The sequence below is a fragment of the Thalassospira sp. MCCC 1A01428 genome (assembly GCF_002115825.1).
In the GTDB taxonomy this organism is placed as follows: domain Bacteria; phylum Pseudomonadota; class Alphaproteobacteria; order Rhodospirillales; family Thalassospiraceae; genus Thalassospira.
In genome coordinates this window covers 1-115,343 of sequence record NZ_JFJZ01000009.1, presented here as the reverse complement: position 1 = coordinate 115,343, position 115,343 = coordinate 1, and the positions used below count along the sequence as shown (strand labels likewise).

97 protein-coding genes (1 of these 97 running past the window's edge) are annotated in these 115,343 nt (G+C 52.3%); 54 read left to right on the top strand and 43 right to left on the bottom strand.

The window, feature by feature from the left end:
* The 6 genes from THS27_RS09910 to THS27_RS09885 all read left to right on the top strand — a co-directional run.
* A protein-coding gene (locus tag THS27_RS09910; RefSeq protein WP_085590336.1) for a FecR domain-containing protein crosses the window boundary here: on the top strand, positions 1–47 show its end. 913 nt of this gene lie to the left of the window's left edge; the window shows 47 of its 960 coding nt (coding positions 914–960); its start codon lies beyond the left edge, outside the window; it ends in the stop codon at positions 45–47.
* A 117-nt stretch (positions 48–164) separates the two neighbouring features.
* A complete protein-coding gene (locus THS27_RS09905) occupies positions 165–2,591 on the top strand; it encodes a TonB-dependent receptor (RefSeq protein WP_246832916.1) in 2,427 nt (808 codons plus the stop codon).
* 15 nt (positions 2,592–2,606) lie between these two features.
* Complete coding sequence (locus THS27_RS09900; RefSeq protein WP_085590334.1) at positions 2,607–3,872, top strand: MFS transporter; 1,266 nt, start codon at positions 2,607–2,609, stop codon at positions 3,870–3,872.
* On the top strand, positions 3,862–4,998 hold the full coding sequence (locus THS27_RS09895; protein ID WP_085590332.1) for an ABC transporter substrate-binding protein: 1,137 nt from the start codon (positions 3,862–3,864) through the stop codon (positions 4,996–4,998). The genes THS27_RS09900 and THS27_RS09895 overlap by 11 nt, the downstream gene beginning before the upstream one ends.
* Positions 4,995–6,062: a FecCD family ABC transporter permease gene (locus tag THS27_RS09890; RefSeq protein ID WP_371455404.1), complete on the top strand. Its 1,068-nt coding sequence runs from the start codon at positions 4,995–4,997 to the stop codon at positions 6,060–6,062. Before THS27_RS09895 ends, THS27_RS09890 begins: the two co-directional genes overlap by 4 nt.
* Positions 6,056–6,856, top strand: a complete 801-nt coding sequence (locus THS27_RS09885; protein WP_085590330.1) for an ABC transporter ATP-binding protein — start codon at positions 6,056–6,058, stop codon at positions 6,854–6,856. Before THS27_RS09890 ends, THS27_RS09885 begins: the two co-directional genes overlap by 7 nt.
* A 69-nt stretch (positions 6,857–6,925) precedes the next feature.
* On the opposite strand, the gene THS27_RS09880 is transcribed toward THS27_RS09885, so the two are convergent.
* The 5 genes from THS27_RS09880 to THS27_RS09860 form a co-directional block, all read right to left on the bottom strand.
* On the bottom strand, positions 6,926–12,826 hold the full coding sequence (locus THS27_RS09880; RefSeq protein ID WP_168184865.1) for a type I polyketide synthase: 5,901 nt from the start codon (positions 12,824–12,826) through the stop codon (positions 6,926–6,928).
* A gap of 148 nt (positions 12,827–12,974) precedes the next feature.
* Positions 12,975–13,520: a hypothetical protein gene (locus THS27_RS09875; RefSeq protein WP_085590326.1), complete on the bottom strand. Its 546-nt coding sequence runs from the start codon at positions 13,518–13,520 to the stop codon at positions 12,975–12,977.
* A 65-nt stretch (positions 13,521–13,585) separates the two neighbouring features.
* A complete protein-coding gene (locus THS27_RS09870; protein ID WP_085590324.1) occupies positions 13,586–14,476 on the bottom strand; it encodes a hypothetical protein in 891 nt (296 codons plus the stop codon).
* 653 nt (positions 14,477–15,129) lie between these two features.
* On the bottom strand, positions 15,130–15,915 hold the full coding sequence (locus THS27_RS09865; protein WP_085590322.1) for a FadR/GntR family transcriptional regulator: 786 nt from the start codon (positions 15,913–15,915) through the stop codon (positions 15,130–15,132).
* Positions 15,916–16,222: 307 nt separating this feature from the next.
* Complete coding sequence (locus THS27_RS09860) at positions 16,223–17,503, bottom strand: D-tagatose-bisphosphate aldolase, class II, non-catalytic subunit (protein ID WP_085590320.1); 1,281 nt, start codon at positions 17,501–17,503, stop codon at positions 16,223–16,225.
* A gap of 143 nt (positions 17,504–17,646) precedes the next feature.
* Here THS27_RS09860 and THS27_RS09855 point away from each other — a divergent pair, with 143 nt between their 5' ends.
* The 7 genes from THS27_RS09855 to THS27_RS09825 are packed head-to-tail and all read left to right on the top strand — an operon-like array spanning position 17,647 to position 24,591.
* Positions 17,647–18,426 carry a DeoR/GlpR family DNA-binding transcription regulator gene (locus THS27_RS09855; RefSeq protein WP_085590318.1) on the top strand — a complete coding sequence of 260 codons (780 nt, stop codon included), beginning with the start codon at positions 17,647–17,649 and terminating at the stop codon, positions 18,424–18,426.
* 1 nt (position 18,427) lies between these two features.
* Entirely contained in the window at positions 18,428–19,375 is a 948-nt protein-coding gene (locus THS27_RS09850; protein ID WP_139835537.1) for an N-acetylglucosamine kinase, read from the top strand.
* 16 nt (positions 19,376–19,391) lie between these two features.
* On the top strand, positions 19,392–20,666 hold the full coding sequence (locus THS27_RS09845) for a sugar ABC transporter substrate-binding protein (protein WP_085590314.1): 1,275 nt from the start codon (positions 19,392–19,394) through the stop codon (positions 20,664–20,666).
* A 23-nt stretch (positions 20,667–20,689) separates the two neighbouring features.
* A complete protein-coding gene (locus THS27_RS09840) occupies positions 20,690–21,595 on the top strand; it encodes a carbohydrate ABC transporter permease (protein ID WP_085590312.1) in 906 nt (301 codons plus the stop codon).
* Positions 21,595–22,473: a carbohydrate ABC transporter permease gene (locus tag THS27_RS09835; protein WP_085590310.1), complete on the top strand. Its 879-nt coding sequence runs from the start codon at positions 21,595–21,597 to the stop codon at positions 22,471–22,473. The genes THS27_RS09840 and THS27_RS09835 overlap by 1 nt, the downstream gene beginning before the upstream one ends.
* Positions 22,474–22,505: 32 nt before the next feature.
* Positions 22,506–23,459 carry an SIS domain-containing protein gene (locus THS27_RS09830; RefSeq protein ID WP_085590308.1) on the top strand — a complete coding sequence of 318 codons (954 nt, stop codon included), beginning with the start codon at positions 22,506–22,508 and terminating at the stop codon, positions 23,457–23,459.
* Positions 23,460–23,514: 55 nt separating this feature from the next.
* Positions 23,515–24,591 (top strand): ABC transporter ATP-binding protein, encoded by a 1,077-nt coding sequence (locus tag THS27_RS09825; RefSeq protein WP_085590306.1) that lies wholly within the window; start codon positions 23,515–23,517, stop codon positions 24,589–24,591.
* Positions 24,592–24,635: 44 nt separating this feature from the next.
* Here THS27_RS09825 and THS27_RS09820 read toward each other — a convergent pair whose 3' ends face one another.
* The 3 genes from THS27_RS09820 to THS27_RS09810 form a co-directional block, all read right to left on the bottom strand.
* The gene (locus THS27_RS09820) at positions 24,636–25,565 is read right to left on the bottom strand and encodes a helix-turn-helix domain-containing protein (protein ID WP_246832914.1); all 930 of its coding nucleotides are present in this window, start codon (positions 25,563–25,565) and stop codon (positions 24,636–24,638) included.
* A gap of 25 nt (positions 25,566–25,590) precedes the next feature.
* On the bottom strand, positions 25,591–25,974 hold the full coding sequence (locus tag THS27_RS09815) for a hypothetical protein (RefSeq protein WP_085590305.1): 384 nt from the start codon (positions 25,972–25,974) through the stop codon (positions 25,591–25,593).
* Positions 25,975–26,167: 193 nt separating this feature from the next.
* Positions 26,168–27,067: an AraC family transcriptional regulator gene (locus THS27_RS09810; RefSeq protein ID WP_085590303.1), complete on the bottom strand. Its 900-nt coding sequence runs from the start codon at positions 27,065–27,067 to the stop codon at positions 26,168–26,170.
* Positions 27,068–27,522: 455 nt separating this feature from the next.
* Here THS27_RS09810 and THS27_RS09805 point away from each other — a divergent pair, with 455 nt between their 5' ends.
* The 4 genes from THS27_RS09805 to THS27_RS09790 all read left to right on the top strand — a co-directional run bounded on the left by THS27_RS09805 (position 27,523) and on the right by THS27_RS09790 (position 31,821).
* A complete protein-coding gene (locus tag THS27_RS09805; protein ID WP_085590442.1) occupies positions 27,523–27,984 on the top strand; it encodes a (2Fe-2S)-binding protein in 462 nt (153 codons plus the stop codon).
* A 3-nt stretch (positions 27,985–27,987) separates the two neighbouring features.
* Positions 27,988–30,159, top strand: a complete 2,172-nt coding sequence (locus THS27_RS09800) for a xanthine dehydrogenase family protein molybdopterin-binding subunit (protein ID WP_085590301.1) — start codon at positions 27,988–27,990, stop codon at positions 30,157–30,159.
* 73 nt (positions 30,160–30,232) lie between these two features.
* The gene (locus tag THS27_RS09795) at positions 30,233–31,234 is read left to right on the top strand and encodes an XdhC family protein (RefSeq protein ID WP_085590299.1); all 1,002 of its coding nucleotides are present in this window, start codon (positions 30,233–30,235) and stop codon (positions 31,232–31,234) included.
* The gene (locus tag THS27_RS09790; RefSeq protein ID WP_085590297.1) at positions 31,234–31,821 is read left to right on the top strand and encodes an NTP transferase domain-containing protein; all 588 of its coding nucleotides are present in this window, start codon (positions 31,234–31,236) and stop codon (positions 31,819–31,821) included. The genes THS27_RS09795 and THS27_RS09790 overlap by 1 nt, the downstream gene beginning before the upstream one ends.
* 58 nt (positions 31,822–31,879) lie before the next feature.
* Here the strand turns inward: THS27_RS09790 and THS27_RS09785 are convergent, their stop codons facing one another.
* Complete coding sequence (locus THS27_RS09785; RefSeq protein WP_085590295.1) at positions 31,880–33,262, bottom strand: PLP-dependent aminotransferase family protein; 1,383 nt, start codon at positions 33,260–33,262, stop codon at positions 31,880–31,882.
* A 360-nt stretch (positions 33,263–33,622) separates the two neighbouring features.
* On the opposite strand from THS27_RS09785, the gene THS27_RS09780 reads away from it, so the two are divergent.
* The gene (locus THS27_RS09780; protein WP_256376776.1) at positions 33,623–33,937 is read left to right on the top strand and encodes a DUF983 domain-containing protein; all 315 of its coding nucleotides are present in this window, start codon (positions 33,623–33,625) and stop codon (positions 33,935–33,937) included.
* A gap of 101 nt (positions 33,938–34,038) precedes the next feature.
* On the opposite strand, the gene THS27_RS09775 is transcribed toward THS27_RS09780, so the two are convergent.
* The 4 genes from THS27_RS09775 to xylF form a co-directional block, all read right to left on the bottom strand.
* On the bottom strand, positions 34,039–35,301 hold the full coding sequence (locus THS27_RS09775; protein WP_085590291.1) for an ROK family transcriptional regulator: 1,263 nt from the start codon (positions 35,299–35,301) through the stop codon (positions 34,039–34,041).
* Between the two features lie 317 nt (positions 35,302–35,618).
* The gene (locus THS27_RS09770; RefSeq protein WP_085590290.1) at positions 35,619–36,431 is read right to left on the bottom strand and encodes an ATP-binding cassette domain-containing protein; all 813 of its coding nucleotides are present in this window, start codon (positions 36,429–36,431) and stop codon (positions 35,619–35,621) included.
* A gap of 11 nt (positions 36,432–36,442) precedes the next feature.
* Complete coding sequence (locus tag THS27_RS09765; RefSeq protein ID WP_210402872.1) at positions 36,443–37,708, bottom strand: sugar ABC transporter permease; 1,266 nt, start codon at positions 37,706–37,708, stop codon at positions 36,443–36,445.
* 97 nt (positions 37,709–37,805) lie between these two features.
* Positions 37,806–38,837: a D-xylose ABC transporter substrate-binding protein gene (xylF, locus tag THS27_RS09760; protein ID WP_085590288.1), complete on the bottom strand. Its 1,032-nt coding sequence runs from the start codon at positions 38,835–38,837 to the stop codon at positions 37,806–37,808.
* Positions 38,838–39,074: 237 nt separating this feature from the next.
* On the opposite strand from xylF, the gene THS27_RS09755 reads away from it, so the two are divergent.
* Entirely contained in the window at positions 39,075–39,836 is a 762-nt protein-coding gene (locus THS27_RS09755) for an SDR family NAD(P)-dependent oxidoreductase (protein WP_085590286.1), read from the top strand.
* Between the two features lie 96 nt (positions 39,837–39,932).
* A complete protein-coding gene (locus THS27_RS09750; RefSeq protein ID WP_085590284.1) occupies positions 39,933–42,110 on the top strand; it encodes a dihydroxy-acid dehydratase in 2,178 nt (725 codons plus the stop codon).
* A gap of 82 nt (positions 42,111–42,192) precedes the next feature.
* Here the strand turns inward: THS27_RS09750 and THS27_RS09745 are convergent, their stop codons facing one another.
* Complete coding sequence (locus tag THS27_RS09745; protein ID WP_085590283.1) at positions 42,193–43,221, bottom strand: NAD(P)-dependent alcohol dehydrogenase; 1,029 nt, start codon at positions 43,219–43,221, stop codon at positions 42,193–42,195.
* Positions 43,222–43,351: 130 nt separating this feature from the next.
* Here THS27_RS09745 and THS27_RS09740 point away from each other — a divergent pair, with 130 nt between their 5' ends.
* The gene (locus tag THS27_RS09740) at positions 43,352–44,299 is read left to right on the top strand and encodes a LysR substrate-binding domain-containing protein (RefSeq protein WP_085590281.1); all 948 of its coding nucleotides are present in this window, start codon (positions 43,352–43,354) and stop codon (positions 44,297–44,299) included.
* A gap of 56 nt (positions 44,300–44,355) precedes the next feature.
* On the opposite strand, the gene THS27_RS09735 is transcribed toward THS27_RS09740, so the two are convergent.
* From THS27_RS09735 to THS27_RS09710, 6 genes are all read right to left on the bottom strand, one after another.
* On the bottom strand, positions 44,356–45,120 hold the full coding sequence (locus tag THS27_RS09735) for an SDR family NAD(P)-dependent oxidoreductase (RefSeq protein ID WP_210402871.1): 765 nt from the start codon (positions 45,118–45,120) through the stop codon (positions 44,356–44,358).
* Positions 45,117–46,178 (bottom strand): zinc-binding alcohol dehydrogenase family protein, encoded by a 1,062-nt coding sequence (locus THS27_RS09730; protein ID WP_210402870.1) that lies wholly within the window; start codon positions 46,176–46,178, stop codon positions 45,117–45,119. The genes THS27_RS09735 and THS27_RS09730 overlap by 4 nt, the downstream gene beginning before the upstream one ends.
* 11 nt (positions 46,179–46,189) lie before the next feature.
* Complete coding sequence (locus THS27_RS09725) at positions 46,190–47,299, bottom strand: mandelate racemase/muconate lactonizing enzyme family protein (protein ID WP_085590277.1); 1,110 nt, start codon at positions 47,297–47,299, stop codon at positions 46,190–46,192.
* A gap of 30 nt (positions 47,300–47,329) precedes the next feature.
* Positions 47,330–48,607: a TRAP transporter large permease gene (locus tag THS27_RS09720; RefSeq protein WP_085590275.1), complete on the bottom strand. Its 1,278-nt coding sequence runs from the start codon at positions 48,605–48,607 to the stop codon at positions 47,330–47,332.
* Positions 48,604–49,131: a TRAP transporter small permease gene (locus tag THS27_RS09715; RefSeq protein ID WP_085590273.1), complete on the bottom strand. Its 528-nt coding sequence runs from the start codon at positions 49,129–49,131 to the stop codon at positions 48,604–48,606. The genes THS27_RS09720 and THS27_RS09715 overlap by 4 nt, the downstream gene beginning before the upstream one ends.
* A gap of 77 nt (positions 49,132–49,208) precedes the next feature.
* A complete protein-coding gene (locus THS27_RS09710) occupies positions 49,209–50,198 on the bottom strand; it encodes a sialic acid TRAP transporter substrate-binding protein SiaP (protein WP_085590271.1) in 990 nt (329 codons plus the stop codon).
* A gap of 156 nt (positions 50,199–50,354) precedes the next feature.
* Here THS27_RS09710 and THS27_RS09705 point away from each other — a divergent pair, with 156 nt between their 5' ends.
* Complete coding sequence (locus THS27_RS09705; protein ID WP_085590269.1) at positions 50,355–51,335, top strand: GntR family transcriptional regulator; 981 nt, start codon at positions 50,355–50,357, stop codon at positions 51,333–51,335.
* A 19-nt stretch (positions 51,336–51,354) separates the two neighbouring features.
* Here the strand turns inward: THS27_RS09705 and THS27_RS09700 are convergent, their stop codons facing one another.
* Positions 51,355–52,248 carry an AraC family transcriptional regulator gene (locus THS27_RS09700; protein WP_085590267.1) on the bottom strand — a complete coding sequence of 298 codons (894 nt, stop codon included), beginning with the start codon at positions 52,246–52,248 and terminating at the stop codon, positions 51,355–51,357.
* 138 nt (positions 52,249–52,386) lie between these two features.
* Here THS27_RS09700 and THS27_RS09695 point away from each other — a divergent pair, with 138 nt between their 5' ends.
* From THS27_RS09695 to glyA, 15 genes are all read left to right on the top strand, one after another.
* Positions 52,387–53,142 (top strand): SDR family oxidoreductase, encoded by a 756-nt coding sequence (locus THS27_RS09695; RefSeq protein WP_085590265.1) that lies wholly within the window; start codon positions 52,387–52,389, stop codon positions 53,140–53,142.
* 451 nt (positions 53,143–53,593) lie between these two features.
* Entirely contained in the window at positions 53,594–55,183 is a 1,590-nt protein-coding gene (locus THS27_RS09690; protein WP_085590263.1) for an AMP-binding protein, read from the top strand.
* Positions 55,184–55,262: 79 nt separating this feature from the next.
* Positions 55,263–56,453: an acetyl-CoA C-acyltransferase gene (locus THS27_RS09685; RefSeq protein ID WP_085590261.1), complete on the top strand. Its 1,191-nt coding sequence runs from the start codon at positions 55,263–55,265 to the stop codon at positions 56,451–56,453.
* Positions 56,454–56,775: 322 nt separating this feature from the next.
* The gene (locus THS27_RS09680; RefSeq protein WP_210402869.1) at positions 56,776–57,474 is read left to right on the top strand and encodes a TetR/AcrR family transcriptional regulator; all 699 of its coding nucleotides are present in this window, start codon (positions 56,776–56,778) and stop codon (positions 57,472–57,474) included.
* A gap of 185 nt (positions 57,475–57,659) precedes the next feature.
* Positions 57,660–58,553 (top strand): SDR family NAD(P)-dependent oxidoreductase, encoded by an 894-nt coding sequence (locus tag THS27_RS09675; RefSeq protein ID WP_085590257.1) that lies wholly within the window; start codon positions 57,660–57,662, stop codon positions 58,551–58,553.
* Between the two features lie 181 nt (positions 58,554–58,734).
* Positions 58,735–59,982: a branched-chain amino acid ABC transporter substrate-binding protein gene (locus tag THS27_RS09670; protein WP_085590255.1), complete on the top strand. Its 1,248-nt coding sequence runs from the start codon at positions 58,735–58,737 to the stop codon at positions 59,980–59,982.
* A 95-nt stretch (positions 59,983–60,077) separates the two neighbouring features.
* The gene (locus THS27_RS09665; RefSeq protein ID WP_085590253.1) at positions 60,078–61,028 is read left to right on the top strand and encodes a branched-chain amino acid ABC transporter permease; all 951 of its coding nucleotides are present in this window, start codon (positions 60,078–60,080) and stop codon (positions 61,026–61,028) included.
* Positions 61,025–62,320 (top strand): branched-chain amino acid ABC transporter permease, encoded by a 1,296-nt coding sequence (locus THS27_RS09660; protein WP_085590252.1) that lies wholly within the window; start codon positions 61,025–61,027, stop codon positions 62,318–62,320. Before THS27_RS09665 ends, THS27_RS09660 begins: the two co-directional genes overlap by 4 nt.
* Positions 62,317–63,084 carry an ABC transporter ATP-binding protein gene (locus THS27_RS09655; RefSeq protein WP_085590436.1) on the top strand — a complete coding sequence of 256 codons (768 nt, stop codon included), beginning with the start codon at positions 62,317–62,319 and terminating at the stop codon, positions 63,082–63,084. Before THS27_RS09660 ends, THS27_RS09655 begins: the two co-directional genes overlap by 4 nt.
* The gene (locus tag THS27_RS09650; RefSeq protein ID WP_246832913.1) at positions 63,081–63,782 is read left to right on the top strand and encodes an ABC transporter ATP-binding protein; all 702 of its coding nucleotides are present in this window, start codon (positions 63,081–63,083) and stop codon (positions 63,780–63,782) included. Before THS27_RS09655 ends, THS27_RS09650 begins: the two co-directional genes overlap by 4 nt.
* A 211-nt stretch (positions 63,783–63,993) precedes the next feature.
* On the top strand, positions 63,994–65,247 hold the full coding sequence (locus THS27_RS09645) for a sarcosine oxidase subunit beta family protein (RefSeq protein WP_085590250.1): 1,254 nt from the start codon (positions 63,994–63,996) through the stop codon (positions 65,245–65,247).
* An 11-nt stretch (positions 65,248–65,258) separates the two neighbouring features.
* Positions 65,259–65,561, top strand: a complete 303-nt coding sequence (locus THS27_RS09640; RefSeq protein ID WP_085590248.1) for a sarcosine oxidase subunit delta — start codon at positions 65,259–65,261, stop codon at positions 65,559–65,561.
* The gene (locus tag THS27_RS09635) at positions 65,558–68,551 is read left to right on the top strand and encodes a sarcosine oxidase subunit alpha (RefSeq protein ID WP_085590246.1); all 2,994 of its coding nucleotides are present in this window, start codon (positions 65,558–65,560) and stop codon (positions 68,549–68,551) included. Before THS27_RS09640 ends, THS27_RS09635 begins: the two co-directional genes overlap by 4 nt.
* A 16-nt stretch (positions 68,552–68,567) precedes the next feature.
* Positions 68,568–69,119, top strand: a complete 552-nt coding sequence (gene soxG / locus THS27_RS09630) for a sarcosine oxidase subunit gamma family protein (protein WP_085590244.1) — start codon at positions 68,568–68,570, stop codon at positions 69,117–69,119.
* Positions 69,120–69,157: 38 nt separating this feature from the next.
* A complete protein-coding gene (gene glyA / locus THS27_RS09625) occupies positions 69,158–70,426 on the top strand; it encodes a serine hydroxymethyltransferase (RefSeq protein WP_085590242.1) in 1,269 nt (422 codons plus the stop codon).
* Between the two features lie 134 nt (positions 70,427–70,560).
* On the opposite strand, the gene THS27_RS09620 is transcribed toward glyA, so the two are convergent.
* The 4 genes from THS27_RS09620 to THS27_RS09605 form a co-directional block, all read right to left on the bottom strand.
* Complete coding sequence (locus tag THS27_RS09620) at positions 70,561–73,131, bottom strand: FAD-dependent oxidoreductase (protein WP_246832912.1); 2,571 nt, start codon at positions 73,129–73,131, stop codon at positions 70,561–70,563.
* Positions 73,132–73,245: 114 nt separating this feature from the next.
* Positions 73,246–74,103, bottom strand: coding sequence for a formyltetrahydrofolate deformylase (gene purU / locus THS27_RS09615; RefSeq protein WP_085590239.1), 858 nt, complete (start codon positions 74,101–74,103; stop codon positions 73,246–73,248).
* A gap of 35 nt (positions 74,104–74,138) precedes the next feature.
* Entirely contained in the window at positions 74,139–75,074 is a 936-nt protein-coding gene (locus tag THS27_RS09610; RefSeq protein ID WP_085590237.1) for an electron transfer flavoprotein subunit alpha/FixB family protein, read from the bottom strand.
* Positions 75,075–75,098: 24 nt separating this feature from the next.
* Positions 75,099–75,848 (bottom strand): electron transfer flavoprotein subunit beta/FixA family protein, encoded by a 750-nt coding sequence (locus THS27_RS09605; RefSeq protein ID WP_085590432.1) that lies wholly within the window; start codon positions 75,846–75,848, stop codon positions 75,099–75,101.
* A gap of 354 nt (positions 75,849–76,202) precedes the next feature.
* Between THS27_RS09605 and THS27_RS09600 the strand changes: the two genes are divergently transcribed.
* On the top strand, positions 76,203–77,258 hold the full coding sequence (locus THS27_RS09600; RefSeq protein ID WP_085590235.1) for a GlxA family transcriptional regulator: 1,056 nt from the start codon (positions 76,203–76,205) through the stop codon (positions 77,256–77,258).
* 145 nt (positions 77,259–77,403) lie between these two features.
* Here the strand turns inward: THS27_RS09600 and THS27_RS09595 are convergent, their stop codons facing one another.
* From THS27_RS09595 to THS27_RS09570, 6 genes are all read right to left on the bottom strand, one after another.
* Positions 77,404–78,483 carry a glycine betaine/L-proline ABC transporter ATP-binding protein gene (locus THS27_RS09595; protein WP_085590233.1) on the bottom strand — a complete coding sequence of 360 codons (1,080 nt, stop codon included), beginning with the start codon at positions 78,481–78,483 and terminating at the stop codon, positions 77,404–77,406.
* The gene (locus tag THS27_RS09590) at positions 78,476–79,363 is read right to left on the bottom strand and encodes a proline/glycine betaine ABC transporter permease (RefSeq protein WP_085590231.1); all 888 of its coding nucleotides are present in this window, start codon (positions 79,361–79,363) and stop codon (positions 78,476–78,478) included. Before THS27_RS09590 ends, THS27_RS09595 begins: the two co-directional genes overlap by 8 nt.
* A 100-nt stretch (positions 79,364–79,463) precedes the next feature.
* A complete protein-coding gene (locus tag THS27_RS09585; protein WP_085590229.1) occupies positions 79,464–80,465 on the bottom strand; it encodes an ABC transporter substrate-binding protein in 1,002 nt (333 codons plus the stop codon).
* Between the two features lie 98 nt (positions 80,466–80,563).
* Positions 80,564–81,697: a hybrid-cluster NAD(P)-dependent oxidoreductase gene (locus tag THS27_RS09580; RefSeq protein ID WP_085590227.1), complete on the bottom strand. Its 1,134-nt coding sequence runs from the start codon at positions 81,695–81,697 to the stop codon at positions 80,564–80,566.
* Complete coding sequence (locus THS27_RS09575; protein ID WP_085590226.1) at positions 81,694–82,968, bottom strand: SRPBCC family protein; 1,275 nt, start codon at positions 82,966–82,968, stop codon at positions 81,694–81,696. Before THS27_RS09575 ends, THS27_RS09580 begins: the two co-directional genes overlap by 4 nt.
* Before the next feature lie 826 nt (positions 82,969–83,794).
* Positions 83,795–84,508: a TetR/AcrR family transcriptional regulator gene (locus tag THS27_RS09570; protein ID WP_085590430.1), complete on the bottom strand. Its 714-nt coding sequence runs from the start codon at positions 84,506–84,508 to the stop codon at positions 83,795–83,797.
* Positions 84,509–84,589: 81 nt separating this feature from the next.
* Between THS27_RS09570 and THS27_RS09565 the strand changes: the two genes are divergently transcribed.
* From THS27_RS09565 to THS27_RS09530, 8 genes are all read left to right on the top strand, one after another.
* A complete protein-coding gene (locus tag THS27_RS09565) occupies positions 84,590–85,654 on the top strand; it encodes a C4-dicarboxylate TRAP transporter substrate-binding protein (RefSeq protein WP_085590224.1) in 1,065 nt (354 codons plus the stop codon).
* A 44-nt stretch (positions 85,655–85,698) separates the two neighbouring features.
* Positions 85,699–86,214 (top strand): TRAP transporter small permease subunit, encoded by a 516-nt coding sequence (locus THS27_RS09560; protein ID WP_168184864.1) that lies wholly within the window; start codon positions 85,699–85,701, stop codon positions 86,212–86,214.
* The gene (locus THS27_RS09555; protein WP_085590220.1) at positions 86,214–87,536 is read left to right on the top strand and encodes a TRAP transporter large permease; all 1,323 of its coding nucleotides are present in this window, start codon (positions 86,214–86,216) and stop codon (positions 87,534–87,536) included. The genes THS27_RS09560 and THS27_RS09555 overlap by 1 nt, the downstream gene beginning before the upstream one ends.
* Before the next feature lie 11 nt (positions 87,537–87,547).
* A complete protein-coding gene (locus THS27_RS09550) occupies positions 87,548–88,318 on the top strand; it encodes a cyclase family protein (protein WP_085590218.1) in 771 nt (256 codons plus the stop codon).
* Between the two features lie 11 nt (positions 88,319–88,329).
* Complete coding sequence (locus tag THS27_RS09545; protein WP_085590216.1) at positions 88,330–89,274, top strand: fumarylacetoacetate hydrolase family protein; 945 nt, start codon at positions 88,330–88,332, stop codon at positions 89,272–89,274.
* Positions 89,275–89,503: 229 nt separating this feature from the next.
* Entirely contained in the window at positions 89,504–90,016 is a 513-nt protein-coding gene (locus THS27_RS09540; protein WP_246832911.1) for a sigma-70 family RNA polymerase sigma factor, read from the top strand.
* Between the two features lie 144 nt (positions 90,017–90,160).
* Positions 90,161–91,219, top strand: coding sequence for a FecR domain-containing protein (locus THS27_RS09535; RefSeq protein WP_085590214.1), 1,059 nt, complete (start codon positions 90,161–90,163; stop codon positions 91,217–91,219).
* A 149-nt stretch (positions 91,220–91,368) separates the two neighbouring features.
* Entirely contained in the window at positions 91,369–93,792 is a 2,424-nt protein-coding gene (locus THS27_RS09530; protein ID WP_085590212.1) for a TonB-dependent siderophore receptor, read from the top strand.
* A 110-nt stretch (positions 93,793–93,902) separates the two neighbouring features.
* Here the strand turns inward: THS27_RS09530 and THS27_RS09525 are convergent, their stop codons facing one another.
* Complete coding sequence (locus tag THS27_RS09525) at positions 93,903–94,832, bottom strand: iron-siderophore ABC transporter substrate-binding protein (protein ID WP_085590210.1); 930 nt, start codon at positions 94,830–94,832, stop codon at positions 93,903–93,905.
* A 753-nt stretch (positions 94,833–95,585) separates the two neighbouring features.
* Positions 95,586–96,539, bottom strand: coding sequence for a LysR family transcriptional regulator (locus THS27_RS09520; RefSeq protein ID WP_085590208.1), 954 nt, complete (start codon positions 96,537–96,539; stop codon positions 95,586–95,588).
* A 91-nt stretch (positions 96,540–96,630) separates the two neighbouring features.
* On the opposite strand from THS27_RS09520, the gene THS27_RS09515 reads away from it, so the two are divergent.
* From THS27_RS09515 to THS27_RS09505, 3 genes are read left to right on the top strand one after another with little or no spacing between them, the layout of a single operon-like run.
* On the top strand, positions 96,631–97,581 hold the full coding sequence (locus THS27_RS09515; RefSeq protein WP_085590206.1) for a S9 family peptidase: 951 nt from the start codon (positions 96,631–96,633) through the stop codon (positions 97,579–97,581).
* Entirely contained in the window at positions 97,578–98,180 is a 603-nt protein-coding gene (locus THS27_RS09510; protein ID WP_168184863.1) for an O-methyltransferase, read from the top strand. The genes THS27_RS09515 and THS27_RS09510 overlap by 4 nt, the downstream gene beginning before the upstream one ends.
* A 20-nt stretch (positions 98,181–98,200) precedes the next feature.
* Positions 98,201–98,632, top strand: a complete 432-nt coding sequence (locus THS27_RS09505; protein WP_085590202.1) for a nuclear transport factor 2 family protein — start codon at positions 98,201–98,203, stop codon at positions 98,630–98,632.
* A gap of 377 nt (positions 98,633–99,009) precedes the next feature.
* Here THS27_RS09505 and THS27_RS09500 read toward each other — a convergent pair whose 3' ends face one another.
* From THS27_RS09500 to THS27_RS09465, 8 genes are all read right to left on the bottom strand, one after another.
* Positions 99,010–99,282 carry a hypothetical protein gene (locus tag THS27_RS09500; RefSeq protein WP_085590200.1) on the bottom strand — a complete coding sequence of 91 codons (273 nt, stop codon included), beginning with the start codon at positions 99,280–99,282 and terminating at the stop codon, positions 99,010–99,012.
* A gap of 279 nt (positions 99,283–99,561) precedes the next feature.
* A complete protein-coding gene (locus tag THS27_RS09495; protein WP_085590198.1) occupies positions 99,562–101,076 on the bottom strand; it encodes a GMC oxidoreductase in 1,515 nt (504 codons plus the stop codon).
* Positions 101,077–101,087: 11 nt separating this feature from the next.
* Positions 101,088–102,185: an ABC transporter ATP-binding protein gene (locus THS27_RS09490; protein ID WP_085590196.1), complete on the bottom strand. Its 1,098-nt coding sequence runs from the start codon at positions 102,183–102,185 to the stop codon at positions 101,088–101,090.
* 7 nt (positions 102,186–102,192) lie between these two features.
* Complete coding sequence (locus THS27_RS09485; RefSeq protein WP_085590194.1) at positions 102,193–103,071, bottom strand: carbohydrate ABC transporter permease; 879 nt, start codon at positions 103,069–103,071, stop codon at positions 102,193–102,195.
* Entirely contained in the window at positions 103,061–103,957 is an 897-nt protein-coding gene (locus tag THS27_RS09480) for a carbohydrate ABC transporter permease (protein ID WP_085590192.1), read from the bottom strand. The genes THS27_RS09485 and THS27_RS09480 overlap by 11 nt, the downstream gene beginning before the upstream one ends.
* A 90-nt stretch (positions 103,958–104,047) precedes the next feature.
* On the bottom strand, positions 104,048–105,301 hold the full coding sequence (locus THS27_RS09475) for an ABC transporter substrate-binding protein (protein WP_085590190.1): 1,254 nt from the start codon (positions 105,299–105,301) through the stop codon (positions 104,048–104,050).
* 85 nt (positions 105,302–105,386) lie between these two features.
* On the bottom strand, positions 105,387–106,694 hold the full coding sequence (hisD, locus tag THS27_RS09470) for a histidinol dehydrogenase (RefSeq protein WP_085590188.1): 1,308 nt from the start codon (positions 106,692–106,694) through the stop codon (positions 105,387–105,389).
* Between the two features lie 136 nt (positions 106,695–106,830).
* Positions 106,831–108,633: a thiamine pyrophosphate-binding protein gene (locus tag THS27_RS09465; RefSeq protein WP_085590186.1), complete on the bottom strand. Its 1,803-nt coding sequence runs from the start codon at positions 108,631–108,633 to the stop codon at positions 106,831–106,833.
* Positions 108,634–108,797: 164 nt separating this feature from the next.
* Between THS27_RS09465 and THS27_RS09460 the strand changes: the two genes are divergently transcribed.
* The 5 genes from THS27_RS09460 (at position 108,798) to THS27_RS09440 (ending at position 113,295) form a co-directional block, all read left to right on the top strand.
* Complete coding sequence (locus THS27_RS09460; RefSeq protein ID WP_085590184.1) at positions 108,798–109,631, top strand: helix-turn-helix transcriptional regulator; 834 nt, start codon at positions 108,798–108,800, stop codon at positions 109,629–109,631.
* A gap of 127 nt (positions 109,632–109,758) precedes the next feature.
* Positions 109,759–110,454, top strand: a complete 696-nt coding sequence (locus THS27_RS09455; protein WP_085590182.1) for a hypothetical protein — start codon at positions 109,759–109,761, stop codon at positions 110,452–110,454.
* A 67-nt stretch (positions 110,455–110,521) separates the two neighbouring features.
* Positions 110,522–111,883, top strand: coding sequence for an aspartate ammonia-lyase (locus tag THS27_RS09450; RefSeq protein ID WP_085590180.1), 1,362 nt, complete (start codon positions 110,522–110,524; stop codon positions 111,881–111,883).
* 12 nt (positions 111,884–111,895) lie between these two features.
* A complete protein-coding gene (locus tag THS27_RS09445) occupies positions 111,896–112,915 on the top strand; it encodes a glycoside hydrolase family 3 N-terminal domain-containing protein (protein ID WP_085590178.1) in 1,020 nt (339 codons plus the stop codon).
* Positions 112,915–113,295: a VOC family protein gene (locus THS27_RS09440; RefSeq protein ID WP_210402868.1), complete on the top strand. Its 381-nt coding sequence runs from the start codon at positions 112,915–112,917 to the stop codon at positions 113,293–113,295. Before THS27_RS09445 ends, THS27_RS09440 begins: the two co-directional genes overlap by 1 nt.
* Before the next feature lie 60 nt (positions 113,296–113,355).
* Here THS27_RS09440 and THS27_RS09435 read toward each other — a convergent pair whose 3' ends face one another.
* Both THS27_RS09435 and THS27_RS27170 read right to left on the bottom strand, forming a co-directional pair.
* Complete coding sequence (locus THS27_RS09435; RefSeq protein WP_139835536.1) at positions 113,356–114,948, bottom strand: GMC family oxidoreductase; 1,593 nt, start codon at positions 114,946–114,948, stop codon at positions 113,356–113,358.
* Between the two features lie 177 nt (positions 114,949–115,125).
* Positions 115,126–115,343, bottom strand: a 218-nt coding sequence (locus THS27_RS27170) for a hypothetical protein (RefSeq protein WP_210402867.1), incomplete at its 5' end; no start/stop codon positions are given.

The following is a 115,343-nucleotide window of genomic DNA, read 5'->3' as shown; positions in this document are numbered from 1 at the left end:
GGGCAAAAGTGATAGAAACATCGCCCTGGGTCACCATTTTATATTGAGATTGCGAAAAATTCGCAAAAAGTGATTTTTCGATGTGTGGGTTTGCAAGCCCCGCTCGTTTGTCTTGTTAGAAGCAGGGGATCTGCTTGGGAAGACAGATATTGAGGAGTGGGAAATTGCGATCCGCACAAGAAATAAAAAAATCACGTTCCGTTATTGCAGCCCTGTTAATGTCAAGTGCACTGGTTATTCCTGTGCTGGTGGCACCGGCCAGTGCCGACGCCCAGCAACAGAACCAAACGGCCACCTACCATTTTGATATTACGGCACGGTCATTGGCAGGGGGAATTGCCGGGATCGGTGCGGCATCGGGCTGGCGTATCGCCTATACAATTGACCTGCCAGCGATTGAAAACGCGCGGGTCATTCGTGGTGACATGAGTGTGCCAGCCGCAATCGATACATTGTTAAATGGTACGGGCCTTGGTTATCGCATGACCGGTGAAAATGCCCTGATCCTGATTGATCCCGCCGACGGGGCAATGCCGGGCGAGGGTGCCATGCTGGACCCGATCCGGGTGGAAGCCGATGCACAAACAACCGATTTACCGGCTGTTTATGCCGGTGGGCAGGTGGCAACGGGCGGCCAGATGGGCCTGCTGGGCAATACCGATTTTATGGACGCCCCGGTGAGCATTACCAGCTATACCAGTGAAAAAATTGCGGATCAGCAGGCAACAACCATTGCGGACGTTTTAAAAAATGACCCGTCAGTCCGTACGCTTAGCAGCAGTGGCGGTATGCTGGATGCATATTCCATTCGCGGATTTGCGATCAATACCGGTAATTCAGGTGAAGTTGCGTTTAACGGATCTTACGGGGTGGCGCCGACATATCGGGCGTTATCAGGTTTTGCCGAACGGATAGAGGTACTTAAAGGCCCGGCAGCCTTGTTAAATGGCATGGCACCCAATAGCGGTGTTGGCGGTGTGATTAACATTGTGCCCAAGCGCGCGGGCGACACCGATTTAAACCGCGTAACGGCTGATTATGGCCCTGGCGAACAGGCCGGCGGACGTGTTGATTTTAGCCGCCGATATGGGGACAACAAGGAATTTGGTGTGCGATTTAATGGCGGGTACCAGGGCGGTGACACGGCACTGGATCATCAGCACCGCGAAAGCACGCTTGGGGCTTTGGCCCTTGATTACCGGGGAGATGATTTTCGCGCCACATTAGACCTGATTGATCAACGTGAAGATTTAAATGCACCGTCGCGGGAATTTCTGGTTGCCAGCGGCATTTCCATGCCAGGCGCGCCCGATGGTGCCAAAAACGTAAGCCATGCCTGGGAATGGTCCGAAGCGGTTGATCAATCGGTGGCGCTGGGGGCTGAATATGATGTGAACAACGATATCACCCTGTTTGGCCATGTTGGCGGCGGCAAAACCCAGGTTGATCGCCTGTTCGGTTACCCGAAAATTCAAAATTCGGCAGGGGATACACTTGACAGTGTATCCTATATGAAATTCCAGACCGAACGGTGGTCGGCCGATGGCGGCGTGCGCAGCAAGTTTGAAACTGGCGCAATTGACCATACGGCGACCTTCCAGGTCAGCCGCTATCAGGATATTTTCCGCCGCGGGGCGGTTTATGACAATACTAGCCTGGCATCTAACATTTATGCCCCGGTGGCAAACCCTGCTGTCAATATCAGCGGGCCATCCTCGAAACCGAAATTATCGGAATCCTCGCTAACCGGGATAGCCATTGCCGATACGATGGGCGTGTTTGACGACCGCGTGTTGCTAACCCTTGGCGCACGGCATCAACGTGTTGAATCGGACAATTATACATCCGGTGTGGTTTCGTCGTCTTATGACGAAAGCGAAATTACGCCGATGGTGGGTGTGGTGGTCAAACCATGGGAACATGTCTCGCTTTACGCCAACTATATTGAAGGGCTTAGCAAGGGCGACATTGCACCAAACACGGCATCGAATGCCGGTGAAGCGATGGCGCCTTACGTTGCCAAACAATATGAAACCGGTGTGAAGCTGGATTTCGGCACCATTGGCGGCAGTTTGTCAGCCTTTCAGATTACCAAGCCGTCGGGCCAGACCACCAACAACGTTTATAACAGTGATGCCGAACAGCGAAATCGCGGGTTGGAACTTAGCCTGTTTGGTCAGGTTACCAACGATGTTCGATTATTGGGCGGGGTTATGTTGCTTGATGCGGAACTAACCAAAAGCAGCACGGCGGCAAACAAAGGCAATCGCCCGGTGGGTGTGCCCAAAATACAGGCGAATTTAACGGCCGAATGGGATACGCCTTTTGTTGACGGCATGACGGTTAGCAGCACGGTGAACCATACATCAAGCCAGTATATCGACAGTGCGAACACACAGGAAATTCCCGACTGGACCACGCTTGACATCGGTGTGCGTTATAAAACCGTTGTTTCACAAACACCGATTACGGTACGCGCCACTGTGCAGAACGTTACCAACGAACATTACTGGTCCAGTGTGAACAGCTATAGCATGGTGTCGCTTGGTGCACCGCGCACGGCGTTATTTTCCATCACGGCGGATTTTTAACCGGTCACATACAGGATGATTTTCAAACCTGATATGTGGTTGTCAGTACGATGGCAAATACATGTGTTATTTGCCATCCAGCTGACCTCGATGGGTGCCATGGAAATGAGCGGGCCTTTTTGGCCCGTTCACTTGCGTTCACTTGCCACATCGGACAGCCAGTTTACCCTTGCCAGTATCGCGGTTTATATCGGCCCGATGCTGGGCATTATGCTGACCAGTACCTTCTGGGGGCGGCTGGGTGACTTATATGGTCATAAAGCCATGATGATGCGGGCGTTGTTTGGTCTGGCGATAACGCAATTTGCCCTGGCTTATGCCAATGATGTACCAACAATTTTGGCCCTACGGTTTTTACAAGGGGCATGTGCGGGCTACATTGCCCCCGCGCAGGCTTATAGTGTTAGCATCGAAGCCCCGGCGCGTCGGGCAAAACTGTTTGCCTATTTGCAGGTTTCAACCAATTTGGGATCGCTTGCGGGTGCCGTGATTGGCGGTGTTATCCTTGATCATGCGGCGTTTTTCTGGATCAATTTTTCCGCAGCTATAATGTGTCTGGCCTGCTTGGCGGCTGTTTGGCGAATTTTACCTGCCGTTGCGCCACAGCACACAAAAATCGGGGCAAAGGCACAAAAACCAGCCCTAACGCCCGATAAACGAACAAGAAGCGTTTTAAAATCACACCAAATTTTATCGCTTTTGGCCATTCTGGGCCTGTTATTGCTATCGCGCATGGTGACCCAATCGCCTTTTTCGATTTATGTACTGTCGATTTTCAAGGTCGAAAACTGGCTTGTCGGCTTTTGTTATGGCGTGCTGGCATTGGGGTTTGTTTTTTCGGCATCCTTATGGGCGCGCTATTTTGAAGGCAAAAACAGGCAAGCCGTTTTAACCCGGTTATGTGTCATCATTGCAGGCTGCATTGTGGTCACGGTGTTGGCGGGGTTAACCAGGTCTATCGTGGTTTTTGCCAGCCTGTATTTTGTCTGGGGGGTGTTGCTGGGTGCAACAACTCCGGTTTTAACCACCTTGATATCACGCGCAACACCCCACGACCGACAGGGGCGTATTTTAGGCTTCACACAAAGCCTGTCGCAATTTTCGTCCATTGGCGGCATTGCCATTGGGGGCTGGTTTGCCCAGGTGGCAGGATTTTCCAATTTATATTTTCTGGTGGCAGTTTTTTACGCCGTTGGTCTGGCAGTGACCATACTGGCGCGGGCTAGGGCCGGGACCGTTGCCATACCAGACCCAAGGCAGGAGGCGATACATGATCGTTAAATTAACCAAGTATCTGATCGTTACGGCAGGTTTTATGCTGATCGGCGCAGGCATGGTATGTGCCAAGCCGATAACCATCACCGATATTGCCGGGCGCACGATGACGGTTGATGCACCGGTACAACGGGTGGTTTTAGGGGAAGGTCGGCAGCTTTATATTATTGCGGCACTGGACCGTGAAAACCCGGCCAAACGCATTGTTGGCTGGCGTAATGACATGATCGAGGCAGACCCGGGAACCTATCGACAATATCGCAAGAAATTCCCCGATTTCGATAAAACACCCACTTTTTCCGGGCTTGAACAAAGCCTGATCGATATTGAAACCACCATCGCGCAAAAACCGGATGTGGTTTTTCTAAACCTTGAAACGCAAAAGGCGGTCGAAGAAGCCCGTTATGTTGAGAAGCTCGGCGCATTAGGTATTCCTGTGGTTTATGTCGATTTTCGCCATGACCCGGAAAAAAACACCAACGCGTCCATCCGCCTGTTTGGTGAATTGTTTGGTAAACAAAAGCGGGCCGAGGCATTTATTGCGTTCAGAACTGAACAGATCCGTCGCGTAACCGACAGATTAGCGACAGGCACATTCACCCGCCCCAATGTGTTTATCGACCGCGCAGGCGGTTTTTATGACGATTGCTGCCATTCATTTGGCAAGGGCAATTTCGGGGCCATGGTAGAAATGGCGGGCGGCCATAATGTTGCCAGTGATATTATTCCGGGTACATTCGGGCAGGTAAACGCCGAACAGGTGCTGGTTTCAAACCCGGACCACGTGATTGTTACCAGTGCCAACTGGGAAGCCTATGTTCCTGGCGGGCACTGGGTACCCGTCGGGCCGGGGGCCAATTGGGATGAGGTGCAAAAAAAACTGGCTTTTTATCCAACCCGCGCCGCCTATCGCGGGATTAATGCACAAAAACAGCATGGTTTTCACGCCATCTGGCATCAGTTTTACAACAGCCCCTATCAATTTGTGGCCCTTCAACAACTGGCGAAATGGTTTCACCCCGACCTGTTTGCCGACATTGATGCCAATGAAACGTTTCGTATGCTGCATGAACGATTTTTACCGATTGATTACCAACCGGGATATTTCGCCACCTTGCAGGTTTCGCCATGACCGGAATGAAAACAGAAGCAATGACGATGGTTGGTGGTGGCAATTACCGTAAATCGGTGCGTCGCCGGGTGTGGTTGCTGGCCGGTTTGGGCATGTTGCTGTTTATATCAATGTGCCTGGATTTATCACTGGGACCAGCGCGGTTTGCCCTGGCGGATGTGATCCGTGCCGTTATCACGCCGTCGGAGGTTTCTGACCAGCTTGCCGTGGTGATATGGGATATTCGGATGCCCATTGCGGCAATGGCCGTTGTGGTGGGGGCCGCATTGGCGATTGCCGGTGCCCAAATGCAAACGATATTGAACAATCCCCTTGCCAGTCCCTTTACACTGGGTATTTCAGCCGCCGCCAGCTTTGGCGCCGCACTTGTTTTGGCATTCGGGGTGTCGATATTGCCGGTTGCCAGCGCCTTTATGGTGCCGCTAAACGCATTTTTTATGGCGATGCTGGCGGCTTTGCTGATCCATATTTTAAGCATGCGCCAAGGTGTTAGTGTGCAAACCATTGTGCTGTTGGGCATCGCGCTGGTGTTCAGCTTTAACGCCTTATTGGCACTGGTGCAGTTTTTAGCATCGGCCGAAGCCCTTAGTGCTGTTGTCTTTTGGACCATGGGTAGCCTGACCAAGGCAACTTGGCCGAAGTTTTTTGTAACATCGGGTTTATTGATTGTCATTTTACCGTTTTTTGTGCGCCGTGCATGGGCCTTAACTGCCATGCGGTTAGGCGATGACAAGGCAGCCAGTTTTGGCATTAATGTTGGCCGATTGCGACTTGAAACCTTGTTATTGGTCAGTCTGTTATCGGCCATTCCGGTTGCGTTTGTCGGCACAATTGGCTTTGTCGGGCTGGTAGGGCCGCATATTGCGCGCCTGATGATTGGGGAAGACCAACGGTTTTTCCTGCCGGCATCGGCGTTATCGGGGGCGTTGTTATTATCGGTCAGCTCGGTTGCCAGCAAAATGATTATTCCAGGTGCGATATTACCGATTGGCATTGTCACATCGCTGGTGGGCATTCCGTTCTTTATTTCCCTTATTCTGTCGAATTCGAAAAAATCATGGTGACATTGCAACTACACAAAATGGGCGCCACATTTGGCAAACGCAGTATTTTGACCGATATTTCGGCGGGACCGTTTCAGAGTGGCGATGTTGTTGCCGTGATCGGACCCAATGCAGCGGGGAAATCGACCCTGTTTAAACGCATTGCCGGTTTAACCGCAGGGACCGGCACGGTGAAGCACACCATTGAGAATATAACAGACCGCCACACCGGCACCCCGCAGCCAGGCAGCATTTGTTATATGCCACAAAACCTGACAGCAAATGCGGTCTTATCGGTTTACGAAGCGGTTTTGCTTGCCCGCAAACAAGGGGCGTCGTGGCGGGTTAACGACGGCGATATTGCAATTGTTGATACAACACTGGCCGCCCTTGGGATCCTTGAGTTATCGGAACGCAATATTGGCGCATTAAGTGGCGGGCAACAGCAACTGGTCGGGATTGCACAGGCATTGGTGCGTGAACCTGATATTTTGCTGATGGATGAGCCGACATCGGCACTAGACCTGTCACGCAGCCTTGAAGTGCTGGAATTTGTACGTGATCTGGCCAAACAACGCGGCATGATCATTTTTGTCGCCATCCATGATTTGAACCATGTTTTGCGCTATGCCGATAAAACCATGATCATTGCCGATGGCAAACTGGTGGCAAGTGGTAATACCCATGATGTTATTACCGACGCGATGCTTGCGGATGTTTATGGCGTACGGGCCAGGCTTGAGGAGTGCCGATTAGGCATTCGTCATGTGATGGTTGACGGAACCTTGAAATCCCGGATCGGGTTTCGAGGTTAACTCGATGTGGAGGGGCGTGGGCGGCAGTATATGCTGCCTGGTACTGCCGCCCGCCGTAGTTACCTTTTTTCAAATCGTCGCAAGGTTACTTTTTAAAGCAAAATGGGGGCTGATCGGCCTTGCCGTTACGGGTGTTAACGCGACAGCCAGGCAGAATCGTGATGTATCGTCCCTGTTTCTTTGCGGATCGGTCGCGCAGGAAACAAGGATCGTTTCGCCGGAATGAAGCCTGATCCAGTTTGATGATGAAGACGGATCAAACACCAATGGGGCATCAGGGCGTAATCCGGCTTTTATCAGGGCTTCGCGCAGGGACCAAACACGGGTCGCGGCAACATTTAAAGGTTCGAAAAAGGTTTTCTGGATGAATTTGGCCTGTGCCATACCGGTTTCACCCAAAAGAGTATGCCAGTCGGTTTCGGTTTTTTGCAGGACGTTTTGCAAGTCGCAACCTGCCGATTGTGCGCTATCAATAACGCATTTCCAGCCATTACAATAAGACGACGACCTGAAGCGGGTATCGATGGAAACATCCGGTTTACCATCCGGGCGCTGGTCATGTGCTTTAGGGTTTTGGCGTTTGTTCCAGCGATCATGAAACGGGAATATGGAGACCCGCAGGTCGGCTTGCGGCAGTTCATCCGCAATTTTGCGTTCAATATAAGGGGCCATCAAGGGCAGGGCGGTTAGTTTCAAACTGGCCGGGGTGCCCATGGTACGAAGTTTGAGACCACGCCAATGTTCGACAATTTTGCCATCCTGGTTAAAAATAACCATATCGTAGACCAGTTCGGCACCGAGATCGGCGATTTCAGTTGCGAACACGCGATAGGTTTGGTCCGGGTCCAGGGCAGAGAGGGCAATTTCGTCGACGGACACCGGAATAACAGTTTGATGCGGAATGCAGGCCTGAATGGCATGAAGTGATGCGTCCCGTGCACCGGCATCACCCAGAACCAGATTAGTTGGTAAATTATTATCAAACCAGCCAGTTTTATCGCTCGGCGACAAAGATACAAGACAGCGGCGTGCCGCAATTAAATGATAACCCTGTATGCGTTGAAAGCGCCCCTTCTGGAATAGAATATTCTGGTAAAGGTCTAATTCCGGGTCAAATGGCTGGACCAATTTTGTCGCTGCGAGAGACTGAATTTCACGATCAATCGCGGTAAGTGCCGGTGTTTTGGTAAAGCGGCAGTAAGCAGTGATGTGGTTTACCTGAAAATCTGTGGTCGAGCAGCGAAGAGCGAGTGAAAATTCATCATTCGCCACGGCCTGTGCCACAATACGGATCGTAACCGGGGCATCTGATTGCGTTACAATCGCCTTGGAAAAAATAACATCCCTGAAGATTGGCGACAGGATTTGGGTTTTGTCGTGATGTAAGGCAAGGGCCGCCTGGCTCATGGCTTCAAGCGCCATAACAGCGGGAAAAATCTGTTCCCCGTTCAGGCAGTGATCGGCAAGATAAAGGTCAGATCCGGACGAAATTTCAACATCGCTGATCAGTTCTACTTCGGGGTAATGGACCCGGATATTTTGAAGAAAACGGTATTGATATGTGGGCAAGGCGGGGTGATCGAGCGTTTTTGCCGTACCATAGCGCCCTGAAACGACGATGCTATCTGGTAAGTTAACATCGTTTACAATATGCAAAAATTCGCGCACACCATCATCAATGGAAATGGGCGCAATACCCTGTGCCATCAGCGCATCGAGGCTGCCGACACGTTGACCCATACCAACCCCGGCCCAAACCGACCATTCGATGGTTTTGCAATGGCAGGCAGGATGACGCGCCTGAAAATCGGCAATTTTTTGGCTTAGCCATTCATTGCACAACGCATAATCAGCCTCGCCGTGCAGGCCCATACGCCCAATGATTGAGCCAAACCCGACCAGCATTTTTAACTGTTTAGGGTTTACAGCAGTTAATATATTTTCAAGACCCGTGATTTTAGGGGCAAGGGTGGCCTGAATAGCGGAAAGGGTGAGGTTCGCAACCGTTTGGGGAGTATTAACACCAGCCCCATGCAAAATCGCGGTTACCGGCCCGCCCAAATCGGCTGTGCCATGGGCAATTGCAGCTTCGATATCGGCCTTTTGGGTAATGTCGGCACACTGATAACTGGTTTTAAGACCGGCATTGGCGAAACGTTGCAGATTAGCAGCCAGTTCGACGTTGTCCGCCGCCGATGACCTACCCAACACCAGCAGGGCACAGCCGGATTTCCGGGCCAGTTGAAAGGCGCATTCGGCACTAATCCCTTTGCCACCCCCGGTTACCAGCAGAACATCATTTTGGTTAAGTATATGATGTTTTGGTGCTGGCCCCGGTTGAACCAGGTTCAAATGCGGAACAAGACGCTGGTTGCCGGTTTGTAAAAATACCTCGGCAAAACCGGGTTTGGCACAGCTGATTTCGGCAAGGATACGCGCAGGCATATTTGACGATGTGGGCGATGGCAGGTTTAGAACAAGCGTATCGATCGTGGTGTTTTCAAGAAAAAACGATTTCACGAAACCACTGGCCGACCAGCCTTTTTGCAAGACAACCAGTTGAACAGGAGAGTTGGCAGCGTTGTTTTGAATGATAGCATTTTGCGCAGCCGCAAGCAGGGCGGCGATATCGTCATCGCCGGGATGATCACTGATTACACCTAAAACACCATTGCCATAAGAACCGCTGTTGAGCTGTGCCAGGATGGTATTTTCCAATGGCCCCAAATGACCAAACCCGGTCCATTCGCCGGAAATGGCCGCAGCGCGAAGCGGGGGTATCGGGGCCGCATGATTTTGAAATTGAAAATAGCGTACCCAATTGGAAATGCCCGCCGGGGCTGCTTGATGTGACTTACGATCATTATTGGCGGAATTGGCCATTTCGGTAATAGCCGTCGCAATATCGCCAATTTTACCATCGGCAAATTCGGTTGGGTCAACAAGCAGCGATACGCCGATAGTGGAACTTAACCGCGTTACGATTTCACCAACGGTGATAGAATTTAAATGCAGATCGGAAAGCATCCGGCTGCTTTCTTCCAGCGACCAGGACGGCAAGCCGGTCCGATCGGCAATGATGGTACGCAAATGTGCAAGGATGCCGTCGCGGTCCCGCGTGGTAGATAAAACGTCGTCAACCGGGGAAGGGGTTGTCGCTGGTTCCGCTTCGTCATCAATGGGGGGCTGGGAGGCAGCGGGAACTGTTTCACAAGGATTTGCGATAAAAACAGGGTTCCAGTCCCAGTCAAATTTTTTGGTGAAGCGGTTTTGATAAAGGTTGCCAATATTAGGCGCACAACCAAGAATATAGGCCGCCGCAGCGGCACACAGATATGGTTCAAAACCGGCCCCGCCCACATCTATCGAAATTGCCGGAAGGTTACAAAAACTGCCGGTTATTTTTTCAAGCAGGGCTCCTGGGCCAACCTCGATTAAAAGGTCCAGATTGGGGGCAGCGTGTTTTACTGCATCCATAAAACGGACCGGCGATGATATTTGCTGGCACAGATAGTTGGGAATGTTTGTGTCGGCAGGCATGATTGTGCCCGAAACAGTTGACACAATTTGCCGGTTCGCCGGTACAAAGGCAAGGGTACGGAGCATTTTTGCCAACGACTTTGCCACCGGTGCCATTGCCGGTGTGTGGAAAGCCTGACGAACCCCTAAAATGGTGCAAGCCGTTCCCTGGGTGCGAAGATCTTTGACAAAATCATGAATGGCATCGTGATCGCCTGAAATAATGGTTTGGCGTGGCCCGTTAAGGTTGGCAACAAAGATATCTTTACGTGAGCCAATGGCGTTCAGGGTTGTTTTGTCGTCGGCGGCAACCGCAGCCATTGCGCCCGATGCATGAATATCGGCTGCCATTGCCTGGCCGCGTAAAGTTGCAATTTCAAGCAGTGTTTGACCATCATAATGCCCGGCCCAATGCAGGGCTGCGAGTTCGCCAAGACTGTGACCAATGGCAACATCACCAACGATGCCAACATGTTTTAGCATCTCCAACCCGGCAAGTGAGGCCGCCGCAATAGCAGGCTGGGCAAAATCGGTGTTGCTGCGATCCCTGAAACCTTCAAGTTTGGCGAGGTCAAAGGCCTGCCGGACGATGGGAAAACGACGTTCGTAAATGCCCCCATGGCAGCGGGCCGGGGCCCCCTGACCTGAAAACAGCAAACCAATTTTACCCGTTTCCCGTTTGCTGGAGACAAAAATGCCATCGGCGACGAAGAAATGAAGGCAATTATCGTCCATCGTCATCACGGTCTCGCCAAGTGTTTTTAACTTTTGCGCCAAGGCGTCTGGCGTACTGGCAACAAGGGCGGCCTTCCAGATGAATTGGGAATTAAGCGATGCACGATGGGCCAGTTCGGCCGCCAGGTCGATAAGCTCGGCGCGCGAGCATTTATCAGCAAATGCAGCAACGTGATTAATCGTCCATAACAGGTCCGACTGCCGGGCAGCAGCAAAAACAAAAACTTCGCTGTTCTGAAAAGCTGCCAGACTTGTACGTTTTGGGCCCGGTGCCCTATAGACTGACGGTCGGGCCTGATTTGGGGCCTCGGCCAGGGTAATGTGGGTGTTAATACCGCCAAACCCCATAGCACTGACCCCGGCACGGCGTTCAACGCCATCAGATTGCCAATCCATGATTTGGGTAGACGGGGAAAGATGGGCGGCATTGTTTTCAAACAGGGCGTGAGGACGGTTACAGGCCGTGGTGGGCGGCAGAATGTTTTCGCTTAAACATTTGCTGGCACGCAGCAAACCGGCGATACCTGCGGCGGCCTTGGTATGGCCGATATTGGCCTTGATCGAACTGATGATGGCGGGTTGCAACGGGGCATCATATTTTTCCCGCGCAGTCATAAGTGCCCTAAGTTCGGCCGTATCGCCCACTTTGGTGCCCGTACCGTGACCTTCAAAATAGCCGACACTGCCAATATGATACCCCGCCCGGTGATAGGCGCGGTGCAAGGTCAACATTTGTCCCGCGGCTTCGGGCCGGGTCAGCCCGCCATTGCCATCAGAAGATACCCCCCAACCCCGGATCACAGCATGGATATGTTCACATTGTTCAAGGGCATCGTCATAACGCATCAGGGCAAGGAAACCACACCCTTCGCCGGGCCAGAAACCCTGTGAACCTTCGTCATAAACCAGCATGTCGTCACGGGCCAATGCCGATGTGCGTGAAAAGCCGGTTAGTTCAAACGGATCCAGGCTGAGATCCACGCCGCCAGCAAGGACCATATCGGCATCCCCCATGGTGAGGGCGGTGCAGGCATCAATGACCGAAATAAGGGATGAAGAACAGGCACCGTCAACGGTGTAACCGCCACCTTTAAAGTCAAAATGGTTGCAAATTCGCCCGGCAATAGTATTGGCAAGGCCACCAGCGAGGGTATCTTCGTTTGGCGTTGGAAAGGGGGCTTTGTAATTGCCTTCAAGATCACGCAGAAAACGGGCGAGCGTATCGTCGGTGATGTCGGGATATTCGGAGCGCATTTGCCGTTCGATCACACCACGCACATAGGGCCAGCGCAAACGCATAAGATTGGCGCGGGAAAATTCACCCGTCAGGGTATTGCCAATGATGACGCGGATACCTTCATTCGCAACAGTGGCGCGGCCCTTGCGAAAACGGATGCTGTCGATGGTTTCGCGTGCCACACCAAGTGCCAGCCAGTGGGTCAGGTCTGTTGTTTCGTAGCTTTGATTTGAAACGCGAAACCAGTTGCGATCAAACTCGAAACCTTTAAGCACAGCGGCCTGATTGGTGTAGGCCCGGTCAAGTGCCTTGCCGGTATCATCAAAATAACCGGCTGCGAGGCGCTGGGCGGGCAGGGTGCGAAAGGATCGTCGCTGTGCAAGGGAGTTTTCAAACAACTGATCGGCATTGTCGGCATCAGGATAACGGCATGCCATACCGACAATGGCAATCGGGCAGTTCCTGGCGGTATTTTGCATGGCTTTGATCCTGTGCGCTAAGAAGATAACCGGAAAAGAAGAAAGGGTAAGTGAGATTTGAAAGCCGATTTTCAGGGGAAACATGCCCGTGGCTGACCCATCTGGCGGGGGCGTATAACCAGATGGGTCAGCACCGTTCAGGCCGATTTTATTTCATGGTTACCGGCGAGGACGGTGCATTGCCAATCGGGGTGTCGGTCGTGACAAGAACCTGGGTCAGGGCCTTGCCAGCAGCCGAGAACCATTCGTACTGGGCGGTTTTTGCATTTAGCGCCATAACGCGCGAGATCAGCGTGCCCTGATACACGAATGCCTTCTTGCCCGGCGGGCAGGAAAACGACATGGACTGGGTGCGAGTGGTGTTCCATTGTTCGCTGAATGACAGGGCAAATGTCGTTTCAACGGAAGCACTTACAACTTCGATGGAGACACCAACCGACGTTTTCACACTGAAACTTTGTTCGGTGGTGAAAGTGAAACCATTGGTTACCGACGCGCTGTAGTCGCTGGTAACTGTTGATTTGGTATTGTCGAGCGATGCAATGATTTCGAGGTTCGGGCTGTAGAGAATGATCGACAGCATTTCGTTGGTGGTGCTTTGGGCCGGAACACCTGCATTAAAGCTGGTTTCGTTGGGCACCGGCATGAAATCAAAGATTTTAAGTTCAGGTGTGGAAGGAGGGCCGAATGGCATGTGAAGTCTCCTGGGACAAATGCGCGAACGCAAAATTCAAGATGGTGAAAGGAAGGGCGGGAATATCAGATGCGACAGGTAGGAGCGGTCGCGATGTTGATGGCGAAATGCTGCAAGACAGAGCTGTATTGCTGGCACAAAACGCCCGGATCGCTGTAAAGCACCGACCACGCATCCATTTTCAGATAAGTGGCATGGGTATCCCCGCCGTCCTTGGTTTTGCGTTTGTAATCTTCGATGGTCAGGTGCCACGAAATCGTTAGCACCCCGATCCCGTCTGCCATGCCGGTTGCCGGGTCGTAATTGTCAACAAGGTCGATGACACGACTGTCGCTGACGTCATAGTTCGCAATGTTTGAATCGTTCAACGGCTGGATCACATTTGAAAGTGTTGCCAGCATGGTGGGCTGATCCAGACCTTTGACCAGGGTGGAAGATGCTGTCAGGCCAACCTGAATGAACAGTTTCTGGATGGCTTCGGCGTTCGGGTAATTGCCCTGGGTTGCCGGGGGCGAATTTTTAACCCCGGTAAAGCCATTGGTTGCCTTGTTATCAAACAGCCAGTTGAAATGATCCTTGTACTGGATGATCTCAAGGTTCGGGCCGTATCCTTCGGCATTGTTATTATCGGGAATGGACCAGTTACCCGTTGCCGCCGACGTCATTTGCGGCACATCGTTTGCCGCAGAAAACAGCATAACCGGGGCCGCCGCTGCCTTGAGATTGGCATTCAGCGGGCTCGTATGCGGGGCCTTGATCGCCATTGACTGAACAGCACCCTGGGGCAATTGTGATTTGACCGTTGTGATGTAGCTATCAAGGTTTTTGTCGTTTAACTGCGCACAGTTAAGGCCAATATTTTCAAGGCTTGTTTTCAGGGTTGCCTTGTCAAACGGGGTCGGCGTTGCGGCATCAAGTTTGCCGATATTCATTTTATTAGGGGGACCAAAAGGCATTTGAAAGCTCCTGTTGATTAAAATGGTTCTGGTATTGCGGGCATCAGAAAAAATGTTGATATGAATGCCCAAACAAAATTTATTTTGTTAAATCAATGTGATGGGATCCCCCGCACCAATGCCGTAACGGCCATCGGGCTATGGCGTGTATTTTGACGCACCTGTCCCGATCACCCGATTAAGCGGTGCTGTGGGCAGGTTTGGTCATGACGTGCGAAATCAGCCCTGAACGGGTCAGGATGTGGTTTTCAAACCTGTTGAAAGGCGGAACAAAGCATTTGATCTGAAGGATTTAGCGGCGGCAGGTGTGCCCCATCCATCAGCCCTAATCTGACGGGTTCGTTCAGGCTTTGTGACAAAGGCTGTGTCGAAAATATCGTTGGGAACGCAATATAGGCATCTGACGGGGTGTTTTTGGGCGCATTCCGGGTGAAATTTCAAATGCATTTCGCTGGAAAGACGGCCTGATAAATGGAAATAAAATTTACGATTTCAGATAGTTAGGTCTGATTTTCAATTTCGGTGCATACCCTGAAAGCTCATTTTAAAAAAATCGCTTTTAAAAGAGGTAGCCTTCGCCTTGCAGGGGCAAGGCGGATTAATTGACCGTTGAAATATCCGACCTGTGCAGGATGTGACCGATAGAAAACAATTTATTGCTGAAAGCCACTTTCGGCGTCGTTGATCGCGCAATGAATCAGATTGCGCATGGCATTTTCAGCGCCGGTCGCATCTTTTTGGATAAAGGCACGATAAACGCGTTCATGCATTTCATAACTGCCATCCATACCGATCAGGCGGTTGCTGCGACCCAACGCCTCTAACTGATGATCAAATTGAAGGTCCAGCGCCGAACTGATGACAGAAAATACCTGGTCAAGCATTTTAGAACTGACAGCTTCGACAAAGGCCTGATGGAACGCAATATCGGCTTCAATGAAGGCGGCACGCCAGTCATGCTCGTTCAAGGTTGTGTCGTTATGGATGAATTTTTTGGCGTCCCATGCTGCATCTATTTTTTCACGGGCAGCATCATCAGCCATGGCAGTGGCGCTATAGGCAATACCTGGTTCAAGAACCAGCCGCAGTTTTAACAGATCACGCAGCAACCCTTCACGGTCGCCGGCCTGAATTCGCCAATCCATAACGTCCGGATCAAGAAGGCGCCATTCAGCGCGAGGCTGAACGCGGGTGCCATCCGATGTCCGGCTGCGGATCAGACCTTTGGCCCCTAAAATACGGCAGGCTTCGCGAATGACAGAACGGCTGACATCAAGTTCGGTAACAAGATCCGCTTCTTTGGCAATAACCGAACCAATCGGCCATTCCCCGCCAACAATACGAACGCCAAGATTAGCGACAGCAGCACCCAGAATTCCCCGGACTTCGATTGTGCCTGCAATTGGTGTTAGCCGTCGAAGGTTTCCGGTTTTACCCATGTTCACTGTTATCCTGTTGCTTGGTATGATCGTCTTATAAACGATCACGGGTTAAGCACCATGACGAATGTACATGCCAATAAAGCATGATGCAGCATTGGTTGCCCGAAAGAAACAAACAGGCAGAAAATCGAAACTCCCGCGCGAAAGCAAATATCACGACAAGGAATAGTCAGTAGAAAGCAAACCACCCGCCGTATGTTTAACGCGCGGATAGTTAGCTTTCTGATTTTTATAAGCATTCGGCGGGGACAGGCTTACTGAGTGCGCTCATCTGTCCGCCCGAATTGAACTAAATTCCATATCTTCACGGTTCAATGCGTCGGCATGCAATTTCGTATGTACGAATGACAGAACGAACCATTTCGATAATCAAATCCCGGGCATCCGGTTTTTGTTTTGCCGCGGCAAACAGCGGGTAGACGGTTGGCAAATACTGACTGACAAGCGGTTCGGGCAATTCATATTTCGAAAGACGGTCAAGCAGGTTTTCGACTGCAGCGGTCGCGTCGTCTGTTGGCCAGTAATAACGAATACGGTCGCTATAGGAAAAATGACGTTGCAGGCGCTGTGCTGTTTCATCGCCGTGATAGTATTTTTCCCAATGTTTTGGCTTCGCCAGCATTAATTGTTCAAGTTTGTGCGGCAGCGATTCCGACGTTGGGAGTTGTTCGAGAAAACAGGCAATGTGATCCAGGCCATAAAATGCTTCGCGCATGGCAAATGTAACACCCGGGCCGACTTTCAGGATGGCGAAGCCGTCTTTTACCAGAGAGGACAGCGCGCTTAATGGTTGGTAATCGGTTGAATGGGCCTCAAATACAATGCCGGGAATTTGTGTGAGCGTGGCGCTAAGTTCGGTTGCAGCGGCCGGGTCATAATAGACAACATTTTCGTTCCCAAATTCGACACCGGGCTGCACCACCAGGCCAATTACACGCGAAAATGCGTCATCCAGGCCGAGTTTGGCAAAGGCCTGACGATGGGCTTCGTAAGTGGCCATCGCGGCCGCAGGCGATGTCACTTCGAGGGTGTCGATGGCCTCCATTGCGCCACCGGGGATCGGCACTTCGGTACCAATGATATATACCGGCTTTTGCCCTGAAACGGCGCTTTCGGCCACCGCTGCCAAACGGGCGGAACGCGCCGCAATTGTTGTATCGGAAAGCGGGGTTGCGTCATCTGCGCACGGCATTGATGCATCAAGATGGATTTTGACAAATCCGGCGTCAACATACCGGGAAATCAGGATCTCAGCCTTTGCCATCGCGTCGTTGGCGGGCAGATCTTTCCAGGGGTTAGGGCCAAGATGATCTCCGCCCAGAAAAAGCTGGTGCAGATCAAAACCAACCTTTGCTGCAATCTGTTCGACATATTGGCGAAAATCCTGCGGTGTCATACCGGTATAACCGCCATCCTGATTAACCTGATTGCACGTTGCTTCAATCAGGACCGGTGTTTTGTTGGCTTTGCCTTCCAGCAAGGCGGCCTCGATGACCAAGGGATGCGAAGAGCAGATTGAAGGGATCCCCGTAATTTCACCACCAGCCCGTGATCGCAGCATTTCCACAAACGGATTATACGTCATCTTGCTCTCTTTCAGTTGGTTCGATCAAAAAACGTCGTTTATCTGACGTTCAGTGATTATATTCGATCATAAAAATGCTTGACAATGATTTTATTTGATCGGAATGTAGGTGTCATAAAGTGAAAACGGGAGGCAGGATTTAGATGAAGGGCGACCGGCTATCAGCCATTCGGCAGTATCTTTACAATCACGGGTTTAGCCATATTCAGGCGATTGCCGATGAAGTTGGTGCATCACTGGCAACGGTACGGCGCGATCTTTTGGCGCTTGAGGCGCAGGGCGCAATTGTAAGAACCCACGGCGGCGCACGCATTGCAGATGCTGTCGGGATCGAGGTTGGTTTTGAGCAACGTGAACGGTCAAGCCTTGCGGAAAAACGCGCCATTGCCGACGCGGCCTATGAGCTTCTGATTCCCAAAAGCAGTGTGTTTCTGGATGCCGGAACGACGGTTTTGCAAATTGCGCGCAGGTTGCGCCTGGACCCGATGCCGATTTCGGTTTTCACCAATTGCGTAACGGTTGCACAAGTCCTGATGGATGTGAGCGATATTCGCGTCACCCTGATTGGTGGGCAACTGCGCCCTGAAAATGCATCCATGGTGGGTCCAATTGCCGAGCAGACACTGGAACGATTATGGTTTGATCAGCTGTTTTTAGGTGCCGGGGCCATTGCTGATGACGGCTGTATTTATAGCCTTGATGACCATGAAGCCCGCGTAAACGAACTTATGATTGCGCGTTCTTCGCAAAAGGCCTTGCTAGTTGATTCATCGAAATTCGGACATCGCCTGACCTATCGTGTTGCCCCGATCAGCAAGGATTTGCATGTTATTACCGACGAAGCCATTTCCGATGAATGGCAAACCCGCCTAAGCGACATTGGCGCCCCTGTTAGTGCCGTCGCGATCAAGGATGCGGAATAACATGGCGTTCGTCCTTGCCCTTGATGCTGGTGGAACCAAAACCCTTATGGCACTGGCGAACCCGCAGGGCACTGTTACGATGCTTAGATCCGGGCCAAGCCTTGACCCGACATCGGGTGTGAACTGGCAGGGGTTGCTAAAACAAATTGTCGCACCGGCCATAGGGCAGGCGGGATTATGCGAAGCCGTTATTGGCCTGCCGTTTCACGATGAGCTTAAAGCCCTGTCACGGGAACAAAACACCGCGGCCAGCCAGTGCATACCGTGCCCGGTGCTGGTTCAAAACGATGTCAGGATCGCCTTTGACGGTGCGTTTGCGGGCACCGGAGGTGTCCTTGTGCTGGCAGGAACCGGGTCTATGGCGTGGGCCAGTACAAACGGCACAAACGATCCGCATTTTCGCATCGGCGGGTGGGGAGACAGCTTTGGGGATGAAGGTAGTGCTTACTGGATTGGCCGGGAAAGCCTTGCCTTGACGGGACGCGGTATTGATGGCCGCAGCCCCACAAGCGACTTCGCCACTGCCCTGCTGTTGGAAATGGGCATTGCCCCCGATGATCTGATTGACTGGGTATATGCGCTTGAAAATAAAAGGTCTTCTATTGCGGCCATTGCCCGCATAACCGGGAAACTGGCCGATACGGGAAACAAAGATGCACAGGCCATTCTCGATCGTGCCTGCGATTGTTTGGCTGAACATGTAAACGCGGCACAAAAGTTACTAAACACCGGCTCGCAAGTGCCATGGAGCTATGCCGGTGGCGTATTTGATAATTCCTATGTTTTGAACGGTGTTCGCGACCGTATCGGGTCGGAGCCACAGCGCCCCGCCTTGCCACCAATCGGGGGTGGCTTGCTGCGTGCGGCACAGCTGGCGGGCTGGAACACCGACCATGCCTTCATCGAAGGTTTATCCGTGTCCCTGAATACAGCTTTTCAATCAATATAATAAGGAGGCAAATATCATGAAAAGACGGACATTTATGGCAGCACTCGCGGCAACAGCCATGTTGCAGGTCGGGGTTTCGGGCGCTGCGCTAGCAGATGATGCCAAACCACTGGACGGACAGCACCTGTCGGTTCTGTTGCCGCCCTGGGGAACTTTTCCCAAGGAGATGACAGACCAGTTCACTGCTGAAACCGGTGTTGCACTTGAAAGCCAGACACTTGGCTGGGACGAAATTCATACCAAAATCGTCACATCCATGATCGCCAATACGGCCCCCGCCAGTGCCACGGAAGTTGACTGGTCCTGGGTTGGCCAATTTGGTGCAGCAGGGTGGTACAGCCCCCTGAATGACGATTTTTCCGAAGACGTCGTTAAAGATGTGCCGACATCAAAAATCTTTAATTACAACGGCAAGCTGCTTGCCCTTCCTTACAACAACGATTTTCGCGTGCTGATTTACAACAAGGCACAGCTTGAAAAAGCCGGGGTGGCGCAGCCACCAAAAACGCCCGACGAACTGCTTGAAGCTGCAAAAGCGATCAAGGCCGCCAAAATAGTGGATTATCCGATTGGCCTGCCGCTGTCGGCAACCGAGGGTACATCAACCACCTGGTACCTGTTGACCAAGGCATTTGGTGGCGACCTGTTTGACAAGGATTTCAATCCTTTGTTTCTCGACCCGAATTCGGGTGGGTACAAAGCCCTGAATTTTGAAGTTCAGGCGCTGAAAGACGGATTGATTGATCCTTCTGCGACCGGGCTTAAGGATGTTGATGTTCAGGAACTGTTTAAAAGCGGCAAGGTAACCTTTGATGTTGCCGGCTGGGCCGGGAACCTGTCGGTTTATGGCGATCCTTCAAAATCCCAGGTGGCTGATGATGTTTCGGCTGCATTAATGCCCTCAACCACGGGAACAACCCGGACCATCGGCCTTCCTGAAGCCATTGGTATTCCGGTTTCGGCGGAAAATGCAGACGCGGCCAAAGCCTTTATCAAATGGATGCTGAAGCCCGAGACCCAGATTAACAGCTACAACTCACTTGGTAATCTGCCGCCGCGCCTGAGTGTCCTCAAGCAGCTTGAAGAAGAAGGCAAACTGACAAACGGCAAGGTTTTGCTGGAACAGGCAGCCAGTGTTGAACCGCTGTTTGCCGATGGCACCCCGGGTTGGTATCCCGAATTTTCGTCGGCTGTTTCTGCTGCCATTAATCAGGCTGCCAAAGGGCAGGTGAGCGTCGAGGATGCCCTTCAGCAGATTGCGGATGCCGCCCAATCAGCGTCCCAGCAATAACGGAACGCAGAGGATCACCAGGAATGGCTTCCGCACTAACACGTGAAAAAACTCGCCGCTTTGGCGGCGAGGCCTCGCTGGGCATTGCCTTTGTCATCCCCATGGTTGTGATCATGGGGGGGCTGGTGTTGCTGCCATTGCTGTCGACAATGATTGACAGCGTTTACAATGTCAGCCCCATGCGGGCAGGGACACCTTTTGTCGGTTTCAAAAACTATATCGATCTGTTTAGCAATACGACGGTCAACCAGTCCTGGCGCAATACATTTTATTATGTAGTGCTGGCCGTGGTGCTGGAAACGGCCGGGGGCCTGGCAACGGCCCTGTTGCTTAACAAGGTGAAAATCGGTCGTCGCTGGTTGCTTGCTGCTGTGGTGTTACCATGGTGCCTGCCGCCGGTTGTGAATGCCGTAGTATGGATGTGGATTTATAATCCGAGCTATGGACTGTTGACGGGGGTTTTGCATTCGACCGGTTTGATGACGGGACCGTCCCTGTTTTTCAATGACCGATACGTGATGCTGTTCCTGGTAACCCTGGTCCATGTTTGGCGGATGATGCCGCTAACTGCGATTATTCTTCTGGCTGCGTTACAAAGTATTCCCAAAGACCTGTATCAGGCCGCCCGGCTTGACGGGGCCAGTTCGTTCAAATGTTTTCGCCTGATTACTTTACCGCTGATTTCGGGCGGGTTGGCAATTGCGCTCAGCCAGTCAACCGTTTTTGCTTTTAATCTGTTTGACGAAGCCTGGATCCTTAATCGCGCCAGTCTCGATACCCGAACTGTCATTATCCAAGTCTATCTGGACGCATTCCAGAACCTCAAATTTTCGCTCGGCATGGCACTGTCGCTTCTGGCGATGCTTGCATCGTTACTGGTGTCGCTGTTTTACGTTCTAAAAGTTTACCGTGAAACGAGATTTGATTGATGACACACCGTAATTTTGCACTCGCTGGCGGTAAAATCGGAACAATCATCGCGGTTCTGGTGCTGCTTGTCTGGTCTGTTGGCCCGATTTACTGGTCACTGGCAACAAGTTTCACATCACCGACCGATCTGATTTCGGCCGAGCCGCATTTCTGGCCCGCAGACATGACGCTGGAACATTATGCCAAACTGTTTGGCAGTACCAGCATGTCGCAAGGTAACAAGGTGGCATCCGTCTGGCCGCAGTTTTCCCGCGCCATTATAAACAGCGTTATCACATCGGTCGCAGCCACCTTTATTACTGTGGCAATTGCCGCCTTTGCCGCCTATGCCTTTGCCCGAATGAAATTTCCGGGCCGCAATGTGTTATTTTTCGTTGTTGTCGGTACCCTTGCCATCCCGGCCTATACCGTGATGATCCCACTTTATCGCCTTATGATCGCATTGCATCTGGTTGATACCTATGTGGGCGTAACACTGATTTATGTGTCGGCATTTTTGCCGCTGGCCTTGTGGCTGATGCGCAGTGTTTACCAGTCCATGCCGTTATCGCTTGAAGAAGCGGCGTGGATGGACGGGGCAGGGCGTGTTTATACGCTGGTACGGATCATTATGCCGCTGGCGGCCCCCGGCCTGATTGCGGCGGCGATTATCACCTTTCTCAATGCGTGGGGGCAATTTTTAGTGCCACTGGTGTTTTCGCCGACCTTAACAACCAAGCCACTAACCGTTTTAATCCCGGAATTTGTCAGTCGCAATTATGTCGATTACGGCCTGATTAATGCCGCCGGGATCATCGCAATCATACCGCCTGTTCTGGTGGTGCTTTTCCTCAATCGCTTTCTGGTCAGCGGCCTGATGGCCGGCGCAACCAAGTAGCGACCCTTAGCCTGTACAAAAAGGATGTTAAAATGAATGTGACCGAGCGTGTCATTGTAGAACAGTTCGCCTATTGGGAGGGCGCAACAACAGCAGGTTTACCGACAATTAACGAAGCTATTACCGTCGTTGTTGGTTGTGGGACGTCCTATTATCTTGCACAGGCGATTGCATCGGCCTTTAATTTGTGTGGTCGAAATGCACTGGCAGTGCCGGGCGGCGAATGGGCGCGTCGGGCGGGTGCCTATCTGGCAAAACGGGATGATATTTGCGTTGTTGCGTTGTCACGCAGTGGCGAATCAACCGAAACAGTGCAGGCCGTTGATTATAGCAAAAAACACGGTATTCGCACCATTGCGCTGACCTGCGAAAAGGACAGTTCGATTGTTGCGGCCGCTGACGAAACGGTTTACCTGCCGACACATGGCGATGAAGGTGTTGTCATGACATCGTCGGCATCCCTGATGCTGATTGCCGGTTTGCGGCTGGCGGGTACTGAAATTTCGCCGTCCATCGCTGAAAAAGCGCAAAAACCGCTAGCGCAGCTAAGTGCGATTGACACGGGCTTTATCACCGGCCGCGAACATTTCGTTTATCTGGGTGCAGGCCCGCTTTACGGCATTGCATCCGAAGGCGCGTTAAAACTTCAGGAAATGAGCCTGAGCTATGCGCAAACCTTTCATCCGATGGAATATCGTCACGGCCCGATCAGCCTGATCGACGAAAAATCGTTGGTGGTTTTATTATACAGCGACGATACCGCAAGCGAAGAGGCCATGCTGGCGCAGGAAATTCAGGATAAGGGCGGCAAGGTTATCGGGCTTGGCGGGCCAGGGGATATTTCCATTCCATTGGATGAAACCGGGTTGGCCCGGATTGTCGAGGTGCTGCCTGCGTTGCAGATATTTGGCGAACGAATTGCCGAATTCAAAAAACTCGATACGACCGCTCCGCGTCACCTGTCCAAGGTGGTTGTTCTTTCCTAAGCCTTTCTGGTCCGGGAACCTGTATTGAGCAGGTTCCCCTGTTCGGAGTTCTTCAATGGCCAATCTAACCATTTCACAATTGAAAAAAAACTATGGCAATGTGGAGGTTCTCCACGGGCTGGATTTAACCGTTAATGACGGCGAGTTTGTCTCGCTGATTGGTGAGTCCGGATGTGGAAAATCCACCTTATTGCGCATGATTGCCGGCCTTGAGGAAATTACCGACGGTACCATTGCCGTGGATGGCCGCGTCATTAATGACGTGGCCCCCAAGGACCGTGATATGGCCATGGTATTTCAAAACTATGCCCTTTATCCGCATTTGACCGTGGCCGAAAATATGGGTTTCAGCCTTCGGTTACGAAATGTCCCCAAAGCCGAAATTCGCCCTGCTGTCGAGGATGTGGCCGAACTTCTTAACCTGAGCCCTTATCTGGATCGATTGCCAAAGGCCCTTTCGGGCGGACAGCGCCAGCGTGTCGCGATGGGGCGGGCGATTGTGCGTCGGCCGCAAGTGTTTTTGTTTGACGAACCCCTGTCAAACCTTGACGCCAAATTGCGGGTTCAAATGCGGGTGGAAATCAAGGCTTTGCAACGCCGTCTTGGCACGACATCCATCTATGTGACGCACGACCAGATGGAAGCCATGACGATGTCAGACCGCATTGTCATTATGAACCACGGAAAGATCGAACAGATTGGTGCCCCGCTGGAGGTTTATGACCGGCCAGCCAATGTCTTTGTGGCAACCTTCATCGGCTCGCCTTCCATGAATTTACTTGATGGTGTTCTTGAGCGAAATGCGGACGGCATTTTTATCAGGACAGAAACAGCTGTTATACGTGTTGCCGGAGAAATATCGGGTCAGTCGGGAAGCAACGTGATTGTTGGCGTACGGCCAGAACATTTAAAAATTGTAGCGGATGCAACAGAAGGTTCCATTCCGTTTGATCTGGACCTGATTGAACCAACCGGCGCTGAAACTCATCTTTATGGTCAAACAGGTAAGGTTTTAATGACTGTAGCCCTGAATGATCGTTTTAACGCTCCGCTTGGTTCAAGCTTATATCTTGGTATTCAGGAAAAACATGTTCATGTGTTTGACAAGGAAAACGGCCAGCGATTGAATTAGCGGTATTCTTTCAATTGTCAGAAAGCGTCCCTTGTGCGCGATGATCAGGATATTCGTTTTTTCTTGAGAGATATGACGGTTGACTTTGCTGCGTCCTGTGTTGAAGGCGCAATATGGCGATTTTCCAAATCAGAACTTCCGGTGTCATCGGCAATTGACGCAGTATCAAAATAACGTGCCGGGGTGGTGCCAAGCAAACGACGAAACATAGCAATAAACGCGCTGGTACTTTCATAGCCAAGATCCCCTGCAATGGTCGTGACCGAGGCACCTGTCGCGAGGCGCTGCAGGGCAAGACCAATATGAAGTTGCTGACGCCAGCGCATGAAAGACAGGCCTGTTTCACGTTTAAAAAGACGGCTAAGGGTGCGCGAGCTGGCACCAACCCGGACGCCCCATTCATTAACGGTAAAGCGTAACTGCGGAGTGTTGATCATTGCATCTGTCAAGCGCCGCAAACGCCGATCTGTTGGCATTGGCAGATGGATAGGTTCGAGCGGCGCAGCTGCAAGTTCATCAAGTAATACCGAGAGCAACCGTGCTTCGCGGGCTTTCTCCTGCATTTGAAAGACAGACGAACGATCAAAGCGCAAAAGAAGCTCGCGTAGCAGAGGGGCCACAAAAATGATCCCGCAATTCTTTGGCAGTTGGGTTGTTAATGTCGGGTCAATATACAAATTGCCAATATTGATATGCCCTGAAATACGACCGGCATGCAAAACCCCACCTGGTATCCATAATCCACATTGAGGTGGAATAGTCCAAATGCCCCCAACGGCCTCTACGGTCAGAACACCGCTAATCACGTATAGGAATTGTGCCTTGTTGTGGGCATGAGGTTCAATTTCGCCGATAAAAGTGGTTTCGGTAAACAGTGAAAAAACCGGGCGCGCAATATTGTCAATCTGGTCGCTGCCCGAAATTGATGAAAATACCATTGTAACGGCTTCCCGTAAAATTTCAAACTGGCTCATAACCGGCGTTTGTCGGAATACTCCTTTACATTACAGTCCCCGCAATCATCTTCTGCGCCAGAAAAATTGCATCCTGTTCTGAGTGAGCAAAAGCAATTTTAAAACCAAAGGCTTTACTTGCGGTATTTGCCGTTAAGCGGATTGCTGCGGGTATCGGCTTGTCCCCTTCAACCATAATCATGGCGATACATAACGCCCGCATCTGGTCCCTGGTGCTTTTCATAAACAATGTACGCTGCTTGCGTTCTTCGGGGGTTTCAGTGTCATGATCATTGACTGCGTGGTCCGAAATTAGAACGAACTTTTCCCCACGATCAAGGACCTGCTGAAACTGCGTTTCAAAAGTTTCGGTTGAAAATTGTTTGGTACGGGCAAAGACGAGGGGCATTTGGGACATATCAATGCGCATCACGGCCTCCGTGCTGATGTTTTCACAAAACTACCAACCTTGTTTGAACATATGATTGGATGGCATGTGATATATCACCGGGAAGAAAGGCCGGCTCGTGCGTGAAGGTCAAAAAATATAAAGATACGGCCAAATTTGACAAACAGGATACGACAGCCCTGGAACGAGTAACGTAAAAATCGGAATATCGAGATTAAGCATAATCACGCAAACGTTTGACATCTTTTTGCGGCGGTAAACCAAACAGGCGGCTATATTCACGACTGAACTGAGACGCACTTTCATACCCGACCTGAAGGGCAGCACTTCCGGCGTCCAGGCCACCAGTGATCATTAAGTGCCGGGCTTCCTGAAGGCGAAGCTGTTTTAGGTACTGAAGCGGGCTCATTCCGGAGACAGCGCGAAAGTGCTGACGAAAGGTTGACGGGCTCATATGGGCCATTGCGGCCAAATCTTCCATGCTGTGGCGTTCGCAAAAGTTCTGTTTAAGGGTAGCCATAACCCGTAAAATCTGCCGACTGGGGCTTCCAACCGATACAAGATGACGCAGCATGGGCCCATGGTTGCCACTAAACAGGCGGATGACGATTTCCTGTGTGACCAGCGGGGCGAGCCGCGTAACGAGTTCCGGTTCTTCTTTCAGGTCCATTAACCGCTTCATCGAACGCAACAGGCCGCTTTCCAGAGGAACAACATGCATTGCCCGGCGGCAGGATTCAGCAGGTTCATCGGAAAAATCAAGGTTGGTGGCAATTTCGGTCAGCATCCGCGCGTCAAGCTGAAGATATAACGCCATAAAAGGCGCATCGGTACTGGCGCAGGTAATATGGGTAACAACAGGCAGATCAACTGCCGTTACCAGTGACTGACCAGGGCCGTATTCAAATATTTCGTCGCCAAGGGCGACACGCTTGCTGCCCTGGACAGCGATGGCAAGGCCAAGGCCATACATGCAGGGTTGTGGTGCAGTTTGCCGATCACAACGAAAAATGCGCAAGCCCGGCACGGATATATCAAAGCTGCCGTTGGTTTGGGCAATGCGAGATACCAGATCTTTCAGGTCATTGTGATGTTGAAATAACGGCTCGGACATGGAGGTTTCTTCGTTTCCGGGAGTTGCACCTGTCTACGCCATACGGCGATGTCGTATGTTTTACAAATGTTTCAACGTGGTTTTCCGATAGTTCGTTGGATTAGGCAAGATCTAGCTTGAATCTGGCAATCTCAACTTTGAAATCTTTGTTAGAATTTGTGTAATCCCAGCATGGCATGCCCGAATGCGTTGCCGGTTTTCATCGAGGGGCAGGATGAAAGACATCGTAGCATTGTTTGGGCGGCACGACCTGGCAACATGGTTTTTGGCAAACAGCCGCCCGTTGCCGGGTTTGGCAGGTTTACAAACCACAATTTACCAGACAGGTGCCCCGCAAGCGCCCGCAAGAACAAAAAAACGCAACGATAATTAAGGACACCCCGCCGGATTTCCGGGTTGGGATTTGGTTTTCCGGCAACGGAACCCTGCATATTTCGGCATTGATGGAGAGAGCAGTGCAGTATCAGCTTAAAATAAACGGAGAAACCCGGACCGTTGACGCGGAACCCGGCACCCCCCTGTTATGGGTTTTGCGTGACGGCCTTGAAATGACCGGCACCAAGTTTGGTTGTGGTGTTGCCTATTGCGGTGCCTGCACCGTGCATGTCGATGGCACGCCAACCCGGTCTTGCCAGACATTTATCGAAGATTTGGCCGACAGCGAGATTACCACCATCGAAGGGGCGCAGGACAAGGTGGCACAGGCTGTGCAAGCCGCATGGCGCGAAAAGGATGTGGTGCAATGTGGCTGGTGCCAGTCCGGCCAAATTATGTCGGCCATTGGGTTGTTGAGCGAAAACCCCAAGCCGAGTGATGACGAAATAAAGGATTACATGCACGGCAATGCCTGCCGCTGTGTCACTTATGTTCGCATCAACGAAGCCGTTAAACTTGCATCGCAAAAGCTGGAGGCCTAAGCCATGAACATTAATGTTTCACGTCGCGGGTTTTTGGCCGGGTCGGCAGCAACGGCTGGTGCCTTGCTGGTCGGTCTGAATGCAAAGGGTGTTTTGGCCGCAACAGCGCAGGCATCGCAAGTCACCGATTTCAACCCGTTCGTTAAAATTGATGCCGATGGCACGTTAACTGTCGTTATCAAGCATTTTGAAATGGGGCAGGGCACAACCACCGGCCTGACCACCCTGGTCGCCGAAGAACTTGATGCCGACTGGAACCGGGTTACCACCGAATTTGCCCCCGCCAATAACAGCAAATATGCCAACCTGTTTTTCAGTATGCAGGGGACGGGCGGGTCAACATCCATTGCCAATTCCTATATGCAGTATCGCGAAGCTGGTGCTGCGGCACGTGATCTTCTGATCAGGGCTGCCGCCCGGAGCTGGGGCGTTGACCCGGCCAGTATTCGTGTTGAAAAAAGTGTTCTGACATCGGGCGACAAATCAGGCCATTTTGGTGAATTTGTTGCGATTGCCAGCACCCTGACACCGGTTGAAAAGCCCACCGTAAAAACCCCTGACCAGTTTCGTCTGATTGGCGATGCCACCTTGCACCGCAAGGATAACACCAGCAAGACCAACGGCACGGCACAATTTGCCATGGATGTGAATTTACCTGGTATGGTTTACGCTGCCATCCAGCGAAGCCCGAAATTTGGCGGAACGGTTACCAGTTTTGACGATAGTGCGGCAAAGAACGTGGCCGGTTTTGTTGCAGCACAGGTTTTACCCAACAAGGCAGGTGTGGTTGCCTTTGCCAAAAACACCTGGGCTGCTTTTCAGGCGCGTGATGCCCTGAACGTAGAGTGGGATTTTTCCAAGGCGGAAACCCGCAATACCGATACATTGATCGAAGATCACAAAGCGTTGCTCGACAAGCCGCAATTTAACGCCAACCCCGAAATCACCCTGGACGAGGTTGCGCCGGTTTTGGCCGGAGCCGCCAAAACAATTGATGCAGAATTTACGTTTCCGTTTTTGGCACATGCACCGTTGGAAGCCTTAAATTGCACGATTGAGCCAATTGAAAATGGCGTGCGTGTACATGATGGTTGCCAAATGCCGGCCCTGACCCGGCCTACCGTTGCCAAAATTCTGGGTTTGGAACCTGAACAGGTTGAAATTAAAACCCTGTATGCTGGTGGATCGTTTGGCCGCCGCGCCAACCCCGATGCCGATTATAATGCCGAGGCCGCACTGGCATTTGCCGTGTCGGGCCGTAAGGTGCCGGTTAAGCTGGTCTGGAGCCGTGAAGATGACATGCGCGGCGGTTATTATCGGCCAATGGCGGCACACCGGGCCAAAATTGCCCTTGATGCGGATGGCAAGGTGATCGGCTGGGACCATCGTGTGGCGGTTAAATCGATCATGAAGGGCAGCCTTTTTCAGGGCATGATCAAAAATGATATCGATCCGACATCGGTGGAGGGGGTTACCGAAAGCCTTTATTCGGTGCCAAATTTTGGCATTGGGTTAAGCGATTTTCAAACCCCGGTGCCGATTTTATGGTGGCGGTCGGTGGGCAACACCCACACGGCCTTTGCCATGGAAACACTGATGGACATGCTGGCCGATGAAACCGGGCAGGACCCGATTGAGATGCGCCTGGCGATGCTTGACCCGAACGGCCCCAATCAGGCCCGCATGATCAATGCCATTAAACTGGTGCGCGACATGTCGGGCTGGAAAAAAGGCGACAAGCGGGGTTTTGCCTGCCATTTTTCGTTTAATACTTGCGTCGCCGTTGTTGCCGATATCACGGTAACGGATGACACCAGCGTGCATGTGAACAAACTGTTTATGGCAGTTGAATGTGGCGTGGCGATTAACCCTGACGTGATCAAGGCACAAATGGAAGGGGGCGCCGGTTTTGCCTTAACCGCCATTATGCGTAACGAAATTACGCTGGCCGACGGGGAAGTCGAACAGCAGAATTTCCCGGATTATGAGTTATTGCGTAACGGGGAAATGCCCGCTGTTGAAGTGGCAATTGTGAAATCGAACAATGCCCCGACCGGCGTCGGTGAACCGGGTGTTCCGCCAACCGGCCCGGCACTGGCGAATGCCATTTTTGCCCAAACCGGAAAACGTATTTTTGACCTGCCAATGACCAAAGCAGGTTTCGAATTCGTATAACGAACGATCTGCCCGAAGGAAAAACCATGATAAATGGCCCCTTCGGGCGGTTCCCCCTTTGCGGGAGCATTTGATGAGCAACCAGTTATCGGCCATGCTTAAAGCATGGCATAAGGACCGCGCCAGCACGGAATGGGTTTTAGGCACGGTTTATAAAACTGAAGGATCTGCCTATCGCAAGGCCGGGGCGATGATGATGATCAATGGCCTTGGACAGCAATTCGGGTTGTTAAGTGGCGGTTGCCTGGAAGCGGATATTATCCGCAATGCGCGGCGCGCGATGGTAACCGAAAAGACCGTTAAGCTGGTTTACGACGGCAATGACGAAGATGATTTGTCGTTTCGGCTAGGTGTTGGTTGCGGCGGCACGGTTTATATTATGCTGCAACCGGTAACCGCGCAAAATGACCTTGGCCTGGCAGACCTTTATGAGGCCTTGCAACAGCGCCAAAGCGGCTTTTATATCCAGAATATCAACCGGCCAGACGGCCATTTTAGTGAAAATCGAAACGTTATTGGCCATCGCGCCCACATTAACCCTGTTGGCAATGATGACTGGTTGATAACCCCGATCCGACCTGAACCGCATATTTTGCTGGTTGGTGGCGGGCTTGATGCACGGCCCGTTATGCGGATTGCCCGGGAAATGGGATGGCAGGTTAGCCTGGCGGACCCGCGACCAGCCAATGCGCGGACCGAACATTTTTCAGATGCCCGGGCGATTTTTCGTAATCTTGACCATGACCTTGCCGATTATGTTAATCGCACGCGGGTTGATGCTGCAATTTTGATGTCGCACAGCATTTCGATTGATGGCACGGCACTGGCCGTATTGGCACATAGCGCCGTTCGTCATGTATCAGCCCTGGGCCCGGCCCACCGGTTTGATCAGGTTCTAAGCGAAGCGGGCCTTTATCGACAGGACTTGCCATTTATGGTGCAAAGCCCGGCCGGTTTGCCTTTAGGGGGTGAATTGCCCGAAAGTATTGCACTATCAATGCTGGCCGGTATTCATCAGTCCCTTCATGCTTTGGCGCAGGCCCCGGCCGCCGCAATGGTACAGGCCGCCGAATAATGAAACTGGCAGGACTGATCCTTGCAGCAGGCGAGAGCAAACGGTTTGGCGGACGTAAACAACTGGCAAAACTGAACGGCAAGCCAATGTTGCAACATACTGTTGACCATTTGGAACCCCTATTTGGCAAAGACCTGTTTGTGGTTTTAGGTGCCTTTCATGATGAAATACGCCCCCACATTAAACATCCCGTCAACATTGTGATTAATCCGGACTGGCCAGCAGGTATGGGAACATCTATTGCTGCGGGGATTGGCGAAATTTGCCGTAACGGGGCCTATGACGGCATTCTTATTGCGTTGGCCGATCAAATGAAAATTGGCACCACACAATACCTTTCGCTGATTAATCAGTTTGAAAAGAACCGGATCGTTGCAAGCCGTTATGGCAACAAAAATGCTGTACCTGCCATTTTTCCTGCGTCCCTGTTCACGCAATTAGCCAGCTTGAATACCCAAACAGGCGCGCGCGAATTGCTCGTACAACAGCAGCAAAATACAATTTCTGTTCCAATGGACGATGCAAGTTTCGATGTTGATTTTAAATCCGATCTTGCAGCATTGCAAAATGATAAGATATTAAATTGATATAAATTATATACTTACAGAACTATTGAAATGTATCACCTCAATAAAAGTTAGTTCCCTATACAACTGCACGGGGGGAATGGCGTGACGTCGAAGGCGTTAGCAGGCGTGCCAAAAGCCCCAGCCCATTTTCCAGAATTTCGCGATCCGGCGTTACACCAAGCGAAATTCTAACCGCATTAACGGTGCAAGGCCCAACCGCAAAAGACGATGCCGGAACAACAGCCACCCCCGCCCACTCAGCTTGCTGGGCAAAGCTATCGGCCTGCCAATGGGTTGGTAATTGCAACCAGACATGATGCCCGTTCGCGACGGCTGTTATTTGTGGCCCTAACCTGGATGTCGCAAGTGACTGACGCAGGCGATTTTCTGCGACGATTTTTAAGGTAAATTCAGCAAGCTGGCCTTCCGCGATCCACCGGCTGGCAAGTGCCGCCATCAAAGGGGGAGGCATCAAAATGGTGGTGCGTAATATTGCGGCCAATTGTTGCGCCTGTGTTGTATCCGGGGCAACCACATAAGCCACCCGTAATGCGGGCGTCGCACATTTCGACAGGGTGGCTATATGCCACGTGATGTCGCTGGCAAGAGCGGCAAGAGCCGTTGTTTTGGCTTCCAGTAACGACCAATAAGGATCATCTTCAATAATCAGGACGTTGTATTTACGTGCGATCTGCACAATTTTCTGACGACGATCATGCGGCAAGGTTGCCGTTGTCGGGTTATCAATATTGGGGATCAGATAAACTGCCTTTGGAGCTTGTTCAACACAGGCTTTTTCAAAGGCATCAGGAATAATGCCGTTACGATCCATTTTTATCCCCGCAAGAACCAGGCCTTGCCGGGCCGCCACCGCCTTTAACCCCGGATAGGTCATTTCCCCGGCGACCAGAACATCCCCGCGTTTTAGCAACAAATCACATATGGCATAAAGCGCACTTTGCGCACCGGCTGTTAGCAAAACCCTGTCTGAATCAACTTGGTCGATGCGGGGTTTTAGCCAGTCTGCGGCAACGTCACGGTCAAAATCGGTGCCGTGGCTATCCTGATACTGAAGGTTCAACATGCCGCCAGCATTAGACAAAACGTCGGACACACCCTGGGCAAAATGTTTGCGAAAATTCATGCTTTCCAGTTGGGGTGGGGTGTTCATGCTCAGATCGACAAATGGCTGGCGCTGACTTACCACACCGCCCACCTCGAACCCTTTGCGAATGAATGTTCCGCGCCCCGGGCTGGCATCCACCAGGTTACGCTTGCGGGCCTCGTTAAAGGCGCGGGTTACTGTGGTAAGATCAACGCCCACGGCATCGGCGATAATGCGCTGCGAGGGCAGGCGCTCCCCAAGCGTGACAAGGCCGTTTTTAATGTCGTCCTCAAGAGCATCGACAATGCCGATATATTTAAGACGGGCATTTTCCTTGATCCAGGGCTTCCACATACACATCCCCATTGTATGGCTTTAATATATGCATCACTTGTGTTATTGATGCATACAATTAGCAGATTAAGTGTTGGATGGCGTGCATTTTTTATTGTTAACACAGCAAAAATAACGTGAGAAATTATACATAACCAACTGTTATTAATAATAAAATATGTATTTTTGCGTTGATGTTTCAATCCATTTTCACCGTCAACCATCAAGGCTGTTTTTCTTAATGATGAAAACCATACATTATCCATACAATGATGGCAATATCCTGGAGAACCCAAAATGTTAAATGATGATGAATGGCCTGCTATACCGCCGACGCGGGTAGGTATTTTAGGCAAGTGTCCACGTTGCGGACAGGGACATATGTTTGACGGTTTCCTGAAAATCGCCAAGGAATGCGACCATTGCGGACTGGATTTTTCCTTTGCGGACCCGGCGGATGGTCCGGCGTTTTTCGTGATATGCTTTGCGTGTATTCCATCGCTGGTGATGGGGCTTTGGATAGAGCTTGCCTATCAGGCACCTTACTGGGTGCATCTGGTAACAACATTACCGTTTTTGCTGCTTACCTGCATTCCGCCGCTGCGCCCTATGAAGGGGTGGCTTATTGCCAGCCAATATTACTATAAGGCAACCGAAGGCAAGCGCGTGACAGAGGAAACCGGGTCGCAGCCATAACATTTGAAAACGGCGGCATTGGGCCGGGCAGGCGGGAAAAATGAGGGCATTGGCATTAATGCGGTTTCTGTGCGCCGGGCGCCATATGTTACAGCGGCATTTTATCCGTTTGTGCGGGGGGCAAACATGCTTTCATCGTGTCGCAGCAGGCTTTGGCCAATGGCCCCCTGCATAGCGATGTCCTTGTCCCACGGAAGATGAATGATTTTTGGGCCTCTGCGTAATTCTGGCACTTGTGCATTTTGCAGGCTGCGGTGAATTTCCGGCTCCATCAGGTCGTATGCCCTGGCACCAGAACCTGTAATGAAAATGCGCTCCGGCCCTAAAAGCGCTATCAGGTTTGCAATGCCATACCCTAACACTGTGCCGGCATGACGAAACAGATCAGCAAAGTCTTCCTGCCCGGTGCGCGCCTTGCTTACCAGGTCCATCATCTGGTCTTCACTGGGATGTAACCTGTTAACGGTCTGGTTATCGCTGTCTGCCGGAAGATCAATCAGGGTGCTGGCATCGCGAAGAATGGCGTAGTCACCAATATAGGCCTCGAGACACCCCCGTTTGCCGCAATTGCACAGCGGGCCATCGGGTTGATATTTCATATGGCCGAATTCAGCGGCAGCCCCAAAATGGCCGTTATAGACAACCCCATTTAAAACCAGCCCCATGCCAATGCCATATCCCAGCATAATAACGGCAAAATCACCATTGCCGCGAATGTTGGTATTTTGGGTGATGGCCGTGGCAATACAGTTAGCATCGTTTGACATGAGAACATTATCGCCATAGCGACGGCGCAGGGGTTCGGTAACAACCATTTGACGATGGCGCAATGCCGGTGACCACATGATTTCACCGCTGTTACTATCAGCAACACCCTGAACGGCAATGCCAATGCCCACCGGGCTTTGCCCGGTTACATCCCGATGTTTTTCGATAAAGGCATCAATCAGCGTGCACAAAGTTGAAATCAGCGACGTTTCGTCCAGATCGCGGGTATTAATACGATGCTGACTGCCGTGTTCGATGTCACCCTTGAAATTGCCCAGCGCAAGTTCGATCAGGTTAATAGTGATTTTAACACCGATCACGCAGGCGGCCGACGGCACCAGATCAAGCAACACCTTTGGCCGCCCGCGGGTGGAGCCATGCCCATTTGCAGCCGCACTCGATCCGTTTGAAACCCCTTGAATTTCCTTCACCAAGCCCTGCGTCATCAATTCTGCAGTCAGCGACGTGACGGTAGCAGGGCTCAGACCGGTAGCCGTGCCAATATCAATACGGGCAGCAGGGCCATGAATACGCAAATATCGCAAGATAGCAATTTGGGAGGGCTGGCGTGGAATATCGGCGGTACGACGGCTCATGCAGGGGCCTGTTGTGATGTAAAATGATATTAAAGGGCATAAATGCGTAGCGGTTTCTTTTTTGATATGGGCATTTTTCGGACTGCCTTGGCAAGGGGGATCGGGCAAAGATGTTGGTTAATGCGCTGCATTAGTATTGAGGGAGCATGCGCCTGTTGCAACAAGAACAAAGCCAATCTGACACATCAACTATAACCAGCAATGTCCTGTTATATAAAATTTTACCTTAAATTTTCATCCAAGAAAAACACAACCTGGCCAGTTGCTGACACCGGATATCAGGCAATTAATTCAGCTGGTAAATTATTGTCTGTCAATCACGATACATGCGTGGAAAGGTTGGTTGCACCGGGGCCTGCCAAATGCAAAAGGTGTTCGGGCATTTTGCCCAGAATGATCATTCCCAGAACATCATCATGGGTTACATCTTCTGTGCGCACGGTCCCCACCAGCTTTCCATTTTTCATCACATGCAAGCGATCAGACAGATCAAACACATCGTGCAAATCGTGGCTGATCAGCAAAATACCCAATCCATCCTTTTTTAGCTGGTCAATCAGTTCGCCTACCATCCGGGTTTCCTGAACACCAAGTGCTGCACAGGGTTCGTCCATGATCAGGATGCGGGCTTCGAACAACAAGGCGCGCGCAATGGCAACTGCCTGGCGTTGCCCGCCCGACAATGCCGAAACCGGGGAATTGAATTTTTTGAAATTCGGGTTCAATCGATGCAGCACTTCGCGCGCTTTATGCTCCATTGCGCCATCATCTAAAAATCCGGCTTTGGTAACAATTTCGCGGCCTAAAAACAGGTTCTGTGCGGCGTCAAGATTATCGGCGAGGGCAAGGTTCTGATAGATGGTTTCGATCTTGTTATCCCGGGCGGCGCGGGCATTTTCAATTTTGGCTTCGCGCCCATCAACAATGATCTGCCCGCTTTCGGGGGTATAGGCCCCCGACAAAACCTTGATCAGGGTAGATTTCCCGGCCCCGTTATGACCAAGTACGCCAACAACTTCGCCGGGGTAAAGATCAATTGAAACACCGTCGACGGCCTTGACCCCACCAAAGCTGATATGAATATCGCGCATTTCGACCAGCGGCTGCGTGCCTGCATTACGATCTGACATGTTTTTGCCCCTTATGCCGTCGGGTCGCTATAGCGACGGTGGAAATATTTGTCACTAAACACAGCCAGTACCAAAACCAGCCCAATGACGATGCTTTGCAGGGATGTATCAACGCCCAGCAATGCCATGCCACTTTGCAGACTTTGCATTACCAGCGCCCCGATCAGCGCGCCATAAATGGTGCCAAGCCCGCCCGCAAGCGAAGTGCCGCCAATAACAACCGCGGCAATAACGCGCAATTCGTCAAGTGTGCCCAGATCATTGCCTGCAGATTGCAAACGTGCCGATGAAATGGCAGCACTGATGGCGCACAAAACCCCCATCAAAGCAAAAACCGCAACGGTCATTCGCTTAACATTGATACCGGCCAGTTCTGCTGCTTGCGGGTTGCCGCCAATGGCAAAAACATAGCGGCCAAAGCGGGTGCGTTTTGCCGCAATAGTCAACACAATCGCGACTAGGGCCACAATTAACAGCGGAATGGCAATGCCATGCGAAATTTCAAGATTTTCAGGCGTAGCGGGAATGCCACGTTGCGCCAGAACTTTTTCCGCTGCGCGTGTCGGCAGGTAATAGGCGTTTAACGTTAGTACAGCGGCCAGAACCAGACCGGCCTTGATGATGGCGTTGGTATATTCCGCCCATATAGGTTTAACGGGAAATTCAAATGACAACCGGCGTCGCCGGTCTTTGATTGCAGCATAAATGATCGCCGCAATGGCAATTGCGGCAACAATCCAGCTCCATGTTGCGCCGATGGTGCCGTTAATACCGCCGCCGAGCAAAATGAAATTGGCGTCGAGCGGGGCAACCGTGCGCCCCTGCGTTACCCACCATGCCGCCCCGCGCCATACCAGCAAACCGCCCAGTGTAACGATAAAGGCAGGCACACCAAGATAACCAACAGCAACCCCTTGAATACCCCCAATCAACGCGCCGATGACAATGCCAACCAGCAAGGTAATGATCCAGGTCATCGGATGGTTATAGGCCAGGAATTGCGGCAGGATGTCGGTTTGCACCACCCCCATGATCATGGCGAGCACGCCAAGGATGGAGCCAACGGACAAATCAATATGGCGGGTCACAATAATTAAAACCATGCCACAGGCCATAACGGCCACAGATGCTGTTTGTACCGACAGGTTGAATATATTGCGCGGGGTAATAAAGCGCCCGCCGGAGGCCAGGTCAAAGCCGATCCATATGATCAGCAATACGGCGGCCAATCCGACCAGACGGCGGTCGACTTCCATTTTGGCAAGTATCTTGGTCATGTAATGTGCTCGTCAGGCAGCGGGGCCGGTGCTGTTGGCGTCCGGCCCCGTGGTTTCGCAAGATCGCGAGAAGGAATAAACGGGCAAAAGCTGTGCTTTAGTTGCAGGCAGCAACCGTGCCGCTTTTAACGCCTTTGCAGACGACATCCTTGCTTACCCATCCGGCATCGATCACCTCATTAAGGTTATCCCGGGTAATGGCAACCGGAGTAAGGAAATAGGATTTCATGACGGTGCCGTTCGGGCTGGTCCAGTCCTGTGTGCCTTTGACATCCCCCAGTTTGGTGCCTTTGGCGAGCTCGACGGCAATTTCAGCGGCGCGCTGCCCCAGAACACGAGCATCTTTCCAGACCGAAACAGTCTGTGTGCCCAGAGCAACCCGGTTAAGGGCGGCATGGTCGCCATCCTGCCCGGAAACGGGGATGCCCTGCATGCCCTGTGCGGCGAGGGCCGCAATTGCGCCACCCGCGGTCCCATCGTTCGAGGCAACAACCGCATCTACCTTGTTATCATTTGCGGTCAAAAACTGTTCCATGTTGCGCTGGGCAATGGCTGGCTGCCAGCTTTCGGTATAGGCTTCGCCAACGACCTTGATGTCGCCACTGTCAATGGCGCTTTGCAACACTTCCAGTTGGCCCTGATGCAGAATGTCGGCATTGGGATCAGTCGGGGCACCCTTAATAAAGACGTAATTGCCCTTGGGCTGTTTGGCATAAACCGCTTCCGCCTGAAGGTAGCCGACTTTTTTATTATCAAAGGTAATGTAATAGGCGTTCGGGTTTTCGATCAGCCGGTCATAACCAACAATCGGAATGCCTTCGTTAATGGCCTGGGTAACGGCAGCACCGATGGAGGATGAATCCTGGGCCAGAACAATAAGGGCATTGGCCCCACGCGAAATCAGGCTTTCGATATCGCTTAGCTGTTTGCTGGGCGAGCTTTGAGCATCGGCACTGATATATTCAGCACCGGCCGCATCCAGCGCCTTGACGATGGCGGCTTCGTCGGTTTTCCAGCGTTCTTCCTGAAAATTGGACCAACTGACACCAACAACAAGATCGGCGGCAAATGCGTGCATCGATAGCAATACGGCGCCGGTGAAAGCAGCCGATGATAGAAGCTTTTTCATTTGTTTCTTCCCTGAGTGAAATTGCCTTGGATCGACATTTATTTTTGTTATCGAAAAAATGTTGACGCGTCCGACGTGTCCTGTCAAATTTTTTTTGGTGATTGATCTAAAAAATGTGCGCAATGGTTTTGCAAATGCACAAATTGCGGCTCAAAAATTGAATTTTTCCACCGATTTCTTATTGCGGCGCAAAATTTAATTCACCGAATAAAAATAAACATTATGGCGGGAAACAAAATGTCAGCGACCTATCACGATATAGACGGTAAATCGGTTTTGGTGACCGGCGGTGCCTCGGGAATTGGGGCATCGATTGTGCGTGCATTTTGCAACCAGGGTGCCAAGGTCGGATTTTTCGATATTGATGATGCCGCTGGTCATGCCCTGTGTGACAGCATCGAAAACGATTTGGGCATTCGCCCGATTTTTAAATCAATTGATTTGCGCAATCAGCACCAGATACCAGAAGCCGTTACGCAAATGGCAGCACAGATTGGCCCCATTACAGTACTGGTTAACAACGCCGCCCGAGATGACCGCCATAGCCCTGGGGAAACCGGCCCCGACGAATGGCGCGACCGGCTGGATGTTAATTTATCCCATCAGTTTTTTTGCGCACGTGCCGTGGCACCGGGCATGGCGAAACAGGGGCAGGGCAGCATCATTAATTTCAGTTCTGTCAGTTATTTACTTGGTTTGCCAGATTTGGTGGCTTATGAAACGGCCAAGGCCGGTATTGTCGGCATGACCCGGGCGCTGGCACGTGACTGGGGGGGCGATGGCATTCGGGTAAACACTGTCACGCCGGGCTGCATCATAACCCAACGCCAACTTGATTTATGGATTACCCCGGCAGATGAAGTACGCATTCAGGACCAGCAATGTGTAAAACGTCGCCTGATTAGCGAGGATGTGGCCCAAATGGTGCTTTTTCTCGCATCCGATGTTTCCTCGGCATGCTCTTCGCAAAATTTTATCGTTGATGGCGGGCTGGTATAATCCGTATCTTGCGCCCAACGTGATTATCAGACCTGCACCGAACAGCATATAATGCTGTTTACCCACCTTTGCCCTCAAACGTCCGAGCCAACAGCCATGTCCCGCCCTGCTGCCGCAAATGAACCGATCATCATCAATGAAAAGGCAAATCCTTATCGTGATTGTATTCAGGGGTTGGCAAATCAGCCGATTACGGTTGTTCGCCTGCTGCGTGATGCCATAAATGAAAACCCCGCAGTTGCGAGGGACCGCACGTTTAATGTGCCGGAAATACATGATGTTGTTGGACGTCTGGTTGAAAACCGGCCCCGTGTCGCAATTATTGCCGGCGCACCGGACCATCCCGCCCATTTGCTGGATCGCCCACAGGCCCTGATGGCGGCAATCCGTATATGGGAAGCGGGCGGGGTGCCTTTTTTGTTTCATGTCCCCGTGATTTGCGACGGCACAGCACAAAACAATATCGGCCAAAGCTATTCGCTGGTATCTCGCAATAACACAGCCGCCGCGGTTAATATTACCTTTGAAGGCCACAGCTACCACGCCGCCTATGTCATTGCGGGATGCGACAAATCGCCCGCAGCCGTCGTGGCCGGACTGGCCGCCGCCGATCTGGCGCGTGCTCATCGCGGTGACCACGCACCGGTCTGGGCGGTTTTTGCCCCCTCACATGTGCTGAAAGGCGGCGAAATACCCGATGGCACCAGGCGGTTGCTTGACAAAATTGCCGCCGATGCCGACCACGCCGGGCATGATGATCTGGGGGGGGATATTCGCGAAAACATGCGTTACATCCTGCAATGCACATCTGACGAGGCCTTTGCCGGTTTGCTGGAACGTGCCCGTTTGATTGGGCTGATTGATGGTGCAATGGAACGCCGCGTGCTTGACGAACTGGCCGCTGCCACCTGTGATTCCAAGGGCGGCATTTGCGCCTTTAATGGCACGGGCAATTCATCGCGTACCATGCTGGCGGCCTTCGGGTTAACCCCGCCCGAACTTGAACTGTTAACGGATGTGCCACCCTTTGCTGCCGTTGCCGCCGGCATTGATGCGCTGTTTGCCGCCTTTAACAAGCCGGAATATGCGATTGGCAATTTGTTAAAGCGCAACTTTGCCAATTTTGTTCGTATTCATAACGCTACCGGGTCCAGCAGCAACATGTTGCTGCATTTGCCATTTATGATGCGTTATGCCGGGTTTGACATTACAATTGACGATTATCAGGATGTACGCACGAAAACGCCCGTTCCTGAAATTTTTGCCCATAGCCTGACCGAAAACCGCGACACCTTTGTTTTGGCCCAACAAATGGCCGAAGGCAAAAACCGGGGCATGGAAAGCATTTATCGGGTGCTAAGCGACCTTGGGGTGCCGATGGATCTTGATGCTCCCACCATTTTAGGAAAAACCTGGGCCGAACGGATTGCAAACCTTGATAACCCGGTGGATCTTTCACTGGGCGATAAATCGGTTATCCGGGCAACGCCGGTACGGGCGCGGTCCGGTGTTGATGTGATCACCGGCAGCTTTTTTGAAAACTGTGCCGTCAAGACATCGGGGATGAGCGACCATTTGCTCAACCACTTTAACGATCATGTTTTTATCGTGCGTTATTACGAAAATGAACATCTGTGCAACGCCGATTTTTCCGCCCCCGACATGGTTGATCGCCTGATGAAAACCGAAGGTGTGGACCATGACCTGATTGCCGCAATTGTTAAACGGAATGGCGGCGGCGAGATTGATGGCCAGGACATTGACCTTGCGACATCACGCGACTTGCTGGCACAGGGGCATTTGTCCTTTGCATTTGTAATTGGCGGGCAGGGGCCGGAAGCATATGGCATGCCCGAGATGTTTTCACCGTCGCAGAACTTGCGCCATCATCGCATTCTGGAAGCATCGAGCATGTTGATTACCGACGGACGGTATTCGGGCGTCACCAAAGGTGCCTGTATCGGGCATATGGTGCCAGAAGCCTTTGTTGGTGGCGGCATTGGTTATTTGCAAAACGGCGATGTGCTGCGCCTTGACTTGACCAGACTGACGTTGGATTGGCTGGAACGCGAAGCCTTTATCAACGGTAGCGAAATGTGCGCAAACCCGGTTGACCAGCCCGAGCGTCAACCGCTATTTGCCGCAAGACAAACCCGCATGATCAACCGCCAGCAGGATATTGCCGCCAGCAACGTTATGGACCATGTATCGAACGCCGCACGTGGTATTGTCCCCGAAACGGTTGATCGCCGTGCCATTCATTCCTGGCGATAATCGGCTATCATATGCCAACAGCACGCCGTAATGGCGGGCTGCGAGGGAGTAAGATAGGTTGGGTCACATGGCATCGCCGGGATCAGGATGCAACCTTGATAACAACCTTGCCAAATGGCCCGCTGTTAAGGTGCTGGAAGGCCGCGGGAACATCATCAAAATTATAAACACGGTCGATAACCGGTTTTATTTTGTGACGGTCAATCGCGCGGATCATATCTTCCATGGCCCGGCGGGGGCCGACGGATATTCCCTCAATCGTTACGCGCTTTCCCAAAATTGGAAGAATTGACATCGACATGTCATATGATTCCATAAAGCCGATCAGGGCAATCCGGCCTCCCTGCCGCACTGCATCCAGCGATTTGCGAATATTTTCGCCGCCAACCACTTCGACGATGTTATCTGCACCGCGACCATCGGTAAGGTCCATAACAGCTGCGGGCCAGTCTGGCGTGATGGACCGATCGATAATGTTATCTGTCCTAACGCCCAATTTGCGAAGCTGTTCGGCTTTTTGGTCGCTGCTGGTGGTTACAATAACATTTGCACCTGCCGCCAGCCCGAATTGTGCTGCAAAAAGCGATACACCACCAGTGCCCTGAATCAGTACGGTTTGATCACTGCGCGATGGCGCAAGTTCGCAAACTGCCATCCATGCGGTAAGGGCGGCAATGGGTAATGTCGATGCCTCTATTGCAGTTAAAGACTTTGGGGCCTGCACACACCAGTCCGCAGGTAAAACAACATATTGCGCCAAAATCCCCGGTATGGTGCCTCCCAGTGGTGGGGCGACGCTCCAATCCAGGGCTTCGCCATCGACCCAGTTCGTAATGCACATCGAAACGGCCTGATCCCCAACAGCAAAGCGTGTAACGCCTTCGCCTGTTTTAATGACCGTGCCTGCCAAGTCCGATGCCGGAGTAAAAGGAAATTTAGGTTCCAGATACATACGGCTTTCAAGGACTTCTGTATCACGGTAATTCAGCGATACTGCTTCCACCCGGATAAGGATTTCTCCATATCCGGGCGCAGGGCGGGACCGGGTTACTTTCTTAAGGTTGGAAACGCCAAAGCTAAGTGTTTCCCAACGTTCCATCAAATCTGACATGGGCAGTTCCTTTTTGCGTTTGCAAACTGATTTGCACTGCGTTTCAGTGCTGGTGCCCAGTCTATTGACAATTTAATGGAAAATGTTTCTCATTAAATTCGTCTTACTTGCGAACAAAGGTCGTCAATAAATGGGGATTCAGCCACATTCACACCTGACCGGGATTACGGCCTTCGTTAGTGCGGTTGATCAGGGCAGCTTTACAGCCGCAGCAGCACATATGGGACTGTCCAAATCAGCCGTTGCCAAAAGTGTTGCCCGTCTGGAAGAACGACTGGGCGTACAGCTTTTAAACCGTACCACCCGGCACCTTGGCTTAACCGATGAAGGCCGTGCCTTTTATACCACCTGCATCCGAATACTTTCAGATCTGGAAGCTGCAGAAACAACCCTTTCAGCCCGGCGAAAAGTGGCATCGGGTACATTGCGTGTCAGCCTGCCTTCCTCATTTGGTCCGCGCTGGGTTTTGCCGTTGATGGTGGACCTGCTAAAAAACTTGCCGCAGCTTACGCTGGATGCACGTTTTACCGACCAGTTTGTCGATCTGCTTGGCGAGGAAATTGACCTTGCTATCAGGATTGGCGACATGGCTGATGATGCCGGTTTGATGATGCGAAAAATTGGCGTTCAGACATCTGTGATATGTGCAGCGCCGACTTATCTGGCTGTTCATGGCGCTGTGACTGACGCCAATGATTTGGCCCGTCACGCCCTGATCGGCGAATTGCGTGAGAGGCGGGTCTTACCCTGGCGATTACGGGACAATAGCGGGGCCGTGATAAAGACACCCCTAAAACCACGGCACCTGATCAGTCATGGCGAAGGTATGTTAAGCGCAGTTCTCGCCGGGGCAGGGTTGGCGTGTTTGCCATATTGGCTGGTAAGCGAACATATCAAAGCAGGGCGGTTACAACAAACCGGCACCAACCTTAACGCGGAAGACAGACCCATCAACCTGATCTGGTTGAAATCCGCTGAAATGCTTCCGAAAATTCGCGTAACGATAGACGAACTTGTACGATGCTTTCAGCCTGTCCCGCCGTGGGAGAAGTCTGATGGAACAGGCCGGTACGGGTAATTGATCAACGCATCAAGCATCTAAGACGTAACAAGGACAATACCGACGTAAGACGCCTAAAACCCGTGCAAGGCACCGCCATCAACGACCAGAATTTCGCCGGTTACATATTTGGCGGCGGGGGAGGCAAGATAGGTCATTGCCCAGCCGATATCTTCGGGGTCGCCGAAACAATCCATCGGGATGCGGGCGCGGATTTTGGCGAAGCGGGCCGGGTCGGTTTGGGTGGCTTTTTCAAAAAGGTCGGTTCTGATCCAGCCCGGAGCCACACCGTTTACCCGGATTCCATCTGGTGCCAGTTCGGTTGCCAGGGCACGAACCAGCCCGACATAGGCTGCCTTTGCCGCCGAATAGCCAATGACATGGGGAATACCCAAAAAGGATGCCATTGATGCGGTAAACAGTATCGATCCTTTCCCGTTTGCCTGGCGAATTTGTGGCAAAAAAGCCTGACTGAGCGAGAAGGCACCGGTCACATGGGTATTCATGACATTGGTAAAATCATCCACCCCCATATCATCGACCGGTTTTTTCACGGTATTTCCAGCATTGTTGACCAACACGGATATTCTGCCAAATCGGCTTTCAACGGTTTTTGCAAAATCGCGGCTATTACTGGTATCTGTCACATCAAAACAAATGACTTGAACTTTGCCGTCCAGTTCCTTGCGAGCAGTTTCCAGTTTGGTTTCGCTTGTGCCGGTTAAAATGACCTCGGCACCGGATTGCAAAAAGCATTTGCCAATTGCCTTGCCCAAACCGCCACTGCCACCCGTAATCAGAGCGCGATGGCCCGAAAGCGAAAAAGGAGTTTCTATCATTTTTTGTCCCCGTTTTCGGCGTTTGCATTGCCAAGACGAACCAGAATTTTGGTAATACCGCCGGGATTGGCGGCCCATTCGCGCATCGCGCTATCGGCCTGTTCAATAGAAACTGTCCGCGAAATGATAATATCGGCGCAGGCAGGATTATCGTGAAGAAACCCGATGACTTTTTCAAAATCCTGTCGGGTTGCGCCGCGTGATCCCAGAATTTCGATTTCCTTGGACACAAACAGCCGGGTTTCAAACTCGACCGGGACTTTGGTATAGCCCACATATACAACCCGCGCACATTGCGAGGCGACATCTACTGCCTGCCGGAAGGTATGGGGGCTTCCGGCTGCTTCAAGAATAACCGACGGACCTTCGCCGTTTGTCAGGGATAGCAAACGGGTGATAACATCTTCGGTGCTGGCATTGATAATTTCAACGGCACCAAGCTGACGGGCAATTTCAAGCTTTTTCGCAGAAAGATCGACAGCGATAACATGAGCACCTTTGCGCAGAGCCGCCAAAAGGATACCCAAACCGATCATGCCGACGCCTAAAACAACAACTTTTTCACCTGGTTGAATACGAGCGCGTTCAACAGCATGAAAACCCACTGCCAGCGGCTCGACAAGGGCGATGTCGCGTTGACAAAGGGTGTCAACCGGGATGATGTGGCGATATGGCACACAGGTATATTCGGAAAGCGCACCTTCGCGTTGTACCCCCATTGTCTGATTATTCCGGCACGCATTGGGCCGGTTGTTCCGGCACGCAATACAGGTGCCACAATTAAAATAGGGCAGGATGGTAACCTGCTGGCCTGTCACATAATCATGCGGTACCGCCGTGCCAATGTCATCGATGACCCCCGAAAGTTCGTGGCCTGGAACACGTGGAAAATCAACCATCGGGTTACGACCCTGAAAACTGCTAAGGTCTGATCCACAATAACCAACATAACGCAAGGCCACCCGCACCTCGCCCGGACCGGGAACCGGTACGGGACGGGTGGTTAGACTGATATTATCAGGACTGGTGATGCAAATGGATTTCATATGTTCAGTCATGACAAATTTCCTTATGCCACACCGAAGCGATCCAGGGCATCGTCCCGCAAGGTGGTACCGGCGCCGGGTTGTTGCGGAACAAGAAAATAGCCATCCTCAACTGTTGCCGGATCGGTAAAGCATTCGCGCAACCACGGGATATATTCCAACATCGTATTTGACGGATGACCAATGGCGGTATGAATGTGGGTTTGCATCATGTCGCCAACATGTGACACCACCGGCAAACCATAATTCAAGGCCATATCGGCAACCTGAATCCACGGCGTTACCCCGCCCAGGCGCGCGACATCGGGTTGGGCATAATGCAGGGCACCGGCCTCGATGAAACTTGCAAAATTGTGCGGCAGGTAAAGCTGTTCGCCCAGTGCGATTGGCGTGGTAATGCTTTCAGCAAGGCGTTTATGGCTAATGACGTCATCATACCATAACGGTTCTTCAAACCACATCACATCAGTATCGGCCAGATATTTGCCAAAGCGCATTGCTGTTGGCAAATCCATCAATCCATTGGCATCAACCGCCAGGGTAACATCGGGACCAATGGCCTTGCGCACGGCTTCCAGTCGTTTGATATCAGTGCTCAGGTTGGGGCTACCAACCTTGATTTTAACACCGGTATAACCATCCTCCTGAACAAGACGGCGGCAATCATCGACCAGGGTTTCCATCGGCCAGTTCAACCAGCCACCATCAGTATTATAAGCGCGAATTTTGCGTGCCTTGCCACCCATTTCCTGCCAAAGCGGCATATTGCTGGCCTTGGATTTGATATCCCACAGCGCAACGTCAATTGCGCCCAGTGCCAAATGAGTAATGCCGCCACGGCCAACCCATTGTACCGGCGGGAACCGTTCCATTTCGCGCCACAGGGCCGTTACCTCCAGCGGGTTACGACCGATAACAAGATCGGCAAAGCAAGTTTCAATACACTGCGTGATCAAACGGTCGCTTGGCAAATGGGCATGAGTACCGGAATACCCGTAACCGGTAATTCCGGCATCGGTTTCAATAATCACACCGGGCGCGCCCCAATGGGTGAGGGAGTGGGTGCTGTCCGATACCCCGTTCCGGGTGACCGGAACATGGAGAATGAAGGTTTTAACGGCGGTGATTTTCAATTTACCAGGTCCTTTAAAGCGACAGTGGATTTAACGGTAAAGCAGGGATGGCAGGCCAAGACTGAGTTGTGGAATGAAGGCCAGCAACATCAACACAACAACAAGGGGCACCAGAAACGGCGCGGTTGCCCTGACACATTCTTCAAAGCGCACGCCCGATACCCGCGACAGCACATAAAGCACCATCCCGACGGGCGGTGTTAACAGCCCTAACATCAGGTTTAGAATAACGATGACTCCCAGATGCACCGGATCGATTCCGACCGTGTGCGCGATGGGCAACAGAACCGGCACCAGGATGGTGATGGCAGCGATGGTTTCCATAAAACAGCCCACAACCAGCACCAGAACCATCATTAAAAAAATAATCATGTATTTGTTATCGGTAAAGCCGAGAACAAAGTTTGCCAAATGCTGGGCGGACTGGTTGGCGGTCAAAATCCAGGCAAAAACGGCGGCAGCACCCACAATCAGCATAATTGCCGCTGTTGTTTCGACAGTATCCATAGTGACGCGCAATAAATGCCGCATGGTCAAAGTGCGATAAACCGCGAGCCCCAGAACCAGTGAATAGGCGACGGCGGCAACGGCGGCCTCGGTTGGGGTGAACAGACCGGTTGAAATACCGCCGATAATAATGACCGGGGTCATTAGCGGTAAAAAGGCGGCCTTGCTGGCCGTTCCCAGACCAGACAGGGAAAAGGCCCGATCGCGCGGATAATTGCGGCGATGCGAATACCACGCCACCATCGCCATCAAGGCAACTGCCATTAAAAGGCCCGGCACCACACCGGCCAAAAACAATTGCCCGATCGAAACCTGGGCAATTACGCCATACAAAACCAGCGGCAGGGATGGCGGGATAATAGGCCCGATGGTTGAGGATGCCGCCGTAATACCAACGGCAAACCCGGTTTCATAACCTGCATCGCGCATGGCCTTGATTTCGACATTACCAAGCCCGCCGGCGTCGGCCACAGCGGCCCCCGACATCCCGGCAAAAATCACGCTGGCGCCAACATTAACATGGCCCAGCCCACCTGGTAGCCAACCGACAAGCGCACGGGCAAAGTTAAAAATGCGCACCGTAATACCGCCGGTATTCATCAAATGACCGGCCATGATGAAAAACGGCACCGCAAGCAACGGAAAGCTGTTTACACCGTTAATCATGTTATGGAGCATGCTGATCGGCGGCATGCCCGCAATGATCAGATAAACCAGCGATGACCCGGCAAGGGCCACGGCAACCGGCGCACCACAAACCAGCAAAACAGCCAACAGAATAAACATGATAGCAAGGGTCATGCACCGGACCTCCGCAAGCTATGAAAACCGCGTATCAATGTGACAATGGCGGTGATTGCCAGACAAACCACGACCGTCCAGAACAGGTAGGCACGTGGCACATCAATGCTGATCATGCGCTGGTGGCCCATACGATTTGCCAACGCCACCCCGGACCAGGCCGCGCAACCAAAAAACACTGCCGTAACCATATCCATCAGGAAAAACAGGGCGCGTGATGCAGCCTTGGGAATGTAAAGATGGAAAAAGTCCAGATAGATGTGGCTTTTCTTGCGTGCACAAATAAAGGCACCCGAAAACGTAACCACGATTAACAGATACCGGGCCACTTCTTCGGTCCAGGGGATGGAACTGTTCAAGGCGTAACGCGAAAAAAATTGAAGGAAAACGACAAGAACAAGTCCCCAAAACAGCACAAAAACCGGCGCATCCCACCAGGAAATATCGCTAATGTCGCTTTGTCGGGAATCAATTTGCGAGGTGATTTCCCCGGCAATTTTCTGGTCGTCGGAAAGGTTGTTCATTATTGACCTTCACCATGCCTGGTCACAGGAGGGGGGCGAACGATTAAACAATCATCCGCCCCGAAATAACCGGATACTTACTTGCCGATGGCTTCCAGACGTTTAAATGTCTCGGGGGACCAAGGCATGTCGGCCTTTTGCAAAAGTGGCTGAACGATATCCATAAATGGCTGACGATCAACGTCATGAACGTTCACGCCCTTGTCCTTGAACCACGCAACAAGGCTGTTTTCCTGATCGCGTACATCCTGGGTGGCTTTGGTGGCGGCATCTTTCAATATTTTGAAAATGATGGTGCGGTCTTCTGGTGACAAATCACCATATGTCACACCTGACATCACCGTGGTCAGCGTAGCAGTGGTATGGCTGGTCAGGCTGATATCGCTTTGCACTTCATAGAATTGACCGGCTTTAATGGTCGGCAACGGGTTTTCCTGCGCATCAACCACCCCCTGTTGCAAACCAAGATAGACTTCCGAAAATGCCATCGGGGTGGGATTGGCCCCAACCGCTGTCGGAAACAACGTATATGCAGGGGCATTGGGCACGCGTATTTTAAGGCCCTTCATATCGGACGGCTTCAGGATCGGCTTGTTCGATGTAACCTGGCGCGTACCGTAATAGGTGTGCGTTACCAGAACATTGCCTGTCGCATCCTGATAGCCCTGTGCCATTTCATCGCGAAGGTCGCTGTTCCAGAAGGCCTGCCAATGATCAAAATCACGAAAAACAAACGGATAATCGAGAATACCGATTTCGGGATAGCTTTGCGCCATGAAGGCCGGGCCCGTGTAAATCAGGTCAATGGTGCCCAACGACAAACCTTCATTGATGGCTTCTTCATTGCCGAGCGATGAGGACGGGAAAACCTGCATTTCATAACGGTCATCCGTCTGTTTTTTAATCACCTCGGCGGCATCAAGCAGCACCTTATGATAGGGCGTTGATTGATCATAAACATGGGCGAATTTCAGGATCGTGGTGGCATGTGCCGCAGAAAACAGACCCAGCGTAAGCGTGGTAGCCACTGTGACAGCCGGGATCACTTTGCGAAGTGAAAAAGACATCGGGTTTCCTCCCTTGGAATATATCGAAGCGGTGTGTTTTTGCTTTTGTTGGATACGAGATCTAGCAAAAACGTATATTGAGCGCAATATCCATTTTTAAATGAATTGACGAAATGTAGCTCTACAGGGGATAAATCGTGGAAAAAGAGGCCCCGGATGAAAACCGAACCACCGCGCATCAACGATGCGGTTTATAAAATTTTGAAATCGAATATTGAACAAAACCGGATTCCCTGTGGTGTGCGTATTCGGGAAACCGATGTGGCACGCCTGCTTGATGTAGGGCGGGTGCCGGTGCGTGCTGCCCTTGCGCGCCTGGAAGGCGAGGCGATACTTGTGAACGCGCCGGGGCAGGGATATGTCCGCACAGGCAAGGCCCCATCGGCCGGCGTGCGATTTGCCGATCTCGAACTTGATATTGACCCGGAACTTCTTGAAATACTGGGTAATCGCAACTGGCGTATGCGCATTTTCGACGAAGCTGAACTAACCGTTGCCTCGGCACTGGTTTTTGGTGCCTACAGCATCAGCGAAGCGCGGCTTGCGGGCCATTATGGCGTAAGCCGCACCATTGCCCGTGAATTTCTAAGCCGGATTGAACGGGTAGGGCTGGTAGCACAATTGCCAAATGGGCGCTGGCAGGCAGGCCCTATGACCGACAAGGACATTCGCGACCATTACGCCATGCGGTGCGCCCTCGAACCGCTTGCGCTACGCGAAGTTGCCGCGACCCTGGAAAAAACGCTCGTTGGCAAAATGATTGATCGGCTTGAAAAAGCGCAACACGAAATTGAAACTGTCACGACAGACGATATCTTGCGGCTGGAAAAGGATTTACACGTTGATATCGTTTTAGGGGGCACTAACCGGCCAATGAATGATGCGATCCATCGTAGCCAGTTACCGCTGATTTCCACCCATATTTCCTTTGTCGCCACCCAGTCATATGACATCGTTGAAAATACGATTAACGAACATCTGGCGATAGCCTTTGAACTGAAAGCAGGCAATGGCATTGCCGCATCTCAACTGCTGGAACAGCATTTAATACGGGCCCGCGAAACCACCTTGCGCCGACTATCGGATTTGCAAGACAGCCATTTGCCAAACCGTCCTGATTTTCTGGTACCGTTATAACGACAGATCAGAATATGCTTTATTCAGCCGCCCTGACGCCAATGATTTGACGATCCCGATCCTTACCCGGGGGCAGGCCAAACATACGGCGATATTCGCGTGTAAATTGTGAAACGCTTTCATATCCAACGGCATATGCCACGCTGCTTGTGGTAATGGTTTCAGACATGAACCGGCGGCGGGCTTCGATAAGACGCAACTGTTTTTGAAATTGCAGTGGTGACAGCGACGTTACCGCACGAAAGTGATGATAAAACGACGACGGGCTCATCCCGGCAACAGCGGCAAGATCATCAACCGGAACGGTCCGATCAAATTTCGCCTGTAAAAATTCAATCGCACGGGCGATGCGCTGGCTGTGGCTGTCGGGCCATCCCAATTGGCGAATTGCCGCCCCATGGACACTGGTTAAAAGCCAGTAATGCAGTTCACGAACCAGTTGTGAATAAAGCAACTTAACTGATTGTGGATTATTGCGTAATCGTACCAGACGGAAAGCAGCATCGGCAACGTCTGCTTCGGTTCTTGCGCACCGTGCCGCGATACCGTTGGTATCTGCGGGAACATCCATCTGCACTGCAAGTTCAGCGACAATCGCAAGATCAAGATCCATCACCAGCGACATATAGGGCGCATTCGGGCTAGCCACAGTGATTTGGCTGGCCGTGGGAACATCGGCCGTAATTAACAGGGTGTCGCCCGCAGTAAGCGTTAAATTGCTGGTGCCCATTGCCACTTGTTTTTCGCCTTGCAGCACGAAACAAACCAGCGGTCGTGAAATCGCATAATCAAGGCCACCTGGCTTTGTCGCACAAATGGCGGTTAGGCCGGGAATGGGGGTTTGGGCAATTCCGGTCTTTTCAGGCAAAGACGCAAGAAAGGATCGCACGTGTTCAATAAGCTGATGTGTCATGAGCTGATATTACGTCAAACACCGGGGTGGCGTAAACAGGAATTGGAGGATTAGGCTAAGCATATAGAGGTTTCGGCAACGACGCGGGAGGCGGTTGGATTGTAAAAGACACAACCCAAAAGACAAAAGGAGTTGTCGATGACCAAAATTGCAATCGTAACCGGTGGTAGCCGTGGCCTTGGCCGCAACACAGCCATTAACATTGCCCGCAAGGGCAGTGACGTGATCATCACCTATCAAAATAACCACGCCGCCGCACTCGATGTTGTTGCCGAAATTCAGTCGATGGGCCGCAAAGCAGCAGCCTTGCAGCTTGATATTGGCGATGTCGCCGGTTTTGCCTCTTTTGCCGAAAATTTGTCAACCCGGCTAAAGGATGACTGGCAACGTGAAACTTTTGATCATTTGGTAAACAATGCCGGACATGGCGATATGGCACCGTTTGCCGAAACCACCGAAGACCAGTTTGACAAGCTGGTTGACGTTCACTTCAAAGGCGTATTCTTTTTAACCCAGACCTTGCTGCCGCTTATTACCGATGGCGGGCGCATTGTTAACCTTTCGTCCGGGTTAACGCGGGTGTCGTATCCGGGTTTTGGTGCCTATTCGGCAGTGAAAGCCGCTGTTGAGGTTTTAAGTGTTTATATGGCGAAAGAACTGGGCGCACGTGGCATTGCCGTTAATACCGTGGCACCCGGGGCAATTGAGACCGATTTTCTGGGCGGAGCAGTGCGCGACATGCCCGACCTGAACAAGGTTTTTGCCGATATGACCGCCCTTGGCCGCGTTGGCGTGCCCGACGACATTGGGCCGATGATTGCAAGCCTGCTTTTGGAAGACAACCGCTGGATTAACGGCCAACGCATCGAGGTATCTGGCGGCCAGACCATTTGATAACATAAATTAAATTCCTGAATTCCCCGAACCGTCAGGCTGCTTGTCTGGCGGTTCGGGTTAAATAACTAAATAGCACTTTACCCAATAACATCTGGGGGAGGGGGCGCCCATATGGCATTCCCGACAGCTGAAGCATTTATATATAGCACTCAATAAACATTCACACACTTGATAGTTAATGTTGACATAGAGCGATCATTAGGTCATTGATATCGACGCGACGTGGCGCAGCTGTGTTTAGAATCAAGCACCTAGAAGGGTTACGGTAAGAGTGGAAAACAGCATAAGAGCAATGCTGTATTTTACCCCAACCGCAATTTAAAGCCCATTTTGGTTCAGGGATCGTCACGACTTGGGGCCGTAACCGGGGCAACAACCGCCAGCGTTCGCAGAAATTGAATGTCGGCCAAGGCATGATTGCCGCGCCACCAGAGATATCGGAGTTCGAATGATAGACGGTGCCATGCAGCGATATGCGCTGACGCTCGATAAGTTTCTGGGTCATGCAGCCAAGTGGCACCCTGATGTTGAGGTGGTCAGCGCGCACCCTGATGGCGTACTGGCACGGGTGGGGTATGCCGATCTAAAAGACCGTGCGCAACGATTGTCGCGGATATTGGCCGACCGCGGGATCGGGCTGGGCGATCGCGTGGCGACACTGGTATGGAACAGCCAGGCCCACGTCGAAGCATGGTACGGGATTATGGGGATCGGGGCAGCGTGCCATACGTTAAATCCCCGGCTAACGGTTGAGCAAACGGCAAGCATTCTTGCACAGTCCGAAGCGCGTATTTTGATTGTCAGTGCCGATCTGGTGCCGCTTGCACGCCAGATTGTCGCCCATACCCCGGTGCAACATATGCTGGTGGTTGATGGCGAAGCCGACCTTGATGCCGCACGGGCCGAAGGTGTTTCCATCACCGCGATGGAGCCGTTAATGGCGGCGGCATCAAGCGACGTTACATGGGGCGGGTTCGATGAAACAACCGCGTCCGGCCTGTGTTTCACCTCGGGTACCACTGGCGCGCCCAAGGGTGTCAGCTATACGCATCGTTCAAGTTACCTTCATACATCGCGCTTGCTTCAGGCAGACGTAATTGGCATTACCGCAGCCGACACCGTGTTGGCAATGGTGCCGATGTTTCATGCCAATGCCTGGGGTTTGCCGTTTGCAGCCCCGGCCGTGGGCGCAAAACTGGTATTGCCGGGGCGTTTGGCCGACGGGGCCAGTCTGGCAAAACTGATCACCTCGGAAGGGGTCACGGTTGCGGCAGGGGTGCCCACAGTCTGGCTGGGGCTGGTCGAGCATCTTGAAGCCTGTGGCGGTGAAGTGCCGACCTTAAAGCGCATTTTAATGGGCGGCGCCCCCATGCCACCCGCCTTGATGGCGCGCCTTGAAGAGCGACTTGGCGTAGCGGTACAAACCAGCTGGGGCATGACCGAGCTTTCCCCGTTAGGTGCAATGTCATCGCCCTGTGATAGTGAAAGAACCGCCTCGGTTTCCGGCCGTCCATCGGTTGGAATAGATATGTTATTGACCGATGCCAGCGGTAAAGCCCTGGCAGAGCAACGTAATGTCGAGGGGCATTTACGGGTGCGCGGTTGCTCGGTGGTTGAGCGGTATCTGGGCGACGATAAAAGTGCGACCGATGCCGATGGCTGGTTTGATACTGGCGACCTTGCCCGGATTGATGATCGTGGCAACCTGATGATTACCGGGCGCGCCAAGGAACTGATCAAATCGGGCGGCGAATGGATTAACCCCGCCGAAATCGAAGCCATTGTTAGCGCCCTGCCGCAAGTATCATTGGCCGCCGTCATTGCCCGACCCGACGAAAAATGGGGTGAACGGCCCGTGCTGCTGGTTGAAATGCGCAAGAATCAAACCATCAGCGACGATGACCTTCGTGCGTCTTTGCGTGGACGCGTGGCATCGTGGTGGATACCCGATGTTGTGGTGCGCGTGCCCAGCATGCCCCGGGCATCGACCGGAAAAATAGACAAATTGCGCCTTCGCAGCGAATACGGCATCGCCTGAACCATAACAGATGGCAGCACGCAGCGTGATTATGACGTTGCGAATGTAAAGCCAGCGGATTGAAAACGGGAGAATACGCATGAGAGAAGCCGTCATCGTCAGCACTGCGCGCACCGGTATCGGGCGCGCCTATCGCGGAAGCCTGAATGCCATTAAATCGCCGACGCTGGCCGGCCATGTTTTACAACACGCTGTGGCGCGGGCCAAAATTGATGCCGCCGAGATCGAGGATTTTGTTCTGGGTACGGTTTTGACCGCCGGAACCGCGGGCATGAACCTGGCGCGCAATGCGGTCTTTGCAGCTGGCCTTCCGGTAACGGTGCCGGGCCAGACCATGGACCGGCAATGCGCATCGGGCCTGATGGCGATTGCAACCGCCGCCAAACAGATCATGGTTGATGGTATGGATATTGTTGCCGCCGGCGGGCAGGAGAATATTTCGGCTGTGCAGGACCGTTATTTTTCCTGGATACAGGAAGATGCCGACAAAAATGTTATTGCCGGTGCGCCCCATGCCTATATGCCGATGTTAAAAACGGCTGAATTTATTGCCAGCAAATACGGCATCAGCCGCGAGGCACAGGATGAATACGCCCTGCAATCGCAATTGCGCACCGCAAAGGCCCAGGCCAATGGCTTGTTTAACGACGAAATCGTGCCGATTTCAACCCGCATGAAAGTGCAGGACAAGGAAACCGGTGTGGTGTCAGAACGCGAGGTTACCCTTGATCGTGATGAAGGCAACCGCCCCTCGACCACTTTGGATGGCTTGGCCGGGCTAAAGCCGGTTATCGACGGCGGCGTGATTACGGCCGGGAATGCCAGCCAGCTTTCCGACGGCGCATCGGCCTGTATTTTGATGGATGCAAAACGGGCGGAAAAACGCGGATTGTCTCCGCTCGGAATATATCGCGGCATGGCAGTCGCTGGCTGCCCGCCCGAAGAAATGGGCATCGGCCCGATATATGCCATTCCCAAATTGTTAAAACAACACGGGCTTGGCGTTAAGGATATCGGGCTGTGGGAGCTAAACGAAGCCTTTGCCGTGCAAGCACTTTATTGCCGGGACCATTTGGGGATTGATCCCGCCATTTATAATGTAAATGGTGGCGGCATTTCGATAGGCCATCCTTATGGTATGACTGGCGCGCGTCTTGTCGGCCATGCGCTGATAGAAGGACGTCGTCGTGGTGTGAAATATGTTGTGGTGACCATGTGTGTCGGCGGCGGCATGGGGGCTGCCGGGCTGTTTGAAGTGAATAATGCCTAACGCCAGGATCCAGATTATGAATACCGGGCGGGTAGCGCAAAAGCGAAGCATACCCGGTTATCAGACTGTCAAATCGTTTGGATATCGCAAGCCTTCGCGGTTATGTTGGTAGCGGTTTTTAGTGGCCCTGTATGGTGAAGCCGGTGTGATCCTGCCCCCGGCAATGCCGCACAGGCCTTTGATCTTGCGTGAGACCTTAAATGACACGGTGCCGTTATCCGGACCGCGTCGCCCTGATCTGGCAAAGGCTGCGGGGAAGGTGCCGTGCGCAAGGTACAACGATTTGTCCGGTGGTGGATCATAATTTGGAAAGGTATCAAACTTGTCTGTAGAGAAGAAATCGCGGCCCAGAAGTTCGACCAAGGCAGAACAGCGTGCCGAGATGATTGAGAAGATACTCGATGCTGCTGAATATCTTTTTTCCAGACATGGCCTATATGGCGTGACCTTAAAGGATGTCGCCAAATATGTTGGCGTGCATCACACATTGATCAATTACTATTTCGAGGACAAGAAACAGCTGTTCGATGCCGTGTTTGAACGCCGGGCCGTTATTACAAGCGAGCGACGCCTGCGCGTCCTTAAGGAATACGAGCTTGAATGTGACGGTAAGCCAACGGTGGAAGGCGCGCTTCGGGCCTTTCTTGATACCGACCTTGATTTATATATCGAAGGCGGGGATGGCTGGAAAAACTACGCTGCCCTCGGCGCGCAAGTAGCCAATACTCCGGAATGGGGCGCGGACATGATGGACAAGCACTTTGACCCGGTTGTTTTGCGCCTGATTGACCTTCTTAAGGCTGCGTTGCCTGATAGTGCGGAGGAAGATATTTTTTGGGGATATCACTTTGTCACCGGGGCATTAATGCTGACCCTGGCGCGCACCGGACGTATCGACAAGTTGTCGGGGGGCTTGTGCAAATCGGGCGATTTCGTTGCAGTTAAGGAGCGGATGGCAACCTTCATGACAGCTGGTTTTCTTGCAGTTTGCAAGGAACGTTCTGCGCCGAAGATGCCGTAAGACAAAGCAACCACATTTGAGGCTGACAGTGCGTTTGCGGTAACGGTTTCCCTTCGTGCTGTCAGGGAATATGACACGAAATTATGGGGCCCCGAACCGGGGCCGCAGCAAAAGAAACTCTTGCGTTTTTATTATTAATTCACTAGTGAGTTAATAAGTTGCCGATGACAATAAGGGATACAAAAATGGAGCTTCGGGATCGTATTGCAATTGTGACCGGTGCGGGCGGGGGATTGGGCCGGTGCCATGCACTTTTGCTGGCCAGCCTTGGCGCACGGGTTGTTGTCAATGATATGGACGGCGACAGTGCAACACGTGTTGCTGGCGAAATTAACGCCAATGGTGGCGAGGCAATTGCCTTTGCAGCATCGGTAACCGATGAAGCCCGGATTGGCGAGATGGTTGAACACACCATAGCCGCATGGGGCCGTATTGACATTCTGGTCAATAACGCCGGTATCCTGCGCGACAAAAGCTTTGCCAAGATGGACCTGGCCGATTTCCGTCTGGTCGTTGATGTTCATCTGATGGGTGCGGCCATTTGCACCAAGGCCGTATGGGAAATCATGCGCCAGCAAGGCTATGGCCGCATTGTGATGACCACCTCGTCCTCGGGTCTTTATGGAAATTTCGGCCAAGCCAATTACGGGGCGGCGAAAATGGCATTGGTCGGCCTGATGCAAACACTGGCGCTGGAAGGCGAGAAATACAACATTCGCGTTAACTGCCTTGCCCCGACCGCTGCCACGCAAATGACCGATGGCCTGCTGGCCCCCGATGCCCTTGCCAAACTTGCCCCGGACCTTGTTAGCCCCGGCCTTTTGGCGCTGGTGGGCGAAAATGCGCCGACACGGGCAATAATGTGCGCCGGAGCGGGGCATTTTGCCTGTGCAAATGTCACCCTGACCCCTGGTGTGCAAATTGGCGACGGTGAAAATGCCCCTGCGCGTGTGGTCGCACAGTGGGACCACATCAGCGACCGCCAGGGCGAAATTGTTCCGGGATATGGCTTTACCCAGGCGGAACGCGAACTGGCCGGAGCAGGTGCAGAACCCGAGACCCTGTTTTCGAAAGCCTGATTGTTAATTTTGTTAAAGTGCGCGGCCTTATGCCGGGCCGCGCATTACGACAAAGAACACAAGAAAATACGCAGAAGATACCAAGGGCCGACGTCAATACCGACGGAACGGTCTGTGTAAAAAGGCAGTAATAACTGCAACAAAGGGGCGGATGACCCGCTTCTTAATCAGGGAGGAACCTATGAAGAAACTAGTTGCTTCGACGGTGCTTGCGCTGTCTGTGATCGGGGCATCCGTTGTGCCCGCCGCCGCCGATAATATTAAAATCGGCTATGTTGACCCACTTTCCGGTGGCGCTGCCAGCATTGGCCAGATCGGCCTTAACCAGCTTAACTTCATCGCTGACACCGCCAATAAAAATGGTGGTATTAATGGCGAACAGGTCGAGGTTATCGGTTACGACAACCAGATCAACCCGCAGACCAGCCTTGTTCAGGTGCAAAAGGCCATTGATGAAGGTGTTCGCATCATCATTCAGGGTAACGGGTCTTCGGTCGGCTCCGCCATCGAAGGGTTCGTTGCCAAATATAATCGCCGCAACCCCGACGCACATATCGTTTATCTTAATTACGGCGCGATCGACCCGGTTATGACCAATGATAATTGCAGCTATTGGCATTTTGGGTTCGATGCCAATACCAATGTCAAAATGGCCGCTTTGACCAATTTTATCAAACAGCGTGCTGAAATCAAAAAAGTCTATCTGATCAATCAGGATTATTCGTTTGGTCACGCAGTCGCCGATACCGCCGTCAGCATGCTTAAGGAAAAGCGCCCCGACATCGAAATTGTCGGTAACGAATTCCATCCGCTGGTAAAAATCACCGACTTTTCCCCTTATATCGCCAAAATCAAGGCTTCAGGTGCTGATACCGTGATCACCAGCAATTGGGGACAGGACTTTTCCCTGTTGATCAAGGCTGCCGGTCAGTCCGGGCTGGATGTGAACTGGTACACCTATTATGCCGGTGCCGCCGGTGGCCCCACCGCGATCAAACAGGCTGACATGGCGGGCCGGGTTTTCCAGATCAACGAAGGTATCAGCAATCTTGGCTATGAGCCGGCCGAAAATACGGCCCGCGAATATGGCGCACGTTACAAGGATGCGCCGGTATTGTTCCCGCGTATTTTCAATACAACTGCCATGCTGTTCAAGGCCATTGAAGCTGCCGGCTCGCAAGACCCGGCCGATTTCATCCCCAAGCTTGAAGGTATGAAATATGCCAGCTTCTCGGCCGGGGGGGACAGTTTTATGCGTAAAGACGACCATCAGCTGTTCCAGCCGCTTTATATTTCTTCGTTCGGGCCTCTTGCCAGCGACAAGGCATTTGACGAGGAACACACCGGATGGGGCTGGAACAAGGTAGGCGAAATTGCTGCCAAAGATACCGTTGTTCCGACTACTTGCAAAATGAAACGTCCTGGCTGACGAATGATCAAGCGGCGTTCGGATATAAACGAACGCCGCCATCTCTCAGCCGGTAACGGCCTCATGACGATGCTCGGAAGCGAGGAAACGCGATCGTGTTCGAAATCCTTTTTATTTCAACTATTAACGGCGTCCTTTACGGAATGCTGCTGTTTCTTATGGCCAGCGGCCTGACCGTCATTTTCAGTATGATGGGCGTTCTGAACCTGGCCCATGCCAGCTTTTATATGCTGGGCGCCTTTTTTGGGTTTGAAATTACCCTGCATATGGGCTTTTGGGCCGGTCTGGTGTTTGCGCCGCTTATCGTTGCCGGTATCGGCATGGTGGTGGAGCGTTATGGTCTGCGCCATGTTCATCGTCACGGCCATGTCGCCGAACTGCTTTTCACCTTTGGTTTGACCTTTGTCATTCAGGAAGTGGTGGAAATGGTCTGGGGCAAACTGCCTGTCGACTATCGCGTGCCCGCGTCGCTCGACTTTTCCGCCTTTACAGTTTTTGCCACCACCTATCCGGCCTTTAAAATTTTTGCGTTACTGGTATCGGTCGTCATTTTTCTGGCGTTGTTGATGGTCATCCGACGTACACGCATCGGGCTGATCGTGCAGGCAGCCTTGTCCCATCCCGATATGGTCGGGATGCTGGGCCACAATGTTGATCGCGTCTTTATGCTGGTTTTTGGCGTCGGGGTTGCGCTGGCCGCTGTTGCGGGCGTTATCGCCGGTCCGGTACTGGTGACGCAATCAAACATGGCCGGTCTTTTGGGGCCGATCCTGTTTGTAGTGGTTGTAGTTGGCGGCCTTGGCTCGCTCGGCGGAGCATTTGTGGCTTCCTTACTGATCGGTCTGGTCCAGACCTATGCGGTTGCTTTCAATATTTCCCTGGCCGATGTCTTTGGCAGTTCCCCGCTGAGCGGCGATGTCGCCTTTTATCTTGACGATCTGTGGAACGTGACGGTCGCCCAGGTTGCACCAATTTTGCCTTATCTGCTGTTGGTGCTGATCCTGATCTTTCGACCGCGCGGATTGATGGGGACAAACAACCGATGAGTCAGAAAACCGATATGAAAATCCCTGCGTTGCCGTCGGATAAACGCAGCAGCTTTTTGGCACGTTTTGGTATCTGGATTGTTGCCGCCATCGTACTGGCAGGCTTGCCCTATGTTTTCAGCTCGGGGCTGGCTGTGTCCACAATGTGCATGATGGGCACCATGATCATCTTTGCGCTGTCCTATAACATGCTATTGGGACAAACCGGTTTGCTATCGTTTGGCCATGCGGTGTTTTTTGGTCTTGGCGGTTTTCTGACCGCATGGGCCATGAACGCCGTGGCAGGCACCAGCAGCCCGGTGCCACTGTTTTTATTTCCCATAATGGGCGGGTTTACCGGGCTTGTTTTCGGTATCATTTTTGGCGCAGTTTCAACCAAACGTTCCGGAACTGCCTTTGCCATGATCACGCTTGGCATTGCCGAACTAGTATCGTCAAGTGCGCTGATCCTGCGCCATTTTTTTGGCGGCGAAGAAGGCATCACGCTTGACCGGACCGATATGGTCCAGGTTCTGGGGCTAAGTTTTGGTCCGCAAATTCAGGTTTATTATCTGATTGCCGTCTGGTGCCTGATTTCGGTTGCGGCAATGTATGCGATAACCTGCACGCCCTTTGGCCGGATATGCAATGCCGTGCGCGATAACCCCGAACGCGTACGTTTCATTGGCTATAACACCCAAACCGTACGGTTTATGGCGTTTAGCCTGTCGGGCCTGTTTGCCGGTATTGGTGGTGGTTTGGCCGCGATCAATTTCGAAATCATGAACTCGGCCCAGATGGGTGTCGGGGAATCCGGTGCGGTTATTTTAATGACCTATATCGGCGGGATCGGTAATTTTGCCGGGCCTATTATTGGTGCCATTGTTGTGACCTATCTGCAATTGATGCTCAGCGATGTTACCGATGTGTGGCAACTGTATTTCGGATTGTTGTTTATTGGCATGGTTATGTATGCTCCGCGCGGCCTGGCAGGTTTATTGGCCCTGCAACAACCCCTGTTGCAAACCCGGCAGCTTCACCACGTCGCCCCCTATTATATTTTGGCCCTTCTGCCAGGTCTGGTCGCCATTTCGGGGCTTAGCATGGTCATCGAAATGACCTATCAGCTTGCGGTTAAAACAGCTGCCGGTCCGGCCATGGTGTTCTTCTATATTCCGTTTAATGCCAATTCTCCGCTGCCCTGGATCATCGCCGTTATTTTGTTTGCGGTAGGCACATGGTTGTTTTTACGCGCAGCCCGGCTAGCCGGGGACGCCTATAGCCAAGCCCTTGCATGGAGGAAATTGCCATGACGCAGACAAAAACCCCCGTGCCCGCCCTTCGCTTGTCCGGGCTGGAAAAAAGCTTTGGTCCGATGAAAATCATTCGGGGCATCGACCTGGATATTCCCGCAGGCGAACGCCACGCCGTGATTGGCCCGAACGGGGCCGGAAAATCGACGCTATTTCATCTGATCAGCGGTCACTATCAGCCAAGTGGCGGATCGGTGCGTTTGCATGGCGATGACATTACCGGCATACCGCCGCAGTTGATTGCACGGCGCGGCCTGTCACGCAGTTTTCAGGTGACCAACCTGTTTCCCCAGCTAACAGTTTGGGAAAATGTACGTTGTGCAACCCTGTGGGCGCTGGGACACAAGTATTCGTTCTGGCGCAATGTGGAACGTTTGGCCGATGCCCGCCAGCGCACCGAAGAAATTCTCCGCGAAATTAACCTGATTGAGCGCTGGAACATGCCCGCCGGGGTACTGGCCTATGCCGAGCAACGGGCGCTGGAAATTGGCCTTGCCATTGCCAGTAACGCCAACACCCTTTTGCTCGACGAACCCATGGCCGGGATGAGCCACGGCGAAACCGAACATATGGTCGAACTGATCCGCAAGGTTAGTGAAAACAGGACCCTGTTAATGATTGAACACGATATGGGGGTGGTTTTTGATCTGGCTGACCGTATTTCGGTTCTGGTTTATGGCGAAGTTATTGCATCTGATACCCCCGAACGTATCAAGGCTAACGCTTCTGTCCAGCAGGCCTATCTTGGAACGGAGGTGGCATGACGATGTTAAATGTGCGGGATCTTCATGCCTATTACGGTAAAAGCCATATTCTTCAAGGCGTTAACATGTCTGTTGGCGCCAATGAAATTGTCAGCATTCTAGGCCGCAACGGGGTAGGGCGCTCTACCACGTTAAAGGCCATTATGGGTAACCCGGTTCCACGCGGGGATGTCGAATTCAAACAGCAAAAAATTGCCGGGCGCAAACCCCATGAGATTGCCAGGCTTGGTATTGGCTATGTTCCCGAGGAACGCGCCATTTTCCCGATGTTAACCGTGGAACAAAACCTGCTGCTTGGCATTAAATCGGGTCAGAAAGAAGCCCGCTGGAGCATTGAGGAAACCTGGAAACTGTTCCCCCAGTTGCGCGAACGGGCCAACGCACCGGGCGGTGCCCTTTCGGGTGGCGAGCAACAAATGCTGACCATTTGCCGCACCCTGATGGGAAATCCCGATCTGATCATGATTGACGAACCAACCGAAGGCCTGGCTCCGCAGATGGTTGAACGTATTGGCGACCTGTTGCAGGAAGTTGCCCGGCGCGGCATTTCCATTTTGCTGGTCGAACAACGCCTGGCCATTGCCATGCGTATTTCGCACCGTCTGTATGTTATGGGGCATGGGCAGATGGTGTTTGAAGGAACCCCGGACGACCTAACGGCAAATCAGGACATTCGCCGCGAGTGGCTGGAAGTTTGAAACCATTTTGCCTTTAAACTGCAAAGCTGCCTTTTGTGCCCAACCTGAATAGGAATAAAAGGCGGCTTTTTTATTACCCATAATACCCCGAGGAATGAAGAAACGGGGTGGGGGCGCAATCATACAATGAAAGTGTCGCATTCTTCCAGTTCGGGCCAATTCCCCCTTGATACAGTTGTAAAATCAAAAAAATTTGGGGGACTGGCTTCACATGACCCACTTCTCAGGGCTATCGCTTTTGAAGAATGCGCTTACCGGGCATAAAAACTGGGAACCGCAATGGCCTGACAGCCAGCCAAAAGCCGAATATGACGTCATCATTGTTGGTGCCGGTGGGCATGGTTTGGGGGCGGCCTATTATCTGGCCAAGGAACACGGCATTACCAATGTTGCCGTCATCGACAAAGGCTGGCTGGGCGGCGGTAATACCGGCCGTAACACCACAATCATCCGGTCCAACTATCTTTATGATGAAAGTGCACGGCTTTTTGACCATGCACTCGACCTGTGGGATGGCCTGAGCCAGGATTTGAATTACAATGTTATGTATTCCAAGCGCGGCGTTTTAATGCTGGCACATAACGTACATGATGTTCAAAGTTTCAAACGCCATATTCATTCCAACCGGTTAAACGGGGTGGATAACCGCTGGTTAACCCCGCAAGAGGCCAAGGCATTTTGCCCGCCATTAGACATTTCGCCCAACGCACGTTTCCCCGTTGTGGGGGCTGCATTGCAAAGCCGGGCAGGAACCGCGCGACATGACGCAGTTGCCTGGGGATATGCGCGCGGCGCATCAATGCGCGGTGTTGATATTATTCAGAATTGCCCGGTAACCGCCATTCGCCGTGGGCCGGACGGGCGTGTCACCGGTGTTGAAACCGCACGCGGATTTATCGGGGCCAAAAAAGTCGCGGTATCGGCGGCGGGGCATACCTCGGTTGTGATGGAAAGTGCCGGCGTGCGAATGCCGCTTGAAAGTTATCCATTACAGGCCCTGGTGTCCGAACCGGTGAAACCGATTTTCCCCTGTGTTGTTATGTCCAATACGGTGCATGCCTATATCAGCCAGTCTGACAAGGGAGAGTTGGTGATTGGATCGGGCACAGACCAATATACCAGTTATTCCCAACGTGGTGGTTTGCCGCTGATTGAGCATACGGTTGCCGCGATTTGTGAAATTTTTCCGATCTTCAACCGCATGCGGATGTTGCGCAAATGGGGTGGCATCGTTGATGTGACGCCGGACCGTTCGGCCATTTTGGGTAAAACGCCCGTGCCCGGTTTATATGTGAATTGCGGTTGGGGAACGGGCGGGTTCAAGGCAACGCCAGGGGCAGCGCATACGCTGGCCTGGACTGTTGCCAAAGACGAACCCCATGTCATTAATGCCCCTTTCACCCTGGAACGATTTAGCACCGGACGTCTGATTGACGAAGCCGCTGCCGCCGCCGTTGCGCACTAAGGAGAACGGATATGTTGCTGGTCCATTGCCCCTATTGTGAGCAAACCCTGCCGGAACTGGAATTTACCTATGCCGGTGAAGCCCATGTTGCGCGGCCCGATGCTGCCACGCCGGTAAGTGACGAAGAATGGCGCAATTTTTTGTTTATACGCAACAATGTTAAAGGCCCTCATTATGAACGCTGGCGCCATTTCCATGGCTGCGGCCGGTACTTTAACGCCGTGCGCGATACCGTAAGTGACCGTTTCCTGATTACCTACAAGGTCGGCGAAACTCGCCCGGAATTATCTGATTTGCTGGAGAAATCGAAATGAGCAACTTCCGTGTTGCCGGGCGGGGTCGGATTGATCCGCAAACGCCGGTTAAGTTCACTTTCGATGGCAAAAGCATTTCGGGCTATAAAGGCGACACCGTGGCCTCGGCTCTGTTGGCCAATGGTATTCATTTGATGGGGCGGTCGTTTAAATATCACCGTCCGCGCGGGGCAATTTGTGCCGGATCGGAAGAGCCAAACGCCCTGGTGGGCACACGGCGCGGCACCGGGCAGTTTGAGCCCAACACCCGTGCAACCGTCCAGGAAATCTGGGACGGGTTAGAGGTTACCAGCCAAAACCGGTATCCGAACCTGTCCTTTGACATTGGTGCGGTGAATGATCGCGCCTATATGCTGTTTTCAGCCGGGTTTTATTATAAAACCTTCATGTGGCCGAAATCGTTTTGGGACAAGGTTTATGAACCCTTTATCCGCGCGGCAGCCGGACTTGGTGTTTCACCAACCGAAAATGACCCGGACAAATACGCATCGCGTTATTTGCATACCGATGTGCTTGTGGTGGGTGCAGGCCCGGCAGGTCTGGCATCGGCCTTGACAGCGGCGCGTGCCGGCTTGCGGGTAACACTGGTAGACGAAAATGCCGAAACAGGCGGCACGCTGACCAGTGAACCACAGGCGGTTATTGACGGACAACCCGCCCTGGCGTGGGCAGAGGCCGCAACAGCCGAACTTAAAACACTGGGTGCGCGCGTGATGACGCGAACCACCGCAATCGGGTATTATCACCAGAACATGGTGGGTCTATGCCAGAAACTGACCGATCATTTACCCAAACCTGACGCAAATACACCGCGTGAACGCCTGTGGCGGGTACGCGCAACCCAGGTTGTTCTGGCGCAGGGTGCGCTTGAAAAACCGTTGGTATTTGACGGCAATGACCGCCCCGGTGTGATGCTGGCCGGGTCGGCACAAACCTATTTGCACAAATATGGTGTAAGGGTAGGGGACAGCGCTGTCATTCTTACCAGCCATGATAGCGCCTGGTATGCCGCCTTTGATCTTGCCGATGCAGGCACAAAAATTGTGGCAATTGTTGATACGCGCTCGGCCCCTGCTGCCGAACTGCTGGCGCAGGCGCAAAAACGTTCTATCCGGGTTTTGTCGGGTTATACTGCAACTGGCACCGAAGGACGATTGCGCATTAAATCGGTGCGGGTTAATCCGGTCGTTAATGGCAAGGTTGGAACTGCGGAAACACTGCCATGTGATTGCCTGTTAATGTCGGGCGGCTGGACCCCATCCTTGCATTTGTTTTCCCATACCAAGGGGGCACTTGCCTGGAATGACGACATGCAAACCTTTTTGCCCGACCGCAAAACCGAAGATTGCGAAATTGCCGGGGCGGGTCGTGGTCTTTGGGGCATTGCGGCAGCCTTGAATGACGGCGCACAGATGGGGGCGACTGTCGCCCGCCACCTGGAAAAGGAAGCCAGTGCCAATGAATTTGGTGTTGAAGGCGACCGTCCCGGAACCGGTGTTAGCCACAAGGAACTGCCAACCGACCTGAACCCGGGCAAGGCCCGCGCCTTTGTTGATTACCAGAACGATGTCACCGCCAAGGATTTGCGCCTGGCTGTACGCGAAGGTATGCATTCGATTGAGCATGTCAAACGCTATACTACCAATGGCATGGCGACCGATCAGGGGAAAATGTCTAACATTAACGGGTTGAACATTGCCGCCGATGCCTTGGGCAAACCGCAACCCAAAGTGGGGCTGACAACATTTCGCCCGCCTTATACGCCCACATCGTTTGGTGCCTTTGTTGGATATCATCGGGGCGACCATTTTGAAGTGACCCGCAAAACCCCGATCGATAGCTGGGCCGAAGAAAACGGTGCGATCTTTGAACCTGTAAGTTTGTGGCGCCGGGCGTGGTATTTCCCTAAAAACGGCGAGGATATGGATGCCGCCGTATCACGGGAATGCAAAACAACCCGATCTGCCGTTGGTATGTTTGATGCATCAACACTGGGCAAGATCGAGGTGGTTGGTCCTGATGCGGTTGAATTTATGAACCGCATGTATACCAATCCCTGGACCAAACTGGCACCGGGCCGCACCCGCTATGGCCTGTTATTAGGGGATGATGGCTACATTCGCGATGATGGTGTTATTGGCCGCCTGAGCGATGACCGGTTCCATGTCACAACGACAACGGGTGGGGCCGCCCGTGTGATGAACATGATGGAAGATTACCTTCAGACCGAATGGCCGGATCTGAAAGTATGGCTGACATCAACAACGGAACAATGGGCAACAATTGCGCTTAACGGCCCGAATGCCCGCAAGTTGCTGGAACCGTTTGTGGAAGGTCAGGACTTATCTGACGAAGCCTTTCCGCACATGTCGATTGTCGAATGCACCGTCGCCGGTTTCCCCGCCCGTTTGTTCCGTGTCAGCTTTACCGGCGAACTTGGCTTTGAAGTAAACGTCCCCGCCTGTCATGGCCGCCAACTTTGGGAAATTTTGTGGGAAGCCGGCCAGAAGCATGGCATTTGTGCCTATGGTACGGAAACCATGCATGTCCTGCGTGCTGAAAAAGGTTACATCATCGTCGGCCAGGATACGGACGGCACAGTAACCCCGCATGACGCCGGGATAAGCTGGGCAATTGGCAAAAACAAACCCGATTTTGTGGGTAAGCGCGGGCTGGAACGGCCCGACCTGGTCGCCGAAGGGCGCAAGCAGCTTGTTGGCCTGTTAACGCAAGATGGCATAACCAAGCTTGAAGAAGGTGCGCAACTGGTGCTGGACCCGAACCAGCCCATTCCCATGAAAATGGTCGGCCATGTCACGTCGTCTTATCACAGTGATGCTGTTGGCAGGCCGATCGCCTTTGCCTTGCTGGAGGGCGGACACAGCCGCATGGGCGAAACAATTTATATTCCCATGCCCGACGGTGTGATTAACGCCGAAGTTACCGGGACCGTATTTTACGATCCCAAAGGCGCACGACTGAAACTTTAACCCCGGGGACGATTTGATGATGGCACTTACACCTGCATTTACGCCGGGGCCGCTGGTTTCAGGCAATGTTGTTTCAGTTGCATTAATGGCACCGGCGGGGCGGCTTTCGTTACGCCTTGGGCAGGCAGATATACCTGTTCTGTCCGCTGCCATCGGCATTGAATTGCCCACCCGGATTGGGACACGCGCCAAAAACGGGCCGGTAGATGTTATTTGTCTGGGCCCTGATGAATGGCAAATTCAAACTGACGCAACCGATACGCAGCGATTGACAGATGCTTGCGCCGCTGTGTATGCGCAGGCCCCCCATAGCCTGACCGACGTTTCAGCCCGCGAAATCACCGTGCAGATCGAAGGACCAGGAGCCACGGATCTTTTAACAATTGGCTGCCCCCGCGACATAGACAAAATTGCCATAGGCGAGGGATGCCGGACCATCGTTGACGGGGTATCCGCGGTTTTGTGGCGGGATGGTGCAAACAGCTTCCGTCTCGATATATGGCGGTCCTTTGCGCCATATGTGATCGGTCTTCTTCAAACCGGCGGTGCCGAACTGGCTGCGGAATAACCCGGGTTTTGCCCCGTACGATGGAAAAGGAAATACAAATGTCTGACTCTATGGTCACTGCGGCGATTTCGGATACAGCAATTGCCGAGGCAATTGCCCATGAACTGGACCGCCAGCAAAATCAGATTGAACTGATTGCATCAGAAAACATCGTTTCCAAAGATGTACTGGCGGCACAGGGATCGGTTTTGACCAACAAATATGCCGAAGGCTATCCAGGGCGTCGTTATTATGGCGGCTGTGAACATGTTGACGTGGTTGAAACCATCGCCATTGATCGGATCAAACAGCTTTTTGGCGCCGAATTTGCCAATGTACAGCCCCATTCCGGCGCGCAGGCAAACCAGGCGGTTTTTCTGGCGTTGTTGCAACCGGGCGACCGGATTATGGGCATGTCGCTGGCGCATGGCGGGCATTTAACCCATGGTTCTCCGGTTACCATGTCGGGCAAATGGTTTGATGTGGTTTCCTACGAGGTTGAAGAAGATACTCACCTGATTGATATGGAAGCCGTCCGACGTGTTGCACTGGAAACCAAACCAAAACTGATTGTGGCCGGAGCGTCGGCCTATCCGCGCCCGATTGATTTTGCCGCATTCCGGGCCATTGCCGATGAGGTTGGCGCATATTTAATGGTCGATATGGCCCATTATGCCGGTCTGGTTGCGGCAGGCGAATATCCAAACCCCGTTCCTCATGCCCATGTGGTAACATCGACCACTCACAAAACCTTGCGTGGCCCACGTGGCGGGTTCATTTTGACCAATGATGAAGCGCTGGCAAAAAAATTCAATTCTGCCGTATTCCCCGGCAATCAGGGGGGGCCGCTTATGCATGTAATTGCCGCCAAGGCGGTGGCGTTTGGCGAAGCATTGCAACCGTCATTCAAGGATTATGCCAAACAGGTGATTGAAAATGCGCGTGCCCTGTCTGACGTTTTAATCAAAGGGGGCGTCGATATTGTTTCGGGTGGTACGGATTGCCACATGGTCCTGGTCGATTTGCGGCCTAAAGGTGTAACCGGCAAGGCAAGTGAGGCCGCGCTGGAACGTGCGGGCCTGACATGCAACAAAAACGCCATTCCTTTTGATCCGGAAAAGCCGTTTGTGACCTCGGGCGTGCGTCTTGGAACATCGGCCGGAACGACCCGTGGCTTTAAAGCTGCCGAATTTCGTAAAATTGGCGAATTGATTATTCAAGTTATTGACGCCCTTGCCGCGAACCCCGATGGCAATGCCGAGATTGAAGCCGCTGTACTTGCCGAAGTTCGCAGTCTGTGCGCTGCCTATCCCATCTATTCGGCTTGATCCGTCTTTGAAATTATGACGGCCCCATACAATGAAATGTATGGGGCCGTTTTTGTTTGGGCACATTTCATTAAAGAAACGGGGCAGACCTTGCGGTCTGCCCCGTTTAACTTTTGAGACTAAAACGCAGCCGGTTAACTACGTGGTTTCAGATTTTCCGGGTCATAAAGTGGTTTGTAACCAACACCTGCGACTTCGACGGGATAAATTTCGTCAAAATAGGAAATGGTCAGTTTGCGGCCTTCCTGGCAATAAGCGTGTGGCAAATAGGCTAGGGCGATGTTTTTACCAATGCTCGGGCCATAGGCGATTGAGGTGGTATAAGACCGACGGCCCAACTCATCGATCAGGGTTTGGCCGGTTTCCGGGTCCATGACGGGCAAAGATCCCAACGGGTAGCGGGCTACGCCCTGATGATCGATATTATCGGTCATAACAAGGGTGCACAGCATGGCGGGCTGGTGGTCACGGTTGCGATATTCTTCGTGCTTTGCTTTACCACGGAAATCTGCTTCCTTGACCTTTGGACGGGCCAAAGCGGCTTCGAGCAGGTTATACTGGGTGTGCAGATCAGCATTTTGCAAACGCAAGGATTTTTCCAGCCGACGGGAGTTGGCATAGGTTTCCACCCCAACGGCCATCACCCCAATTGCACGTAGCGCATCCCAAACGGCAAGGCCATCTTCGTAGCGCATATGCAGTTCCCAGCCTTGCTCACCGACATAGGAAATGCGAAAGGCGGTTACAGTTTTTCCAGCAATCTTGATTTGGCGAATTGCGGCAAATGGAAAGTTTTCAAGGCTGAGGGCGTCCGGGTCTTCGACCACTTTTTGCAGGTTAACACGGGCATTTGGCCCCCAGATACCGACAGTGGTGAAATTTTCGGTCACATCGGTAATGGTGACGTCAAACCCTTTGTCCTGGGCAACGCGGCGCATATAGGTGATGTCGCGTGGGCCCGCATCGGCCCCGTTAACCATGCGGCAGCGATCTTCCATGCGAAATACCGTGAAGTCGGCCCGGACATTGCCGTCATCATCGAGCATATGGGTGTAAATGCCTTTGCCAATATTGGCATCGCCACCAATTTTTGCGGCACATAACCATTCCATCAGGGCCACATGGTCTGGCCCTTCAATATCGGTCATATGAAAGTGCGACAGGTTGATGATGCCGCAATTCGCGCTCATTTCCAATTGTTCGGCGTTGGACACACGCCAGAAATGACGGGTATCCCATTCGTTTTCACGTATCGGCACCTGATCGGCGTATTTTTCAAGCAGGTGTTCGTTGGCGGCATAGCCATGCGCGCGTTCCCAGCCCCCCAGTTCCATGAAATAGCCGCCCAGTTCGACTTCCCGATCATAAAACGGGGAACGGCGAATGTTACGAGCATTGCCAAAGGGTTCGCGGGGATGGACCGGCGGGTTATAGATTTTTTTCGCCGTTTCCCAGCAACGATCATAAATATATTGTTCATTTAACTGAAATTCGTTGAACCGGGAAAAATCAATGGCGTGATGGTCAATATGGGTACGGTCATGGGTCATCCAGTCGGCAAGTAATTTGCCCATGCCCGGGCCGTCTTTGATCCAGATGCCCACAGCATACCACAAGCCACGTAATTTGCGGCTTTCGCCCATTGACGGTCCCCCGTCAACCGATGCCTGCAACAGACCGTTAAAGGAATGGCTTTCATTAAAACCAAGTTCCGTCAGGATCGGGGTCAGTTCCATTGCCCGTTCCAGCGGTTCAATCACATCTTCGAGTTCCAAATCGCGTTGCGAGGGCGATAAACGAGCCTGATGTTTTTCAAGGATGTCGCGTGGATGCACCAGACGCGGGTTTTCTTCGTAATAATAACCCCACTCGATTTGGCCACCTTCGGTGCTTTTGGGGTCGCCTGTGTCGCGCATATAGGCCGAATTGCCCTGATCGCGTAAAAGAGGCATCCCGATTTCAACGCCGGTGCCTTCAAATTCGTTATACGGGCCAAAAAATGTCAGCGGGTGGTCAACCGGCATTACGGGCAGGTCTTCGCCTGCCATTTCGGCAATCAGACGGCCCCAAAGCCCGGCGCAGACCACAACATAATCGGCGTGGATGGTGCCACGTTCGGTAACAACGCCGGTAATACGACCATTTTCGCTGATCAGTTCCAGGGCTGATGTGTTGCCAAAGGCATTAAGTTTGCCTGATGCAATTGCCTGATCGACCAGCTTGCCGGCAACAGTTTGCGAACGCGGGGTAACAAGGCCGGCGTCCGGGTCCCACATGGCACCCTGTATTTGGTCTTCTTCAAGAAGGGGGAATTTTTCCTTGGCTTCGGCCGCACTGATGATTTTGACATTGGTGCCAAATGCCTTGCCGGAATCAACCCTGCGCTTAAGTTCGGCCATGCGTTCGTCATCGCCAACACGGGCCACTTCAATGCCGCCAATACGGGCGTAATGCCCCATCTTTTCGTAAAAATCGATGGAATACATCGTGGTCCAGCACGATAAAAGATCGTGGCTGGTGGCAAAGCAAAAATCAGAAGCGTGCGCCGTTGAGCCAATATCGGTAGGGATACCGGATTTGTCGATACCAACAATATCGTCCCAGCCATTTTCAATGAGGTGATGTACCACCGAGGCACCCACGATACCGCCGAGGCCAACGATTACGACTTTAGCCTTGTTGGGAAATGCGGCCATTTCGCTCATTCCTTCTTTTCGAGATGATTTTATGTTTTTGGCAGGGAAAGACTACATATTGTGCGGCTTTCCGGGAACGACAGACGGGGACCGGTATACCGGTCCCCTGTGATGGCAAAAGCGTTATGACGTAAAAACCACCGTTCGATGATTATTCAGCATGACGCGCCCTTCAAGATGATATTTAACCCCCCGGGCCAAAACACGGGCCTCGATATCGCGGCCGGTTGCCACAAAATCATCGGCCGACATGGCATGGTTAACCCGTTCGGTTTCCTGTTCAATAATCGGGCCTTCATCCAGATCGGGGGTAACGTAATGGGCGGTCGCCCCAATCAGTTTCACCCCGCGTTCATACGCCTGGTGATAGGGCTTTGCGCCTTTGAATGACGGCAGGAACGAATGGTGGATGTTAATGATCATGCCAAAGAATTTGTTGGAAAATTCGTTGGTTAGCACCTGCATATAACGCGCAAGCACAATCAGTTCTGCATTGGTTTCTTTCACCAGGTCGGCGAGGGCGGCTTCCTGTTCTGCCTTGGTTTCCTTATTCACCGGCATATAGTGAAAAGGGATGCCTTCCTGATCCGCAATTTTACGGGCGTCTTCGTGGTTAGACACAATCGCGGCGACTTCGGCGTCAAGCCAGCCAACCTTGATTTGGTAAAGAAGATGCAACATCGCGTGATCGAATTTCGACACCATGATGATGATCTTTGGCCGACGGGATGTGTCCTGAACCTTTAACTTCATATTGAAGCGGTCAACAGCCGGGCTCAGGGTAATTTCGACCTGTGATTTGTCAAAATCCTCGGGTGTGCTTGTTGCGATACGCAAGAAGAACTGGTTTGTCTGGCGATCCCAGAATTGGTTGGATTCAATAATGTTTGCGTTGCGTGCCGCCAGTGCCGAGGTTACAGCGGCAACGATCCCGGGCCGGTCATCACAGGCAATGCGCAGTATGTATGAAGAATCGCTCACTGGATCTGTTCCATTTCAACAAGATGAAAAACGTATCAGAGCTGACGCTCCATTTCGGGAAGAATTTCAAACAGGTCACCAACAATGCCGTAATCCGCGACCTGAAAGATCGGGGCATCCTCATCGGTATTGATGGCGACGATCACCTTTGAATCTTTCATACCTGCCAAGTGCTGAATGGCACCGGAAATGCCGCACGCAATGTAAAGATCGGGTGCGACAACCTTACCGGTTTGGCCAACTTGCAGATCATTGGCGGCATAACCCGCATCAACAGCAGCGCGCGAAGCCCCGACAGCAGCCCCCAGTTTATCGGCCAGCGGTGTGATGACTTCCTGAAATTTCTGTTCGGAGCCCAGGGCACGGCCACCTGAAACAATAATTTTGGCGGAGTTAAGTTCAGGCCGGTCATTTGCCGACAAAATGTTTTCCACAAACCGCGACAGACCACCATCCGCGCCATCATGATCAATAACCGTGACCGATGCTGGCGTATCACCGTCTGGCGCAACCGCGAAACTTGATGTGCGGATTGTCAGTACTTTTATGGCATCGGATGCCTGGACAACCTCGATCGCGTTACCGGCATAAATCGGATGTTTGAAGGTATCGGGTGCGACCACCTCGGTCACGTCGGAAACCTGCATGACGTCAAGCAGGGCGGCAACACGTGGCAACACGTTTTTGCCCGTTGTGGTGGCCGGGGCAAGGATGGTGTCGTAATTACTGGCAAGACCGACAATAACGGCGGCGGTTGGTTCGGCCAGCTGGTTTTCAAGCAGGTCACCCTGCACCAGAAGCACAGTGCGCACACCCGCCAGTTTGCCGGCCTGTTCTGCTGCCGGACTGGCATTTTTACCCGCGATCAACACATCAATATCGATGCCAATTTGTCTGGCGGCGGTTAATGCCTTCGCTGTCTGTTCGGACAGGGATAGATTGTCATGTTCTGCAAAAAGAAGAATGGCCATTTAAAAAGTCTCCCCTTAACCCTGTCAGATAACGCTGGCTTCGGTTTTCAGCTTGTCGATCAGCGCGGCCACATTGGCAACCTTGACCCCGGCCTGACGAACCGATGGTTCCTCCACCCGAATTACGGTTAACCGGGATGACACCGTTACACCGAAATCGTCGGGTGTTTTTTTATCCAGCGGCTTTTTCTTGGCCTTCATAATATTGGGTAGAGACGCATAGCGCGGTTCATTTAACCGCAAATCGGCTGTGACAATGGCCGGAAGGGTCACGTTAATTGCCTGAAGCCCGCCATCAACCTCGCGGGTGACAGTGGCCTGACCTGCGTCAAGTTCAAGGGCTGATGCAAAGGTTGCCTGCGGCCAGTTCAAAAGGGCGGCAAGCATTTGCCCAGTCTGATTGGCATCATCATCAATGGCCTGTTTGCCAAGAATGACCAGATCGGGTTTTTCATCTTCGACCACAGCCTTTAACACCTTGGCGACGCTTAAGGGTTCAATCCTGCCATCAACGGTAACAAGAACGGCGCGGTCGGCCCCCATGGCAAGGGCTGTACGAAGAGTATCCTGTGCCAATGCCGGGCCAATAGAAACAACGACGATTTCGTCGGCTTTACCTGCTTCCTTTAACCGGACAGCTTCTTCAACCGCAATTTCGTCAAACGGGTTCATCGACATTTTAACATTGGCAAGATCAACGCCTGAACCATCCGCCTTGACGCGGATTTTCACGTTGTAATCAACCACGCGTTTGACAGGTACAAGAACCTTCATATTTTTCCCCTTTGTCGCCCCCGCCAGGATGCCTGTTTTAAAATTCGGAAAACCACTTTGCCGCAGCAAGTACTTCCGAGGCACCTTCAATTAATGGCCAGTTTTCATGACCATATTTACGGGTTCGTCATTTTTGCCAAATCACCTGATGGCGCGAATCTTCTGTTCGGTCGCCTTTACAGCCTTGCAATTTTTTGCACCACACAAGTAATGATTACCCTGCGCGGGATAGGCTGGTTTTTAGTATCTTGATAAATAATCTGGCGACTTTGCGCGCCGAAAAATAGAATGTTTGCGTCAAAGTGAGATTACCGCTACGACAAATGCAGCAACCTTGTTTGTATCGGAGGTCCAATGGCCGTTCGTTCCGAATTTCACAGCCCCAATACGCTGTCAAACCAGACATCCGCGACGCGGACATTAAAGCCAAAACCCGAAGCTCCGCGCCTGTCGGTTGGCTTTATTCTGGCGAACCGTTTCACGCTTTGTGCATTTGCAAATTTCGTTGATGTTTTGCGGCTGGCCGCGGACGAGGGGGACCGGAGCAGACCGATTCTATGCAAATGGACTATTTTGTCCGACACGATGGACCCGGTAACATCAAGCAGCGGCATTATCGTTCAGCCAAAGGAACGGCTGGGTGACCCCCGGCGATTTAATTACATTGTGGTCGTCGGCGGACTGATGGATGAAACGCCAAACCTTAGCAAAGCCTATCATCATTTTTTGCAGGAAGCCGCCGCCGCAGGCGTGCCTTTGGTAGGGGTATGTACCGGTGCTTTCTTACTACACCAGGCAGGCCTGCTTGACGGATATCGTTGCTGTGTCAGCTGGTTTCACCATTCCGACTTTATGGAACAGTTCGATGGCCTTGATCCGGTTGCAGATCAGATTTTTGTTGTCGACCGGGATCGATTAACCTGCTCTGGCGGGGTGAGTTCAGCGCATTTGGCCGCTTATCTGGTTGATAAACATGTTGGACGCGCACAGGCCAATAAAAGCCTGCACATCATGATCATAGATGACGCGCTACAGGCGGAAAAACCACAACCGGGCATTCCCCTTGATCTTAAAACCCGGGACCCGATTGTGCAGCGCGCCTTGCTGATCATGCAGCAAAACATAGACACGCCAATATCAGTACAAGAGATTGCCCGCCGCATGGGTAACAGTAAACGCCAGGTCGAACGCCATTTCAGGCTTAGCCTTGATACATCGCCGCAGGTGGCTTTTTTAAATATCCGCCTTGATCTGGCCCATCACCTGATTGAAAAAAGCCAGAAATCGGTTGCACAAATTGCCGTTGATTGCGGTTTTTGTGACTCATCACATCTTAGCCGCATGTTTCGTCGCCGCTATGGCGGCACCCCACAAGCCTTGCGCCATACCACCACGATCCCGGAAGAATAACGGTTAGTTAAAACCAAACGAAGCAGCGACAGAAACAGACAGAACAAAAATTTACATCGCCCGACACAATAATGCCGGGCGATGTTTTAGCAGTATCCGGTATGGGTAAAGACCTGCAAAAGACGGTCACAAGCCCGGCATTATGTTATGACACCACCGCGACAGGATCATTTTTCTGTGGTGGCATTTCCTGCATATCAATCATAGCCCCTGCAAGCTGGCGGAAGTCAACGCTGCCCAATCGTTGACCCGCGGACGACACCACAGTCCCCGCACCATCTGCCGTGTTTGCCAGCACGCGCATGGCATCCTCTATTGTCGTACCCGCGACAATTGCCGGGCGGGCAGGGCTTGTTTCGGGCACAAGGGGCATCATGACGGCTTCGACATGCACAACGCGACCGCGGTTAACCTCCTTGACGAAGTTGGCGACATACTCATCTGCGGGCCGTAACACGATATCCTGGCTGGTACCTTGCTGGATGATCTCGCCGTCACGCAAGATCGCGATCTGATCACCCAGGCGCAGAGCTTCGTCGAGATCGTGGGTGATGAAAATGATCGTCTTTTTGATTTCTTTCTGAATATCAAGAAGAACAGTCTGCATATCCATGCGGATCAACGGATCGAGCGCCGAAAAGGCTTCGTCCATTAATAGAACAGGTGCATCATTGGCAAGTGCCCGCGCCAAACCGACACGCTGTTGCATCCCGCCAGAAAGCTGGTTGGGATATTTTTCCTCGAACCCTTTCAAGCCAACACGCTCAAGCCAGCGCATGGCAACATCAACTGCTTTGACACGGTCCAAACCTTGCACCTCAAGCCCGAAAACGGTGTTGTCAAGCACACTGCGATGAGGGAGGAGGGCAAATTTCTGAAACACCATTGCGGTCTGATGCCGACGAAATGCCCGTAACTCATCCCGGTTCATTTTGACAACATCAACACCATCAACCAGAACCTCGCCAACGGTTGGATCGACGAGACGGTTGATATGACGGATAAGAGTTGATTTTCCCGATCCCGAAAGGCCCATAATCACCTGGATACGGCCCGACGGGATTTCAATATTAATGTCGCGCAATCCAAGGATATGACCAAATTTTTCGTTCAGTTCGGTCTTGGTCATACCCTTTTGAACGGCATCAACATGAAGTTTCGGATTATGACCGAAAATCTTGTAGAGATGACGGACTTGAATACCGCCAAACTGATGATCAGCCATGGAATATCTCCCGATGCTTCTGGAGCTTTTTGCCATAGGCCTGGCTTACCCGGTCAAAAATAATCGCGATACCAACAATGGCCAGGCCATTGAACATGCCCAATGTGAAATACTGATTGGCAATCGCTTTAAGAACCGGCTGACCAAGCCCCTGAACACCAATCATTGCGGCCACAACGACCATGGCAAGCGCCATCATGATGGTTTGGTTTATACCGGCCATGATTGTCGGCAGGGCCAGCGGAAGCTGGACCTTGAACAGCTTTTGCCAACCCGATGTTCCAAAGGCATCTGCCGCTTCAAGCACATCCTTGTCGACCAGTCGAATGCCAAGGTTGGTTAGACGGATCATTGGCGGAATAGCATAAATAACAACAGCGATCAGACCGGGCACCTTGCCAATCCCCAGCAGCATCACAACCGGGATAAGATAGACAAAACTTGGCATCGTTTGCATGACGTCGAGGATCGGATTGACGATTTTCTGAATACGATCCGAACGCGCCATCAAAATACCAATGGGGATACCAATGGCGATGGAAAGCACGGTACAGACAAAAATGATGGCGACCGTCCGCATCGTGTCTTCCCACATGTCGAAATAACCGATGAGAAGCAACGTCACCAGACAACCCAAAACAGTTTTCACGCTGCGGCTGGCGAACCACGCAATAATCAGGATGATCGCGGTAATAATCGGCCACGGGGTATGGGTCATAAAGTGATCGGCAGCGATCAGAAATTGCTTTACCGGATAAAAAAGGCTTTCAATTGTCCCGCCAAAGGTGCGAGTGAAATTCCTGAAACTTTCGTCGATTGCCTTTTTCAGGTTACGCAGGACAGTGTCGTCCATATGCGGGAATTTATAAAACCATTCCATTAAATTCCACCTTTTCAAGGGGTGCGACACGTCTTTTTGATTTTATCGGCGCATGGAAGGCGGTGCGTCAAAAGCGCACCGCCCGACTTGATACATTTGCTTACAAGGCCGCTTCGATTTTTTCCGCTGCTTCGGGTGTCACCCACTTGGTCCAGATGTCTTTATTCTCTCTCAGGAAATGTTTGGCCCCGTCTTCACCACTGGCCTGATTATCAGTCATCCAGGCCATTAATTTGCCAACGGTTTCGTTGCTCCAGGACCGTTTCTCAAGGTATTCCAATACCTCTGGCCCTGCCTTTTCGTGGAACGGTTTGGCAACGAGCGTTGCAATCGTATCAACCGGCCATTCATTTGGTTTGGGGTCCGGGCAATCTTCTACTGTATTGCAGCGTTTCCATTCCGCGGCATCATGCGGGACACCGAAGCCAAGCTTGACCATCGGATATTTGCCAAGCAACGCTGTCGGCGCCCAGTAGTATCCCATCCAGGCTTCTTTTTTTTCATATGCCTTGGCAATCGACCCGTCCAGCCCGGCCGATGAACCGGTATCAACCAGCTTGAAACCTGCATCCTGCGCTTTATAAGCCCAGTAAAGTTGCGAGGTTACAACAGTGCCGCCCCATCCCTGAGGACCATTAAAAATCGCCCCCTTGCTGGGGTCTTCATCATAGGGAAAAAGTTCCGGGTGTTTTAATGCATCCGGAATGGTTTTGATATCCGGATGGGCATCAGCAAAATATTTCGGGATCCACCAGCCTTGCTGCCCGCCGTCAGGCAGGGGAGACCCGACTTTAACGATACGGCCTTCTTCGGTGCCCTTTTTTACAACTTCCGGCAACAGGTCAATCCAGGCTTCCGGCGCGATGTCCGGTTCGCCCGTTTCAGTCATAGAGGTAATGGTGGGTACCGTGTCACCGATGGTGACCTCGGCGTCACACCCATATCCTTCACTAAGAATGATTTTATCAAGGTTGGAGAGAACCTCGGCACTTTGCCAGTTCATACTGGCAATCGTAACACTGCCGCAATCTGCGGCTTGAGCCGCAATGGTTCCTCCGAAAAAACTTAACGACAGGCATCCTGATACAAGTAGTTTTTTCATTTTATTTCCCTGTTTTACACGGCTGACCGTTACCGGGCGAGGGCACCGCATCTCCTCGCACCAGTGGCCCTAAAAGGGGCGTCTCCCATTGTTTGTTTTCAGATTTCGACTTCAATATCGGATAGCGGCGTTGAGCAGCAGATCAGAATTTTGCCCTGATCAATTTCGCGCTGCCGAATACCGCCACCGTGTTGCATGTCGACTTCACCTGTAATCAGCTTTGATTTACAAGTGCCGCAAATACCACGCTGGCACGAAGACATCGGCATAAGCCCAGCCTCACGCGCAGCGGACAGGATCGTCATGCCAGGGCCACATTCAACCACATGGCCCGTTTTCGAGAAGGTAACGCGGAAAAGCTGATCACTGATTTCCGGCGCGACCGAGGCTGGTTCTTCAAGTGTTCCAGCTGTTTCCGCCCCAAAATCAAAACTTTCCTCGTAATACTTCTCCATGTTGAAACCGGCCTGTTTCAACATGTTGCGCACCCCTTCCATAAACATGGCCGGGCCACAGCAAAAAATTTTGCGTTCCATGAAATCCGGAGACATCAGGGAAAGCATAGGGAGGCTAAGGCGCCCTGTGTAACCGCTCCAGCTATGGCTGGCTGACGAGGTTTCACAGGTAAAGGCAAGTTTCAGCGACGGGTTTTGTGCAGCAAGCAGGGCCAGTTCGTCGCGAAAAATAATGTCAGAGGGCGTCCGCGCTCCATGAATGAAATGCAGATCGGACGGTTCTGACAAATCGCAGGCCGTGCGTGTCATTGACATCATAGGGGTAATGCCGCTGCCTGCGGACAGGAACAGAAGTTTTTCTTCCGAGGTGGCGTCTGTTGTAAATTCGCCTGACGGGCCGGAAACCGTAACTTCCTTGCCCGGAACCATATAATCATGAAGCCAGTTGGACCCCGGCCCCCCAGGCACACGCTTAACCGTGATTTCAACACGGTAGGGGCGGGCCGCCGATGCCGAGATCGTATAGCTGCGCGTGACCATCCCTTCGACCGGAAGTTCAAAGGTCATATATTGCCCGGGATAAAACCGAAATGCGCGTGGCTCCCGCCCGGAAAAGACAAATGTTTTTACATCGTGCGTTTCCTGGCGTACCTGCCGACAAACAAGCACGTCGTCCTGCTCGGGGTCCCATGTCGGCACACGCGTTATTTCGGTATATTTGTCTTCGGCTTGCAAGGCACGGTTTTGCTCGGCCTCGGCTGGGGTGTTACGGCTCATACGGCTTGGGTTCCCGTCTTACTGGCAGCGAAATGATCTTTTAGCCGGTTAATATACCAGTCGCAGAACGCTTCAACATGCGGTTCCGTAAAGGTAGAGTAGGGGCCGGGCTCGTAGGCGGGCTGTTCACTGCCAAGCTGGGCAAGGCGCACAAGCATAGCGTCTTGCAAGTTGGTCATGGTCCATACCTGGGTCAGGTTATCCAGCGAGTAATCCTCGCCCTCGATCGCATCTTTATGAACCAGCCAGGTTGTTCGCACCAATGTGCGGTCGGGTGAAATTGGCAGAACAGAAAAAGTGACAATGTGGTCACTCATGAAATGATGCCAGGAATTGGGATGTGTCCAGAAACTTAACCCGCCCAGTTTGGGGTCAGTGAAATTGCCCAATAATTTCTTCGATGCAACCTTGGTATCAAGTGTATGGGATTCACCGGCCCACATCAGGGGCAGGCGCATGGTACGGAACCCCGTTACATTCGACAGGTGTTCTGCCTCAGCTGATGGCAAACCACACGATTCCCAATGTTTATGGTCACGTTCGATTGAATCGGTGTATTTTTTAACATCAGCCGAGCGCCGTTCGTCCAACTCGTCAGGCGAGAACCCAAAGCCAAATTCAGACAACGGAACCGTTAATTGCGGATGGTTTCCCTCGCAGTGATAACACTCGCGATTGTTTTCCATCGTCAGCTTCCAGTTGCCTTCCTCGATCAGTTCCGAGCTATGGGCGATTTTACAATTTGCCAGATCATGCGGTGCCAGATATGGCTCCATCACCCGCGCCATTTCTTCAATGTCGGCAGGTGCATTTTCAGCCAGACAGATAAAAATCAACCCTGCAATTGAACGCACATGGACAGGTTTAAGGCCATGACAGCTTTTGTCAAAGCCAGCCCCCATATGTTCAGCCAGGATAAGTTCGCCATCTTCGTTATATGTCCAACCGTGATAACGACAAACGATATTGCCAATGGTGGTTGTACGTTCATCAATCAAACGTGCCCCACGATGACGACATACGTTATGGAAGGCGCGCACCTCCATATCGTCCCCACGCAGGATAAGAATAGAGGCACGCCCCACCTCAACCGTCACACAGTCGCCAGGCTCGGGCAATTCCGGTTCGACAGCAACAAAAATCCAGTGCTGACCAAATATCGCGCTTATATCAAGCTCAAGTATTTCCGAAGAATGATAAAATGGCGCTTCCAGGCTTTTGTCTTTTTCGCGGCGATTGACAAGTTTTTGAAGATCAGAAGAAGAACGCATGTTCGGATACCTCGGCTTCTACGGGGTGCCTGGCGCATAGACCCTTGTTCGATCCGATTCGTATTGCATTACCAATAACAGAACCTGAAAGTAACGGGACATTTGCAGTGGTTTGCAGGCGGGTCATTGTCAGAGGCGAACCCCCGTTACCACGCCTGATGCGAGGTGTAGCCAATGTCTGATTTCCAATGTGGAAACAAACCCGGCGTGAATGTTCAGGATGGAGTTGATGCGATATACGCACCCTTTCGAAAGCGAAATCTGTTTCTGGTCGGGGACCCGCGCGCAATTTGCCATTTCCTTTGCCAGCAAGGCAATAAGACCGGCTGATATTCAGGCCATTACCCAAATATATATGATCAGTCCCGCACACAGCACGGGCTGTATTATGGGCTGTCAATTGCACCCGAAGTCTCCCTCTGTAAATCGTTGGCAGATTGTCTGCTCTTGGTGCGCCTTGTATGAAAACCGGCGATTGGAAAATCTATTGCGGATTGAACTGCATTTGGCAGAAATGTTAAGTCAAATAGGCAGTAGAAATGCGACGACGTCACGCAAGAGCTGTAAACCGGGGGTTTTCAAGGCTTTTTCAAGGGTTCAGGGCCACCGTTTACGGCATAATAATTCCTGCGTCCGGCCCCGGTGTAAATCCATGGAAAATTCATGCTATGCCGCGTTGGACGACACCTTTTTGCATTCATGCTGCATGGATGTATCTTTGGCACGGTTAACAAGGCAACTGGTCGAACTTTAAAACCATAAACCCAAATGGAACAATTGCAGCTTTAAAATTACCCGGCAAGACCGGCAGTCAAGCACCCCGTCCTTACCCATTGTTATCATTTTTCATTTGATCCACTGCCCGAATACCACCCGCACAAAAACTGACAATCGTCTCACGGTACGCAATCGGTAATGGTGGAATTACATCTGTTCCTGCCAAACCGGCAATGCGTGACCGACTGGCAACGATGGACAATAGACTTGCCACGCTAAGCGTTAGCAATGTGGCGAGTGTTTCCCGGCTAAGACCAGGGCTTAGCGGCAACAATGCTTCCAGAAATTCAATCGCAACCGGATCGTAAAGTTCCCGAATGTGAGGATAGTACCGGTCGTCCGATGCAATCCGGGCGATTAATTTAGCATAAGCCCGCCATTGCGCATCACCGCCAGACGCATATTCCAGATAGGGCGCCACATAAGCATCAACAATCGCCTCGATCGTCATGCTGTCAGACGTTTCTTTCAATTTTTGTAACCGGCTCTGTCGTGCAGCATTCAGGGTTTCAACCCGCCGTGCCAGTACAGTGCGAAACAATTCATTCTTCGAACCCCCATGGAATCCGACCACACCCAATGTCACGCCTGCTTCTGTTGCGACCTGACGGATCGAAATACCGTCAAAGCCGTCCTGGGCGAAACATCGCTCCGCCGCATCCAGAACGCGATCCCGTGTGGCTTCTCCCCGCAGCAATCTGCCATCCACGGTAGGGACGGGTTTTTGCGATGTTGCGGCAGGTTCTTTTGTTTCTCTTGACATTTTATACATACGTCCAGATAGTTTTGTTGTCAGAACAAGTTTGCCCAAAGTTTCTTGCTGACGCAATGGGAGGAAAAAATAATGCAACGAACACCAATACGTGCCGCAATTGCGGCACTTGCTTTCACCTTGATGCCGACAATTTCCTACGCCGAAGAAATTAATGTCACAACGGTTGCCGGTCATCCTCCGGTTTTCCTATGGGTCAAGACTCTGTCGGAAACGTTTATTCCCTCGGTCAATGCCGCCTTGGAAGGCACCGATTATACAATCAACTGGAACGAGGCCTATGGCGGCACCCTCGCCAAACCAGGGGGTGCACTTGAAACAATTGAATTTGGCCTGGCCCAAGTTGGCATTGTTTCAACTTTGTTTGAACCATCCAACCTTTCGCTACAAAACGTAACCTATGTTACCCCGTTCGGCTCAGATGACGTTGACCTTGTCTTAAAAACCGTCGACCAGATGCATGATGAAATTCCAGGAATGCGTACCCTTTGGGAAAACCATGATCTGGAATATCTTGGTGGTGCCTTTGGCCTTGAAGATTACCTTTTGATGACGAAATTTCCCGTCACGTCGTTGAAAGATATGGAAGGCAAGAAAATCAATGCTCCCGGTTCTGCCGTTACCTGGTTGGAAAATACCGGTGCGGTCGGAGTTTCAGGCAACCTGACCACCTATTATAACGATATTCAGACCGGCGTTGCCGATGGCGTCATTGTGTTTCCCACTGCCGCCTCTGCTGCCAAACTTTACGAAGTGGCCCCTTATGTCACGCGCACCCATTTCGGCGCCCAATATGCCGGTGGTATTGCTGTTAGCAAAAGCTGGTTTGAAAGCCAGCCAGAGCCTGTACAGGCTGCCTTTCGCACAGGGGTCAAGGCTTTCGCCGCGGCCTATCGGACCGGGTTGGAGGAACGCGTTAAAAACGCTTTTGCCACGATGGAAAAAGGGGGGGCGACAATTACCGAGCTTCCTGCGTCCGAGCGTGAAGCATGGGCCAACGCCTTACCCCCTATTGCCCAAAACTGGGCCCATGAACAGGATGATCTGGGCCTTCCGGGAACAGAAGTTATCAACACCTATATCCAGCACCTGAAGGATGCAGGTGTAAAACTGCCACGGGACTGGTCGGTAAAATGACATCCGTTGCCCATAACAAGGCAAACGGGGATAGGGACGGTGACTTGTCTCCGTCCCTCCTGGTTCGTTTTGCCGACAGTTTAATGATTGTTACAAATATCATGGCAACGGCATGGATCCTGTTATTGATGGTTCTGATTCTTGCCGATGTTGTCGGTCGCAACCTGTTTCTGGCGCCGATTTCGGGGGTTCCGGAAATGGTCAAATATTCCATTGTCGGGATCGTATTTCTGCAGATTGCGCACACACACCGGTGCGGAGAAATGATCCGGTCCAACGGCATCATGCTGATGGTTGCCGAGAGCTTCCCGCGCATATCCATTCTGATGGATATGCTTGCCCAGCTATGCGGCATGGCATTTAGCATTACCCTTGCCTGGGCGATCTGGCCGAGAGTTCTGCTTGTCTGGAAAAGTGGCGAGACCGAAGGAATTTCCGGTCATTTTCAGATGCCGGTCTGGCCTTTTCTGCTGATCATAGCGCTAGGTGCCATGCTGTTGGCGCTGTCATTTGCGCTGGCTGCCGTCATTGCCGCCCGCCGTTTGCCGGGAGGTCGCTGATGGACCATCTTATGATCGGCTATTTATCCCTGATCGGGATCGGCATTGCGATTTATGCCGGTATTTACGTTGCAATTGCATTGGCGGGCATTTCCCTTCTCGGAATGTGGGCCCTTACCGGACAATTAAAGCTGGCGCTTAACTTTGTCGCCCTTTCTGCAAGTGACAGTATCGCCGAATATACGTTCGGTGTTGTCCCGCTATTTGTCCTTATGGGGCTTACGGTTGCGGAATCCGGGCTGGGAAGGGATACATTTGCCATTATCGCCCGTACATTGCGGCGCTGGCGTGCCGGGTTAAGCATCGCAACTGTATTGTCGAACGCAATTTTTGCCGCAATCACAGGTATTTCCATTGCCTCGGCAGCGGTCTTTGCCCGTGTTGCTGTTCCGGAAATGGTTCGTGCCGGAACAGATCGTTCACTTGCAGTTGGTCTTGTTGCAGGCTCATCTGTCCTTGGAATGCTTATTCCCCCTTCGTTGTTGCTTATTCTTTTTGCAATCCTGACGGACAGCTCAGTTGGCGATCTGTTTGTCGGTGGCGTCGGACCGGGGCTGCTGCTGACACTGGCCTATATTATTTACCTCAATTTGCTAGGGAAATTCCGCCCGGAAAAATTCACGCAAATTGTTTCTGACGATGATGCCTTTGCCCAGGGCCAAACTGAAACAGAAACGTCGGGCTGGTTGATTTTACCGGTTCTTCTTCTCGCCGGGATCGTCCTTGCCGGAATTTATCTTGGCTTCTTTACCCCTACGGAAGCCGGTGCCATCGGTGCCTTTATGGCGCTGGGGATTGGTATTGCAATGCGCCGGATCGGGTTGCGTGCGGGATGGAAAATCGCCCAGCAAACCGGCCACGTTACGGCGGCAGTGTGTTTCCTTATTGTCGGGGCATCGATTTATGGACGCATGTTGGGATTTTCCGGCGTGCCGCAATCCATCACCCAATGGGCGATTGGGGCAGGGATCGGGCCGCTTGGATTTCTGTTTCTCTACAGTCTGCTGCTCATGTTCATGGGCACCGTACTTGATTCTTCCTCCATCATGCTGGTGACAGTGCCACTTGCATTTCCCATTGCCCAGCAATTGGGCATTCAGCCGGTTCATTTTGGTCTGGTCACGGTCCTGGCTGTGGAAATTGGCCTATTAACACCACCGCTTGGTTTGTCGGTTTTTGTCGTACAGGCAACCCTGCGCGACAAGGGGATCAATCTTGGCCATGTATTTCGTGGTGCTGCACCCTTTGCCGCCATTATGGCCCTGGTGCTGGTGCTGGTCATCCTGTTCCCGTCAATAACACTTGCCCTGCTTAAATTTTGAAAGACCACGTCATGCGTATTATTGATCTTGCCCGTCCACTTGAAAACACTACCTATGCAGACCCGCCGGGCCTGGCACCACAAATTGAATATTCCCGCCACGATGAAACGGCGAAGGATCTGCTGGAGTTTTTCCCCGGAGTAAGCCAGGACCAGCTTCCGGGGGGCGAAGGCTGGGCCGTTGAAATGGCCCATATCTCCACCCACAATGGCACTCATGTCGACGCACCCTACCATTATCATTCGACAATGGATGGCGGCGCACGGGCAATCACAATCGACGAAGTGCCACTTGAATGGTTCATGGGGGCGGGCGTCAAACTTGATTTTCGGACCAAGCCGGATGGCCATGTTGTGACAGCCAACGAGATTAAAGACGAACTCAGGCGGATTGGTCATACGTTATCCCCCGGAGATATAGTTTTGGTAAATACCGCGGCCGCCGCTGCCTGGGGGACGCCGCAATATGTTCCTTCGGGGTGCGGTATGGGCCGGGAAGCCACCCTTTATCTTACGGAACAGGGTGTTCGTATTTGCGGAACCGACGCCTGGAGCTGGGACGCCCCGTTTGTTCATACTGCACAACGTGTTGCAAAAACCGGCAATGCCGACCTGATTTGGGAAGGGCACCGCGCCGGCATGGAACGCGCCTATTGTCAGATCGAGAAGTTGGCCAATCTTGAAACCCTGCCTGATACCGGGTTCGAGGTAATCAGTTTTCCCGTAAAAATTACCGGGGCAAGTGCCGGTTGGTGTCGCCCCGTTGCAATTATTCGAGATTGAAGGAGAAAGTTATGAAACTGGCAACATTTGATGCCGGAAATGGCGCCCGGCTTGGATTGGTAACAGATGACAAACTGCTGGATCTGACTGCGTCAGGTGCGCCTGAGTTGATGTCGATGCTTGCATTGATTGATGCCGGAGAGGCTGGTCTGGATCGTGCACAAAACGCCGCAACGACAGCACCACAGTATGCTGTTTCCGACGTTAGACTGCTTGCGCCATTGCCAGAGCCCCGCCAAATTCGCGATGCTTCCAGCTTTCCGCGCCACATTGCCAACGCACCTAACGGAATGCACCGCCTTGGTGCTGTATTGGCAGGCGAACCTGATCCCGGCTTTGCAGAAGGCGAAGTTACAGAGGTCTATCGCCGGCAACCGATCTTTTACATTACCAACCGATTTTCTGTTCTTGGCCATGATGCCGATGTGATCTGGCCCGGTTATAGCGACTATATGGATTACGAACTTGAAGTTGCCGCAGTGATTGGCAAACGGGGACGTAATATTGATCGCGCGGAGGCCCTTAACCACGTATTTGGCTATACAATATTCAACGATTTCTCAGCCCGGGACACACAATTACGCGAAATGGCCGGGTGGCTCGGCCCGGCAAAGGGCAAAAGTTTTGATGGCGGGAATGTGTTTGGTCCGGTGATCGTCACACGTGATGAAATTCCCGATCCGCATAATCTGCGTACCGTAGCGCGGATCAACGGCAAAGTTGTGACCGATACATCAACGGCACCCATCTTGCACGGTTTTGATGAAATGATCGCGTTTATTTCACAGGACGAAACACTACATCCTGGCGAGATCATTGGTTCAGGGACGGTTAATGACGGCTGTGGCCTGGAGCGTTTCGAATTTCTTGAAGATGGCGATGTCGTCGAACTCGAAGTCGAAGGAATAGGTATCCTCAGAAACCGGGTTCAAAGGTCATCCAGGAACAAAACATAACCATAACTCTATGCCCGATCCGGTTTGTCGCAAGACCTTAAATCTATGCTGGCATAAACCGGATCTGGCATTCTTTCGATTTTACAAAACCTTACTGCATCCATATTGAAAAGCTGCCCGTAAACAGCAATAAGGATATTGATAATCAATATCATTTGCGATAAGCCTCCTGTCAGAAGGAAAAGTCCCGGGGACTGGCCCCGTTACCTTCGTGCAGGGCAGGCGCAGTTTGACTGGTAAATCAACATCCTTGATGCTTTTTATGCGCCAGCGCCCGGCGTTGATCAATTATGCCCGCACAATTATTGGCAACGCGATACATGCCGAAGACCTGGTGCAGGAAGCATGGCTTCGTTTTGACGAGGCATCAAACAACCGCCTGTTAGAGGATGCGACCGGATATCTTTATCGGATTGTTCGTAATTTGGCGCTTGATAGCAAACGCAGCCATGCCCGCGAATGTCGTATGACCAAAGCAGGCGATTATGACGATGCTATTCGATATTTACCCGCCGATGCCCCCGATCCGGAAACCATCGCCCTTTATAATGATGAATTTACCCGTATGAAAGCGGCATTGGCCGAACTTCCCGAACGCACACGCATCGCCTGTGAAATGCATCGTTTTGGCGGTGCCAAACTGCGCGAAATTGCGACATATCTTAATATCTCGGTGCCATTAGCGCACAAACTAATCGCCGAAGGGGTTGCACATTGCAGGGAACGGCTGGAATGGCCGTAAAACAGGCGGCCCGGTTAAAAAATTTTCGTCGCAACCTGAAACAATATTATAGAAAAACATCAACGCCAAACGTCTATAAAGTGTGGGGCATTTTAAATCATCAAAGTAATGCAGCCTGGCTATCGGTGAAATTAGGGTAAAGAGATGACAGGCAAAGATGATGCAGTTATCCAGGATCATGTGCAAAAACGGATCTTGAAAGAAGCGGCCGACTGGCTGATTTTGTTGCAGGAAGACCCGCAAGATCACGCGCTGCATGCCCAATTTGATGAATGGCTAAACCAAAACCCGCATCATGGTCAGGCTTGGCAATCCATTCAAAAAACGGCAGGGCTAATGGCCTGCATCCCGCCGCAACCAGATAGTGACTGGCAAAAATATCTGGACCAATCGCGCGCATCTCGCACGGAGAACGCACCAGAACAACAAAATGCAATCGTCGATGCACGCAGCCGTTTTACCCGGAAAAAAGCATCCCGCTTGCGCAAATACGTGCTTGTCGGTGCGGCAATCGCGGCAACCCTGGTTACCGCTGTTATGGCACCCGACCTTATAACCCGAATACAGGCAGATTACAGAACCGGCAGCGGTGAAATTGAAACTATTTCGCTGGCAGATGGCAGCCAGGTTGTACTGGCACCTGAAACAGCCATTCGCGTGAAATTTGAGGCCAGGAAACGGCATGTAACACTGTTAAATGGTGAAGCATTTTTTGAAGTAACCCACAACCCTGACCGCCCGTTTCAGGTTCGATCCGATGCGGTAAATGTGACCGTGCTTGGCACCGGTTTTGATGTCAGCGATAATATTGGCAGTACCACCGTTTCCGTTGCTCATGGCTTGGTTCAGGTTGATAATATGCGTGTGCAACCAGCCATATCGGAATTGCTAAAATCAGGCCAAAGTGCGCGGGTTGGCTGGGCAGGGGGCGTAAAGCGCCACGATGTCAGCAAGGGAGATATTGCACCCTGGCGTCGTAATCAGCTTATCGCGCAGGATCAGCCACTGGGTGAAGTCGTTGATCAGTTAAGACGTTATTATAGCGGCAAAATAGTTGTCACCAGTAATGAGCTTTCGATGCATCCTGTAACCGGGGTTTATAACCTGCACAACCCGGTCGCGGCCCTTCGGGGTATCGCACGGGCGCACAATGCGATTGTACGCGAAATTACTCCGTGGTTATTGGTCGTTTCGCCGTCCTGAAACTCCCTGAATTCCTAAATTTTGAAAATCTGAAACTTTTTTTGAAAAAAGCCGGGTGGGTTCCGTTTTGTATTTTATGCAGCAATGCGACGCATTTTCATTCGCAGTCGCATTGCCATTTGACTAAAGACCACAAACGGAGACCGGAAATGAATATTGGGGGAGCCGTCATGACCTATCGTCGTGGCTGCGTGGCAATGATCGCCAGTACACTTTTAATGACGACTGCTTTGGTACCGGTAATGGGCATTGGCCCGGCATTGGCCCAGGTACCGGTCGGGCCACAAAAAACGAACCTTTCAGCCACACATGTATTTGCTATCAAAGCCCAGCCAATGACCAGTGCACTGACACAGTTCGGGGTACAGTCCGGTGTGCAGGTAACGGTAGACGGGGCGCTGGCACGCAATATTAATGCCCGGGCCGTCGCTGGCACCATGACAGCAGAACAAGCCCTTGAAACATTGCTTTTAGGAAGTGGGTTAAGTTACGACATCACCAGTGACGGTACAGTTGTGGTGGTTGCGGTATCAGGGGCCACCAATGGCGACGGCATGGTACTGGATCCGGTACGGATTGTTGCCAATAGCGACCAGGATACCGGCCCCAAAAATGCAATTACCGATAGTTTCGTGGCCCCGCGCAGCCTGACAGGTTCCAAGACAGACACGCCGGTTCTCGACGATCCGGCAGCCGTTTCTGTGATTACGCAAAAAGAAATGGAAACGCGTAACGTACAGGATGTGCAGCAAGTCGTGGCTTATAGCGCGGGCGTGCAATCGGGTGAATACGGATCGGATGTGCGTTATGATTATGTGCGTCTTCGCGGGTTTTATTCTTCGTTATCAACCTATCGCGACGGATTATCATCACGCACCTATAACTTCACGACAGCCCGCCAGGAACCCTATGGACTTCAGCAGGTTGATGTCCTGAAAGGGTCAACATCCAGCCTGTTTGGAATGAACGGGCCGGGGGGACTGGTGAATTTGGTAACCAAACACCCGCAAGATGAAGCCGGGGGTGAAGTTTTTACCACATTTGGTAAAAATCATTTACGGACAGGTGGAGACATAACCGGACCAGTTGCGGAAGATAGCAAATGGACCTATCGCCTGACAGGGATGTGGCAGAATGCGGAGCGCAACCAGGACTATTCGCAAGATGATCGCATCTATATTGCGCCAGCCTTTACCTATAAACCAAAAGCAGGCACGGAATTAACCATTCTGACCAGTTACAACAAGCGCAAAAGCAATTTGGGTTACGGCTTTCCGGTCGGGATCGAAACCAGCCGGGACGCTTTTTTCGGAGAACCGGATTTTAATAATTTCGATACCGAAGAAACCAATCTTGGCTATGAATTTTCCCACCAGATTACCGACAAACTGCAATTTCGGCAAAATGCGCGCTATACTCATGTCGATCTGGATTACGAAACGGTTTATCTGAACGATACGGCCCCACTTGGCAACCGGAACGCTTTTGCGATTTATGGCAAGCTGGACCGTTTTGCCATCGACAACCAGATGCAGTATGACACCGCGATCAACCAGGATCTTGGCAGTAAGACGCTGATAGGATTTGATTTCAATCGTGATGTAAACCGCGAAAAACGATATGACGGGACGGCATCACCGATTGATCCCTATAACCCGGCTTATTGTGGCCTGTCCTGCATCAACATCAACTTTACCTCGGATACGGAAATTACCCAGGCAGCCTATGGGGTTTATGCACAGGAACAGCTAACGATTGCAAAAAACTGGATCGCAACCGTGGGTGGACGTTTCGACTATGTTCAAAGCGATGTCGATACACTTAGCAGCGGGACAACCGAAGAACGAGACGACCACAAATTCACGTCGCGCCTTGGCCTGACCTATAAGGCAACTGACGAGGTTTCGGTTTACGGTAACTACTCTGAATCGTTCGAACCGGTTTACAGCAGTACCTCGTCGCTTCCAGGTGGAGCCAAACCGCAGCTGGGTACGCAATACGAAGTTGGCATGAAATATCAACCCACCGAAATGGATGCATTGTTTACTGTGGCGCTGTTTGACTTAACACAGGAAAACGTTTCGCAGTGGAATGAAGATTATTCCAAACATACCCAGATTGGCGAAATCAACTCGCGCGGGATGGAAATTGAAGGCAAAATATCGCTTGATGCCCGCACCAATCTGACACTGGCCTATACATATCTTGATGCCGAAATCAAAGACGATGTCGTTACCAGCAACATTGGCAACCGCCCGGAAATGGTGCCGGAACATGCTGCATCGGCCTGGATTGATTACACAATTCCCGAAAATGGCGCGCGCGGAGATTTAACTTTTGGCACCGGGCTCCGCTTTGTCGGGTCGCGTTACAATAACAATGCCAATGGCGAACTACTGGGATCGCATACCGTGGTCGATGCACTGGTGAACTACAAGGTAACCGATAACGTCAATCTCGCGGTGAATGCAACCAACTTACTGGACCGGGAATATGTATCGTCGAACACATTTGGCAGCCGGTTTTATGGTGAAGGCAGAACGGTGCTGGCAACGTTGAAATACAGCTGGTAGGTCTGTCTATCCAACACATCCCCATTCAACAACAGGAAAGCCCGTCTCACAAATGACGGGCTTTCCTGCTTGTATAGGCAGGTTAGGGACGGGGGCCAAATGCCGTGTATTCAGGGTTTGGAATTGCGAACAATGGCATCCGCAAATTGTTCAGCAAAACGCGCACCAGATAAAACACTACCGAAGGTCCAGCTTGATGGAATGGCATAAACCTGGTTATGGCGTACAAAGGGCAACGTTTTCCATAAAGGGGACTGAAAAAGTTTGGCTTTGATAGTCGGCGCAACCGGTTCGATATAAGCAAGCTCGATATCCCCCATACTGGCAAGGTCGGCCACAGTTCCATTATGAAAGGACCAGCTATTCACACTTCCTTGCCAGGCATTGTCAAACCCCATGCGGGCCAGAACCGACCCGAACAAGGATGTATTGCCATGAATGCGAAAATTTGTTTCATCAATAATACGAACAATGGCAAATTTCCTGTCTGTACTGCTCACCGCACGAATGCGCTCGGCGGCAGTGGCAATACGGGCATTAACCTGCTTGATCACATCTTCGGCTTTTTCTGATTTGCCGGTTAATTTACCCAGATTGCGCAACAAAGTCTCTGCCCGGTCCATTGCCGCATCATTTGAATTATATATCGAATACACCAGTGTTGGCGCTACGGTTGAAAACTTGTCATATGCCATCACTGAATCGGAACTGATCAGAATTGCATCAGGATTGCTTTGACGCAGGGCCTCAAAATTCGGCTCCATACGTGTTCCAAGGTCAATAAACTTTTCCGGCAATGGGGGAGCAACCACCCATTCGCGATATGCATCAACCTCGGGAATAGCGACAGGATCAACACCCAACGCCAGCAAACTTTCCGTTAGGGCCCAATTTGAAACGGCGAAGCGGGTTGGTGGTTTATCAAACTCTGCCTGGCCAAGTTCGTGGGTAACGGTATTGGCAGTTGCCGGCAGGGCCGCAAACGGCGCAAATGTAACAACACATCCCAACGCCACCCGGCTAAACCAATGTTTTTTCATAATGTTATTCCTATACGACACCTTAATGTCGCGTAATTTGGCAATACAGTTTCCATGAACTATCTGACGCAAACAATGCCTGGAGATGACGTTGCCCAGCCTGAACGACATGCCGTGTTAATACTTGCTGCCAAAGCACCCGCCACATGAGAATGCCTATCAATTACCAGCGCACAATGCAACCGCGTAGCAATTGCATTGTGCGTTTTTAACACCCGACCAACCCAAGATATGATAGGCATCTGCTTCTGAGCTATCCGCTTTGCCCACAAGCCGTGGAAATGCAATGTTTCAGAATGCTCAATAATTTGTCATAAGATATATTATAGATCATTACCGGATCTGCGGCACGGCAAGAACAACCTACCTCTCAACATCATCAAACCACGGATTTGGTCCAATTTAACGCGGTTACACACACCGAATGTGCAATCTGATCGTACAGAACATAATGCATGTCAGGAATTTCAAAGGCCCGGTTCGCCTGCAACAATTTCTGTGCCTGTAGGTCATCAACAGTAAAGGTATAACTTTTCAAGCATACGTAGATTGTGCCGTTCTTCATCCAGTACGTGTCGTCCCGCTAACCGGTAGTACATCACCCAAGCGCCCCACCCAGCCGAAAGCAAGATGATAAAGAAAGACGCAGCAAAACAGGTTCGCAGCTTTCTTGTATTAAACATGGACCGGATAAACTGTGAACCAGTAGCCAGCTGCCATTTTATCATGCCACCTTCTGATTAAAATTACAGACTAGCGTTTATCCTCAGATACAGGGCCAATGGCTGATTTTAACCGGTCCCTCACCCAGGCCATACCGGCATCCATTTCGGCTCGATCGTGCCAGATCATACAGTAGGTGATTGGATCCGCTTCTGGAAAGTCCACAACGGCCAAATCATTCGCGGTGGCCATCAGATGGGCCATACGGCGGGGCACACACAGGACGAAATCGGACCCGATTACCGACAAGGGAGCCGACAGGAAATGTGGTGTCCGCAGATCACCCGGGCCGAATTGACGGCCATATTCCGCCAGCGGATCGTCCACTCCCATTTTACTGCCGTCCGGATATAACAAGACCACGCGAGGAAGCGTTGCGAGTTCCGAGGGCGCGATATGGCCGGAATGATCTCTTGAATCGAGGATCGGGTGGTCACTGCGCAGCAGAAGCGCAAAACTCTCGTCGAACAGCGGCGCGTAGTGAAAGCCTTGAGGAAGAATCTCGTCGGTGTATAAAGCAAAATCTGTCCGCCCCTCCTCAAGATCGCCCAGTGTCTCAACGCTCCAGGCGCACAACTCAAGTGATATGCCAGGCGCTTCAGCACGCAAAGCGCGCACCAGTGCCGGAACGACAACTGCTGCACCATAATCGGTCGTGGCGATACGGAACGTCCGTGTCGACTTTCCCGGGTCGAACCCAGGTTGCGCAAACACCCTGTTCGTCGCCGCAATCGCCTCGTGCAGTCGAGGGAGTAGTTCTATTGCGCGAGTGGTCGGAACATAACCGCCAGTGCTCGCGCGAACGAGCAAGGGATCACTCCCAAGCGCATGCCTTAGCTGCGCGAGCAACCGGCTAGCGGCTGGCTGACTTAAGCCAAAGGCCTCCCCAGCCTGCGTGACGCTGCGACGCATCAGAACTTCCGCAAGAAAGCGCAGAGCGCGAATATCGATATGGCCAAAACCAGGTTCATTCGTTTTTTGCATGATAATCAACCATACTTCGTCATTCCTCGAATGAAAAGCCACTCGTATCTTGAATTTCGAAAAACGTTCTTTCGAAAGATGGAGTTACCCCATGGCCGATGCCCCAAGCCACCCACAATCCCTTTCCAACGATAAGATCGCAGAACGTCTTAAAGCTATCGCGCAGGGATGGAGCCATCCGCTCCGTTCTCCTATCCTGCGTACGCCAGCAGACGAGGGCCTCGATTACGAAGACATCACATTTCCATCACAGGACGGAGTAGCATTGGAAGCATGGTTTATCCCCTGCTCCGGCTCAAATCGTCTCGTCATCGCCAATCATCCCATGATGTTCAATCGTTATGGATGCCCAACACATTTAGAGCCATGGCGGTCTTTCGGTGCGGCTACCGGCAACACATTCGAGGTTGATTACGTCGCCGACTACCGCCTCCTGCACGAGGCAGGGTACAATGTCCTCACTTATGACGAGCGCAATTTTGGCCTGAGCGGATCCGGCAATGGCGGCCTGAATAGCGGCGGCCGTTACGAGGCACGGGACGTAATCGGCTCCCTGCTCTATGCCCGAGGCCGACAGGACCTCAAAGATATGGCTATCGGCCTGTTCTCAAGATGCAACGGCGCGAACGCCACCCTCTATGCCATTCACACGCAACCGGATTACTTCCGGGAGGTCCGCTGTTTGCTGCTTTGCCAACCCTTGTCTATCCGCTCGGTGATGACCCGCGAATTAGCGGCTATGGGACTGGAGGATCGGGTGGATCAGCTTGACCGCGAAATCCGGCTCGCGGCAAGCCTCACCTTCGACCAGATGTCACCCAACTCGTGGGCATGCAGTGTGAACACACCGACCTTTTTATATCAGGTGCACGACGATGTTCTGACCACTCCGGCTGATGTTCAGGCAACGTTCGATGCCATTCCGATCTCGCAAAAAAAGCTGCACTGGATCGAAGGCACGTCTCTGCGATGGGACGGATATCTGGAGTTCCAACGCCGCCCCGAGCCGATGCTCGCCTGGCTGGACGAGTACATGGCATGATCACGCTTACAACAAACGCAAACGAACTTGCCCGCTTCGACGCATTGCAGACCGCCACACGCAGCCATCGGCGCCAGCACGGATGCCACGCCTACACATTCGAGGACGGTCCCGGCCTGTTGGCGATCGCGCGAACTGACCCCGCCATTCGGATACTCGAGCTGGGAACGGCAATCGGATACACAGCATGTGTTCTGGCGACTGCGACTGAACACACCCGTGTCGACACAGTCGAAGGCGATCCTGCGCATGTTGCGCTGGCCCGCGAGTACATCCGTAATCTTGGCCTCGACGAACGCGTGACGGTTCATTCGGGAGACTTTTTCAAGGTTATGGCCGAACTGGACGGGGTTTATGACCTGGTATTTTTCGATGGGCTCGGACCTACGCTTCGTCTCATCGAAAGGCTTGGAAACCTTTTGCGGCCAAAGGGTATTTTAGTCTGCGGTAACCTCGCCCACGCTAACAGCACCGAACATCAGGCGATCACCGACGAGTTCGAGCAGTCGGGTCGCTGGCAGCACATTGGCAGCATTGAAGAAGGTGGAACGCTCGCGTTCCGCAAGATCAAACCCGCGACATTATTTCAAACCGCATAAATCAAGGAAAGGAAATAAGCATGAAAAATGACGAAGAACAGATCCATGCACTCCGAGCCGAATGGCTTGAAGCAGCCCAATCGCGTGATCTTGATCGCATCATGGCAACCTACTATCCGGGGCCTGATTACCTCGCCTACGATGTGATGCCGCCCTTTATTTTCGAAGGTTGGGACACGTTCCGGGCGCACTGGAAAAGATTTTTCGAAATGTTTGATGCTGACCCGATTTTCGAACGGGGTGTAACAAAAATTCATTGCTCCGGCGACGTGGCCTTCTCCACAGGGCTCACTCGTTTCGCCGGTTCGATCGCAGGAAAAGGGTTCGACATGTGGTCGCGCGAAACGCTCGGCTATCGGAAGTTTGAAGGAAGTTGGCGAATCATCCATGACCATGTCTCGGTTCCGATTGATCTCGATACCCATCTTGGCGTGACCGACTTCAAGCCATAGAACATTTCGCTTAGCTAAAGCGGTTTTCAAATAATGTCGCAGGGCCAGCCCCTGCGGCATTCAAGCGGCAAGACAAATTTGTCAGATCATCTGCGGTCCGACAGGAGCGATGCGGCCGCTCTGGTTATATTGTGGGCCTCGGGCTACCATGACAGACCCTGCAATACGTTTTGAGAGAATTGAACAGACCTGGGGGAAACAGCAGGTTGTCAATGATATACATTCAAGATAGCCGTGTTGATATAAATCAGCACCCGCCCCATTTCCGAAGCGTTATTTCAGATGATCTTGATCCCCCCTTTCGCCAGCGCCCCCAGCGACAGCACAAGCCCGATCAGGCAGGCAAAAACGCCAACCGGCGCCCCGATTTCGTTATATCACTTATCCAAGATCAGCAGTTTGCCATTGGCCGCCAGATGGCGCATATCCGCCACTTGCTCGACCACCGGCACGGCGGTGACAATGGCATTGGCAATGATCTGGCCGGTTGACATCTCTTCCTTAAAATCGTTCTGAAGGGTCTGCCAACCCCATTGTACGTTCGACGCTACACTGTCGACCGCGCCGCGCTCCAGCCAGTTACGTTCGTCCTCTACCGGGGCAGGTTCTTCAAACGGCACCGGTTTAGTCGAATGGCCCAAAAAAGACACAGCATAACAGCCATAATGAAGTGATGGATCAGGAAGATGCGGACGAACGAACCGCAGCCAAAACCATGGTCGAACTATTTTAAGGTGCTTTAAAAATCGTTCGCTGCGCAAAGAAGACCAGTCCGCGCCAATAACCGGGTGGGATGATTAAGGGCAGCGGACTGGCAAGGTCACCCAGTGTTGTGCCAGGTGAGGGAGAGGTTAAACACGGCGCATCGCTCGCCCGCTCCTGTCCTGTTGGGAGAGGCGTATGGGCAGGCAGGCGGGCAATACCAGTGATCAGGGATTGTTGGCCGATATTTTCTGTGAAATGGCTTTACCCGCTTTCAGGGCTAGTGCGGCAATTGTCAGCGCCGGGTTTACTGCAGCGGATGTTGGCAGAACGGACGCATCCGTGACCCACAGATTGGCAATGTCGTGGGACTGGCAATCGGGATTGACGACCGAAGTGTGCGGATCAATCCCCAGTCGTGCCGTACCACATTGATGCGATGTTGTTTTGCGGCCAAAGGTGCGAATGGCAACAATCGGAAAACCTGCACGTTTCATCACCTTTTTTGTCTGGGCAATCAGTTGGTGATGCGCTTGCATGTTGGATCGCTGCCAATCGACAACAATGTCATTGCCCCGGATCATGACACGGCTTTGCGGGTTGGGCAGGTCTTCGCTGGTCAGGAACCAGCCAAAGGCACGCCCGGCAATTACCTTTGCCACAAAGGCCGGTAACATTGGCACCTGTGCCTTCAGGATGTTGCCGGTAATACGCCCCAGGCATTGCACATTGCCCAACGGCCCCGTTCCTGCCGGGCTGTTATTATAGAAATCATTGAAACACAGTGTTTTTTGATAAACACAGTCGTTTTTCAAAAACGGGTTCATCGTGATCATGGCACTGGTATTATGGTTCATGAAATTGCGCCCGACTTGATCTGACTTGTTTGCCAAACCAGCCGGATGCGCATTGTTTGCCGAGCGCAGTAATAATGCGGCGGATTGCACGGCACCTGCGGCAACAACAATATGCTTTGCAAAAATGCGTTCTTCACGCCCGTCTTGGGTGACCATAACCGACGTGGCGGTTTGGCCGCTGTCATCGGTTTCAATACGCGTTACCCGGGCATTGGGCCAAAGTTCAACATTCGCGTGTTTTAAGGCCTGATCCAGCGGCCCTGATTGCGCATCAATCTTGCCTTTGCCGGTATTGGGGAAGGCATCCCAGCCGGTTTTACCCTCGGCAAGCCAGGTTTTGATGTCGATGGCAAGTGGCAGGCTGGCCGGCGTAACCCCCGCTTTTTGCAGGCGCTGACGAACGCGCGCCATCGCCGGTTCATCGGGTACGGCGGGAAAGGGAAAATCATGGGCGCGCGGCGGGTCGGTCGGGTCCTGTCCCAGGGCACCATGCACCTGAAACAGATTTTCGGCCGCATCATACCACGGGGCAAGATCACCATAACTGATTGGCCAGCCCGGCGATTGCCCTTCGGGATGTGGCCGGGGGGTAAAATCCTGTTCACGGTAACGGTACATCACCGCGCCATAGAATTTGGAATTCCCCCCGACATAGTAATAGTTCCCCGGCAAAAACCGTTCGCCATCGGTTGCCAGCCATTCTTCATCGGATTGATAAAAACCCTTTTGAAAAATGGCGACATCATCGCGGGCTTCCGGTGTGTGTTGTAAATGGGGGCCACGCTCCAGGATCAGGATTTTGGCACCTGTAGGGGCCAGGGACGACGCCAGCGTCGCCCCGCCAATCCCGGAACCGATAATGATGATGTCGCAAGAAAAGGTCATGCCGGGTCGCCTTAATCGATGCGTTGTTCGGTTTGGGGATCAAACAGCACGATTTTTGCTGCATCAATGCCCAAAGATACGACCTGCCCGCTTTTCAGGGTTTGTGGCGGGACGCGCGCGGTAACATCGGCACCGCCAAGGGCAAACATCGCCAGGGCATCAGGTCCGGTTGGTTCAACCACCTCGATGGTGACATTGGCACTTGCATCGGCATTTGTATTTACCGAAAAACCTTCCGGGCGAAGTCCAACCAATACATCCTTGCCGGCATATTTCGCCTTTGCCGCGTCGCTAAGGGGAATATTTGTCATCAGGGCGTCTTCGCCATTGGTTTGGCGCACACGGATAACGGGGGTGTCGCTGCCCGCGGTCATGGTGCCTGGCACGATGTTCATGGCAGGCGAACCAACGAATTTCGCCACATATACATTCGCCGGGCGTTCATAAACGGTTTGCGGGTCATCAAGCTGCTGAACGATGCCGTCTTTCATCACCGCCACACGGGTTGCCAGGGTCATCGCCTCGATCTGGTCGTGGGTGACATAGACGATGGTCGTGCCAAGCCGTTGATGTAACCGTTTGATTTCGGTGCGCATATCGACACGCAATTTGGCATCTAGGTTGGATAACGGTTCGTCAAACAAAAACAGCTTGGGATTGCGCACCAGTGCCCGGCCCATTGCCACACGCTGGCGCTGCCCGCCGGAAAGCTGCGATGGTTTGCGATCCAGCAAATGGTCGATCTGCAACAGTTCGACGGCGGCCTGGGTGGCCTTTTCCCGGTCAGCCTTGGCAGTTTTGCGAATTTTCATGCCAAATTCGATGTTTTCGCGCACCGTCATCGTCGGATACAAGGCATAGGATTGAAACACCATGGCAATGTCGCGGTCCTTGGGCATCAAATCATTGACCCCCTGCCCGCCAATGCGGATTTCACCGTCGGTAATTTCTTCCAGCCCGGCAATCAGGCTTAGCAGCGTTGACTTGCCACAACCCGACGGCCCCAGAAGAACCAGAAAATCGCCTGCCTCGATCGAGATACTGACTTCCTTGAGAACCTCGAGATTGCCATAGCTTTTTCGTACGCGATCAATTTCCAGAGTAGCCATTTTTCAATCAGCCTTTCACTGCGCCTGCTGTAAGCCCGCGAACGAAAAAGCGGCCAGCAACGATATAGACAAAAAGTGTGGGAAGAGCGGCGATCATGGCAGCCGCCATATCGACATTGTATTGTTTGCGGCCCATCGTCACGTTGACGATGTTGTTAAGCGCAACCGTAATTGGCGTGTTTTCACCCGCGGTAAAGGACACCCCAAACAGGAAATCATTCCAGATCTGGGTGAACTGCCAGATGCATGACACCACCAGAATGGGAAGCGCAGCAGGCAGCATGATCGAGAAGAAAATGCGAAAGAAACCCGCGCCGTCGATCTGTGCGGCCTTTGTCAGTTCATCGGGGATGGTGATGAAATAATTGCGGAAAAACAGGGTTGTGAAACACACACCATAAACCGTATGCACCAGAACCAGCCCGGAAATGCTGCCTGAAAGTTTCAGCATCCCCAAAATTTGCGCCATGGGCAGCAATACTGCCTGATAGGGCAAAAAACAGCCAAATAACAGCAGGCCAAATACGACATTGTGATAGGGGAAACGCCACTTGGTCAGAACATACCCGTTGATCGCGCCAAGACCGGTCGAAAGGGCAACCGCGGGCACCACCATCATCAGCGAATTAATAAAATAGGGTTTAAGGCCGGTACAGGCCGTGCCAATGCAGGCCTCGCCCCATGCCTTGGCCCAGGCATCAAAGGTGATGGCTTGGGGTAAGCCGATAAACGACCCCGAATAGATTTCATCAAGCGATTTTAACGACGTTGTCACCATGACCCAAAGCGGCATCAGATAGACGCTGGCAATGGCGATCAGGCTGCCATAAATGATGAATTTGCCAATGATAACGGATTTGCGGGCAGAGCCGGTTTTAGTCGGCATGGCGGCTCTCCTTCAATTCGGAATAAAGATAGGGAATGATGATGGCAGCCACGGTCATCAGCATCATGATCGCACTTGCGGCCCCTACCCCCATCTGGTTACGGCGAAATGTCGCGGAAAACATGAAGGTGGAGGGTACTTCGGTCGCACTACCCGGCCCGCCATTGGTCATAGCCAGGACCAGATCAAAGTTTTTGATTGCGATATAGCTAAGCAACACGATGACCGAAAGAAATGCCGGGCGCAGCATGGGGATAATGATGCTGCGGTAAATTTTGGGCAGGGATGCGCCCTCGATCTGGGCGGCCTTGATCACGGAATTATCAATGCCGCGCAAACCGGCAAGGAAAATGGCCATGGCAAACCCCGATGATTGCCAGACTGCCGCAATGACAATGGTGTAAATGGCAAAATTGGGCCGCGTGATCCAGTCAAAGACAAAGCTTTCCCAGCCCAGGCTGCGCACCACTTTTTCAATGCCAAGATCGGGGTTTAAAATCCATTTCCAGGCCGTACCCGTCACAATGAAGGAAAGCGACATGGGATACAGATACACCGCACGCAACGCGCCTTCGGCACGGATATTCTGATCAAGCAGAATGGCAATGATCAGGCCCGTTCCCACCGTGATGGCAAGAAACAGAAAACTGAACAGGAACAGATTGATAACAGCCGTGTGCCAGCGCGGTGTGGACCACAGGCGGATATATTGCTCAAGACCGACAAAGTCGTAATGGGGCACCATGCGCGATGATGAAAGCGATATCCAGCCTGTCCAGACCATGAACAGATAAACGCCAACCAAAACCATCACCATACTTGGTGTCAAAACCAGGCGGGGTAACCATTTCGCCAACCGGTCCGTAAGATGTGTGTTTCGAAACATGTATTCCTCGCCGGGAAATCGTGGAAATCGTGGGGGGATACGGATTGCCGGGCCTGTGAAATGCGCCACAGGCCCGGCCGTTAAGCGCGCCTAGCGGGCGTTGTCGATGCCGTCGACAAGCATTTCCACAGCTTCGTCCGAGGACATTTCCGTAACAAAGAACCGGGCGGCAACATCGCCAAATACGCCAGCGAATTGCGGCTGGCTGGCAAAGCCATGTGTTGCAGCGCCAAGCATGGCGCCATCATTGATGGCTTCGGTACGTTCCTGGAAACCCTTCCGGGCGCAGGCATCAAAATCATCGACCGAAACATCGCTACGTGCGGGGATCGATCCTTTGATCTTGTTGAAATCGCGCTGGACTTTCGGGTCCATGATCACCTGTGCCAGGGCGTCCTGACCTTTGGTCACGTTTTCATCATTGATGTAAAACATGCCAAAACTGTCGATCAGAAAAAGGAAGGACGGGGTTTTGCTGGGTGTGGCAAAGCACAGGAAATCGGTATCGGGTTTCAGGCCCTTTGCCAGAAATTCACCCTTGGCCCAGTCACCCATCACCTGCATGGCAGCCTGGCCGTTAATGACCATACCGGTTGCAACGGCCCAGTCCCGGCCATTGAAACGATCGTCAACAAGGCCGCGTACTTCGCGAAGCGTGTCAAAGATATGTTTCATCGTGTCACTGGAAAGGACCTCGTCATCCAGATCGACCATCGCTTTTTTATAAAATTCCGGTCCGCCAATGTCGGCAACAAGGGAATCAAACACCACCTGGATCTGCCAGGGTTCATCGCCAATCGCCAGCGGGATGATGCCGGCATCTTTCAGTTTCTTGCCATCTGCAATCAGCTCTTCCCAGGATTGCGGCTGTTCAATGCCGACCTTGTCGAACACCTTTTTGTTGGCCCAAACCCAGTTCTGACGATGCATGTTGATGGGAACGGCAAAAAAGCCGTCATTTGATTCAACAAATGGTAAAACCTGGGGCGCAATGGCCTTTTGCCAGCCATTGGCGGTTGCCATGTCGTTCATATTGCGCAAAACGCCTTCGCTGGCCCAGTCCAGCCCTTCATAGCCCAGAAACTGCATCGCTGCAGGCGGGTTGCCAGCGGCAAGGCGCGTGCGCAAGGCCTGTTGGGCATTGGCGCCCGACATGCCACCAACCGCACTGTCCTGCCAGCCATATCCTTTTTCGGCCAGTGCATTGCGAATAACATTCAGGGCCGCGACTTCACTTTCCGATACCCAGTGATGCAGAACTTCGATCTTGGTTTCGGCATGGGATGGCAGTGACGAGGCCGCAACCAGCAGGCCCGCCACGAAGGCGGATTTTAATTTGTTCATCAGAAACTCCCTGATTTGAAAGATTGAGCGTGAAAAAATCCCGGACCGGCGGCTTTGTGCTCGTCTCGGTCCGGATAACGTGACGTTAGCCGTCTACAGCCGCGCCATACCCGATATTGCGGCCCCCAAAACGGCGAACACGGATGTTGGCTTGTTCGGCATGGCCGATGAAGCCTTCCATGTGGCAAAGACGTGACCCGTAAGCCCCGATTTTGGCCGATGCCTCATCGGTCAGAATGCGCTGATAGGTGCAGGTCTTAAGGAATTTTCCAACCCAAAGCCCGCCGGTGTAACGTGCGGCCTTAAGGGTGGGTAAGGTGTGGTTGGTGCCAATGACCTTGTCACCAAAGGCAACATTGGTGCGTTCACCCAAAAACAACGCACCGTAATTGGTCATGTTTTCCAGGAAATAGTCAGGGTCGCTGGTCATGACCTGCACATGCTCGGATGCAACACGGTCGCCTTCCTGCACCATTTCTTCAAGGGTATCGCAAACGATGATTTCGCCGTAATCCTGCCAGGCCTTTGCAGCGATTTCCGCGGTTGGCAGGATTTGCAACAGGCGATCAATCTGCTCAATGGTGTCGCGGGCCAATTTTTCGGAATTGGTGATCATGACTGCCGGTGAATTGGTGCCGTGTTCGGCTTGCCCTAACAAATCGGTTGCACAAATTTCGCCATCAACGGTTTCATCGGCAATAACCAGGGTTTCGGTCGGCCCGGCAAACAGATCGATGCCGACTTTACCAAACAAAAGGCGTTTGGCTTCGGCCACATAGGCATTGCCGGGGCCTGCCAGCATATCAACCGGTTTGATGGTTTCGGTGCCATAACCCATGGCCGCAATGGCCTGCACACCGCCCAGGCAATAAATTTCGTCAGCACCGGCCAAATGCTGGGCTGCGACGATTTTCTGGGCGATTTCACCCTTGAAGGGCGGCGCACATGTAATAACGCGTTTGCAGCCTGCGACCTTTGCGGTCAGCACCGTCATATGGGCGGATGCCAGCAACGGATATTTCCCGCCCGGGACATAACAGCCAACATTTTCAATTGGCACATTCTTATGTCCCAAAACCACACCGGGAAGCGTTTCAACTTCAAGGTCGGTCATGGTTGCGCGCTGCAAACGGGCAAAATTGCCAACCTGTTCCTGGGCGAAATCCAGGTCGTGGCGTTCCTGTTTGCTCAGCCCGTTAACACAGGCGGAAATTTCGGCATCGCTAAGCCGGTAACAGTCGCGATCAAGCCCGTCAAAACGGATGCTTAGTTCCCGAACCGCGCGGTCACCGCCCCCGGCCACTTCGGCCAAAAGCGTTTCAACGGCCTTGGTTACGGCGGGGTCTGTGTGGTCGCTGCTTTGAAGGCGTGCGGTTTTAAAATGCCTGATCATGCAAATATCTACCCTTTCGGGTGACGCATCGCATTCACCCGCTGTGCAAATTTATGGTTTGGAGATGATGGTGTAGTCGTCGCCGTGCGTCAGGTGGGAAGGGCTTTATCGCGGCCCTTCCCTGCCCGACGGGCGATTACAGATGCTGTTCTTTTTTGCGCATCTCGCTATAGGCGGCCTGTTCTTTTTCGTAATAAGCCGGTGACGGGAAATCCCACCAGCCCGTTGCAAACGGTCCTGCCGCATCGCGCGAGACGATGACTTCCACCAACGCCGGACCATTACAATCAAGTGCGGCTTTCAGGCTGCTTTCAAGGTCTTCATCCTTTTCAACCTTCCAGGCCTGCAGGCCAAAGGCGCGTGCCGTTGCGGTCAGATCGGCCGAATATGGCGCACCATTGCCGGCATGATGGTTGAATTCCGATGCGATATGACGGCCCATGAATTTGCGCTGCCCACCCCGGATCGACATGTAGCCCTGGTTGTTCAGAACAAGGAATACAACATTGATCCCGTTCATGACGGCCGTTCCCATTTCAGGCAACGACATCATGAAATCACCATCGCCGACAATGGCCACTACCTGCTGGTCCGGGCAGGCCAGTTTGGCGCCCATGGCGGCGGGCACTGCCCAGCCCATCGGCGAAAAGGACCCCGATGTAATATGGGTACGCGGTTCGTAAACCGGAAAGCTTTGTTTGACCGACCCCTGCGTATTGCCCGAGCCAACTACAACAATGCCGTTCCGGTCCAGTACATTGCGCAGGGCGCGAAGCGGGCGCTGCGATGTAAACGGGGTTTCGCGGCTGTTTTCACGCGGGGACACCTGTGCTTCCCAGTCCGCCTTTGCCTGTTTGACATCGGCAAGGAAGGCTTCGTTTTCAATGCGGGCCTGTGCTGCATTATCCGCGGGGACCAGGGCCAGCATTGCCTCAAGGGCGATTTTGGCATCGGCGACAACGCCAACTTCGGTCGGATAGGTTTTGCCAATTTCGCGGGGATCAAGGTCAATATGGACCAGTTTTCCCGGCGGGATCGAAAAGCTGACCCCCTGCGCATAGGACGATGCCGACCAGTCGGTAAAGCGGCAACCAACCGACAACACAACATCGGCGGAAGACGTGATTTTGTTGCCACATGTGGTGCCGGTCTGGCCAACAGCGCCAATAAACAGTTCGTGATCCTCGGAAATGGCACCCTTGCCGTTCCAGGTGATGGAAACAGCAGCGCCAAGGCGTTCGGCCAGTTCCGTCAAGGCCCTGGATGCGTTGGCGGTAATAGCCCCTCCGCCGGCAACAATCACCGGCCGTTTGGCCGATTGCAGCAGTTTGACGGCGGCTTCAATCGCGGCCGGGTCCGGGTGGGCAATACCGATGGGAAGGCGGCTTTGCAACGGGTGGATCGTGACATCGGCTGCTTCAACCTGCACATCCATCGGTACTTCAACATGGACCGGGCCGGGACGACCCGTCATCATCTCGTTAAAGGCGCGATGCATGATAGTTGGCAATACTTCGACCGATTTTGCCTGCCAGGCGCGCTTGGTTACCTGTTCGGTAATACGGGGAAAGGCATTGTCCTGCTGGCGTTCGAGTTCCTGCATCGTGCCATGGCCGTGCATGTAGGTTTGCGGTGAACCCGACACATAAAAAACCGACGTTGAGTCACAATAGGCCGTTGCCAGTCCAATGATGGTGTTGGTTGCACCCGGCCCGACCGAGGTTGAACATGCCATCGGCTTGCCACATGCGCGGTAATACCCATCGGCCATGTGTACAGCACTTTGTTCATGCATGACCTGGATGAACGGAATTTCCGAACCTTCCTGCATGAAGGCATCAAAAAGTGACCAGATGCCATGCCCCGGAACGCCGGCTACATATTCTACGCCATATTCCTTGAGCGCCTTGGCAACGACTTGACCGCCCGTTAGTTTCATAATCTTTGCTTCCCTGCTTGTGTTACGCCCTTTGAGCAAGTGGCGTATCTGCGTTGTTGCTGATCAAAATCTTGCAGACTTGACAGGGTCCGGGCAATTTCGCATATGATAGATTGATGACGCAAATTGACGCACAATGTGCGAAGTAGTGAGAGGCCAAAGATTTGCTACCGCAACATGAAACAACGGCTCGCCTGGCGGCATTTTCGGCCAATCTTCGCCTGTTATGTGACCGTCAGGGCTCCATCTCGCACATATGCCGCAAGGTCGGCATCAACCGGCAGCAATTCAACAAATATCTGTCGGGCAAACATTTGCCGTCATCGGGGAATATTCGCATCATCGCCAATTTCTTTGGTCTGAGCCCGGAAGTTCTGTTTTCCGAACCCGAACATTTCAGGGCGCTGGTTGATGGCAATTTCTTCGATGTGCTGGATAATTTGCGCCGCGCGCCACAGGTGCTCAGCTTCCTTGATACGGTCGCGGTCTCAAGCAAGGTGGATATGGGCGAATATGTCGGCTGTTATGACCGCTACCAGTATTCGTCAATCTATTCGCGCAAGATTTTGCGTTCTGCCTTCTGCATTTTCCAGAATGGCGATTTCCTCAATCACTATTATGTTGAACGCTTTCCCAGTTACGACAACCCGAAGAAAACCGAATATATCTTTAAATATCATGGCTTTACCTTCCCGGTAGAAGACCGGGTTTTCTGCATCGATTTTGAATCGGTGCAGCGGAACGAATTTACCTTTGGTATTTTTTCCAGCGTGCAGCGCAGCGCCAAACGTTTCATGTTTGGCATTGTCAGTGGCGTGGCTGCAACCATGTTCCGCCAGCCTTTTTCAACCCGGGCCGTTTTGCATTACCGGCGCCCCGGCCTTCTCAGCCGTGAAGAACTGCAAAGCACAACCACCCTTGATATGAACGACAATTCGATTCCGCGCGAAGCACGTGAATATCTGGGCGAAGCGCCCGACATGATCAAACCCAGCTAGTTTTTGCGCAATCAGTGCCAATTTCTGCTTCAAAGTGCGTCATAATTGCTTTTATCGCGAACTGGCCTGCGTCGAAATAAGATGGTTTGCTATCGGCAACTTAACGGAAACCGACAGGCATTGAATCATGACGAATGAAGTCCGCAACCTCGCCTTTCACGACGAATTCATCACGGCACAGCTTATTGATAATCCTTGTGATTATCATGTTAAGGATGGGGTTGTTATCAACCTGTCACCTGCCCCGATGATTACGGGCACGGACCACCCGGCAATTGTTCCAGCATGGAAATCGACCTGGCTTAAGGGGGGCGTGATCAAGTCTGGTGAACGTGCGGCCGTGATCAAGGTTGTCAAACGCACCAATCTGGGCGGTGTTGGCCTGCGTGACTGGGACTGGCTGGGAAACCGTATTCGCAGTTTTCCGCGCGATACACCGCTTTATATTTCCCCGCAGGACCATATCGGCAGCGTCGTTACCGACCCGTTTGTGTTTACCAATGAACGGCGCGATTCAACAGCCCCGCAGGAATTTGACCTGAAACTTAATCTGTGGTGGTCGCCGGGTGATACGGATTGCTTCATCCATAATGAACATCCGTTTTTGGAAGTTCATACGCAAATTCATGGCCTTGGCCGTATGCAGAAATTTGCCACCCGTGATGAAAGCACACTTTACGAAGATCTTTTAATGCCCGCGGGCTATTCACATGATCCGTTTTGCCGGGTTACGGGTGAAAATGAATGGACCTATCCCTGGCATCGTTATTACGCCGATACCGACTCCGTCTGGCTGGCAATCGAACTGCATCCCAGAGGCTGATTTACCGTTGTGATCATTCCGGCAGAGTCAGTTTGGGCCTGCCGATAGCAAATGCAGGAAAACGGTGATGGAGCCAGATCCAAGCTGGGTGCGCCTGGAAACCGATGCGCTAGGCAGCCGCAAAATTCCGCGAGATGCGCTTTATGGTATTCACAGCCTGCGCGCATCGGAAAATTTCAATGTTTCAGGTACAACGCTGGCAAGTCTGCGCCCGCTGGTTAAGGCCTTTGCCCTGGTTAAAAAGGCCGCTGCCATTGCCAATAACCGGTTGGGCCTGCTGACCGATGAAAAGGCCGATGTTATTGGCCGGGTGTGCGACGAACTTCTGGCAGGCCAGCATGCCCGGCATTTGATTGTCGATGTGTTTCAGGGCGGGGGTGGCACCTCCAGCCATATGAATTTAAACGAAATCATCGCCAATCGCGGGCTGGAATTGCTGGGTTATGCCTGCGGCAATTATGAACATTTGCATCCGGTTGATGATGTTAATCTGTCGCAATCAACAACTGATGTGCACAGTACGGCCTTGCGCATTGCCCTGTTATTTGAACTGGCCGAACTGAAAAATGCCGTTTCCGGCCTTGCCGAAAGTTTTGCCGCCAAAGGCCGGGCTTTCAAGGATGATTTGAAACTGGCACGCACCCATTTGATGGATGCCGTGCCCATGAAAATAGGCGAGGAATTTGCCGCCTTTTCGCATGTCCTGTTACATGATCTTGAAAACACGCTGGCGATGCGCGCCGGGCTTTCGCAGATCAATCTTGGCGGCACCATTGCCGGGTCATCGCTGAGCGATCAACCGGCATTTACCCACGCTGTGATCAAAGAACTTGAAACTCTTACCAGCCTGTCACTGATGCCAGCGCATGATCTGGTGGCGGCGGCATGGAATATGTCCGACCTTGTTGGGCTTTCAGCGGGGTTAAAGCGCCAGGCGATTACATTATCAAAGATTTGCAATGATTTGCGCCTGCTTGCCAGCGGACCGAATGGGGGTATTGGTGAATTGTCGCTTCCGCCGGTGCAGGCAGGTTCACCGCAAATTCCCGGTAAAATAAACCCGGTGATCCCCGAAATGGTTAACCAGGTTGCCTTTCAGATTATCGGTAGCGACGTTGCTATCAGCCTGGCCGCCGAAGCCGGGCAATTGCAGCGCAACCCGTTTGAACCAATGCTGGCCCATTCGCTGCTCGGCGCGACGGGCATGCTGACAAAGGCGATGAAAACACTGGCAAAGCAATGCATTGACGGGCTTGTTGTTAACCTTGGCCGGTCGCGCGGCATGCTGGAACATCCCGACACCATTGAAAACGGGCTGGTTCCCTTTATCGGGGCGGATGATGCCCATGCACTGGCGCAGTCCATAAGCCCCGATAAGCCCCTTTCCGCCCTGTTAGGGCCATATCTGGCCCGCAAACCCAAATCCTGAAACGAGGACCCTATGAGCCAGCTTGTCCTGGATGCCAATGCCGTTTTATTGCCGGCGATCGATAATCTGGAACTGACACCGGCCCTGGAACAGTATTTTTCCGAAGGCGGCAAAACCCTGCTTTTGGGGGAAAACCGTGCTGAATATGTTGCCCGCAAAATGTCGGAAACGCGCTGTCAGTCCGAAACAGCGGCGGATTTTGGTGCCTTTGCATCGCTGATCCATAAAAAGGCGGGCGGTGCGATCATTGCCCTTGATCAGGAACCGGCCGGAATTTTACGCTTGCATGGTATGGTGCCGCAAATACCGGGCCGTGACGCACTTCTGGCCATGAGCGATGACGAAATTTACGTATCCTCACTTGCAATGGCAAAGGCCGCCCGTGCATTGGGCGTGACCATGTTTCTATCGCCAGTCGTTGATGTGATAACCGGCAATAACCCATGGCTTCAGGGCCGCACACTGGCCGATGACCCCGCACATACCACCCGCATTGCCAGTGCCTTTATCAAGGGGGTTGAAGCGGCAGGGATTATCACCGTGGCAAAGCATTTTCCCGGCCACCCCGATATTGATGGCGACCCGGCAACGGATATCGCCACCATCATTGCCAGCAAGGATGATATTGACCGGGCGATATCGGTTTTTGCCGGGGTCATTGCGGCGGGCCCGCGTGCTATTATGACTGGCCCTGCCCTTGTCCCGGCGATGGATGCTGATATGCCATCTTCCTTATCGGAACCGACAATATCGGCGCTGAAAAAACTGGGTTTCGCCGGGCTTGTCGTTAGCGACGATCTTGATGCGCCAGCTACCCTGCGGGATCGTTTTGATGTGCCCGGTGCGGCCATTGCGGCCTTAAAGGCCGGGTCTGATTTATTGTTATTATCAGCTGCCAATGATCTGCCCGCATTAAATACCCGTATCTGCCAGGCTGTCGAAAATGGTGACCTGCCAGCCCAGCGGTTGGCAGATGCCGCAAATCGCGTGCGCAAACTGGCCGGTCAGGCTGCTGCACAGTCGGCGGGTTGATGATGGCCTATATTGAACATGTCGCGTTATGGACGCGGGATTTGGCGGCATCGGCTGCATTTTGGCAACAATATTTCGGGGCGCAAATATCAGCAGTCTATCGCAGCCAAAACCGCCCCGGTTATCAATCCATCTTTGTCAGTCTGGAAAAAGGCACCCGGATCGAACTGATGACCGGGCCGTGGGTTAACCGGATTCAAGACTATGAATTTGAAGGCTGGTCGCATATTGCCATATCGCTGGGTAGTGAACTGGCGGTTAACGACAAGGCAAGCGAACTCGCCCGCGCCGGATTTGATGTTAAGGGACCACGCCATACGGGCGATGGCTATTACGAGGCGGCATTTACCGCACCGGGAATATCCTGGTTGAAATACTGATCTGATTTCGGGGCCCTGCGTCACCAGATGCTAACGCATGGTGACGCAGGGCCTTTACTATTAGATGGCTTTTTCACCCAAAATCAGATCAGAAGCCTTCTCGCCGATCATGATGCAAACCGCATTTGGGTTCCCCGAAATCAGGTTCGGCATGATCGAGGCATCGGCAACCCGTAACCCGTCAATCCCACGTACTTTCAGGTCTGGTGCGACCACGGCCATGTCGTCCTGCCCCATTTTGCAGGTACCAGCTGGGTGTAAGGCAGCATGGGCCGTATTTTGGCAAAATGTTCTGAAATCAGCCCGTGTGCGAATTTTCATGTCTGGCACATGGCGCTGTTGCAGATATTTGCGAATGGCGGGTTGCTCCATAATTTCAATGGCAAACAGCCCCCCGTCCGTCAGCGTTTCCAGATCATAAGGATCGGCCAAATAATTGGGCGAAATGCGTGGCGGCGTTTGCGGATCGTCCGATTGCAATGTCACCTCGCCACGCGATCGCGGGCGGATCTGGCCCAGATTGATGGTACAGCCATTGCCACCCGGTACAGCCTCGACACCTTCTTCAATGCCGGCGCCAACAACCATAAAATATTGCATGTCGGGCATGGCCTCGTCCCGGTTTGCCCACCAGAAACCGCCCCCTTCTATCAGGTTCGAGGATGCAGGCCCGCCTTTGAATAACAGATAATTCAAACCCGCCAGCGCCTTCCAGTGCAGCTTTTTGTATTTGTCGTAACTATGCGGCCCGTTAAGCTGATAGATCAGCGACATTTCAATATGGTCCTGCAGGTTCTGCCCAACGCCGGGCACATCGGCCAAAACCTTGATGCCGTGCTTTTCAAGGGCACCGGCCGCACCAATACCCGATGTCATCAAAAGTTTGGGGCTGGCAATGGCACCGGCGGAAATAATCACTTCGCGCCGGGCGCGCAAGATGCGGATTTTGCCATTCATAACATATTCAACACCCGTGGCACGGCCATTTTCGCATATGATTTTGCAAACGCGGGCACCCGTTTGAACCGACAGGTTTTTGCGGTTGCGTGCCGGTTTTAAATAGGCTGTTGCCGCGCTGCTGCGACGGCCATTACGCGCGGTGATCTGATAAAGCCCGCAACCCGCCGGATCGCCTGAATTGAAATCAGGGTTAAACGGCATGCCCTTTTGCTGGCATGCCAAAAGCCAGGCACGGGTTAAGGGGTGGATATGGTCTATATCGGAAACACCAAGTGGCCCATCCGTGCCGTGGGCATCATTGCAAAAGCGGTTATTGTTTTCGGCCTTTTTGAAATAGGGCAAAACTTCATCATACCCCCAACCTTCTGCACCGGCCTGTGCCCAACCGTCATAATCGGCCGGGTTACCGCGAATATAAATCATGGCATTTACCGAACTGCCACCCCCCAGCACCCTGGCCTGCACCATTGTCGGGTCATCATCGCGGGCCTGATCGGCAGTTGGTTGCCAGTTATAGCGTTTTAACAGGCGGCCCTGCGCGGTTTTGTAATAGGCACCGGGAATATGGATATAGGGATTATAATCACGCGGACCTTCTTCAAGCAGGACAACGCTGCAATCGGGGTTTTCTGACAGGCGCGATGCAATCACACACCCCGTCGAACCGCCACCAACAATAATGTAATCCGCCATTTGCATTTGCCGTTCCCCTGATTGTTCCGACCTGCAAGGCGTAATCAGGCGCAAAAGATGCAACAAGGCGCACCCAATCCGCAGCAGGTATTGACCGAAAATATCAGGATGCTCAATGCATTCAATTTCGCAGGGCAATGTGCATCGACGCAAAGTGACGCACAAGTTGCGACAATTTTATACCCGCCAATAAGGAATGCTTATTTGCCTCAACGATGTGCCGCCGGGATTGGGCCTTAAAACGGGCATTTTGCGCAGTTGCGTCAGTTTGCGCTTTATAAAAACCTGTTGCGCAATTGCCTGTCGGCCTGTTTCACCGAAAAATCGCTGCAGATTTAACGGCTGGTTCATGCTGGCCATGTGCATCAAAGGGAATATTAGGGTCTGAACCCAAT

What these genes read in the sequence shown, in the direction of transcription:
- THS27_RS09900 (WP_085590334.1), top strand. Translation starts at nt 2,607, where the DNA reads ATGATTTTCAAACCTGATATGTGGTTGTCAGTACGATGGCAAATACAT.
- THS27_RS09895 (WP_085590332.1), top strand. Translation starts at nt 3,862, where the DNA reads ATGATCGTTAAATTAACCAAGTATCTGATCGTTACGGCAGGTTTTATG.
- THS27_RS09890 (WP_371455404.1), top strand. Translation starts at nt 4,995, where the DNA reads ATGACCGGAATGAAAACAGAAGCAATGACGATGGTTGGTGGTGGCAAT.
- THS27_RS09885 (WP_085590330.1), top strand. Translation starts at nt 6,056, where the DNA reads ATGGTGACATTGCAACTACACAAAATGGGCGCCACATTTGGCAAACGC.
- THS27_RS09880 (WP_168184865.1), bottom strand. Translation starts at nt 12,826, where the DNA reads ATGCAAAATACCGCCAGGAACTGCCCGATTGCCATTGTCGGTATGGCA.
- THS27_RS09875 (WP_085590326.1), bottom strand. Translation starts at nt 13,520, where the DNA reads ATGCCATTCGGCCCTCCTTCCACACCTGAACTTAAAATCTTTGATTTC.
- THS27_RS09870 (WP_085590324.1), bottom strand. Translation starts at nt 14,476, where the DNA reads ATGCCTTTTGGTCCCCCTAATAAAATGAATATCGGCAAACTTGATGCC.
- THS27_RS09865 (WP_085590322.1), bottom strand. Translation starts at nt 15,915, where the DNA reads ATGGGTAAAACCGGAAACCTTCGACGGCTAACACCAATTGCAGGCACA.
- THS27_RS09860 (WP_085590320.1), bottom strand. Translation starts at nt 17,503, where the DNA reads ATGACGTATAATCCGTTTGTGGAAATGCTGCGATCACGGGCTGGTGGT.
- THS27_RS09855 (WP_085590318.1), top strand. Translation starts at nt 17,647, where the DNA reads ATGAAGGGCGACCGGCTATCAGCCATTCGGCAGTATCTTTACAATCAC.
- THS27_RS09850 (WP_139835537.1), top strand. Translation starts at nt 18,428, where the DNA reads ATGGCGTTCGTCCTTGCCCTTGATGCTGGTGGAACCAAAACCCTTATG.
- THS27_RS09845 (WP_085590314.1), top strand. Translation starts at nt 19,392, where the DNA reads ATGAAAAGACGGACATTTATGGCAGCACTCGCGGCAACAGCCATGTTG.
- THS27_RS09840 (WP_085590312.1), top strand. Translation starts at nt 20,690, where the DNA reads ATGGCTTCCGCACTAACACGTGAAAAAACTCGCCGCTTTGGCGGCGAG.
- THS27_RS09835 (WP_085590310.1), top strand. Translation starts at nt 21,595, where the DNA reads ATGACACACCGTAATTTTGCACTCGCTGGCGGTAAAATCGGAACAATC.
- THS27_RS09830 (WP_085590308.1), top strand. Translation starts at nt 22,506, where the DNA reads ATGAATGTGACCGAGCGTGTCATTGTAGAACAGTTCGCCTATTGGGAG.
- THS27_RS09825 (WP_085590306.1), top strand. Translation starts at nt 23,515, where the DNA reads ATGGCCAATCTAACCATTTCACAATTGAAAAAAAACTATGGCAATGTG.
- THS27_RS09820 (WP_246832914.1), bottom strand. Translation starts at nt 25,565, where the DNA reads ATGAGCCAGTTTGAAATTTTACGGGAAGCCGTTACAATGGTATTTTCA.
- THS27_RS09815 (WP_085590305.1), bottom strand. Translation starts at nt 25,974, where the DNA reads ATGCGCATTGATATGTCCCAAATGCCCCTCGTCTTTGCCCGTACCAAA.
- THS27_RS09810 (WP_085590303.1), bottom strand. Translation starts at nt 27,067, where the DNA reads ATGTCCGAGCCGTTATTTCAACATCACAATGACCTGAAAGATCTGGTA.
- THS27_RS09800 (WP_085590301.1), top strand. Translation starts at nt 27,988, where the DNA reads ATGAACATTAATGTTTCACGTCGCGGGTTTTTGGCCGGGTCGGCAGCA.
- THS27_RS09795 (WP_085590299.1), top strand. Translation starts at nt 30,233, where the DNA reads ATGAGCAACCAGTTATCGGCCATGCTTAAAGCATGGCATAAGGACCGC.
- THS27_RS09790 (WP_085590297.1), top strand. Translation starts at nt 31,234, where the DNA reads ATGAAACTGGCAGGACTGATCCTTGCAGCAGGCGAGAGCAAACGGTTT.
- THS27_RS09785 (WP_085590295.1), bottom strand. Translation starts at nt 33,262, where the DNA reads ATGTGGAAGCCCTGGATCAAGGAAAATGCCCGTCTTAAATATATCGGC.
- THS27_RS09780 (WP_256376776.1), top strand. Translation starts at nt 33,623, where the DNA reads ATGTTTGACGGTTTCCTGAAAATCGCCAAGGAATGCGACCATTGCGGA.
- THS27_RS09775 (WP_085590291.1), bottom strand. Translation starts at nt 35,301, where the DNA reads ATGAGCCGTCGTACCGCCGATATTCCACGCCAGCCCTCCCAAATTGCT.
- THS27_RS09770 (WP_085590290.1), bottom strand. Translation starts at nt 36,431, where the DNA reads ATGTCAGATCGTAATGCAGGCACGCAGCCGCTGGTCGAAATGCGCGAT.
- THS27_RS09765 (WP_210402872.1), bottom strand. Translation starts at nt 37,708, where the DNA reads ATGACCAAGATACTTGCCAAAATGGAAGTCGACCGCCGTCTGGTCGGA.
- xylF (WP_085590288.1), bottom strand. Translation starts at nt 38,837, where the DNA reads ATGAAAAAGCTTCTATCATCGGCTGCTTTCACCGGCGCCGTATTGCTA.
- THS27_RS09755 (WP_085590286.1), top strand. Translation starts at nt 39,075, where the DNA reads ATGTCAGCGACCTATCACGATATAGACGGTAAATCGGTTTTGGTGACC.
- THS27_RS09750 (WP_085590284.1), top strand. Translation starts at nt 39,933, where the DNA reads ATGTCCCGCCCTGCTGCCGCAAATGAACCGATCATCATCAATGAAAAG.
- THS27_RS09745 (WP_085590283.1), bottom strand. Translation starts at nt 43,221, where the DNA reads ATGTCAGATTTGATGGAACGTTGGGAAACACTTAGCTTTGGCGTTTCC.
- THS27_RS09740 (WP_085590281.1), top strand. Translation starts at nt 43,352, where the DNA reads ATGGGGATTCAGCCACATTCACACCTGACCGGGATTACGGCCTTCGTT.
- THS27_RS09735 (WP_210402871.1), bottom strand. Translation starts at nt 45,120, where the DNA reads ATGATAGAAACTCCTTTTTCGCTTTCGGGCCATCGCGCTCTGATTACG.
- THS27_RS09730 (WP_210402870.1), bottom strand. Translation starts at nt 46,178, where the DNA reads ATGACTGAACATATGAAATCCATTTGCATCACCAGTCCTGATAATATC.
- THS27_RS09720 (WP_085590275.1), bottom strand. Translation starts at nt 48,607, where the DNA reads ATGACCCTTGCTATCATGTTTATTCTGTTGGCTGTTTTGCTGGTTTGT.
- THS27_RS09715 (WP_085590273.1), bottom strand. Translation starts at nt 49,131, where the DNA reads ATGAACAACCTTTCCGACGACCAGAAAATTGCCGGGGAAATCACCTCG.
- THS27_RS09710 (WP_085590271.1), bottom strand. Translation starts at nt 50,198, where the DNA reads ATGTCTTTTTCACTTCGCAAAGTGATCCCGGCTGTCACAGTGGCTACC.
- THS27_RS09705 (WP_085590269.1), top strand. Translation starts at nt 50,355, where the DNA reads ATGAAAACCGAACCACCGCGCATCAACGATGCGGTTTATAAAATTTTG.
- THS27_RS09700 (WP_085590267.1), bottom strand. Translation starts at nt 52,248, where the DNA reads ATGACACATCAGCTTATTGAACACGTGCGATCCTTTCTTGCGTCTTTG.
- THS27_RS09695 (WP_085590265.1), top strand. Translation starts at nt 52,387, where the DNA reads ATGACCAAAATTGCAATCGTAACCGGTGGTAGCCGTGGCCTTGGCCGC.
- THS27_RS09690 (WP_085590263.1), top strand. Translation starts at nt 53,594, where the DNA reads ATGATAGACGGTGCCATGCAGCGATATGCGCTGACGCTCGATAAGTTT.
- THS27_RS09685 (WP_085590261.1), top strand. Translation starts at nt 55,263, where the DNA reads ATGAGAGAAGCCGTCATCGTCAGCACTGCGCGCACCGGTATCGGGCGC.
- THS27_RS09675 (WP_085590257.1), top strand. Translation starts at nt 57,660, where the DNA reads ATGGAGCTTCGGGATCGTATTGCAATTGTGACCGGTGCGGGCGGGGGA.
- THS27_RS09670 (WP_085590255.1), top strand. Translation starts at nt 58,735, where the DNA reads ATGAAGAAACTAGTTGCTTCGACGGTGCTTGCGCTGTCTGTGATCGGG.
- THS27_RS09660 (WP_085590252.1), top strand. Translation starts at nt 61,025, where the DNA reads ATGAGTCAGAAAACCGATATGAAAATCCCTGCGTTGCCGTCGGATAAA.
- THS27_RS09655 (WP_085590436.1), top strand. Translation starts at nt 62,317, where the DNA reads ATGACGCAGACAAAAACCCCCGTGCCCGCCCTTCGCTTGTCCGGGCTG.
- THS27_RS09650 (WP_246832913.1), top strand. Translation starts at nt 63,081, where the DNA reads ATGACGATGTTAAATGTGCGGGATCTTCATGCCTATTACGGTAAAAGC.
- THS27_RS09645 (WP_085590250.1), top strand. Translation starts at nt 63,994, where the DNA reads ATGACCCACTTCTCAGGGCTATCGCTTTTGAAGAATGCGCTTACCGGG.
- THS27_RS09640 (WP_085590248.1), top strand. Translation starts at nt 65,259, where the DNA reads ATGTTGCTGGTCCATTGCCCCTATTGTGAGCAAACCCTGCCGGAACTG.
- THS27_RS09635 (WP_085590246.1), top strand. Translation starts at nt 65,558, where the DNA reads ATGAGCAACTTCCGTGTTGCCGGGCGGGGTCGGATTGATCCGCAAACG.
- soxG (WP_085590244.1), top strand. Translation starts at nt 68,568, where the DNA reads ATGATGGCACTTACACCTGCATTTACGCCGGGGCCGCTGGTTTCAGGC.
- glyA (WP_085590242.1), top strand. Translation starts at nt 69,158, where the DNA reads ATGTCTGACTCTATGGTCACTGCGGCGATTTCGGATACAGCAATTGCC.
- THS27_RS09620 (WP_246832912.1), bottom strand. Translation starts at nt 73,131, where the DNA reads ATGAGCGAAATGGCCGCATTTCCCAACAAGGCTAAAGTCGTAATCGTT.
- THS27_RS09610 (WP_085590237.1), bottom strand. Translation starts at nt 75,074, where the DNA reads ATGGCCATTCTTCTTTTTGCAGAACATGACAATCTATCCCTGTCCGAA.
- THS27_RS09605 (WP_085590432.1), bottom strand. Translation starts at nt 75,848, where the DNA reads ATGAAGGTTCTTGTACCTGTCAAACGCGTGGTTGATTACAACGTGAAA.
- THS27_RS09600 (WP_085590235.1), top strand. Translation starts at nt 76,203, where the DNA reads ATGGCCGTTCGTTCCGAATTTCACAGCCCCAATACGCTGTCAAACCAG.
- THS27_RS09595 (WP_085590233.1), bottom strand. Translation starts at nt 78,483, where the DNA reads ATGGCTGATCATCAGTTTGGCGGTATTCAAGTCCGTCATCTCTACAAG.
- THS27_RS09590 (WP_085590231.1), bottom strand. Translation starts at nt 79,363, where the DNA reads ATGGAATGGTTTTATAAATTCCCGCATATGGACGACACTGTCCTGCGT.
- THS27_RS09585 (WP_085590229.1), bottom strand. Translation starts at nt 80,465, where the DNA reads ATGAAAAAACTACTTGTATCAGGATGCCTGTCGTTAAGTTTTTTCGGA.
- THS27_RS09580 (WP_085590227.1), bottom strand. Translation starts at nt 81,697, where the DNA reads ATGAGCCGTAACACCCCAGCCGAGGCCGAGCAAAACCGTGCCTTGCAA.
- THS27_RS09575 (WP_085590226.1), bottom strand. Translation starts at nt 82,968, where the DNA reads ATGCGTTCTTCTTCTGATCTTCAAAAACTTGTCAATCGCCGCGAAAAA.
- THS27_RS09570 (WP_085590430.1), bottom strand. Translation starts at nt 84,508, where the DNA reads ATGTCAAGAGAAACAAAAGAACCTGCCGCAACATCGCAAAAACCCGTC.
- THS27_RS09565 (WP_085590224.1), top strand. Translation starts at nt 84,590, where the DNA reads ATGCAACGAACACCAATACGTGCCGCAATTGCGGCACTTGCTTTCACC.
- THS27_RS09555 (WP_085590220.1), top strand. Translation starts at nt 86,214, where the DNA reads ATGGACCATCTTATGATCGGCTATTTATCCCTGATCGGGATCGGCATT.
- THS27_RS09550 (WP_085590218.1), top strand. Translation starts at nt 87,548, where the DNA reads ATGCGTATTATTGATCTTGCCCGTCCACTTGAAAACACTACCTATGCA.
- THS27_RS09545 (WP_085590216.1), top strand. Translation starts at nt 88,330, where the DNA reads ATGAAACTGGCAACATTTGATGCCGGAAATGGCGCCCGGCTTGGATTG.
- THS27_RS09535 (WP_085590214.1), top strand. Translation starts at nt 90,161, where the DNA reads ATGACAGGCAAAGATGATGCAGTTATCCAGGATCATGTGCAAAAACGG.
- THS27_RS09530 (WP_085590212.1), top strand. Translation starts at nt 91,369, where the DNA reads ATGAATATTGGGGGAGCCGTCATGACCTATCGTCGTGGCTGCGTGGCA.
- THS27_RS09525 (WP_085590210.1), bottom strand. Translation starts at nt 94,832, where the DNA reads ATGAAAAAACATTGGTTTAGCCGGGTGGCGTTGGGATGTGTTGTTACA.
- THS27_RS09520 (WP_085590208.1), bottom strand. Translation starts at nt 96,539, where the DNA reads ATGCAAAAAACGAATGAACCTGGTTTTGGCCATATCGATATTCGCGCT.
- THS27_RS09515 (WP_085590206.1), top strand. Translation starts at nt 96,631, where the DNA reads ATGGCCGATGCCCCAAGCCACCCACAATCCCTTTCCAACGATAAGATC.
- THS27_RS09510 (WP_168184863.1), top strand. Translation starts at nt 97,578, where the DNA reads ATGATCACGCTTACAACAAACGCAAACGAACTTGCCCGCTTCGACGCA.
- THS27_RS09505 (WP_085590202.1), top strand. Translation starts at nt 98,201, where the DNA reads ATGAAAAATGACGAAGAACAGATCCATGCACTCCGAGCCGAATGGCTT.
- THS27_RS09495 (WP_085590198.1), bottom strand. Translation starts at nt 101,076, where the DNA reads ATGACCTTTTCTTGCGACATCATCATTATCGGTTCCGGGATTGGCGGG.
- THS27_RS09490 (WP_085590196.1), bottom strand. Translation starts at nt 102,185, where the DNA reads ATGGCTACTCTGGAAATTGATCGCGTACGAAAAAGCTATGGCAATCTC.
- THS27_RS09485 (WP_085590194.1), bottom strand. Translation starts at nt 103,071, where the DNA reads ATGCCGACTAAAACCGGCTCTGCCCGCAAATCCGTTATCATTGGCAAA.
- THS27_RS09480 (WP_085590192.1), bottom strand. Translation starts at nt 103,957, where the DNA reads ATGTTTCGAAACACACATCTTACGGACCGGTTGGCGAAATGGTTACCC.
- THS27_RS09475 (WP_085590190.1), bottom strand. Translation starts at nt 105,301, where the DNA reads ATGAACAAATTAAAATCCGCCTTCGTGGCGGGCCTGCTGGTTGCGGCC.
- hisD (WP_085590188.1), bottom strand. Translation starts at nt 106,694, where the DNA reads ATGATCAGGCATTTTAAAACCGCACGCCTTCAAAGCAGCGACCACACA.
- THS27_RS09465 (WP_085590186.1), bottom strand. Translation starts at nt 108,633, where the DNA reads ATGAAACTAACGGGCGGTCAAGTCGTTGCCAAGGCGCTCAAGGAATAT.
- THS27_RS09455 (WP_085590182.1), top strand. Translation starts at nt 109,759, where the DNA reads ATGACGAATGAAGTCCGCAACCTCGCCTTTCACGACGAATTCATCACG.
- THS27_RS09450 (WP_085590180.1), top strand. Translation starts at nt 110,522, where the DNA reads ATGGAGCCAGATCCAAGCTGGGTGCGCCTGGAAACCGATGCGCTAGGC.
- THS27_RS09445 (WP_085590178.1), top strand. Translation starts at nt 111,896, where the DNA reads ATGAGCCAGCTTGTCCTGGATGCCAATGCCGTTTTATTGCCGGCGATC.
- THS27_RS09440 (WP_210402868.1), top strand. Translation starts at nt 112,915, where the DNA reads ATGATGGCCTATATTGAACATGTCGCGTTATGGACGCGGGATTTGGCG.
- THS27_RS09435 (WP_139835536.1), bottom strand. Translation starts at nt 114,948, where the DNA reads ATGGCGGATTACATTATTGTTGGTGGCGGTTCGACGGGGTGTGTGATT.